This is a genomic window from Hydrogenophaga sp. FG152 (genome assembly GCF_057809615.1).
Window position 1 is genome coordinate 110,759 of the sequence record NZ_JBMDKH010000009.1, and the last position, 98,659, is coordinate 209,417.

Genomic DNA, 98,659 nt, shown 5'->3' on the forward strand with positions numbered 1-98,659 from the left:
TTTCTCAACGCCGTGCTGCGCACGCGCCGGGGCATTCCCATCACGCTGGCCGTGCTCTGGCTGGAGCTGGCCCAGGGCCTGGGCCTGAAAGCGCGTGGCGTCAACTTTCCCGGCCACTTCATGGTCAAGGTCAACCTGCCCAACGGCCAGGTGGTGATCGACCCCTTCACCGGCCAGTCGCTCAGCCGCGAAGACCTGTCGGAACGGCTGGAGCCCTACAAGCGCCGCAACGGCCTGGTGGACGACTTCGACGTGCCGGTGGGCCTGTATCTGCAGGCCGCCACGCCGCGCGAGATTCTGGCGCGCCTGCTGCGCAACCTCAAGGAAATCCACCGCACGCAGGAAGACTGGCTGCGCCTGATCGCCGTGCTGGACCGCCTGCTCATCCTGTTGCCCGACGCCTGGATCGAGTACCGCGACCGGGGCCTGGCCTGGGCCGAGATGGGCGACGTGCGCCTGGCCGTGGGCGACCTGGAAACCTACGTGGAACACGCCGACGACACGCTGGACCGCGACGCCATCGCCCAGCGACTGCAGGAACTGCGCCGCGCGCTCAACTGAGCGGCCGCCCGCCCGCGGCGGCGGGGATGTGTCGCCATGTAATTCCGTTTGACGCGAGTGGGCCGCGCAGGGACCATGCGCGCCAACCCCGCCGATCCGGCGACAAGAAAAACGACGGTATGAAACAACTGATGCTGGTGGGCGCCACCGGTCTTGTGGGCAGCCATGTGCTGCGACAGGCCCTGGCCGATCCCGCCGTGGAGCGCTTGGTCGCGCCGACCCGCAAGCCGCTGGCCCCACACCCCAAACTGCTCAACCCCGTGGTGGACTTCGAGCGCCTGCCCGAAGACGCCGAGTGGTGGCGGGTGAATGCGGTGATCTGCACCCTGGGCACCACCATCCGCGCGGCGGGCTCGCAGGCCGCTTTCTACAAGGTGGACCACGACCACCCGCTGGAGGTGGCCTATCTCGCGCGCCGCCATGGCGCGCGGGCCTTCGCCCTGAACTCCGCGCTGGGGGCCGATGCGCGTTCGCGCGTGTTCTATTCGCGCACCAAGGGCGAGGTCGAGCGCGACCTGCAGGCCGTGGGCTACCCCTCGCTCACGCTGGTGCGCCCTGGCCTGATCGGCGGCCAGCGGCAGGAGAACCGGCCCCTGGAGCGGCTGGCGGTGCTGGTCTCGCGCGGCGTGCAGCCCCTGCTGCCCCGGCGCTACCGGGTGGTGCCGGCCGAGCGCATCGCGCACCACCTGCTGCAGGCCGCGCTGGCGGCGGTGCCTGGTGTGCACGTGCTGCCGTCCGAAGCGCTGATCTGAGCGGCGGCCGCGGCGCGGCTGCTTTTTTCGCATATGGAAACTCGGAATCGATCGTTGTTGATGCGCTGACCCGTTCCTAGACTGCCTCCTCTGAACACATTTGTTGGAGAGCAGACGATGGCGCAACATGGCCTTTCCTCCTCGCTGTTGAGCGATGCCGCCGGGCAGCAGCAGATCGAGACCGACGTCCTGGTGGTCGGGGGCGGGCCGGCGGGCGCCTGGGCCGCCATCGCAGCCGCCGCGCGTGGCGCGAGCGTGACCCTGGTGGAGAAGGGCTTCTGCGGCACCTCGGGCGCCACCGCGCCCTCGGGCACCGGCCTGTGGCACGTGCCGCGCGACGCGGCCGCGCGCGAGAAGGCCAAGGCCAGCCGCTACGCCATGGGTGGCGAACTGGCCGAGCACGCGTGGATGGACCGTGTGCTCGAACAGACCTGGCTCAACACCGAGACGCTCACGGAATGGGGCTACCCCTTCCCGATCGACACCGAAGGCCAGCTGCAGCGCACCTCGCTGCAAGGGCCGGAGTACATGCGCCTGATGCGCAAGAAGGTGAAGGAATCGGGCGCCCGCATCCTGGACCACAGCCCGGCCCTGGAGTTGCTGACCGACGAGAACGGCGACGTGGCCGGTGCCTCCGGGATCACGCGCACCACGGGCGAGACCTGGGTGGCGCGCGCCGGCGCGGTGGTGATCACCACCGGCGGCTGCGCTTTCCTGAGCCGGGCACTGGGCTGCAACGTGCTCACCGGCGACGGCTACCTGCTGGGCGCCGAGGTCGGCGCCGAGCTCTCGGGCATGGAGTTCTCCAACGCCTACGGGCTGGGGCCTTCATTCTCATCCGTCACCAAGTCCCTGTTCTACAACTGGGCCACCTTCTACGACCGCGAGGGCGTGGCCATCGAAGGCGCGGGCTCGTCGCGTGGGCGCAGCGTGATCGCGCGCACGCTGCAGACGCAGCCGGTGTTCGCCTGCCTCGACCGGGCCGACGCCGAGATCCGCGCCTGGATGCGCCACGCGCAGCCCAATTTCTTCGTGTCTTTCGACCGCCAGGGCATCGACCCCTTCAAAGACCACTTCCCGGTGGCCCTGCGGCTGGAGGGCACGGTGCGCGGCACCGGCGGCTTGCAGGTGATCGGCGACGACTGCGCGACCTCGGTGCCCGGCCTGTACGCGGCCGGCGACGCCGCCACGCGCGAGTTGATCTGCGGCGCCTTCACCGGCGGCGGCAGCCACAACGCGGCCTGGGCCATGTCGTCCGGCTTCTGGGCTGGCGCGGGCGCAGCCGATTTCAGCCGCGGCGCGCGCAGCCTGGCCAGGCGCCGCCTGCACCGAGCGGGCACCGCCGGCATTCAGGAAGGCGGCGCCCCGGCCTGGAACCCGGAAGAACTGGTGCGCTCGGTGCAGGCCGAGGTGTTCCCTTACGAACGCAACTGGACGCGCCGCGCCGACCTGCTGGAAGACTCGCTGCAGCGGCTCGACGCCCAGTGGGCGCGCGTGCGCCACGCCAGCGCGCCCAGCCTGCAGCAGGCGGTGCGCGCACGCGAGGCCGTGGCCATGCTGGCCACCTCGCGCTGGATGTACCGCAGCGCCCTGCAGCGCACCGAGACGCGCGGCATGGCCCGCCGCCAGGACCACACCGGCCTCGATCTGGCGCAGCGGCACCGCCTTGTCAGCGGTGGCCTGGACGAGGTCTGGGTGCGCCCGCAAACCGTCCGCCCTTCGGCCAACCTGGATGTTGAAAGACTCGCCGCATGATCGAAATCGTCAGCCCCGAACGCTGCACCGGCTGCAACATCTGCGTGAGCGCCTGCCCCACGCAGGTGTTCGAGGCGGTGCCCGGCGGCATCCCGCGCATCGCGCGCCAGGCGGATTGCCAGACCTGTTTCATGTGCGAGCTGTATTGCCCGACCGATGCCCTGTACGTCGCGCCGGTGGCGGACCACGCCGTCGCCGTGGCCGAGGAGGGCACCGAGGTGCGGCAATGGATCGGCAGCTACCGCCGCGCCGTCGGCTGGGGCAAGGACCGCCAGCCCACCGCCGCGCTCGATGCGAGCTTTGAGCTCCTCCGCCGGGCGCACTGAATCTTTCCTAATCCACGAGAACCCACCATGACTTTCTGGAAACACCTGGCGGCCTTCGCGCTGGCCGCCACCGCCGCTTTCGGCGCCCACGCGCAGGCCCAGCCCGAGACCATCCGCTTCGGCGGTTTCGGCCAGGGCTTCGGCCAACCCCACGGCGTGGCCTTGCTCGCCATCGCGCAGGGCAAGGGCTTCATCGCCGACGAGTTCAAGGGCACGCCCGTGAAGCTCAGCTTCGAGTACTTCACAGGCACCGGCCCCGCGATCAACGAGGCCATCGCCAACAACCGGCTCGACGTGGCGCAGTACGGCTCGCTGCCCAACATCATCGGCAAGGCCGGCGGCCTGCCCACGCGCATCCTCGCGTCCTACGGCTACACCACCGTCTTCGGGCTGGCCCGCAAGGACCTGGAGGTGAACTCGTTCAAGGACCTCAAGGGCCGCAAGGTGGCGGTGGCCAAGGGCACGGTGCTGCACTGGGCACTGCTCAAGGCCCTGCAGGACAACGGCCTCACGCTGCGCGACATCCAGCTGGTCGACCTCAAGACCGCCGACCAGCTCGCCGCCCTGAGCGCCGGCAGCGTGGACGCGGCGGTGGGCTCCAGCAGCCTGCTGACCCTGCGCGACAAGGGCGTGGGCAAGGTGTTCTATTCGTCCAAGGACCAGGGCGCGAAAGCCTCGGGCTTTGGCGGCATCCTGGTGAGCGAGGCCTTCGAGAAGCAGTACCCCGACGCCACGCAGCGCATCGCCAACGGCCTGGTGAAAGCCGCCCACTGGCTGGGCCAGGAAGCCAACCGCGACGAGGCCTACCGCCTCTGGACGCTCTCGGGCATGCCCTACCAGGCCTTCAAGGACGACTACGACGGCGTCTCGCTCAAGGAAGCCTTCAATCCGCGCGTGGACGCCTTCCTGCTCAGCCAGTACGACGACGCGATCGACTTCACCAAGGAGAACAAGCTGATCCGCAACGACATCGACGTGGCGAAGTGGGCCGCACCGCAGTACGTGGAGAACGCGCTGCGCGCCCAGGGCCTGCAGACCTACTGGACGAACCGCGCCGCCCTCGTGGCGCGCCGCTGAGGCCGAGCATGGCGGCCCTCGAACACCTGGCCGGCGGGGTCGGCGCCTCGCCGCTGCCGCGCGCGGCGGCCTGGCCCTGGCGCACCGCGCTGCAGGCCCCGCTGCAGCGCCTGCTGCTGGCGCTGGCCCTGCCGGCCGCGATCGTCGCGCTCTGGCAGTGGGCGTCGGTGCGGGGCTGGGTGCCGCCACAGATCCTGCCGGCGCCCGCGCTGGTCTGGGACACCTTCCTGGAACTGGCGCGCGGCGGCGAGCTGCTCGACGGCTTCCTCATCAGCCTGCAGCGCATCGGCTTGGGCCTGGCCCTCGGCGGGCCGCTGGGGCTGGCGCTGGGCACCTGGCTGGGCGTGTCGGCGCGCGCGCGCAGCCACCTGGAGCCCACGCTGCGCGCGCTGTTCGCCGTGCCCACCCTGGGCTGGATTCCCATCCTCATCCTGATCTTCGGCATCGACGAAGCGCTCAAGGTCATCGTGATCGCCAAGGCCGTGATGGTGCCGGTGGTGCTCAACACCTCGCGCGGCATCCGCAACATCCCGCTGGCCTACCTCGAAGCCGCGCGCGTGCTGCGCCTGCGCCCCTGGACGCGCCTGACCCGCCTCACGCTGCCGGCCTGCCTGCCCACGGTGTTCAGCGGGTTCCGCCTCGGCCTGAGCCATGCCTTCATCGCGCTCATCGTGGTGGAGATGCTCGCGGCCACCGAAGGCATCGGCTACATGATGGTCTGGGGCCGCAAGCTGTTCCAACTCGACATCGTGATCGTCGGCATCGTGGTCGTCGGGGTGGCGGGCTATGCGCTGGACCTGCTGCTGCGCCGGCTCGAACGCGGCCTGAGCCGCTGGGCACCCGGCCATGGCTGAAGCGCGCATTCCCCTGGGCGCCTGGCTGCCGCTGGCCATCGGTGCGGCCTGGCTGCTGCTGATCGACACCGGCGCGATCGCCCACCCGCTGATGGTGCCGCTGCACGAGGTGCTGGCTGCGCCTTTCGTGGACGAACAGGGCCGGCAGATCTGGTCGGCCGCCGCCAGCAGCCTGGTGCGCGTGGCGCTGGGTTTTCTCATCGGTGCCAGCCTGGGCATCGCCGTGGGCGTGGCCGTCGGCCTGTCGCGGCCGGCGCAGCTGGCCGTCGCGCCCACGGTGCACGGCCTGCGCCAGGTCGCGCTGTTCGCCTGGATCCCCTTGCTCACGGCCTGGTTCGGCAACGGCGATCTGGTGAAGATCGTGTTCATCTCGATCTCCACCTTCTTCCCGGTCTTTCTCAACACCGAGCAGGGCGTGCGCGGCATCGCGCCGGCCTACCGCGAGGTGGCCGCGATCGTGCGGCTCGGGCCCTGGCTGCGGCTGCGCCGGCTGGTGCTGCCCGCGATCCTGCCCTCGGTGCTGACTGGCGTGGAGCTCGCGCTGCTGACGGCCTGGATCGGCACCGTGGGCTCCGAGTACGCGATCGGCACCGGCCGCGGCATCGGCGCCTACCTCGCCACCGCGCGCGACGTGTTCCGCATGGACCTGGTGCTGATCGGCGTGCTGGTGATGGCCCTGGTGGGCTACGGCCTGAGCCGCGTCGCGCAGCTTCTTTTCCTGCGCCTCATTCCCTGGAGATCCCGCTGATGAGCACCCCCACCCTGGAGGCGGTCGCCCCCACCGCCCTGAGCCTGCGCAACGTGGGCAAGACCTACCGGATCGAGGGAGAGGACCTGCCCGTGCTGCAGCGCATCGGTCTGGAGATCGCGCGGGGCGAGTTCCTGAGCATCGTCGGCGCCTCGGGTTGCGGCAAGTCCACCCTGCTGCGCCTGATCGCGGGGCTGGATCACCGCTTCGATGGCGACATCCTGATCGATGGCGAACCGGTGGCCGGTCCGGGCGTGGAGCGCAGCCTGGTGTTCCAGGACCACCGCCTGTTTCCCTGGCTCAGCGTCTGGGACAACATCGGTCTGGGGCTCGACAGCCTCGACCTGAGCCGGCACGAGCGCGAGGCGCGCATCCGCGAACAACTCGAACTCGTGGGCCTGACGGGGTTCGCGCAGGCCTGGCCGCACCAGCTCTCGGGCGGCATGGCGCAGCGCGCGGCGATCGCGCGGGCCCTCGTTTCGCGGCCGGACATCCTCCTGATGGACGAGCCCTTCGGCGCACTCGACTCCATCACCCGCGCCCACATGCAGGATGAGTTGCTGCGCATCTGGCGCGAGCGGCGCATCACCGTGGTGATCGTCACGCACGACGTGGACGAGGCCGTGTTCCTGGGGGATCGCGTGGTGGTGATGGAGCCCCGGCCAGGCCGGGTGCAAAGCGTGATCGAGGTCGACCTGCCGCGCCCGCGCGAGCGCACGGGCACGGCCTTCAATCAGATCAAGCAGCGCGTGCTCGGACAGCTGAAACGCTGAACGCGCGGTCGCCTCAGGCGACGACCACCGCCGCGCCTTCGCCGCGCGGCGCGATGCGGCCGATTTCATGGACCGTTTCACCCAGGCCGCGCAGGGTGGCGGCGCAGGCGGCGGCCTGGTCGGCGGCGATCACCACCACCATGCCGATGCCGTTGTTGAAGGTGCGGTTCATCTCGATGTCGTCGATGCCGGCGGTCTTCTGCAGCCAGGCGAACAGCTCGGTCTGCGGCCAGCTGCCCTTCACCAGGTGGGCGGCCGTGCCTTCGGGCAGCACGCGGGGGATGTTCTCCAGCAAGCCGCCGCCGGTGATGTGGGCCAGCGCCTTGATGGGGTGCGCGGCCAGCGCGGCCAGCACGTTCTTCACGTAGAGCCGGGTCGGCTTCATGATGGCTTCGCGGAACGGCTGGCCGTCCAGCGTGGTGGGCAGGTTGCTGCCCGCGCGCTCCAGGCACTTGCGCACCAGCGAGAAACCGTTGGAATGCACGCCGTGCGAGGCCAGGCCCAGCACCACGTCGCCGGGCTGCACGTTCTGGCCGGTGAGGATCTTCGATTTTTCGACCGCGCCCACGCAGAAGCCGGCCAGGTCGTATTCGCCGGCCGGGTACATGCCCGGCATTTCGGCGGTTTCACCGCCGATCAGCGCGCAGCCGCTGAGCTCGCAGCCCTTGGCGATGCCGCCGACCACGGCCGCAGCCGTGTCCACGTCGAGCTTGCCGCAGGCGAAGTAGTCCAGGAAAAACAGGGGCTCGGCGCCTTGCACCAGCACGTCGTTCACGCTCATGCCGACCAGGTCGATGCCCACGGTGTCGTGCATGTTCCATTCGAACGCCAGCTTGAGCTTGGTGCCCACGCCGTCGGTGCCGGAGACGAGCACCGGCTCCTGGTAACGCTTGGGCACCTCGAACAGGGCGCCGAAACCGCCGATGCCGGCCAGCACGCCTTCGCGCATGGTCTTCTTGGCCAGCGGCTTGATGCGCTCGACCAGGGCGTCGCCCGCGTCGATGTCAACGCCGGCGTCTTTGTACGAAAGAGGGGTGGAGGGGGTGGTCATGGGCGGTCGGCCCCGGCGCAGGGCGGGGCGGGTCGATGGGCTGGACGCGGGTGGGAGGGGACTTTCGGGTACCCTGGGGGGTGGCCCGATAGAATTTGCCCCTGATTTTAAGGGTTTGCTCTTCCGCATCCCTTGCCCACCCCGCCCAACCCCCGCCCCATGCCCCTGACCTCCAACCAGATCCGAGCCCTGCTGTGGGCCTCGATCGCGGTCGTCATCTGGCTGCTGCTTTCGCTGCTGGCCCCCGTGCTGATGCCCTTTCTGCTGGCCGCGGTGCTGGCCTATGCGCTGCACCCGCTGGTGGAGCGCCTGCACGGCAAGGGCGTGCCGCGCTGGCTGGGCGCCGGGTTGGCCATCACCCTGCTCATGCTGGTGCTGCTGGCGGTGCTGCTGTTGATCGTGCCCGTCATCACCAAGCAGGTGCCGCTGCTGCGCGAGCAGGTGCCCGAGCTGCTCAACCGGCTCAACGCCTGGCTCACGCCGCTGGCCGGGCGCTTTGGGGTGAGCCTGTCGGTGGACGTGAGCCTGGTGCGCGGCTGGCTGACCAAGCTGGTGTCCGGTCACGAAGGCGAAATCCTGGAGAGCCTGCTGTCGTCCCTGCGCATCGGCGGCAGCGCGCTGGCCGCCGTGTTCGGCAATCTGTTCCTCATGCCCATCGTGGCCTACTACCTGCTGCTGGACTGGGACAACCTGGTCGAGCGCACCAAGTCGCTGATCCCGCCGCGCTGGCGCGCCAGCGTGCAGAGCTTCCTGGACGAGACCGATGGCGTGCTCGGCCAGTACCTGCGCGGGCAGCTGCTGGTGATGGGCGTGCTGGCCGTGTTCTACACCGTGGCGCTGGCGCTCGTGGGCCTGAACCTGGCCCTGCCCATCGGGGTGTTCACCGGCCTGGCCGTGTTCGTGCCCTACCTGGGCTTCGGCCTGGGCCTCGTGCTGGCCCTGCTGGCCGCGTTGCTCGAATTCCAGACCGTGCTGGGCGTGGCCCTGGTGGCCGCCGTGTACGGCGTGGGCCAGGTGGTAGAGAGCCTGTACCTCACACCGCGCCTGTTGGGCGAGCGCATCGGCCTGCACCCCATCGCCGTCATCTTCGCGCTGCTGGCCTTCGGCCACCTGTTCGGCTTCGTGGGCGTGCTCATTGCGCTGCCCGCCAGCGCGGTGCTGCTGGTGGCGATCCGCCGTCTGCGCCGCAGCTACATGGCCAGCGCCCTGTATTTGGAAAGCCCGCGCAACGCGGTGCCGGAAAGCCCCGAGGCATGAGCACCACCGGACCCACGCCCCCCATGCGCCAGATGGCGCTGGACATCGGTTTCGCGCCGCTGCCCACGTTGTCCAACTTCGTGGGGGCCGGCAACGAGGCGGCCCTCGAGCACCTGCGCCTGTGGACCCACAACCCCTTGCGCTCGCCGGTGCCCACCTTCCTGTGGGGCGAGAGCGGCAGCGGCAAGACGCACCTGCTGCGCGCGGTGCGCGAGGCGCTGCGCGAGCAGGGCGGCCGCGTGGGCTGGCTGGACGCCACCGTGCTGGACCCGACCGAGTTCGACGACCAGTGGGACGCGGTGCTGCTCGACGACTGCCACCTCTACACCGCGGCCCAGCAGGCCGCGGCCTTCAACTGGTTCGTCAACGCGCAGAGCCCGGCGCACGGCGCCTCGCGCTGGGTGCTGGCGGCGGCGACCTGCCCGCCGGCCGACCTGCGCCTGCGCGAGGACCTGCGCACCCGCCTGGGCTGGGGCCATGTGTTCCAGCTGCAGGCGCTGAGCGAAACCGAACGCCGCGCCGTGCTGCGCCGCGCCGCGGACGACCGCGGCGTGTTCCTGAGCGACGAGGTGATGGACTTCATGCTGCGCCGCTTCTCGCGCGACCTCTCCAGCCTGATGATGCTGCTCGACCAGCTCGACGCCTATGCGCTGCGCACGCAGCGCGCCATCACCATTCCCCTGATCAAATCCATGCTGGAAAACGAATGAGACTGGCTCTCTTCGACCTGGATCACACCCTGATCCCGCTCGATTCCGATTACGCCTGGGGCGAGTTCACCGTCTCGCTCGGCTGGCGCGATGCCCAAGGCTTCTCCCAGGCCAACGCCGGCTTCTACGCCGACTACAAGGCCGGCACGCTGGACATCCACCACTACGTGCGCTTCGCCATCGAGGCGGTGCGCGAGCACGGCATGGCGGTGTCGCAGAAGGCGCACGAGCGCTTCATGCGCGAGGTGATCGAGCCCGCCATGCGCGAGCCCGCGCGCGCGCTGCTGCGGCGCCACCAGACCGCCGGCGACACGGTGGTCATCGTCACCGCCACCAACGAATTCGTCACCCGCCCGATCGCCCGGGCTTTCGGGGTGGACGAACTGATTGCGATCGAACTCGAACGCGACGCGCGCGGCGAACCGACCGGGGCCATCCGCGGCACGCCGTCGTTTCGCGAGGGCAAGATCGCCCGTGTGGAACAATGGCTGGCCGCACGGGGACTGGACTGGTCGCGCGTGCAGCACAGCACTTTCTACAGCGACTCCATCAACGACCTGCCGCTGCTGGAAAAAGTCAACGAGCCTGTGGCCACCAACCCGGATGCCCGGCTCCGCGCCATTGCCCTCGAGCGGGGCTGGCGCACACTGAACCTATTCGAATGATCAAGAAATTCATCGATCGGCTGCTGGGCAAGTCCAGCGCCCCTGCCGGCCGCCGTGCCAACCCCTTCGGCAAGCGCGAAGACGTGCCGGCCAGCGTGCACGGCATCGACCGCTCGCTGGTGGACCAGCGCGCGCTGGACGTGGTGCACACCCTCAAGCAGGCCGGTTTCGAGGCCTACCTGGTCGGTGGCGCGGTGCGCGACCTGCTGCTGGGCCTGAGGCCCAAGGACTTCGACGTGGCCACCAGCGCCACGCCCGAGCAGGTCAAGGGCCTGTTCCGCCGCGCCTTCATCATCGGCCGGCGCTTCCGCATCGTGCACGTGATCTACGGCCGGGGGCGTGAGCACGAGGTCATCGAGGTCTCGACCTTCCGCGCCTACATGGACAACGCCGCGGCCGAGCAGGTGGCAGGCAACGAGCGCACCAGCAAGGGCGAACTCGCGGGCATGAAGCACGCGGTGGATGCCAGCGGACGCGTGCTGCGCGACAACGTCTGGGGCCCGATCGAGCAGGACGCGGCCCGGCGCGACTTCAGCATCAACGCGATGTACTACGACCCGGAAACGCAGACCGTGGTCGACTTCCACCACGGCATCCGCGACGCCAAGAAGCGCACGCTGCGCATGATCGGCGACGCCGCCACGCGCTACCGCGAAGACCCGGTGCGCATCATCCGCGCCGTGCGTTTCGCCGCCAAGCTCAGCGGCCTGGGTTTCACGTTCGACGCCAAGACGCTGGCGCCGCTGGCCTCCTCGCACACGCTGCTGGCCGACGTGCCTCAGAGCCGTTTGTTCGACGAAATGCTCAAGCTGCTGCAGACCGGCCACGCGCTGGCCAGCATCGAGCAGCTCAAGGCCGTGGGCCTGGGCACCGGCATCTACCCCTTGCTCGACATCGTCGTGCAGCGCGCCGACGACGACTTCGTGAAGCTGGCCCTGCAGGACACCGACCGCCGCGTGAGCGAAGGCAAGCCGGTGGCGCCCAGCTTCCTGCTGGCCTGCGTGCTCTGGGCCGACGTGCGCAAGGCCTGGAACCAGCACCTCACGCCGCGCCCGAACCAGCGCCCGCCCGCGCCCTTCGCGGCCCTGCAGGCGGCGGTGGACGACGCCTTCGAAGCCCGCATCGGCGACGTGTCGGGCCGGGGCAAGCTCGGCGCGGACATGCGCGAGATCTGGATGATGCAGCCGCGCTTCGACAAGCGCGTGGGCACCTCACCGTTCAGTCTGATCGAGCAGCCGCGCTTCCGTGCTGGCTTCGACTTCCTGCGCCTGCGCGCGCAGGTCGGTGAGGTCGAGGAAGAACTCGCGCACTGGTGGGAAACCTTCAGCACCGCGAGCGACGCCATGCGCGAGGACATGGTGGACGCGCAGCGCCGCGAGAACCTGGCCAAGCCGGGCGCCAGCAAGGCCCGGCGCGTCAAGCGCACGGACGCGGACCACCCGGCGGCGGCCGCTGCCGAACCGAATGAAGTCGATCCGCGTTTCCGCCCCGTCGAAGGCGACGAGGGTGGGGATGCGCCGTCGGACGACGCCCCGCTGGACGAGGGTTCGGCACCGGCCAAGAAGCGCCGCCGTCGCCGCCGCAAGCCCAACGGCGCGGGACCGGTTGAAGGTGGCGGTGGTGGTTCGGACGAGGCGGGCGGCTGAGGCCTGCGGACACCACCGTGATGCCCGCGCCCCGCGCCGAGGTCACGGCCCATGTGGCCCTGGGCGCCAACCTCGGGGACGCCCGGGAGGCCTTGCGCGAGGCGATCGCGGCCCTGGAAGCCACGCCCGGCGTGCGGGTGCGGCTGGTTTCCAGCCTGTACCGCACGGCACCGGTGGATTCCAGCGGGCCGGACTACCTCAACGCCGTGGCCGAAGTCGCCACCACGCTCACCGCGCCCGCCTTGCTCGACGCGCTGCTGGCCATCGAGCAGGCGGCAGGCCGCGAGCGGCCCTACCGCAACGCGCCGCGCACGCTGGACCTGGATCTGCTGCTGTACGGTGAGGCTCGCATCGATTCACCACGGCTCACCGTGCCGCATCCCCGCATGGGCGAGCGGGCCTTCGTGCTGGTGCCCTTGGCGGAGATCGCGCCGCCACTGGTGAGCCCGGAAGCCTTGCGCGCCGTGGCCGGGCAGCGCATCGAAAAACGGGACTAGGGCGCGAGCCGCTCGCGCAGCCAGCCGCCGTCGGCCTGGGCGGTGTAGCGCAGCCGGTCGTGCAGGCGGCTCTTGCGGCCCTGCCAGAACTGCCAGGTGTCGGGCTTGAGCCGGTAACCGCCCCAGTGCGGCGGGCGCGGCGGTTTCAGCATGAACTGCGCGCCGTACTTCGCGGCGTTGGTCACGAGCACCGTGCGGCTTTCGATCACCTCGCTCTGCGGGCTGGCCCAGGCGCCGATGCGGCTGTCCAGCGGGCGGCTGTGGAAGTACGCGTCGCTCTCTTCGTCGCTCACCTTTTCCACCACGCCCTCGATGCGCACCACGCGCTCGAGCTCGACCCAGTGGAACTGCAGCGCGGCGAACGGGTTGCCCGCGAGCTCGCGGCCCTTGCGGCTCTGGTAGTTGGTGTACCAGACGATGCCACGGTCGTCGCAGCCCTTGATGAGCACGATGCGCGTGCTCGGGCGCAGGTCCGGGCCCACGGTGGCCAGCGTCATGGCGTTGGGTTCGGGCACCTCGCCACGGATGGCTTCGTTGAGCCACTGATCGAACTGTTGCAGCGGGTCGGCGTGCGAGGCGGACTCGCTGAGTTCGGCCTTTTCGTAGCTCTTGCGCAGGTCGGCGATGTTCATGCGGGCAGTATAGGAGCGAGGCCCTGGCAAGGCCTTGTGCCGGGTCAATCGGCGAGCGCCAGCAGCTTCTGCAGCGCCCGGTCGTGGATGCCGTGGTGCAGCAGCCCCTCGAAGGTCTGGCGCGCGTAGTCCAGCGTGGTGCCATAGCGCCCGCAGGAGCGGGCAAAGATCTCGCGGTAGCGCTCGTCGCTCAACGTGCCCGTGTAGCTGGGGCTCTGGCGCGAGAGCGTGAAGGCCAGCGCGCGCACCGGGCCCTGGGGCGTGTCGCAGTGCAGCCACCTCGGGTCGTAGACCGGGTTGGGCATCTCGCGCGCCCACAGCACCGGCATGAGGGCTTCCACCTGTTCGTGCGGCACGCGCAGCGCCAGGCCGGCGCAGCTGCCGCCGGGCATCAACGCGAACACCAGGCCCGGGCATTCATAGGTGCCCCGGTTGACGCGGCTCCACATCTGCAGACAGCGGTGGTAGCCGCGCACGCGCGCCGGGCGCTGCTCGGCGGCCTCGAACTCGGGGCGCCAGACCAGCGAGGCGTAGGCGAACACCCAGAGGTCCGGCCGCGGCCCTTGCGCGCGCCATTGCGCCAGCGTGTCGGCCATCATCTGCGCGCCGTTTCTCAGGGCAGGGTCGTGGGGGGCGCGTGCCCTCGGGGTGTCACGGTCGGCCATTTACAATCTTTGTCGAATTCTTTCCCATTATTCTTCACGGAGTGTTTCCCATGTCCTCTCAGGATGACGAACCCGAGTACCGCGTTGTGGCGGTGGTGCTGATCAGCGCGATCCTGTTGGCGGTAGGCCTTGCCTTGGGCATGGGCATTTACAAGTCGCGCCAGGCCGCGCCCAGCGCCGGCCCGGCGGCAGTGGTTCCGGTCGCGGCCGTTGTGGCTGTGACCACGGTCACTCCGGTGGGCGATGACGCCAGCGTGGTGGTCGAAAACGGCGTGGTCAAGTTCTACTTCGCGTCCGGCAAGGCCGACCTGGCCGCCGGCGCGCTCGATGCGCTGGGCGAAGCGATCGCCGCGGCCAAGGCCGGCAAGAAGCTGGTGCTGTCGGGCTTTCACGACCTGACCGGCGACCCGGCTTTCAACGCCGAGCTGGCCAAGCAGCGCGCCATCGCCGTGCGCAGTGCCCTGGTGGGTGCGGGCGTGGCCGAAGGCGCGGTGGAGCTGAAGAAGCCCGAGCAGACCGCCGGCACCGGCAACAACGCCGAAGCGCGCCGTGTGGAAGTGCTGATCGTGCGTTGAGCTGGCCCGAGCGCCCACGAAAAAGCCCGGCATGCCGGGCTTTTTTTCGTCCATGCCCGGCAGGCGTTCAACGCAGGCCCTGACCCGCTTCCTTTTCCGCGCGCTGGATCAGCTCGATCTTGTAGCTGATTGTTGTGTTTGTCGTCATTTTTTAATGTCTTATAAATCAATAGCTTATAAGATTTTTGTGCCTGAGAAGTGCCTCAAAAACATCCACAGACGCCACAAAATGGCGGCTGAAACTCGATCAGATCATGCGATGATCCATCTCATTCATGTGATGGAGATTGTGGCATGGCAAAACCCCGACTCAAGCCATCCGGGAAGTGGGAAATTGGGCTGAGGCACCCATCGCTTCCAAACGGACGCAAGTACTTCACCTTCGATACCGAGGCCGAGGCCATTGCCTACGGGCAGCAGTGGAAGCTGATGAAGCACGCGGACATCCCGCCGCCGGCAGAACTGACTGCCCCTACATCCCCCGGCGACGGCGTGCGCTTGTTGCGCATTCTTGGTGAGTGGTCGGACAGCGGCTTCGCGGCGCCTTCGCAAATTCTCACGCTCAAGACGCTGACGCATGAGGTGGGTTCGGTGCGGTTCTCGGACGCCAATTACAAGTGGCTGACCGGCTATCTCCGTTCCCTGAAGGTAGAGAAGAACCTGTCCCCTTCGTCCATCAAGCACCGCATTCAGGCGCTGAGCCGGGCCATTGACGAGTACCTGCGGCACAACGTGAACGTCAAGATCAGCAACCCCGTGAAGCTGCTGCCCAAGGGCTACTCGACTTATACCGACGTCGATGCCCAGATGGTCAAAGCCAAGGGAGGCAAGGTGAAGGTGAACCTGGCGCGCGACAGGCGCCTGCTGCCAGGGGAGCACGAGAAGATCGTGGCGGTGCTGTCGGGCTATGAGCGGCCGGATCGCGCGCGCGGCCTCGAACTCAAGGGCGGCGATGCGTTGCTGACCTTGTACCTGCTGATCCTGAACACGGGACTACGGCTCAGGGAGGCGTACACCCTGACCAGGGGCCAGATTGACATGGAGAACAAGGTGATCCATGCCAAGGAGACCAAGCAGTGGCGTGGGAAGATTTCTTATCGGGATGTCCCGATGCGCCCCGAAGTGCATCAGGCGCTTTCCTCGTACTTTGCATCGCGGCCGCCGTTTGAACCCGACGCGCACATCCTTCCGTTCCTCCACGAAGAAGGGATCGAGGAAGGGAAAATGGGCTTGGTGCGTACCAGTCAACGGCTGTCATTCCGTTTCAGGATCGCTTTCGAGTACATGGACATCGTTGGCCTCCATGAACATGACCTGAGACACGAAGCTACGTGCCGATGGCTGGAGCTGAAAGACAAAGACGGGCGCGATCTGTTCCGACTGGAGGAGCTGAACAAGATCATGGGATGGAAGCCGGGCTCGGTGATGGCCCAGCGCTACGCCAGCTTCAGGGGCGTGGACCTTGCGCAAAGGCTTTGGCCGGCACCGGAAGCGGTGGAGGCGTCTGTCGCCGCGGCTTGATCGGTATGTCCAGGCGCGGCACCGACTTTCGGGCGTTGAGGTCCTGGCGCCGCTCTTCCGCCTCTTTCCGGGCGCGGTCGGCAATGTAGGCCAGCAGGTCGGCCTTCACGTAGATCCAGCCGCGGCCGAATTTCATCCCCGGTAACTCGCCGGTTCGGGTCAGTTCCTCGATACGTTGCTCGGTGCAGTGCAGGAGTTCGGCGCACTGTTCGGCGTTGATCGTTTCGTCGGTCATGTGGCACCGCCTTGCTGATGGTGCTCGCGGCGCTCGGGCGGATCGAACACCATGGAGCTGCCCACCCACGAGCCATTCTTGACTTTGTGGTGTGCCGCGTTCTCGCTACAACCTAACCCAAGATGTGGCCAGATGGGCTCAAACGTTTTCACCAAGCAGTTCATTCCAGTACCCTGCCAGCACCGGCCGATTTGGTCGACGCCAATGGAGTCTTACCTTTGGCATCTCCTCGCCGGAATCCTCGGTCCCTGGCCATGAACGCTGCCAGCATGTGCGGAATCAGCGCCAGCGCATCCGTCGCCTCGCCATAGGTCTGAGCGTGCAGAGCGGCGTAGCGATCCAGTTCGGACTTGAGGTCGGACGGACAAGAGAAGGTCAGCTTGACGCTTTCGGTCTTGGGCAGAGGCCCCAGTCGAAGCTTGTGGTTCGTGCTCATCGCGGCGTCCCCCGGACGAAAAACAGCGGCTGGTAGGGCCTCAGCACCAGGTCGCGGTTGACGATGACGCGCATGGGCAAGCCGGGCCGCGCGGTCAGCGTGGGTTGGATGTTCAGGTTGCGGCGGGTCACCTCCTGACCGATCTGGTTCACGCTGTCTTGCAGGCTGTCCCGTCCGGCGATCACGATGCGGTTGCCGTCCTGCCGGTTCTCGGGCGCGGCCAGCTCGGCACCGATGCCCAGCAGCGAGGTCAGTGCGGCCCCTGCGAAGACGCGATCCCAGTGCCAGTCCACGCCATCTTCGAGCCCGGCCCGGCCGGCAGGGTCGGAACCCACCAGGTTGTCCAGTGTCAGTGACGACGTGTCGGGCAGGATCACCCGGTTCCACACCACCTGCACCCGGCTCTGGCCATAGCTCACCTGGCTGTTGTAGCGCCCGAGGATGCGAGAGCCCTGCGGGATCAGCAGGTGTTTGCCGGTGGCGGTGTCGTAGACCGGCTCGGTGACCGTGGCGATCACGTCGCCGGGCAGGTCGGACTGGATGCCGGTGACCAAGGCACCGGCGATCACCGTGCCCGCCATCACCTGGTACGGCGAGGCGGGCAGTTGCAGCGAGCCGGAATTGCGTGTTTCCGTGGAAGCGGTTTTCTGGAAAGCCTCCTTCTGGTCTTGCCGGTTCTGTGACGCCGTGGCGTCGGCACCGCTGGCCTGCGCCGGCGTGGACGCCGGGCCAGCCGCCATGGGGTCGAAACCCGTCAGGTCGCTGGGCACCGAGCTCGGGGTGCCAGGGGCCGCAGAGGTCGGCGCAGCAGTTGTCGCGCGCTGCGAACCATTGCGAAAGAACACCGATGCGGCGGCAGCTTGCTCGGACTCCTTGCGCCGGGCATCGCGCTCTGACGCGGCAGGGTCGTGTCCCGGCGGCGAATAGCTCGGCACCACCGGCTGTTGCGATTTGACGATGGCTGGGCCCAGGTCGCCGGGCAGGGGTGGCCCCAACTCCGGTACCGGTGCGGGTTGTTGCAGCTTGGAGTAGTCCGCCGGCAGCTGCCCCAGGCCTTCGGACCGCGAGACGCGATCAACGTTGAACAGCTCGGCGGGTTCGCTGGACTCCCGGCGGGTTTTGGGCTGCAGCGACCAGACCGTCGCTCCCAGCACGCCCAAGGCCAGCAGACCCGCCAGCAGCGCAAGGCTGCGGCGATTGAGCCGGGTCACCGGGCGTGGCTGGGCGCGCAGCGCCATCGAATCGGGAGACACCTTGGCCGCTGCAGGGCGGCCGGGCGCGCCCGACGGTGCAGGGTCGTGCATGGGCATGTTCAGTTCCTCCGAGTGGTCGGCGTCCATCCGTCCGTGCGCTCGATGCGGACCACGTCGCCCTTGTCGGCGCCCAGCCGCAGTTCTGCCGCACCAAACAGGCGGTCGACGATGTAGTAGGGCGAGCGGAAGCGGTAGTTCACCAACTGCCCGTCGCCCTGCGCGCCGATCACGAACAGCGGCGGCAACTCGCCTTGCGCGATGCCAGCCGGGAACTGGATGTAGACCTTCTCGCCATCGTCAAAGGCCCGCAGAGGCTTCCAGGGCGGCGTGCTGCCGCTGATAGCGTAGCGAAAGCGCAGGCGCTCCAGCGACAGCCCAGCGTCCACGGGCGCTGCCGTCTTTGCCGCCTGGGCCTGGCGCTGCAAGGCCAGCATGCGGTCTTTGGGGTAATCCCAGGACACCGAGGCCATCCATGCTTTCTCGGTCGAGGTCAGTTCGATCAGATAGGTGCGCCGGTTGGTGGTGATCACCAGGTTGGTCTTCAGGCCGGTGCGCACCGGCTTGACCAGCACGTTCACGCGCAGCGCATCGCCGGCTCCGCTGGACGTGTCGCCGACGATCCAGCGCACCGTATCACCGGCTGCCACCGTGACCAGCTCTTCGCCCGCCTGCAGCGAAATCACCGTCACGCGACCTGGCGCGGCATAGACCTGGTACAGCGCGCCGTCCGTGTAGGGCCATACCTGGATCGCATTGACGTAGCCCTCACGCGTCGGTGCGACCCGGGCCTCTTCGTTGGCCCTTGACACCCGCAGCCGTTCGTCCACGGGCTCGGGCACGGGCGGCTTGTCCTGCGCTGCAGGCAGCAGCTTCATCTGCGAGGGCATGGGCAGCACCTGCGGTACCGCGACCACCTCCACCGGCTGGGGCGGCTCGGGCAGGGGCTGCGCCATCACCGGCTCGTCAAGTGGAATCACTGGTGGTGGCGTGCCTGGCGACGCGCAACCCGTCAGAGTGGCGGCAACGGCGATCGCACTGAAGAGCAAGCGATGGGTCTGGTTCGGAGTGTTCATGGTTTGCTTCCTTCATTCGCATCCAGTTCTCGGGTCCAGGACAGGCCGTTGACGTAGATGCCCAGGGGATTCTTGCGCAGGCGCTGCTCGGTGCGCGGCGTCTGCAGCACGATCGAGACCACGGCTGTCCACCGCTCGGTGCCGGCTGGTGCGCCGTTGACGAAGCGCTGCTCGGTCCAGCGCACGTTGAACGAGGCATCGCTGGCCCGGACCACGCTGGTGATCTGTACCGTCGCAGACTCCTTGCCCACCCGCACGAACGGATCGTTGGTGCGGGCGTATTCGTTGAGCACGGCGGCCCCGCGGTCGGTCGTGTAGTCGTAGGCGTCCAGCCAGTTCTGCCGCACCACGATCGGGTCGATGGACAGCGAACGCACCAGCGTCACGAAGCGGGCCAGGTGGTGCGCGATCTGCGCATCGCCGGGGCGGTAGGGTGAGGCAGCCTCGCCCACGGTGCGCACCTGACCTGCCTGATCCACCTCCACCACGTAGGGCGTCACGATGGACTGTGCCGAGCGCCAGACCAGACCACCGGCCATCAATAAGGCCAGCGACAGACAGCCAAAGGCCATCAGGCGCCAGTTGCGGGCCTGCACGCGGGCCGATCCGATGCGCTCGTCCCAGGCCTGTGCGGCCGATTGGTAGGGGGTGGCAGGCTGCGGCGTGTCGGCATAGCGCACCTGCGGTCGTTTGAATCGCATGCTGGGTTCTCCTCAGGAATCCGAATCACGAAGGCTGGGCCCGCTGCCCGAGCCGCCCCCATCGCCACCGCGCAGGGTGTGCGAGGCCGTCGTGGCGGCGTGCCCCATCTGCTGGCGCCGGCGCATGCGCTGCGCCCAGGCGGGCTCGGTGGCGGGCGCTGAGGTGGATGTGCTCGAAGTGGCCGATTCGGCGCTCGATGCCGCAGCAGGCGCAGCGGCCTCCGCCACGAAACCCGACACCTTGTCTTTCACGGTCTTCGCACCTTCGGCCAGTTTTTGTCCCACCGCGCTGGCGCCTGTGCGGGCCGCGTAGGCCACGCCGGCCCCGGCGGCGCGCAGCGGACCGCCAGAGGAAGCGGCAGCGCCGGCCTCGTAGGCGGATTTCGCGCCGGCCGCGAGGCCACTGGCCGAACGGGCCGCCGAAGCGCCACTGCTGATCGTGGCGCGTGCCGCGCCCGGCGCCATGCGTGCGCCGGCGGCCACAGCCGCACCGGCACCTGCCATGGCAGCGCCTCCGGCCACCGCCAGACCCGTGGCCCCCAGCGCCGTGCCGGCCACCGCGCCCGCACCCAGCTGCGGTGCCCCCGACACCAGGCCAGTCGCGATGCCGGGCCCGAAGATGCCCAGTCCCAGCAATGACAGTGAGGCCAGCATCACCACCAGCGCGTGGTCGATGGAGGGCTCGGCTGGTGCCGTCTGGAACTGGGCGAACAACCCTGTGCCGATGCCCACGATCACCGCGAGCACCAGCACCTTGATGCCCGAAGACACCACGTTGCCCAGCACCTTCTCGGCCAGGAAGGTGGTCTTGTTCCACAAGGCAAAGGGCACCAGCACGAAGCCGGCCAGCGTCGTCAGCTTGAATTCCAGCAGCGTCACGAAGAGCTGCACGGCCAGCACGAAGAAGCTCACGATTACCGTGAGCCAGGCCAGGAACAGCACCACGATGGGTGCGATGTTGATGAACACCTCCGGAAAGCCGGACAGGTCGCTGATCTGCTGCAGGATGGGGGCCGCCGCATCGATGCCGGCCTTGGCCAGGTGGCCCGGCTGCAGGAAGGAGGCCAGGCTCATGCCCGAGCCACTGGCCTGCAGGCCCAGGCCAGCGAACGAGCGGAACACGATGCCCGACAGGCTGTTGAAGTTGCCGATGATGTAGGCGAAGGCACCCACATAAAGCACCTTGCGGATCAGCTTCGCCATCACGTCCTCGCCCTGGCCGGTGGCATGGCCCATGGCCCAGAACAGGCCGACCAAGGTCATGTCGATGGCCACCAGCGTGGCGGTGAGGAAGGCGACCTCGCCGTTCAGCAACCCGAAACCCGAGTCGATGTAGGTGGAGAACGTGTTCAGGAAGCGGTCGATGACGGCGACGTCGTCCATGGCAGGGCCTCCGGTGGTTCAGTGGCCGTAGAAGCTCACGCCCTGTGGCGTGTAGCCCGTGCCGCTGCCGATGAATCGGCGCGTCACCTCGCGGCCGCGCTCGATGGCCGCAGCCTGCCGGGCCAGCTCCAGCGAGGCTGCGCGGTCCTGCGTCAGCATCAGCTGCTGCGACTGGATGGACTGCTTGGCCTGCAGGGCCAGCAACTGGTTGGTGGCCTGCATGGCCTGCAGCGCTCCGGTGGCCGACTGGCTCTGGCTGACCAGGTCGGCCAGCACGCCTTCGTCCAGGCTCAGGTTCTGCGACACCTGGGCCTGCATCTGCATGGCGGTCTGCAGGCCATTGAGCGTGTTCTTCCAACGCTGGCGCGCGTCCTGGAACATCTGGTTGCCACTCACCGTGGCGGCGTACTGCTCGGGATAGAGGCGGGCGAACTCGGCGTCGAGGTTCGATACCTGGTAGGCCAGGCCCTGGGCCTGGGCGATCAATTGCCGCGTCGTGTCCAGCGTCGAGCGCAGGCGGTTGACGACGTTGAATGGCAGGCTCGCCAGGTTGCGCGCCTGGTTGATCAGCATCTGCGCCTCGTTCTGCAACTGGCGGATCTGGTTATTGATCTGCTCCAGTGTGCGCGCAGCGGTCATGGTGTTCTGCACCAGGTTGACCGGGTCCAGCACGATGTCGCCCACGCCGAAGAGTGCGTGTGCGGGCTGCGTGACGCCCAGGGTCAGCGCGGCGGCGGTGGCCAGCGCTGTCAGGCGGGACTTGAGGGCTCGGGCGGGGAACTGAAAGCTCATGGCGTTTCTCCTGAAGGTCGGGCATGCCCGGGTTGGTGGTGGGTGTGTTGGTGAAAGAGATCGGCCGCCCAGTCCAGGCCACGGCGGCGCAGCCAGGCCGGGGCGAAGCCCTCGGGCGGGTGCGAAGCCAGCACCTCGTCGATAAGGCGCTGGTCCTGCGGTGTCGAGGCTCCGGCGAAGGCCAGGGCCACGGCGCGCAGGTCCAGATCGAACAGGCGGTTGCCCAGCCGGGATTGGTAGTAGTAGTCGCGCTTGGGCACGGCGGTGGCCACGATCTCGATCTGGCGGCGGTTCAGGCCGAAGGCCTCGTAGATCGAGCGCACCTGGGGTTCGGTGGCCTGCGGGTTGGGCAGGAAGATGCGGCTCGCGCAGCTCTCCACGATGGCCGGAGCGATGCTCGATCCCTGGACGTCGGCCAGGCTCTGCGTGGCGAACAGCACCGACACGTTCTTCTTGCGCAGCGTCTTGAGCCACTGGCGGATGCGCGCCGCGAACACCGGGTCGTCCAGGAACAGCCAGGACTCGTCCAGCATCAGCAGGGTGGGGGCACCATCGAAGCGTGCCTCCAAGCGTGCGAACAGGTAGCCCAGCACGGCCATCACCGCCGCACGGCTGCCCATCAGCTCTTCCATCTCGAAGCACTGCACGTCGGCAGTGCCCAGGCGGTCGTGATCAGCGTCCAGCAGCTTGCCGTGGGCGCCGCCCAGCACGTAGGGGGCGAGCGCCTGGCGCAGCGCGTTGGACTGCAGCAGCACCGACAGACCGGTGAGCGTGCGCTGCTCGCGCGGCGCGCCGGCCAGGCTGCCCAGCGCCGACCAGATTGCAGCCTTCTCGTCCGGCCCCACGGCCACGCCCTCGTGCACCAGCCGGCCTTCGACCCACTCGGCGGCCCAGCTGCGGTAGCCCTCCTGGTCGATGCCGGCCAGTGGCTGAAAAGCGATGTCGCCGTCGCTGCCCAGGTCGTAGTGCTCGCCACCGAGGCCGAGCACCGTGGCGCGCATGGACCGGCCCATGTCGAACGCGAAGATGCGCGAACCGGGGTAGCGCCGGAACTGCAGGGCCAGCAAGGCCAGCAGCACCGACTTGCCCATGCCGGTTGGTCCCACCACCAGGGTGTGGCCCACGTCACCGACGTGGGTCACCAGCCGAAACGGCGTGGAGCCCTCGGTGCGGGTCACGACCAGGGGCGGACCGTCCAGGTGCCGGTTGCGCTCCGGTCCCGCCCACACCGCCGACACCGGCATCAGGTGCGCCAGGTTCAGTGTCGAGACGATGGGCTGGCGCACGTTGGCGTAGGCGTTGCCTGGGATTGACGACAGCCAGGCCTCCACCGCGTTCAGCGTCTCCGGGATGGTGACGAAGCCGCGCCCCTGGATCACGCGTTCGGCCCTGCGCAACTTCTCGTCGGCAGCGCTCGCGTCGGCATCGAGCACTGTGACCGTGGCGGTCACGTAGCCAAAGGCCACCTGGTCGCCGCCCAGCTCCTGAAGGGCCGCATCGGCATCGGCCGCTTTGTTGCCGGCGTCGGTGTCCACCAGCGGCGACTCCTGCTGGAATATCGTCTCGCGCAGCAGGGCCAGCACGTTCTTGCGCTTGGCGAACCACTGCCGGCGCAGCCGGCCCAGCTCCTTCTCGGCCTCTGCCTTGTCCATGCACAGGAAGCGCGTGGACCAGCGGTAACCGAAGCCGAGCCGGTTCAGATCGTCCAGCACGCCGGGCCAGGTGGACGTGGGGAACCCGCGCACCGTGGCCACCCGCAGATGCGCGTCACCCAGCATGGGCGCCAGACCGCCCAGCAGGGAGGCATCGGCCAGCAGCGCATCGAGGTGGAAGGGCACCTCGGGAACGGCCACCGGGTAGGTGCGTGGCGACACCGTGGTATGCAGGTAGCTCAACGTGTCGGCGTCCTGCAGCCAGGCGATCTCCGGCATCACGCCGTCGAGCAGGTCGAATACGCGGTCGGTCTCGGCGATGAAGGCGGCCAGCCGTTCGCGCCAGTCCACACCGTTGCTGGAGCGGTTTTCGTAGAGCAGGTTGGCGGCCCGTGCGCGCGATTCCTCGGGCGGCAGGTACTGCAGCGTGAAGTGGTAGCGGCTCTCGAAGTGGCTGGCCGATTCTTCGAAGGCTGCGCGCCGCTCTTCGTCCACCAGCCACGACAGCGCGTCCGGAAAGGACGAGCGCGGGTAGTCGGCGGCTAGTCGGCGCTCGGCGTCCACGTACAGCGCCCAGCCCGACCCCAGACGGCGCAGCGCGTTGTTCAGGCGCGCGGTGGTGGCAACCAGCTCGCCCTGCGTGGCACTGTCCAGGTCCGGCCCTCGAAAGCGTGCGGTGCGCTGGAACGAGCCGTCCTTGTTCAGCACCACGCCGGGCGCTACCAGTCCGGCCCAAGGCAGCCAGTCGGCCAGCAGGGCGGGGCGTTGCCGGTACTCGGAGAGGTTGAGCATGGCGTCGTCCTCACACGTCCAGCAGAGGCTTGTGCTTCAGGTGCCGGGCAAACACCGCCATGAACTGCGGATCGGCCCGCGCACCCCAGACAGCAAGCGAATGGCCCACGATCCACAGCACAGCGCCCGGAATCCACAGCTGCAAGCCCAGACCCACTGCGGCGGCCAGCGTCCCGTTGGCGATGGCTACCGTGCGCGGCGCGCCGCCCATCAGGATGGCCTCGGTCAGCGAGCGGTGCAGCGGAATCTCGAAGCCGCTGGCCAGTGAGGTGGCGTGCTCGGCACCGCCGCTCATACCAGCGCCCCGCCCGAGAAGCTGAAGAAGCTCAGGAAGAAGGACGAGGCCGCGAAGGCGATCGACAGACCGAAGACGATCTGGATCAGCTTCCGAAAGCCGCCAGAGGTGTCACCGAAGGCCAGGGCCAGGCCGGTGGCGATGATGATGATCACGGCCACGATGCGGGCCACCGGACCCTGGATCGAGTCCAGGATGGATTGCAAAGGCCCCTCCCAGGGCATGCTGGAACCGGCTGCCTTGGCCGTGCCGGCCAGGCTCAGCATGATGGATGCGGTGAGCAGACCCTGGCGGGCGGGCTGCATCAGCCGGTTCAAGCGGCGCAGCCGGGCTGTTCGCGAGGACACCAGCAGACGGGTGAACGGTTGGGCAAAGGAGCGCAGGGCAAGCGAAGGGGTCATGAAAGATCTCCGGGTGGGGTTGAGGAAGGGGAGTGCTCCGCTGAAGGCGGGGAGGGCGTTGGCAGTTCAGGCAATGGCTCGTTCACCGACACCAGGTGGTAGCCGGTGCTGTCGTGTCCGGTGACGTGGGCAATCGTCTCGATGCGGCGCTTGCGCCCGCGACCGGCGATGTACACCACCACGTTGATCGCCTCGGCGATCAGGGCGCGCGGCGGGTTCACCGCGACCTCCAGGATCAGTTGCTCCACCCGCAGCAACGCTCCGAGTGCGGAGCCGGCATGAATGGTGGCGATGCCGCCAGGGTGGCCGGTGCCCCAGACCTTGACCAGGTCCAGCGCTTCGCCGCCCCGCACCTCGCCCACCACCACGCGGTCGGGCCGCAGCCGCATCGTGGCGCGCACCAGCTCGGTCATCGAGACGGCACCCGCGCGCGTGCGCAGCGGCACGTGGTCGCGCGCGGAGCACTGCAGTTCGATCGTGTCTTCGAGCACCAGCACCCGGTCGCCGGTGGCGGCGATCTCGGCCAGCAGCGCATTGGCCAGTGTGGTCTTGCCGGTGCTGGTGCCTCCCGCGATCAGGATGTTCTGCCGCTCGTGCACGGCCCGACGCAGGAAATCGGCCTGCTCTGGGCTCATCATCCCGTCGGCCACGTAGCGGTCCAGCGGGATCACGCCCACGGCGCGCTTGCGCAGCGCGAAGGCCGGCCCCGGTGCCGCCGGCGGCAGCACACCCTCGAAGCGTTCACCCGTCTCGGGCAACTCGGCGGTGAGCAGCGGCTGGCCCCGGTGCACCTCGGCACCCACGTGGGCCGCCACCAGGCGAATGATGCGTTCACCATCGGCCGCCGACAGCGTCATGCCCGTCGGTGCTCGCCCGGTCGAGAGCCGGTCGATCCAGAGCGTGCCATCGGGGTTGAGCAGCACCTCCACCACATCCCGGTCTTCCAGCGCGGCCGCGATCACCGGCCCCATCGCCGTGCGCAGCATGCGGACACGGCGGTCGAGCGTGGTCTTTTCGGGGCTGGGTGGGAGGGCCGTCATGGGGTTGGGCCCTCGTTCGGTTGGGTCGAGTCCACGCTGTCAGTTGGCGCGGCTGCGGCCTCATCCAGTTGCCGGTTCAGGCCTTGCTCCTGTGGATGCAGTTCCTCAATCACGTCGCGCACCAGGCTGCGACCGCGCAGCAGGTGGCGGCTCAGTTGTTCGACGAACTGTTCGAAGCGCGCCTTGCCTTGTGCGCGGGCCGCATCCTGATGGCTTTCAGGCACCGGTGTGCTGACGGTCAGGTAGTAGCGGATGAACAGCGCCAGCGTCTCAATCTCGATGTTCTGGTCGCGCTCCAGCCGCTCGAACTGGCGCGAGAGACGGTCCAGCCGCTTGGCGATGGCGGCCTCCCGTTGGTCGCCCGAGTCCGGCGACAGCCACGAGGACAGCGCTGCTGCAACGATGGACGACTTGGAAACGCCCTTCTTGGCGGCCACCTCTTCGAGGCGGCGCGCGTGCTCGGGCGGGATGAACAGGTTCAGGCGGTACTGGCTCATAGTGCGATGCCGTCGTCGGGGTCGAGTGCGGCCAGGCGCGCCGCGCGCTGCGGGGCCGGGTCGATCTGGCGGGGGAGGGGCAGGGGGGCGTCGTCGTCATCGAGCAGTGCCAGGTCATTGGTCAGTGCGTCGAGCGTGGGGCTGTGCGTCGCAATCTCCGTCAGTTCTGGCTGCAGGCGGGGACCGCCTTCGTCGGCATCTATGCCAGGCATGAAGGCTGTGTTGGATGCAGTAGGTGCCAACGGCGCGGCCAGTTCGCCCCAGTCGTCAGCCCGCACCGGTGGCGCATCGGGGTAGGGGCCCGCAATTAGGACGGGCGGCGGCAACACGCGGCGCTTGAAGTTCGCGTCGGCGTAGTAGCGCAGCTTGCGGGCCTTGACCGGTGGCGTGCTGGAGACCATCACCACCGCTTCGTCGGGTGGCAGCTGCATCACCTCGCCAGGCGTCAGCAGCGGGCGCGCCGTCTCCTGGCGCGAGACCATCAGGTGACCCAGCCAGGGCGCCAGCCGATGGCCGGCGTAGTTGCGCTGGGCGCGCAGCTCGGTGGCCGTGCCCAGTGTCTCGGAAATGCGCTTGGCCGTGCGTTCGTCGTTGGTGGCAAAGGTCACCCGCACGTGGCAGTTGTCCAGGATCGAGTGGTTCTGGCCGTAGGCCTTGTCGATCTGGTTCAGGCTCTGCGCGATCAGGAAGCTGCGGATGCCGTAGCCCGCCATGAAGGCCAGCGCGGTCTCGAAGAAGTCAAGACGACCCAGCGCCGGGAACTCGTCGAGCATCAGCAGCAGCTTGTGCCGTCGCGCGATGCCGTCGGAGCCATCCAGCGACTCGGTCAGCCGCCGTCCCACCTGATTCAGGATCAACCGGATCAACGGCTTGGTACGGCTGATGTCGGAGGGCGGCACCACCAGGTACAGCGACACCGGGTGCGCGGTCGAGATCAGGTCGGCAATGCGCCAGTCGCAGCGGGAGGTCACCTTGGCCACCGTCGGGTCGCGGTATAGACCCAGGAAGCTCATCGCGGTGGAGAGCACACCCGAGCGCTCGTTCTCACTCTTGTTGAGCACCTCGCGCGCGGCGGATGCGACGACGGGGTGCGGGCCACCGCCTTGCGCGTTCGCCAGGTGAGGCGTCGTCATCATCCGGTGCAGCGTCACCTCGAAAGGGCAGGCCGGATCGGACAGGAAGTTGGCCACGCCGCGCAGCGTCTTGTCTTCGCCCGCGTAGAGCACGTGCAGGATGGCCCCCACCAGCAGCGCGTGCGAAGTCTTCTCCCAATGATTGCGGCGCTCCAGTGCGCCCTCCGGGTCCACCAGGATGTCAGCGATGTTCTGCACGTCGCGCACTTCGTGTTCACCACGTCGAACCTCCAGCAGGGGGTTGTATGCGGCCGATCGCGCATCGGTGGGGTTGAACAGCAGGCAGTGCGAGAAGCGCGAGCGCCAGCCGGCCGTCAACTGCCAGTTCTCGCCCTTGATGTCGTGGATGACGGCCGAGCCGGGCCACGACAACAGCGTGGGCACCACCAGGCCGACGCCCTTGCCCGAACGTGTGGGCGCAAACGCCAGCACGTGTTCCGGCCCGTCATGGCGCAGGTAGTGCTCACCATGCTGGCCGAGGAACACTCCGCCGGGGCGGTTCAGGCCCGCCTGGCGCACGTCATCTGCCGTGGCCCAGCGGGCGGTTCCGTAGGTGGTGACCAGTCGCGACTGCCGCGAGCGCCAGACCGACATACCCACCGCCACGCCCACCGAGGCCAGGCCGCTGCCGCCTGCTATCGCGCCGCCCACGTCGAAGACATCGGGTGCGTAGGCGTCGAAGAAGAACCACCATTCGAAAAGGCGCCAGGGATGGTAGACCGGCGAGCCGAAGGCCTCGAACCACGGAGTGCCCAGACGCGCCTGATGGCCGAGTGCCGTAGCGGTCCACTGGGTTGCACCCCACACGCCGACCACGACGACGCCCAGAACCGCCGCGATCTGACCGTAGAGAACCCCCTGGTGGCTTTTGCCCTGAGCCTGCACCTTGACCTCCGATTCTGTGGCCCGCCATGCGGAGCCATGCGCGCGGCACGAAGGTGTGCCGCACGCATGAGCATCAAGGCTGGCTATCGGTGGGTCAAAGTCCGAAATCGACAGGCTCGCAACTCGGCCTGCAAGAATGCAAGTGGCAGCGTGCTGCCGCGTGTCATGGCTCCCTGAAACGATGCGCTTAGCACCGCTTCCATGCGCGAGATGAGTGCCACCGAGTGTGGCCACGAACGCAAGTTCAGAACTTGGGCGATTCCTTGGGTGGGTTGTACGGCACCTTGCCGTCCCCGAAAAATCGTCGCTTCGAGGCCTCGGCCACGCGGTCACAAAGTTCGTCGCCCAGTTTCGTGCGCTCGGTCTTGCACTGCTCTCTCAGCAGCTTCAACCGTTCTGGATCGGCCATAAACGATTCCAGCGAATCAGTGGGCTGCTGCTTGCCGCAGGCCGACAGAAGGAGGGTGGCCGAGGTAACTGCCAAGGCTGCTTTCCATTTGTGAAGCTTTTTCATGTCGTACTCCCTGGTGAAGTGTCCTGAGCATCATTGGCCGGCCGATCCGGCGCGTTTATGAGTGCTCTTTCTACGAAACGTCGCAAGGTCTCAGACGGGTCACCGATACGGTGGATCAGGTAGGTGGTCAGCAACGGTGTGCGGCCTGCCAATGGCCTGGTGACGATTTCTGGGTGGCTGCTGGTTGATACGTGTGCCTCTGTCGAAAAGCCCAACCCGTATCCCGCTGCCACTAGCGTCACCATGAGGTCGTGACTGGCGACTCGCTCAGCCACGATGGGCTCCATGTCAGTCGCGCGAAGTACCCGGTCCAGCTGGCGACAGCAGCCCTCGCAGACCTCAGGGTCGCACAGCACCAGTGGGTAGCGCAGGACCTCGTTCAGCGGCGGTTTCTCGTAGGCCAACAAGGGGTGACGCAAAGGCATCACCACCACTATCGTGTCGCTCCATGCCGGCACAGCAGACAGAGCCTCGCCGACATCCGTCCATTGGGAAAACCCCAAGTCATACAAGTCGGATTCGAGGCCCTTGATCTGCTGCGCCAGCGGAACCTCGTATAGGCGGATTTCCGTATCTGGCTCCTCTTCACGGCAACCCGATAGCAATGCAGTGAGACGGGCCTGCGAGATGTCTTCGGACAGCGCGATGCGCAACTGCCTCTGGTAACCGGCCGACACGGCCCGTACGCTGTCACGAGCCTGGGTCAGCGCAGCGAACACGCGTGGCACGTGATCCATGAAGACCTGACCAGAACGGGTCAGGCGCGTGCTGCGGGTGTTGCGGTCGAAGAGGCGGACCCCCAGCTCTTCTTCCAGTTCCTTGATCGCCCGCGAAAGTGGCGACTGTTCAATGTGAAGCTTCTCAGCGGCTCTGGCGAAGTGCAGTTCCTGAGCGACCGCCAAGAAGCACCGAAGGTGCCTCAGTTCCATTGTTTTCCCTGAATGTTTTCATTTTCTGCTTCAAGCTACTTCTGTTCTTAAATCGCTACCACCAGCTCGGGCACAGCGGTGAACAGGTCGGCCTCCAGGCCGTAGTCGGCCACGCTGAAGATCGGCGCCTCGGGGTCCTTGTTGATCGCCACGATCACCTTCGAATCCTTCATGCCCGCCAGGTGCTGGATCGCACCCGAGATGCCCGCGGCGATGTACAGCTGCGGCGCCACGATCTTGCCCGTCTGACCCACCTGCAGGTCGTTCGGGGCGTAGCCCGCGTCCACCGCCGCGCGGCTGGCACCGATGGCCGCGCCCAGCTTGTCGGCCAGCGGGGTCATCACTTCGTTGAACTTCTCGCTGCTGCCCAGCGCACGGCCACCGCTGACGATGATCTTGGCCGCCGTCAGTTCCGGGCGGTCGCTCTTGGCGATTTCGCTGCCCAGGTAGCTGCTCTTGCCGTTGCCCGCTGCGGCCGCAACCGGTTCCACGGCGGCCGATCCACCCTGGCCTGCCGGGTCGAAGCCGGTGGTGCGCACGGTGATGACTTTGGTGGCGTCGCCGCTCTGCACGGTGGCGATGGCGTTGCCGGCGTAGATGGGGCGCTCGAAGGTATCTTGGCTGATGACCTTGGTGATGTCGCTGATCTGCGCGACGTCGAGCTTGGCGGCCACGCGCGGAGCCACGTTCTTGCCGCCGGCCGTGGCAGGGAACAGGATGTGGCTGTAGGCATTGGCGATGGCCAGCACCTGGGCGGCGACGTTTTCGGCCAGGCCGTGGGCGAAGCCTTCGCCATCGGCGTGGATGACTTTGGCGACACCGGCGATCTGGGCGGCGGCGGCTGCAGCGGCAGCGGCGTTGTGGCCGGCCACCAGCACGTGCACGTCACCGCCGCAGGCAGCGGCGGCGGACACGGTGTTGAGGGTCGCGCCCTTGATGGCGGCGTTGTCGTGTTCGGCAATGACGAGTGCGGTCATGTTGTTTCTTCCTCAGATCACTTTGGCTTCGTTCTTGAGCTTGTCCACCAGGGCGGTCACATCGGGCACCTTCACGCCGGCGCCGCGCTTGGCCGGTTCGGCGACCTTCAGAGTCTTCAGGCGCGGCGCCACATCGACACCGAGGTCGGCCGGCTTGACAGTCTCCAGCGGCTTCTTCTTGGCCTTCATGATGTTGGGCAGCGTCACATAACGCGGCTCGTTCAGGCGCAGGTCGGTGGTGACCACGGCCGGCAGCGAGACTTCCAGCGTCTCCAGGCCACCATCGATTTCGCGGGTGACCTTGGCCTTGTCACCAGCGACTTCCACTTTGGATGCGAAGGTGGCCTGCGGCAGGTCGGCCAGGGCCGCCAGCATCTGGCCGGTCTGGTTGGCGTCGTCGTCGATCGCCTGCTTGCCCAGGATGATCAGACCCGGTTGTTCCTTGTCCACCAGGGCCTTGAGCAGCTTGGCCACGGCCAGGGGCTGCAGCTCGACATCGGTCTCGACCAGGATGGCGCGGTCGGCACCGATGGCCATGGCCGTGCGCAGGGTTTCCTGGCACTGGGCCACGCCGCAGGAAACGGCGATGACCTCGGTGGCCGCACCTTTCTCCTTCAGGCGCACGGCTTCTTCCACTGCGATCTCGTCAAACGGGTTCATGCTCATCTTGACGTTGGCGATGTCCACGCCGGTGCCGTCGCTCTTGACGCGCACCTTGACGTTGTAGTCCACCACGCGTTTGACGGGGACGATGATTTTCATGGTGTGGATCCCTTCAGACGCGTTCGACGATCAAGGCAATGCCCTGCCCCACGCCGATGCACATGGTGCACAGCGCGTAGCGACCGCCGGTGGCGTGCAGGCGGTTGACCGCCGTGGTGGCCAGGCGCGCGCCGCTGGCGCCCAGCGGGTGACCCAGCGCGATGGCGCCGCCCCAGGCGTTCACGCGCTCATCGTCGTCTTTCAACCCCAAGGTGCGCAGCACCGCCAGGCCTTGCGCGGCGAAGGCTTCGTTGAGTTCGATCACGTCCAGCTGTTCGAGCGTCAGACCGGTGAGCGCCAGCACCTTCTGCGTCGCGGGCGCCGGGCCGATGCCCATGATGCGCGGTGCCACCCCCGCCGTGGCCATGCCCACGATGCGGGCCCTGGGGGTCAATCCGTTCTTCGCGGCGGTGGCTTCGTCGGCCAGCAGCAGCGCGCAGGCGCCGTCGTTCACGCCGCTGGCGTTGCCCGCCGTCACGGTGCCGTCGGGCCGCACCACACCTTTCAGTTTGGCCAGCGTTTCCAGGCTGGTTTCGCGCGGGTGTTCGTCGGTGTCCACGATCAGGGCGTCGCCCTTCTTCTGCGGGATGCTCACAGCACAGATCTCGCGCGCCAGGTGCCCGGCCTTGATCGCGGCCACGGCCTTCATCTGGCTGGCTAGGGCCATGCGGTCCTGGGCTTCGCGCTCGATCTTGAAATCGGTCGCCACGTTCTCGGCCGTCTCGGGCATGGAGTCCACACCGTACTGGGCTTTCATGAGCTTGTTGACGAAGCGCCAGCCGATGGTGGTGTCGTAGACGGCGTTGTTGCGACTGAAGGCGCTCTCGGCTTTGGGCATCACGAAGGGCGCGCGGCTCATGCTTTCCACCCCGCCCGCGATCATCAGGCCGGCTTCACCGGCCTTGATGGCGCGTGCAGCTGTGCCGATGGCGTCCAGCCCCGAACCACACAGGCGGTTGACGGTACCGCCGGGTACTTCCAGCGGCAGACCTGCGAGCAGGCTGCTCATACGGGCGACGTTGCGGTTGTCTTCGCCGGCCTGGTTGGCACAGCCGTAGATCACATCCACAACAGACGCCCAGTCCACGTTCGGGTTGCGGACCATCAGTGCTCGCAAGGGGATGGCGCCCAGGTCGTCGGCTCGCACAGAAGACAGTGCACCACCGTAGCGACCGAAAGGGGTGCGGATGGCGTCGCAGATGAAGGCTTGGGAAGTGGTCATGACAGAAATCAAGTGAAGAGAAAAGACAAGAAAAAAAAGTGCGCGGTTCAGCCGAGCAGACGGTCCAGCATGGCCGGCGTGGCGCGCGCCGCGCCAAAACCGTTCGCTGCGATGAGCCGATCCAGTTCCTGATCCAGACGGGCGCGGGGCTCGGTCCGGGCCCAGTGCACGGGGCCGCCCACCCAGGATGGGAAGCCGTAGCCGTTGACCAGCACCACATCGATGTCGCCCGCGCGGTGCGCCACCCCTTCGCTGAACAGCAGCGCGGCTTCGTTCACCATGGCCAGCAGGGCTCGGCGCTGGATGGTCTCGGCCGACAGTGGCGAGCGCTCAATGCCGCGCGCTGCAGAGGCCTGCGCGATGACGCCACGCACCACCTCGTCGGTGGCGGGGCTGGCCTTGCCGTCGGTGTAGGTGTAGTAGCCCGCCTGGGTCTTGCGCCCCATGCGGCCCATCTCGCACAAACGGTCGAGGATGTGCACATAGCGTTCCCGCGGGTCGCGGGTGGCGGCGCCGGCCTGCCGCATGCGCCAGGCGATGTCCAGGCCCGAGAGATCGGCCACGGCGAACGGTCCCATGGCGAAACCGAAGTCGGTCAGGGCCCGGTCGACGTCCTCGGGCCAGGCCCCGTCTTCCAGCATGAACTCGCACTGCTTGCGGTAGGCGTTGTAGATGCGGTTGCCGATGAAACCGAAGGCGTTGCCACAGAGAATGGGAATCTTCTTCAGCTGTTTGCCCAGGGCCATGGCCGTGGCCATCGCATCCGCGGCACTGTCCTTGCCTTGAACCACTTCCAGCAGCTTCATGACATTGGCCGGACTGAAGAAGTGCAGACCCAGAACATCCTGCGGTCGGGACGTCACCGACGCGATCGCATCGGTGTCCAGGTAAGAGGTGTTGGTGGCCAGGACAGCGCCCACCCGGGCGTGCTGGTCGATCAGGCGAAACACCGATTGTTTGACCGCCAGGTCCTCGAACACGGCCTCGATCACCACGTCTGCTGCCTGCAACGAAGGCCAGTCCAGCGTCGCCGTCAGCAGGCCCAGCAGGCGTTCGGCCGTGGCCGCATCGACCTTGCCAGCCTTCACCCGTGACGCAAAGTGCTCGGCGATGCGGGACGAACCTCGCTCCAACGCATCCGCCGACTGCTCCAGCAAGCTGACCTGCAGCCCGGCTTCCAGGGCGGCAATGGCGATACCCGTTCCCATGGTGCCGGCGCCGATCACGGCGACATGGTCGAAAGCACGCGGTGTTGCTGAAAGGTTGGTCGGCAGCTTGGCCGACTCCCGCTGCACCCGGAACTGGTAGCGCAAGGCGGCCGCTTCGCTGCTTTGCATCAGCGACAGGAACAGCTCGCGCTCACGCAGCATGCCCTCGTCAAACGGCAGCGCGCTGGCCCTGACAGCGTCCATCAGGGCCAGGTAGGCCGGCTGTGCGCGCTGGCGTTTGTTGAACCGCGCAGACGCTTTTTCAGCCGCCTGATCGACGGTGGCGGCATCGACGGTCTGGTCGCGTGCGCGCGGCAACGGCAGGGCTTGCTCTGCGAGTTCTAGGGCCAGGGTCGAGGCTGCGGCCCACAGGTCTTGCCGCACCACCAGGTCCAGCAGTCCCGAATCCGACAGCTGTTCTGCGGTCTGGGCCTGCCCCGAGCTCATCATCGCGAGCGCACGATCAGCGCCCATCAACCGAGGCAGTTTCTGGGTGGCGCCCGAGCCGGGGATCAGGCCCAGCTGAATTTCAGGCGTGCCCAGGCGGGCGGAGGCCAATGCCACCCGCGCATGGCATCCCAGCGCCAGCTCCAGGCCACCGCCCAGGGCCACGCCGGAGAGGGCCGCAACCACCGGCTTCTGGCAGGCTTCGATGGCCGCGATGACGTCGCGCAACATGGGCGCTTCAAACTGCAGGGCCGTGCCGAACTCGGCCACGTCGGCGCCGGCCGAAAAGGCCTTGTCCGTGCCGATGAGCACGATCGCCGCCACTTGCGGATCGGCTTCGGCTGCGCGGATCGATTCAACGATGTGCTTGCGCAGCGTGATGCCCAGGCTGTTGACGGGAGGGGCGTTGAGTTCAACACGTGCTACACGTTGAGCTGTCAGTGGTGGTTGGGTCATGGGGTAGGTCAGGGATTCAGATGATCTGGCGATTCTTCAGCGTGTCCAGTTCGTCGTCGGACAAGGCGGCCAGCGACTGGAGGACTTCGTGCGTGTGTTGGCCCAGCAGGGGTGGCGCTCTGCGGTAGCTCACCGGCGTGGCCGAGAGCTTCAGGGCGCTGCCGGGAACACTGACCTGGTCGGCCGTGGGATGGGGCAGCTCTTGGCGCATGCCCCGTGCGAGCACTTGTGGGTCCTTGAACACATCGGCCATGTCGTTGATGGGACCGCAAGGCACACCCACAGCCTCCAGCAGCCGGATCCATTCGTCGCGCTCGCGCTGGAGCATCAGCGCCTCCAGCAAGGGCACCAGTTGATCCCGGTGCCGCACGCGAGCGGGATTGCTGGCAAAGCGCGGATCGTCGGCCAGTTCGGGCTGACCTGCGACCTGTGTCAATTTGCGGAACTGCCCGTCGTTGCCACAAGCCACGATGACCCAGCCATCCGCCACCTTGAACACCTGGTAAGGCACGATGTTGGGGTGCGCATTGCCCCAGCGCACCGGCGGCGATCCCGTGGCCAGGTAGTTCGTCGCCATATTCGCCATCATGGCCACCTGCGTGTCCAGCAAGCAGATGTCCAGGTGCTGGCCTTCTCCGGTGCGCTCCTTGTGGTTCAGCGCGGCCAGGATCGCAATGGTGGCGTGCGCGCCAGTGAACAGGTCGGCGATCGCGACCCCGGCCTTCTGGGGCGAAGCGCCGGGCAGGCCGTCACGCTCACCGGTGACGCTCATGAATCCACCCATGCCCTGCACAATGAAGTCGTAGCCCGCACGTGGCGCGTACGGACCGGTCTGCCCGAAGCCCGTGATCGAACAATAGATGAGGCCCGGGTGTTCGCTGCGCAGGCTCTCGTGGTCAAGCCCGTAGCGCTGCATGTCACCCACCTTGAAGTTCTCGACCAGCACATCGCATTCGGCCAACAGGCGCCGGATCAGGCCTTGGCCTTCCGCTGTGGAGATGTCGAGCGTGACCGATCGCTTGTTGCGGTTGACCGCTAGGTAGTAAGCGGCTTCGGTCGTGTCTTGCCCCGAAGCATCGCGCGCATACGGCGGGCCCCATTGCCGCGTGTCGTCGCCCTGGCCGGGGCGTTCGATCTTGATCACATCCGCGCCCAGATCGGCCAGCGTCTGCGTGCACCAGGGGCCGGCCAGTATCCGCGTCAGGTCCAGGACCCGCACATGACTGAGAGCGCCCATGTGTTCAGTCCAGTTGAACGTTGGCTGTCTGAACGACCTTCGACCATTTGGCGGCCTCGGTCTGGATGAAGGCGGCAAACTGCGCCGCACTGTCTGGTGCGGCTTCCGCACCCTGCTCCTTGAGCGTTTGCTTGACATCGGGCTGCGCCAGGATCTGCCTGATTTCTTCATTGAGGCGGCTGACCAGGCTGGCCGGCGTCGACGCCGGAGCCCACATCCCAAACCACGAGCTGGCGTCGTATCCCGCAACGCCGGACTCTGCAATCGTGGGCACATCCGGCAGCGCTGCGGAACGCTTGGCCGTTGTCACCGCAACCGCACGCAGTGCACCAGACTTGATGTGAGGCATGGCCGATGGCAGGTTGTCGAACATGCAAGTGGTTTGGTTACCCAGCAAATCCGTGATCGCCGGTGCACTGCCGCGATAAGGCACGTGCGCCATGGAAACCTGGGCCATCTGCTCGAACATGGCTCCGCACAAATGAATCGAGGTTCCGTTGCCGGCTGACGCGTAGGTCAGCTTGCCGGGTGCGGCCTTGGCGGCCGCTATCAGGTCCTTGACCGTCTTGATCGGCTGGGACGGGTTCACGACCAACACGTTCGGGACCATGGCGACCAGACCGATCGGTGCGAAATCCTTGAAAGGATCGTAGGCCAGCTTCTTGTAGAGGTACTGGTTGATGGAATGCGTTCCGATCGTTCCCATCAGCAGCGTGTGACCATCACCGACTGCCTTGGCCACCATCGCGGAACCGATGGCGCCGCCCGCACCGGGCTTGTTGTCCACCACCACGGTCCCACCCAAACGGGTGGCCAGATGACGTCCCACCAGACGACCAAGAATGTCGGTGGTACCGCCTGCGGGGAAAGGCACCAGGATCGTGATCGGTTTGCTCGGATAGCCGGACTGTGCCCACGCAGGCAGCACGATGGTCAGTGCGCTCATGGACAAGAGTTGGCGACGGTTCATGAATGGGGATGGGTTTTTTGACATGGCGCTGTTCCGAGGGTTGGGACGTGGATGATGGGTGGAGGCTGTTCAGTCTTGGCGCATGAGGTGTTTGCCGATGATCAGTTGCTGGATCTGCGTCGTGCCCTCGTACAGGCGCAACAGGCGCACATCGCGGTAAAAGCGCTCGACCTTGTATTCGTTGATGTAGCCCGCGCCACCATGAACCTGCACGCCGCGGTCCGCCACACGGCCGACCATCTCGGTCGTGAAAAGCTTGGTGCACGAGGCCTGCATGCTCACCTCGGGGTCGGTCACACCAAACGGCTTGGCGTCGTACCGCTGCGCCACGGCCTTCACCATGGACCACCCGGCCAGCAGCTCGGCCTGGCTATCGGCCAGCATGGCCTGCACCAGCTGAAAGTCTCCGATGCGTTGTCCAAACTGCTTGCGTTCCTGGGCATAGGCAATCGACTCTTGCAGGATGCGTTGCGCCATGCCGCAGGCCAGCGCGGAAACGTGGAGACGGCCGCGGTCCAGCACCTTCATGGCCGTCTTGAAACCTTTGCCCGGCACACCGCCAATGATGTTGGCCGCCGGCACACGCACGTTGTCCAGGTTCACGTCGCAGGTCTTGGTGCCGCGCTGACCCATCTTCTTGTCCGGCTTGCCCAGGGTGATGCCGGGCAAGTGCGAGGGAACAATGAAGGCCGAGATACCGCCCGCGCCAGGGCCGTCGGTGCGCGCCATCAGCGTGAAGGCGCCAGCACGTGGCGCGTTGGTGATGTAGCGTTTGCTGCCACTGAGCAGGTAGTCGTCACCGTCCCGGACGCCGCGGGTCTGCAGCGCCGCGGCATCCGACCCGGCGTTGGGCTCGGTGAGGGCAAAGGAGATGATCAGTTCGCCACTGGCGATGCGGGGCAGGTACTCAGCTTTCTGTTCGACGGTGCCGTCCATCAGGATGCCCTGGGACCCAATGCCGATGTTGGTGCCCACGACGGAACGGAAAGCTAGCGCGGTCTGCCCCAGCTCGTAAGCCACTTCGCATTCCTGTGCCATTGACAGGCCGATGCCGCCAAACTCCTCGGGAATCGACAGGCCAAACAGCCCCAGTTCCTTCATGTCATCGACGATGTCCGAGGGGACGTCGTCCAGTTCTTCCACGCTGTTTTCGGCGGGGACCAGACGCTCGCGGATGAAGCGTTGCACGCTGTCCTTGAGCAGAGAAAAGGTTTCTGAGTCGAGAGCCATGTCGTTCGAAGTTCCAGGGTTGTGCCCTTGAGACGGGGCTTTGTAGGGGTCAGGGGGATTGTGTGGTTCGCGGATTGGTTTGACAATCAGGCCAATCTTTAACACTCTGTCAAATCATGTTTGACAATCAATCCATGGACCTGACCGGACTGGTGCTGCTGGTGGACATCCTGGATGCCGGCAACCTGAGCAGTGCTGCGCGCAAACTGAAAGTCAGCCGCGCCAACGTCAGCTACCACCTGCAGCAGCTGGAGAAGTCGGTGGGCGTGCAACTGGTGCGCAGAACGACCCGGCGCATCGAACCCACCGAAATCGGCCAGACGCTCTACCGGCATGGCTGCGCCATCCGGGACGAACTCGCCGCAGCCAGGGAGGCCATCACCATGCTGGGGCGTGGTCTCCATGGGGCCGTCCGGGTCAGCGTGCCCACCGGCTTCGGGCAACTGGTCATGACCGACTGGCTGCTGGAGTTCAAGCGCCAGTATCCCGAGATCAGCCTGGAGCTGCTGTTTGAAAACCGTGTGGACGACTTGCTGCGCGACGAGGTGGACGTCGCCATCCGCGTCATGTCAGAGCCGCCGGAGGCCTTGGTGGCCCGAGAGCTGGCGCAGGTGCGCTACGTGGCCTGTGCTTCGACCGGGTTTGCCCGGACGACAGGTCTGCCTGAAGATCTGGAAGCCCTGCGGCGCCTGCCGCTCATCACATCGTCGGTGGTGGGGCGTGAACTGCGCCTGGCGGCCTACAGGGATGAAGTGCGCCAGGAGGTCACGCTGAACCCGACGCTGGCGTCCGAGAACTTTCAGTTCCTGCGCGAGGCGATTCTGTCGGGACTGGGTATCGGTCTGGTCCCCAGCTATGTCGTTCAGGAAGACGTGAGAACGGGACGCGTGGTCACCGCGCTGGATCCATGGCGCCTCAGTATTTTTGGCACCCGGCTATTCCTGTTGCGGATGCCGGGGCGGTATCAAACACTGGCGGTGCGCACCTTCATCGACTTCATCATCAACAAGGCTGCCCGCTGGTCGTGATGCTGGGCCCAAGCGCCTCAAGTGCTGGCGCAAGACCGCCTGAACTCGGCAGGGGTCACGTTGAGAACACGTCTAAAAACGCGGGTCATGTGGCTCTGATCTGAAAACCCGCAGTTGGCGGCCACCACCTTGAGCGGAACGTCCGGACGCGCCAGTTGTCGCTGGGCGTGCTTGACCCGTTGATCCAGTACATAGGCGTGTGGAGCACACTGAAACTCGGCTCGAAACTTACGCATGAAAGCGAAGACGCTCAACTGGGCCAGTCCTGCCAGATCCTGCAGTGAAATATTCTGATCAAGGTGTTCTTCTATGTACTGCACCACCAGCCGACACTGCGCCGGAGACAGTCGGCCATAAGAGCGGTATTCCCGAAAAACGACCTTGGCGTATTGGCGCAACATGTGAATGCACAGTTGAGCCTTCAAGGCGTCCACATAGAGTTGGCCGCCCAGCATGCCGCAGTTGAGTTCGTTCTCAAACAAGGTGATCAAGGCAGGCAAAACAGGATCTTCGGCCCGGATCATGTCCTGCATCTCCACATCCCTGATGTCTTTGTCGAAGACTTCGCCAGCGACACGCGCAACGGCGCTTTGGGAAAGGTATAGATGGGACACATCGATCGCCTTGTCCCATCGCCACCGAGACTGTTCTGCGCGGGTCAAGATGGAAACAACACCCGGCTCGACCCTTGCCGACTGCCAAGGACCACCGCTTCGTCGGCTCATTTCTGCCACACCACCCCGATAGACGACGATCATGAAATCGCGCATCGTGGGTATTTCGACATCGAGACTGTCGTAGCGATAGCCCTTCAGAACGGTTTCTTCCCACCCCAGAGGCGTGCTATCCAGAGTGAGTCGGCCGGGGATCCAACGCGGCACTTCGTCGGGCGTGATCAAGGCGTTCATGAAACAAGCTCCGAAAACTAACCAATCAATTTACAGCTTCCCAGCGATGGCGTTTATAGGGTTTGCCCAGACGGGTGCGTTCAGCGCCGAGCGATGCGTTGGCAGGGAAGAAACACGTACCTGCTGCTCGCGATGCGAGTAACGGGAAAGGTGCTTTGCCACGCATGCGCCAATGGTGTTCTGACAACCTTTGGCCATCGGTCCTACCGGACCGATGGCCAGTTGTCGGCCACCGAATCAGAATACCTTGAGCATCCTGACGTTCAGACGACTGGATTCCTTGAATCCGTTGTCGACCTTCAAATCGCGACCGACAGACACCAACACTTGTAGGGAGGGACTGACAAAAGTCGATGCTGTCAGGGCCATTTTCGTGGTGGCCATCTCGTTGTTCAAGGACACGCCGTTTACCGTCTGAACGCCGCCAAAGGTGTGTGACAGGCCCACTGCAAACAAGGTACCCGGGCTTTGATGCCAGTTCAGCGAACCCTGCAGTTGGTAGAGCGGTTTTTGTTGAAGCGTGTCCGCACCCGAGGCCCCAAAATCCTTGTTCTTCCCGAACAGGGTTGCGTCGATAGCCCCTTCTGCATCAATCTGCTTGCTCAGTTGATACGTACCACCGAACTGGAAAATAGCTTTCCATCGGTTCTCACCAATGTTGAGTGTCTGACCCTTGTCGTAATCACCGGTTGGCAGGACCAGGTAGGGAGCAAACGAGAAAGAGTTCCGCGACGCCGTGCCCGCCTTGGCAAACCAGATCGGGCTGGCCAAGATCAAGTCACCGGTACTCGACGCATTGCCAAGCCCTGCGACCACGCCACCTGTGCGCAAACGCGCCCAAGGCAGCAACACCTGAGGTGCAACGATCAGGCCCGAGACATCAACTGGACGAACATACCGAAGAATGGCCACGTCCGAGCCAAGTTTTGCGTTAGGGGTTTGTTGCCCGTTGGTGTAGAGAGCGTTCCTGTTGGCGTGCTGCGCGTAGAGAAGAAACAGGTTGGTGCCTGGTGGCGGGGCGGTCCAATCCCCTGGATCGGTGTCGATGGCATGGACCGAGCTCACCACGGATGCAGTAAGAACCATCGCAAACACAGAACGCAGCCCGGCCAAGCTGCGGAAGCACTGAATATTCATCTTGTCTCCTGGAAAATATTTTTGAATCACATACTCAAGGACACGTTGGACCAAGAGCGTTCGGCACAGTCATGGGCAAAAATATGAACTCATCGGGTGTCGATGTTTCTCCTTTTTCGTTCACGTACTCAACGAACCAAGCGGCTGGGTTCAGCAGCCGCGGTCATCGAGAACGTCAGTTGAGTTGGGATATGAATTTGGTGGTCAGGTAGCCATCGAACGTTTCGCTACCGCCTTCGCTGCCGTAGCCGCTCTCCTTGAGGCCCCCAAACGGTGTCTCGGCCAGCGCCAATCCGATGTGGTTGATCGACACCATGCCGGCCTCCAGCCCACGAGAGATGGCATGCGCGTTTTTGGCTGACCTTGTGAAGGCATAGGAAGCCAAGCCAAAGGGCAGTCGGTTGGCGCGCTGCAACGCATCCTCCAAGTTCCCGAAGCGCACAATTCCAGCCATCGGACCGAACGGCTCTTCATTCAAGAAGCGGGCGTCTTCAGGCAAGTCCGTGATGACGGTGGGCGCATAAAAATTTCCCTCGCCTGGCAATGCATGACCACCTGTCCGGATGTTGGCACCACGCTGACGCGCATCGTCAACAAATCTATCCATGGCTGCGATGCGGCGACGCTGGGCCAACGGCCCCATTCGGGTCCCGGCCTCAAGCCCGTCGCCCACCTTGATGGCCTGGGTCTTGGCAACGAATCGGTCCACAAAGTGGTCGTAGGCCCCTTCCTGCACAAAGAAGCGCGTTGGAGATACACAAACCTGACCGGCGTTCCGAAACTTGTAGCCCACCAGCTGGTCGACAGCAGTGTCGATATCTGCGTCATCGCACACGATGACCGGCGCGTGCCCACCCAGTTCCATCGTGCAGCGCTTCATCAGCGAGCCAGCCAAAGCGGCCAGTTGCTGACCAACAGGGGTAGAGCCCGTGAACGAAATCTTGCGCACGATGGGAGACCGGATCAAGTGATCCGAGATCATTCCCGAGTCACCCCAGACCACGTTCAGCACTCCGGGCGGCAAACCTGCATCGTGAAACAGATGGGCGATGGCCACCACAGCGCTCGGGGTGTCGCTGGAACCCTTGACGATCACCGAGCAGCCGGCGCCTATCGCTGCAGCCACCTTGCGGATGGCCTGGTTAAAGGGGAAGTTCCAGGGCGAAAATGCCACGCACACGCCAATCGGCTCGCGCAAGACCGTTTGCTGCACCTGGTTGGAACGTGCCGGAATGACCCGACCGTAGATGCGACGGCACTCTTCGGCATGCCAGTCGGCGTGTTCTGAGCAGACGGTCACCTCCCCCACCGCCTCGGCCAAAGGCTTGCCTTGATCCAGCGTGATATTTCGCCCGATCGTCTGGGCTCGCTCGCGGGCCAGTTCGCCCACCTTGCGCAATATCTGGCTGCGCAGCATGGGTGAACTGTTTCGCCAGGATTCAAACGCCCGCTGGGCACTCGACAAGGCGCGGTCCAGATCGGTTTTCGTCGCGTGAGGCAGTTTCCCGATCGGCAGGTTGGTGGCGGGGTTCAGCACATCCGTTTCGCGGCGACCTTCGCCTTGAACAAACTCGCCATCGATGTATTGGGTAATTTCTGGGTACATGGTTCAGGAGTCGTGGGTCGGGTCAGGGAACAAGGATCGTGCGGCCAACCACGCGGCCATGCAGAAGGTCTTCCATCGCTGCGTTGGCTTCACTCAGTGGCCGGCTCACAATGGGAATGGCGCGCACGTTTTTGCCCTTGAAGAGTTGGACCAACTCCTTCAACTCCGAGAGCGTGCCCACATAGCTGCCCTGCAAAGTCAGCGGGCGCATGGCAATCACAGGCAAAGACAGACTGATCTCACCGCCCATCAAGCCGCACATCACGATGTGCCCATCGCGTGCAGAAGCATTGATGGCCAAGGTGGCCGTCGACGCCGCCCCGACCAGATCCAATACCGACCGGGCACCGCCGCCGGTGGCTTTGACGATCTGCTTGACCGCATCTTCGGCCTTGCCATCGATGGCCATCAAGGCCCCGGCCGCCACTGCCGCCGCTCGTTTGACCGGATCGATATCGACCACGATGGCACCCTTGCCATCCAGTACCTTCAGGACTTCGAGTGCCATCAGCCCCAGCCCGCCCGCACCGATGATGACCACCGGGTCCTGCTGCAGGCGTTCACCCAGTTTCTTCAATGCGCTGTAGGTCGTCACGCCCGCACAGGCCAGAGGTGCTGCGCTGATCGGATCCAGCCCATTGAGATCCACCAGATAGCGCGGGTGTGGAACCAGCACGTATTCAGCGAAGCCCCCAGGGCGCACCACACCCAGCGACTGGGATTTCAAACACAGATGCTCTTCGCCCCGAAGGCAGGTGGGGCACTCGCCGCATCCGATCCATGGATGCACGAGCACTGTTGTACCCGTTGGCACAGGGCCCGCGTCGGGACCCGCTGACACCACCTCCCCACAAATTTCGTGACTCAGCGTGAGAGGGGGCTTGATGCCCCGATCCGCAAGCTGGAGTCGGCGGCCGCCCCCCAGGTCGTAGTAGCCCTCCCACAGGTGAAGATCGGTATGGCAAAGTCCGGCCGCCTTGACCCGCAGCAGAACTTCGGTCCCACGCGGTTGGGGATCGGGTCGTTCAAGCAGTTCAAGTGGCTGGCCGTGGTGAGTCACGCAATAGCAGCGCATCGGATGTTCCTGGTGATGGGTAAGACGCAGGGTCAATGCCTTCTTGAAGGCATTGACCCAAGCACGGATCAGTTGGCGGTGTAACCACCATCGACCACGAGTTCCGCGCCATGCACGAAGGACGATTCATCGGATGCAAGGAACAGAACCGCCTGCGACACTTCGATTGGCTGCGCTGGCCGCTTGAGCAACGTTGGCCCCAGCAGGAGCGGGCGCACGGCGGGATCATCCAGAAGTGCTTTTGTCATCTGCGTCTCGATGACGCCCGGATGGACCGAGTTCACACGGATGTTGAAGGGTGCGAGATCCACCGCGCAGGACTTGGTGAACAGGCGCACCGCTCCCTTCGATGCCTCATAGGCACTCGCGCCCGGGGCACCAACCAGTCCGTAAATGGACGAGACATTGACGATCGTTCCGCCACCCTGCTTCTGCATCACGGGGATGGCCGCACGGGTTCCGATGAAGACGCTGCGCACATTGACATCGAAGATGCGGTCCCATTCCTGGTTGCTCGTGTCCTGCACCGGCTTCAGAATCAGGATGCCGGCGTTGTTGACCAGCACATCCAGGCGCCCTGCGCGTTCGACGATCTGGTTGACCGCGGCGTTCCAGTCGGCTTCCTGGGTAACGTCCAGTTTCAGGAAGTCGGCCTTGCCACCGTTCTTGCGGATGCCGTCCACGGTGCTTTGCCCCTGCGTCTGGTTCACATCCGCAACGAACACCCAGGCGCCTTGCGATGCGAGCAGTTCGCTGTGCGACTGCCCCATGCCCATGGCGCCACCGGTCACGAGAATCACTTTGTCTTGTACGCGTTTCATGTTGTCTCTTTCGTTTGTTTGTGCCTACGGGAATTACTGGAACAGGAAGCCCTGATAGCCCTCGCTCTTGACAGTGGAGAGTTGTTGGCGGTAGGCGCCAAGACCGGCCATGTAGAAATAGACCGTGTTGCTCTTGCCTGGAATGTTGGCGCCGAAGATCCACGACTCGGCTTTTGGAAACAGGGTCATGCCGGCTATTTCCTGACAGGTCTTGGTCCAGCTGGCCTCGGCTGATTTGGTGGGTTCCACCGTGCTCATGTCCTTGGCATTGACCTCGCTGATCAGTTCACTGATCCACTCGACCTGGGTCTCAATCGACGGCGGCAGGTTGGTGAAGGGGCCGTTGGGTCCGAGCACCATGAACATGTTGGGGTAGTTCACATTCGTCATGCCCAGGTAGCTGGTCGGACCGGATTTCCAGTGGTCCTTGATGCTCAGTCCGTTGCGCCCGCGGATGTCGATCTTGGTGTAGTTGCCGTCCACCGCATCGAAACCCGTGGCGAAGATCAGCATGTCGAGTTCATGCTCCACACCATCCGCTGTGCGCACGCCTTTGGGGGTGATCTCGGCGATCGGGTTGGCCTTGACGTCGAGCAGTTTGACGTTCGGCCGGTTGTAGGTCGCGTAGTAGCCGCTGTCGCACAGCGGGCGCTTGGCGTACAGGTCCTGCGGCATCAGCTTGCGAGCAACTTCCGGATCCTTGACGATTTCGGCGATCTTGCTGCGGATGAAGTCCTGCGCCGCCAGGTTAGCCTGCTCGTCGGTGGCGATGTCGCAGAAGGTCTCGAACATGAAGCGAAAACCGCCACCGTTCTCCCAAGCCTTCTGGAACACGGCTTTGCGCTCCTCCTCGGACACGCTCATTGCAGAGACGGTGCTCTCTTTGAAGCCGAAAGCGACAACGGAACCCTTTACCTGTTCCCAGATTTCGTCGTAGTTCTTCTTCACATCCGCCACGTAGTCCGCCGTCACTGGGCCATTGCCGACCGGGACGCTGTATTGGGGTGAGCGTTGGAAGACAGTCAGGTGCTCGACCTTTGGCGCGATCGCGGTGATGACCTGGGTGCCGGTGGAGCCGGTACCGATCACGCCCACGCGCTTGCCTTCGAATTGAACGCCCTCGGGCCAGTTGCCGGTGTGGTACCACTCGCCCTGGAAGCTGTCCCGGCCTTTGATGTTGGGGATGTTGGTCGCCGACAGCAAACCGAGCGCCGTCACAATGAACTTGGCGGTGTAGGTTTCGCCCGTATCGGTGGTGACTTCCCAGGTCTTGGTGGACTCATTGAAGTGAGCAGCCGAAATGCCGGTGTTGAGCTGGATGTCGGGCCGAAGCTTGTAGCGATCCGCCACATGTTCCAGATAGGAAAGAATCTGTGGCTGGGTCAGATAGCGGGTGGTGATGTGCATCTCCTGCAGCAGCGCTTTGTCCCACGAGTAGCAGTACACAAAGCTCTCGGTGTCGGAGAGCGCACCCGGGTAGCGGTTCCAGTACCAGGTGCCGCCCACGCCGCCCGCCTTGTCAAAGACGCGGACCTTCAAGCCTTGTTCATCGCGCAGCTTCTTCAGCATGTACATGCCGCCGAAGCCCGCGCCAATGATGATTGCGTCGAAATGGGTTGTGTTTTTCATGACTTGTCTCTTTGATGGCGCCAAAGCTCCGCCCTGCGAGGGCACTTTGGCTCCCGTTGAATGAACTGAAAGAAAGGAGAACCTGAGCCGATACGGCTCAGGCAAGGAAATGAGCGAGCGTCAGCTGCCCTTGAACCACTTCGCGATGCGACGCAGTTCCTCATCCGCCTCCACGGCACGGCCGGCCAGGAAGGGGAAAACGTGCTGCATGCCGTCCACCACAGAGAGCGTCACCTGGACCCCTGCGTCCTTGGCGATGCTGGCCAGGCCGGTGGCGTTATCAAGCAGCGTCTCGTTGGAACCGGCGTTGACATACAGGCGCGGAAAGCCCTTGTAGTTCGCCTTGAGCGGATTGGCCAAAGGATCCGTTCGCGACCCCTGCTCGCCTAGGAACATGCCAGACATGGCCTCCAGAATGCCCTTTCCAACCAGGGCATCAGTGGCCGCATTGGTCTCCAGCGTCTTGCCCACATGCTCCATGTCCAGCCAGGGCGAAAACGCGATGACCGAACCCGGCAATGGCACACCGTCATCACGTAATTTCAGCACCGTCGCGATGGCCAGATTGCCGCCCGCGGAGTCACCACTGGTGGTGATGTCCTGCGCCTTGTACCCTCTCGAAAGCAGGTCCCGGTAGACAGCCGTTGCATCTTCGATTTGGGCGGGGAACGGATGCTCGGGAGCGCGACGGTAGTCGATGACCACAGCCGTGACGCCCAGGTGTTTGGCCAGATGCCCGGCGAGCTTGCGATGGCTGGCTGCCGATCCGACCGCGAAGCCCCCGCCATGGGTATAGAGAATCACTTTGGAAGTATCGGCGCCTACGGGCAGCGCCCAGATGGCCTCAATACCGGCCACCACCTCTGACTTGTAGGTGACCCCCTCGGGCTCCATGGTGGGCTGGTGCCACTCGTCAAACAGACTTCGCAGGTCGGCGATGGTCAGTGCAGGGTTGGCCACCATGCGCTCTGACCAGGACTGGTAGAGCTTGCGCAAGAAATCGGCCGGGGGTGAAATACTCATGATGTCTCCTTGTGGGCGGTTGGATGAAGCTCTTCCCATTTTCGAAACGTAGGTGCATGGCGTATTGAATGAATTGAATAAAGTTGTTGTCCAAAATTGCTATCGACCAGAGGAGCCCCAGGAGGCGTTTCCTGGTAACGGCAAACAGAAGGTCCAGGACGCCGAGATAGCGCGGCTGCGCAAGGAAGTGGCCAAGCTCAAGATGGAGCGCGACATCCTGAAAGAGCCGCGGCCTACTTCGCGAAGGAGTCGATGTGAAGTTCGGCTTCGTGGCGAAACACCGAGGGGCCTGGCCGGTCAATCTGATGTGCGAGGCGCTCGGTGTCTCGCGTGGCGGGTTCTACGCCTGGCTCACACGACCCAGGAGCCGGCGCAGCCTCGGTGAAGTTCCCCCGGGGAAACCGGACAGTTCTGAACTACAGGCTGACCGCTGGGGTTAACTGACCTGCTGTTGATGAATGCAACCGAGGAGATTTGACCGCGCATTGGCTGCAAGCAACCTATCCAATAGGCAACCCTATTTGTTTTCTGCTGTCCAACACCACGCATCCTCCACGCACAACGGCCGAAATGTTCTTTCCCACCCGCTGCTCAATGGTTGGGTTCCAGGGCACCAGGCTGAACCCTATGCCGTCATCCAGCATAGCGTAGCGCCCGCTGGCGAGCATGAAGCTGCGGCGATAGATGCCCACCACACGCTGACCGTCGGCAATTGGACGATATTCCAGGCTGGTTTCTGCTGTGACGTCCTGCGCAGTCCTTTTTAGCTCGCGTCCGCGCAGCGTCGCCAAAAGACTGCGAGCCAAAACCACATGCTGCCCGCGCCGCTCAGCCAGCCCCTGTTCGGCCAGAAAATCAACCCGTTGCTGCAGCGCGTCCTTGACCTCCCCGCCAAAGCCCACATCTCCCAGCCCCTTGCCACCGCTGATCAACTGCTGATCCAGCCAGGTCGCGCCGATCACGCGGGTCTGCCTTTCGATGGGCAGGTGTGCCTTCAGTTCCACAGCAACGCCACCGCCCAGGCGCTGGACATCGTATTGGCGGCCTTGTTCGGTCAGGTCGCTGGGTATGCGCCAAACGCCTTCGGCCTCGCGCTCCGCGATGCCGGCACGGCGCAGAGCTTCGAGCCGGCGCGCATGCGCGGCCACCACCTCGCGCGGGTCGCGATTGGGCGTGGCCTGACCTTGGGCGAGCGCCAGGTGATGATCGGTGCGATAGATGCCGTTCACCGACAGCGCGGCGATGTTCCGGTCAGCCGCGCGCACGTCGGGAGAACCTTTCACCTCCACCACGGCGCCTGTGGGGTATTGCTCCAGTTCCGACCGCGGTGGCAGAGCGACGTAGTGCGCCTTGCCGTCGGTCCCGTCGATGACCAGATAGCCCTTGTCGTGCAGCTCGTCTGCCAGCCCTTTAGCTACGACGCGGCCTACGATGGTGTGGCCATCCGCGCCAGACTGGAACACGGCCAACTCTCGCTGCTTGCCGCTCATGACGCGTTGCATCGTGCGGATGATGTCGCCGCGCTCGCCCATGGCTCGCAGAGTCGGTTCGGCATCGGCGTGGATGGCCCACGTGCCGAGCTGTTGCTCGGTCGCCAGGCCAAGGCGTTGCAAGCGCTGCAGACGACCGATCAGCATCTGCCGCTGGCGTTGCAGCCGGGGTGCGGCCAGCGCATCCGGCGGCACCAGACCGTCCTTGACCTCACGCTGCAAGGTGCGGTCCAACCCTGTCCACCGCTCCTGGTCGACTTCGCGCTGCATGGCGTGTTGGATCTCCAGCTCGGTGAGCGGCCCCAGCCATCCGGTTGCCAGTTCGGCGGCCCGGTGGCGCATTCCCACGGCGATGTAATCGCGGGAAATGATGAGGTCTTTGCCGGTGTCGTCCTTGCCGCGCAGGACGACGTGCGTGTGCGGGTTGTCGGTGTTCCAGTGATCCACCGCAACCCAGTCCAGCCGCGTGCCAAGGTCGGCCTCCATCCGCGCCATCAGGTGCCGGGTATAGGTGCGCAGGTCATCGAGCTGTTCGGCGTCTTCCGGTGAGACGATGAAGCGGAATTGGTGGCGATCTTCGCGTCCGCGCTCCTCGAAAGCGGCGGTGTCCGCCACGCCAGTGGTCGGACCATAGGCGTGGCCCGGCCCGCCTTGGCGATCGACCCCTTCGCGTTCGATGTAGCGCAGGTGCGTAGCGGCTGAGCGCGGCCCGGCCTTGGCCATATGGACCAGGCGCGCCTTGATCGTCACGCGGCGGGCGTTGGGCGTGAGCGAGGCTCCGGCGAAACGGGCCGCGACGTGGCCGCGCCCCAGCCGGGAGCCGGGTCGCAGTCCGACTTTGTCGACCGTCTTGCCGAGCTTGGCACCCGCCTTGTTGGTCTGGCGCAGCACCTTGTTGATGAAAGCGTCGCCACGCTGTTTCGGCGTGCCGGGACGGATCCGAAAGTGGTCTTCATTGCTGCGGCTCATCGGGCGATTCCATCCAAGACCGGCGCAGCCAAGCGAGCGAAGCACGCACCTTCGCCAATGCCGATGCAGCGTTGCGCACTCTCGCAGCACGCCGCTGCCCCTTGGCGCGTGCCGCGCCACCCCCACGTGCAGACAGGGTTTTCAAGCGGCTGAGTGCCGCGACCTTTTATCTTGCCCTGCATCTTTCCCCGTGTGCCTGCGCCGTCCACAGGGCCGACGGGCACGGTGAGGCGATGCATCGGCGGCGACGGCGACTGTCGTCTTGCGGCCGTCATGGCTGCTCCAGCAGCCACAGCGGCTGCGCAATGCCGATCACATCGACGGCGCGCACCGGCCCGAAGTAGCGGCTGTCGAACGACGCCGGATTTGTCACGCTGAGCAGGAAGACCTCGCCAGCCTGCAGGCGGCGGCATAGCGGCCAGCCTTGCAGCGGGCGGCCCATGCGGTCAACGCTCAATGCGGTGGCCGCGGTGTGCCCGTCAATGCGCACAACCTGGCCGGTGATGCACGCGCGTTGTGGCGCCACGGCGCCCACGCGCTTGAGCAACGGCACGCGCGGCGGCAAGTATCCGCGCTGCGCAGCCAGTGCTGCGGCTTCGGCAGGCAAGTGGACGAGCACGATGCTTCCGACTTGCAGCTCAGTTGGTTGCTGAGTGGGGTCCTGCTCCAGCGGCTTGATGCTGTACCAGCCAACCGGCACGCTGTCTGACGGGTTGTAGACCAAGCGTGGCGAAGGCTTGGCGAACGAAGCACAGGCAAGTGCTGCCAATGCGATGGCCGCCGCGCTGCCGAGCGCAAGGATGGAAGCACGAGAGCTGCTCATTGCAAGTCCCCCGTGGTCAATGCTGCAGCGTGACGTTCGGCGCTGTATGCAGGCAGTTGCAGCGGAGCGACTGACGGCCCAGTAGTCCAGGCCGCAAGGCGGTTTCCCAGCGTGCCCCAGTACGCGGCGGTGACGGTGGAGGCGTCGATGTCTTGAGCCTCGATGGCATCGATCTGCTGAAGCACGGCGCGCACCTTCAGTTCGCCTTCTACGTGCAGCAACACGCGTGCTCCCGGTCGCACGCCGGGCAAGCGCTGTAAGGCGTCCAGCGGGGTGCCGGCCTGCAGCACCATCAACTGCCACAGCGTCGTGCCGTGGTCGTTCGCCTGCCAGCGCACGCGGCAGAAGATAGCAGACGGATTGAAGATCGCGCAGCGACGCCAGTGGTCAAGTTGCAAGGTGCGCTCGGGCTGCCCAAAGCGCAGGTAGAGGTTGAACCGCTGGTGGACGTAGGCCAGCGAGACGCGGGTCGGTGGTGGGGTATCGGCTGGTTTGTGCTGCAGCGCAAGGGGCTGCGGCAGCGACGAACGTGCTGCGCCGTGCGCAGCCGTGCCATCGGGCGTGATGTGCATGTTCATGGGGATGTCTCCGAACGGGATTGCGGGAATTCGCGATCCAGCAAGGCGCGCAGCAACTCGGCCACGGTGGTGCCCTGGGTGAACGCCGAGACCTTGATGCGTGCGCGCATGGCGGGCGTCACATCCAGCGTCAGGCGGGCGGTGAACAGATCGCCTTTCTGCAGCGCCTCGCCATCACCCTGGCGCACCCAGGCATCGGCCTGCGGGTTGGCGGGTGGGCGTGCGCCGATGGCGATGCGTTTGCCACGCGACGGGTGTTCTGCCGTCATGACGGCCACCGCAGCAGTTCATCGACCAGGGCGGTCACCTCGCGTGCGGCCGCGCTGTCGGGTGCAGTTTCGCAGGCCAGCCGGCCGGCGGCCACGCTGTCGGCGAACACGATGCGCTGGTGCACCTCCGAGCGCAGCGCGGGCAGCGGCTGCTCGGCCAGCGCCTGGCGGGCTTCGCGGCCGATGACGGTGGTGCTGACGCGTCGGTTGATGACAAAGGCTGCACGCAGCGCCGGGCGGAAGACTTGGGCTTCGCGGATCAGCGCCACCATCTCGGCGCTGGCCCACAGGTCGTAGGGGCTGGGCTGCACCGGGATGACCACACGGTCGGAAGCCAGCAGCGCGGAGCGCGCCAGCGCCGCAATGCGTGGCGGGCCGTCGATGACGACGTGATCGACCCGCCGGGCGAGTTCAGGCGCTTCCTGGTGCAGGGTTTCGCGGGCCAGGCCGACGGCGCTGAAAAGCCGGGGCAGGCCCTGCTGGCTGCGGCGCTGGGTCCAGTCCAGTGCCGAGCCCTGCGGGTCGGCATCAAGCAGAACCACCTGCTGGCCCCGCAGCGCGAGCTCGCCCGCGATGTGGGTGGCCAGCGTGGTCTTGCCCACGCCGCCTTTCTGGTTGAGCAGGGCCAGGATCATCGCGTCGCCCCGTCTGCTCGTAGCGTGGTGGCAGCGGCGTGCCGGTCGTCACTTGTCCACTGAAACGGCGCGCTCCCACCACCAGTTAGATGAATCTGGTTAGGGCAGTTACGGCCGGTGCAAAGCCGCGCCGCCGTTGGGCTGACGGCCGATCGGCACGCCTGATGGCACGATGGACACACGCCTGATGGCACGACGCTTGGCACGCCCGATGGCACGAGCCCGTCCACAGGCCATGAACCGCTTATCCCCGTGCCGTGGGCGGCACCGGCCGGAACGTCAACACCTCGGCACCCGTGCCCGGCATGCGCACGATGCCCAGGCGGTAGCCGGGCATGGACTGCCGCGCCACCAGGGCGCGTAGATCGCAGGCGAAGTCGTGCGGCTTCGCCGTGCTGCCCGATTTGCGGTGCAGGTGTTTGAAGTCGAACTGCCAGCCGCCGGTCTGGTGGCCGCCATGCTTGCGTACCAGGCGGTAGAGCCAGCGCTCGATGCCACCGGTGAGGTTGAAGTAGGCCGGGTCGATGGTCAGCACCAGGGCAGCGTCCAACACGCCCGCGTAGAACCAGTCCGGAAGGATCAGCTCGATGCCCAGCGGGGTGCCGCGAGCGTCGGCCAGTTCCTTCCACTCGTTGATCCACGAAAACCGGTGCAGGCGTCGGCCGGTGGTCTCGCGAATGGACGTGGCCACGGTGGTGGACTGCAGGCGATCGAGCGCTGCCTTGAGGCGCTGGTAGTCGCGCAGCGAGACCCCGCGCCCGATGAAGCGCAGGATTTCGTAGGGCCGGGCACGCATCAGCCGCGAGGTGGTGATGCCGGCGTCGCGCGCTTCCACGATCTGGCTGGCGGCCCAGATGAGGATGTCGGCGTCCCAGATGGTGGCGATGCCGTGTTCCTGCGTGCCTTCCACTCGGATGGCGACGTTGCCGCTGCGAAAGTCGATGGGCTTGGTGCGCCGGGACTTGGCCAGCGAGAAGAAGGGGTAGGCCATCAGGTCCTGGCTGTCGCGCGGCGCCATGTCGCCAGGCAGCGCGCAGAACATGTCGAGCTGTTCCGTCGGGCATTGGAGGCGTGGCGCTGGCAAGGTCATCAGCCGTTGGCAAGGGAGAGGGCGCGCAGCGCCCCTCAGCGCGCACGGCTGTCGGCCGAGTGGTGCTCGGCGTACTCGGGGTCGGAGGTGGCCTCGAAGCTGCGCTGGTCGGCCCAGGTGTCGAGGTCGGTGACGGCGTACATGACGCGCCGGCCGAACTTGCGGAAGCGCGGTCCGCCGCCGATGACGCGCTGTTTCTCCAGCGTGCGCGGCGACAGGCGCAGGTAGTCGGCGGCCTCGTCGTTGGTGAGATAGCGTGGCGGTTGTGGCTTGGGTGCAGCTTGTGCGGTGGCCTGTGGCGGGTGGGCGGGTGCGGCGGCAGGCCGCAAGGGAAAGGGTCGCATGAGAGGCGCCTCCATCGGTTTGGAAGGCCCGCCTGCGGAGTTGCAGGCGGGTGGAGGCAGTCTCAGGAAGCGCGGGCGTTTTGCTCAGGGACGATCTGGGGTGGGACTGTTTCGTCCCAGGGGCGGAGGGGCGAGCTGATCGAGACCCGCCAGTTCGCGGTAGCCGCCATCCACCAGAGCACGGCCACGCTGCACCAGGCGCCGCACACGGGCACGCAGCGCGCTGTCGGCGTGCCAGTCGGATGCGACCTCGGTCGAGCCGAAAAGCCCTTCGGCAATCTCGCGCAGCGAGGCGCCTGCCTGGCTGGCATCCAGGGCCTGCAGGGTCAGCAGCGCCTGCAGGGCACTTTGGCTGGGCCGTGGACAGGTTGCGGCTGAGGGCTCGCAGCGACTGGCGGCGGCCAGTTGGTCCAGATCGTTTGCCAAGTCACGATAACGCATGCAAGGCTCCTGGCAGGCGCGCATGGCGAATGCGTGCGGCATGCCGTCGTGCAACTCGGGCGCCAGCTTCAGGCGTACACAACAGCCGGGCCAGCGCGCGGCGAGCAAGAGGCCTCGGCCATCGTGCTGCAACTGCTTGCGACCCGGTAGGCGCCAGAGCTCAAAGGGGGAAGCTTCGGGGATGGGGTCATCGTCGTGTATCACGCGAATGGTGCACGCCCGGGCGTTGAGCCAGTCGGGCAGCGTTTCGCGCGCATCCAGCGCTGGGTCTTCCAGTGTGCGCAAACCCCAGTGCTGCGCCGCGTCGGCGGCCTGCGTGTGCCAGGCCTGCCGGTAGCCGGGATGGCGCCGCAGGTACTCCCAGGCCAGCGCAGGGCCGTCCAGTTGCAGCACGTAGAGGTACGCCGCGCTGGCGTGCCAGGGCGGACGCCGGGCGGCCAACTGGCCGTCCTCGATATTGACCATATGCGAACTCCCTGTTCTTCTGCAGGAACGTCGCATCGGCCGGCAAAGGCTACGGGTTCATCGGTCGGCGATCCGGTCGTGAGGGGCTGTGCGGTGGTTCATCGTCCGATGGTGGCTGGACTCGCCAATAACGAGCCCAAAGCGACGGCCACGTGGTGGAAGACCATCGCGGCAAGAATGACCATGGCGTGGTGCAGCGTGTTTGTCATGTCCATTTCGGTCTGGATCGTGACCCGGAATGGCATCGTCAGCAGTCGGACCCATAGGGTCTGACGCGCACGTCGATCCTTTGCTCAATCCGTGACCGAGCCGTTGGCCTGTGCCAGCCGCAGGTATTCCGACATCGGTCGCACGGCATGGAAGTGCAGGTCGCGCCGCACCGGCATCTGCTGAGGACCGACGATGGTCGCGAGGTCCGACAGCTTGATGGTGCCCAGCTCGGGCATTCCGATGCCCACGTCGCACAGCCCCCAGGCAGTGTCGCCATCGGCCGGGTCGAGGGCGGCGAGCAGCCAGGTCGCGTGCGCGTCCGGCGTGAAAAGACGTACCACGGGCCACAGGTCGACCTGCGCGTCAGCGGCGCGAGCATGTCCGTTCTCCAGCAACTGCGCGCGCTGCTCGTCGGTCACAAGGGGTTCAGTCGGCATGGTCAGGGTGCGTGGCGCTGTGCGGAAACACGTGTTGCATCAGAAGCACCGAATCCCAAAGCCGCTTTCGTGTCTCCCCGCAAAGGCGCAGAGGCGCTTTTGCAGAAAAGCACCCTTGCACGAAGGCTGAAAGTCGGCATGACGTGAATGCTCGAATGAGCAAAGGTGGCTGTGAGGCTCTACGTAGATACACGAGTGTTACGCAAAAGCACAAAAGCACCCATACGGAGATTTACCAAAGCGGCAGCTCAAATCGCCAATGAGTTAAAGATAACGTGGTTTTAATTGTCTCTCGACAGGACGCTTCTGTCCATGCAGAAGCGTCCTGTCCAGGCTGGCCGTCCGGCCGGCGCCACCACCTTCGATGCCGAACTGGCGCAAGCCTTCGGCGCGGCGGTGCGTGCGCTGCGCTCGGGGCAGGGCATGGCCCAGGAGGCGCTGGCGCACCGCGCGGGTATCGAGCGCTCGCACATGGGCAAAATCGAGCGCGGCGAGCACATTCCCTCGCTGCCGCTCATCTTCAAGATCGCGGCAGCGCTGGAGTGCGGTGCGACCGACCTGATGGCCGCGACCGAAGCCCAACTGGGTTCGGCCGAGGCCTGAGACTGCAGCAGGCTCGGCCTGCAGCAGCGATCCCGCCAGGGCGGCGGGATCGGACCGGCCGTCAGGCCGTGGGCTTGCTGCGCGACCAGATCAGGTTGTGTGTGCCGTCTTCTTCCTCGATCAGGCGGGCGTAGATGGTGGCCGGGAACGAAGGATCGTCCAGCGTCACCGACAGGTAGGGGCGTTCGGACTGGCTGACCTTCTTCCAGGCGGCGCCGATGTCGTAGCCGGTTCCGGCCTGGATGCGGTAGTCGGGGGCGTTCTCGCTGCCCTTGTCGTTGCGCACGAACTTGACCTTGACGTTGAGCGTGAGGGTGCGAACGGTGCCGATAAAGCCGTCGTTCTGAGCGGTGAAGGTGCCGATGTTGGCCATGATGATTTCCTTTCGGGTTGCCAAGGTCGCGCCCATCGCGTCCTTGTTGTGATCCGTCAGGCGGGGGACGGGCGGGCCGCACCCCGCAGCGCAGCGAAGGGGCCGCAACAGCGTGGAGGACCGGCAGGCACGGGAAATTTGCCTCGCGAGGAATCCGCGCAGCGGAGGGGAAATTTCTTGGGCCGTACGGTTGCGGCCATCAAGCCCGAGGCGAAGCCGCGACCCCGCCAGGATTCACAACGAGACAAGGACGCCTGGGACGCACCTTTCCCGAAAGCCTCATGGCCGAGCACGTTCATCACGCCTCCGGCAAGACTTCAGCGGCCACTACCCATGCGCTATTGGTCAGAGTCGCAACGGCGCGAGAAGCCACTGCAGCATCCACCCGGCGCCTCGCATCGCACGTCGCCTGTCAGGTTCGACCAGTACGGTGCCAATACCCATGCGGTATGTAGCGATCACCTCGGCCAACTGCCCGCCAGCGTGAGGGAGAACGGCATGCCAGGCAACCCAGCGCAGCGAGCAAGGGCGTAGCACCCGGCTCGCACGGCAGAGGAAGACAGGGCCGGACGTCGGAGCACGAACGCATTCGGCCCCCTGGCAAGCGCAGCGCGCAGGCGTGAAGGATCGAAGCCGAAGGGCCGTGACGGCCATGACGGCACGGGGCGCAGCCCGAGAGCCTGGCGGCGCTGGGCGCCGACACGCCCGGCCCCGGGATTCACCGTCACCAAGGTCACATGAAGAAGCTGCCCTGATCCGAGTAGCCCTTGGTGTCGATCTTCAGTTGAGCCAGCCAGGGCTGGACCGCTCGTTTGCAGGAAAAGTCCTCACCGCCGTCCTGAACCCACGCGCCCAGGCGGCGCTCCACCCAGGCGTGAGCATGGGCGTCGCCATCGCGCAGACCATTGAATCGGTCGGGCTCGATTCCCTCGTGCCGCGGGTGAAGCACCACGTTGATCGTCAGTTCGTCACCGCTGATGGCATTCACGCCGGCCACGGCCGCATGGCCGTCCTCAAGCTCGAAGCGGTAGACGTGCCGCTTGCAGAGCTGGCTGTGCGGGTTGCCGCCGGGCCACCAGTTGTCGCTGGGCTCCAGCCCGAACAGTCGTTGTTCCAGGCCCGCATTGATGGCGGAGACCACCAGGTTGCGCCAGCCCATCCAGCGCACACCGCGCTTCTTGGTCAGCGGGAAGTTGCGGAAGGGCGAGTACGAGTGTTCGAACTCTGGGACCAGGCGCAGGTCCGGCGTGGCGTTGTGGCCCAGCTCTTGGAGCCGCTGCACCATGCGCGCATTGCTGGGCTTGGGCACCTCGATGGTCGTGCGACCGGCCAATGCGGCGCGCAGCGCCGCATGCGTCTTGAAGCCGAGCGCCGACGCGAGGGCTTCACTGAGATGAGAGGACGAGACACCGCTGACGCGGTACTGCGCACTGTGCTTGAGATTGCGCACGGCCGCAGCGGAGACGAAGAATGTCGAATCAGACATGCCAAATTCCTTTGTGCATGGTCGATGACTGCCGATTACGCACCGACCGGAGGAATGGACACGGTCTGCGATCAGAGAAGGGAAGCGAGAAACGTCGTTTAACCCGGCAGCAGGTTCAGCGTGACGCGGCTGTCTCGGCATTTTATGCGCTGACACCAACAGCGTTGGCATGAAGCGCCCGCGCAAGCCCTTGCGCGCCGCCACGCCGCCGCCTGATCAAAGGCGGCGGCGTGGCGGTTTTTGTGTGACCGCGTTTGGCACGAACGGTCGCGAGCCTGCGCGCACAAGGAAAAGCCCCGCGCGCAAAACGCTGGAGCCATGAGAGGGCCCGTGGGTGTTTCCTCTGTCAGTTTGCCGAGCCTTGCGCGGTCGCACCATTCACCGTTGTCGGCATCTGACGACCGAACACGGCAGGCATCCAGCCACTGCCCTTGGTCAGCCGCTCGGCCTCCTTCGCAATTTCCGCCTTCTTGAGCTTGGACAGACGCTGCACCTCATTCGGCGCGAACTGTGCCATCGCATCCAGGATCGCGGCCTTGGGCACGTGCAGGAAATAGCTGTCGGCCGTGGGCTTCCACCATGCGGCCATGTCCAGTCCCAGCGCCTGTGCCAGTTCGGCGCCGGGCTGGCTGGCGGTCGCGCGGGGCGTCACCACGTCCACCGCCGGGGCGGTGCACAGCGCAAGCAGCTGGACCAGTTCTTCCTGGCGCATGGACAGCAGCACCATGAACAGTTCGCCGGGTTCCTGTGGCAGCTTGTCGGCCCAGGTGTGTCGCAGTTCACGCAACGCGAGCGCCGCAGGCGACTCGGGCCAGTCGGGTGCCAGGTCTTCCAGCCGATCACGCAAGCTCAGGCGAACGCCCAAGGGCAGGGCATTGCGATAGCCGCCCTGCAGGGCCTGTTGCACCATGGCATGAACCAGCGCAGCCAGCGCCACCTGCGGATGGCGCGCCAGTTCGATTTGCAGGGCGGCGGTGCGGTGCGCGCTCAGGCGCTGCGCCAGCCGGTCGGACAGGTGTTCGGCGCCGTGTGGCGCATCACCCGTGGTCGATTCATCCGACTCGCCACTGCCGCCGCCGTCGTTGCCTGAGCCGGTGGCGGCGCGTTGCCGTGCCGCGTCCAGCGCGCGCAGCGCCTTGGCTTCGGCCTCGCGCAGCAGGCCACGGTGAATGAGAACCCGTCCCTCCCGGTCCAGCGTCACGATGGCACCGGCCATCGCGCGGACCTCAAGCGCATGCCCGCTCAGTTGGGACTGCACGGCTTCCAGTTCGGCCACCAGGGCCTCGCGCCGCTGGTGCAGGGTTTCGGCCTTGTCTTCGTCGTCCGCGTCGTAGGCTTCTTCGAGCGCGGCATCGGTGCGGGCGATGCGACCTTGCAGCACCTCCATGCGCCGGGACTCGCGCGCCGTGGGTTCGCGGCGCTGACGCGGTGCGTTCTGGAATGCCTGCCGCTCGGCCGGGCTCAGGTGCGGCACCGATTCCACCCAGGCCCAGCCCTCGGCGCGCACAGGCTCGGCCAGTGACTCCAGCTTGTCGCGCACCAGCCGTTCCAGCAGCGCGACATCGGTCAGGGTGGTGCCGGTGGCCTCGTCGTCGGCGAACAGGTCGCGGCGGATGCCACCCCCGGCGGCGGTGTAGTCGTCCAGCCCGACGAAGCGCACCAGCGCATGGTCGGCGCCGATTTCCCGCTCGGTGAGACGCTGGCGCAGCGCAGCCGGGCTGCGCTGCCATTCGGGCGCCTCATAGAACGCGGCTTATGTGGAGTGCGAGGTTATGCCGAGCACGGTCGGCAACAGCCTGCATAGATTCCCAGAATCACTCGGCATAACTGTGCCCCTCGTGGGCTCTTTTACGTTGCGTTCCGAACTTCGGCGAGCATGTTTATGAGGGTATCGGACGGTGACCGGAACTTTCCGGGCTTGATCGATGGCGGCACGTGCGCGGCCAGTACTGCCAGTTTCTCTATTGGATCAGCGCGCAGATAGGTCTCGGTGGTCGTGATGCTCGCGTGCCCGAGCCACAGCGCGACCTTGCGGATGTCGCCGGTGGCCGCGAGCGTATGCATGGCGCAGCTATGCCGTAGGACGTGGGGAGTGATGCGCTTGTGCAGCAACGACGGCTGCTTCTGAGCGGCGACCGCAACGTGCTGGGCAAGCCGATGAGCAAAGCCGTCTCGAGTCATTGGTGCATCTTTGCGGTTGAGGAAAATCTCTGGTGTCCGCGCCTGGGGTCGAACAGAAAGCTAGGCTCGCAGTGAAGCCTGGGTCTCGCGCCACAGTGGCAGGACACGCTCGCGGCGACCTTTACCAACAATCCGGACCATCGAGAGAGAGCGGTTGGGAAAGTCATCCAGGCGCAGCGCCAACAGCTCGGCAACCCGCAGTCCCGCAGCGTAGGTGAGATGCATCATGGCCCGATCGCGCATACCGCCGGCGGTGTCGTTGCTCGGGGCGTCCAGCAGGGCCTGAATCTCCTCGCGCGTCAGATAGTCGATCAGCGCTGTATCTGTCCGCTTCTGAGGCAGCGCACGAATGCGCATGACCTGGTCAAGGCAAGCCGGAGCCTGATATTCAAGGTAGCGGAAGAAAGCTCGAATTGCGGCAAGTCGGGCATTGCGCGTGCGAGCACAATTGCCGCGCCCCACCTCTATGTCGTCGAGGAATTTGAGCACGAGGTCCGGACTGAAGTCTTCGACGCAAAGATCACTGGGTCTGCGGACGAGCCTGGTGGCTGCAAACCGGACCAACAATGAGAAGCAATGTGCATAGGTCGCAACAGTATGGGGACTGGCGTTGCGGTCGCGCGGCAGATGCTCCCGTAGGAACCCGGTGAGGTATGGGGCGAGAGCTGTCATGCCACCTCTCCCCGAAACAGTTGTTCTCCAGCATCGGCGATGTCCCGCATCAGGAGCGGCGTCGCTTCGAGGTACCAGTAGGTCTTGTTGACATCCACATGACCGAGGTAGGTGCTGAGCGCCAGCATGTGGTTCGCGACGGCTTGTCGATCATGGGAGCAGGACTCCAGCGAACGCACGGCGAAGGTGTGCCGCAGATCATGCAACCGCGGGCCTGGCGCCGGACTGGGCGAACGCAATCCCAGTTGCCGCAGGAGTTGAGTGAATACTTGTTGTGCGCAGCGCTGATGCGGAGCACGGCCAGTGGTCACCACGAACAGGTCATCGCCATGGGCACTGAGCTTCGCGCGGACCGCGAGGTAACGGTCCAGCGCCTGTCGGGTCGTCGGATGAAGCGGCAAGAGCCGACTCTTGCCGAACTTGGCATTGCGGATGACGAGCCCGTCCTCGCTGAGGTCATCGCGTTTGAGTGCCAGGGCTTCGGATATGCGCAGGCCGGCCGCAGCCAGCAGACCGAAGAGATGATGGTACGTATGCGGCCGGATCGAACCTTCGGGTCCGAGGTTGAGCGCGGCGTCCATGATGGCGCGGACGTGGTGAGACTCCAGCAGATGCGGCGCTGGGCGTGGCCCCTGCCTTCGCCCGAAGGCACCAGCCGGAGGAACTTCATTGCGAGCATCCTCGGCATGGAGAAAGATGCAGAAGAGTCTGATGGCGTTGAAGAAGGTGCGTGCACGATTTGGCGTGGAAGCCAACCGACACCAATCAAAGATGCGGTGAGACTGAAGGTGCTGATCCCCGTGCTCCTCCGCGTAACAGGCAAACTTCCGTAGGATCCGGTCCGATACATCAAACTTGAGTCCGAAGCCGCGTTGCATTGCGACATAGCGCATGACGTCAGCGCTCAGCATGATGCGTCTCCCGGCCAGGGCTGCGCGACACGGGCCAGCATGGTCACATCGACCTTGGCATAGATGGCGGTCGTCTCGGGCGATTGATGACGCAGGATTGCCCCAACGGCTTCCAGGCTGGAGCCTGCCCTCACCATCGAGGTCGCCAGCGAATGGCGGAACACATGCGATCCGGATGGACCGTCTTCAACGCCGGCACGGGTGCGTGCCCTTGCGACGAGACAAGCGATCGCCGAGGGCTTCAAGGGTCTGAACGGCGCCTGCAGGCGTAGGAAGACGCAGTCCTCCCGCACGGTCGGGCGAACTTGCTCGATGTAGGCCAACAGCGCGTCACCGGCGTCTTGTGGCAATGGCTGTTGCGTCGCCCTTCGACCCTTGCCATCGACACGCAAGCGCGCAGTCGGCCAGTCAATGTCTGCCAACCCGAGCTGGCAGATGTCACCGGCGCGCAGGCCAAGCCGCGCCAACAGCAGAATGATCGCTCGATCCCGCAAGCCTGCTGGTGTACAGGTGTCGCAGGAAGCAATGATCTGCTCGATGGTCGCTGGGCTGAGAAACCGTGGCAAGCCGGCATACCGAGGGCGCCGCGCGTAGGGGACGGCATGCACGAGTTCGGGACGACAGGCGTCCCCGGCGACGAGATGCCTGAGATAGGACCGGAGCACTATCGCGGTCAGCTGCACCGACCTGTGGGATCGGTTGGCAGGCTGGTTCAGAACGATATTGCGGATCGTGATGGCGTCATACGTGCGGGGATCCTTGTCGAGTGACGACAGCCAACGCGCGACCTCGGCCAGATAGCGCACGGTCGTCTGCCTGGTGACTCCGCATCGATGTGTAAGCCACGCCTGGAAATCGGCAAGACGTGGATCTTCCTCAAGGGCACTGCGTGGGGGCACGAGGCCGCAGTCACGCAGATACTGAAGGAAGCTCGCTCCTCCACGCCGCCTGCGAATCACACCTGAGTCGGTCAGGGTCCCGTGTTTGCGGCAGAGAAAGCACCGGCAATCGTGGCGCGCGAAGCGTTCGACATGCCGGTCATCCATATCCTGTGCCGCAATCCGCGACAGGTGGAGCCAATGAACGAAGTGTTCAGCAGCGGAGGCGAGCATGCTCCGGGTTCCGCTGCTGTATCCCAAGGCGATGAGCTGGAGCTCATAGGCAGGGCGTCGGGCCGCCACTGGAGCGAGGTCTTCGGGAACTGGAATGCCGCCGTGATCTTCGAGGAAGCCAACGAACCGGCGGACATTGGTGATGTACCCCGGTCGATGAGCCTCTTGCTGGCTGTAGACCTGGCCACCATAGCCCAGGCACTGACATCGATGGCATGCAAAGCGCTCAACGACAGCGGCGTCCACTTGTTCGAGTGGAACGCGACGCAGCCGCAGCCAGTGGAGAAAATGGCGAGCTGCACTGGCGCGGGATGCAAAGGATGGGACGCCACGTTGGGCCTTGAGATAGTCGGCCAGGAGAGTCGCACCCCGATCCGATGTGCGACGCGAACCTTCCTTGCCGAATGCGATGCTTGAGTTGGAAGTCATGATGATTCCTTCGTCTGGTTGAGGAGAAATGCATCATGGTTATGCCGAGTGATTCGGGGAATCTATGCAGGCTGTTGCCAGCCGTGCTCGGCATAACCTCGCACTCCACATAAGCCGCGTTATGCCGAAATCGGCATAACGCAGCTTCCTGCGCGGCGTGGTCATCGGTCACGGCCAGCGCCATCAACTGGTCCAGGCTGAGGGCGTCGGCGCGGTAGTCGGCCATCAGGCGTGGGGAGACGTTGGCCAGCTTGAGGCGGCGCTGCACCACCAGAGGCGTGACGCCGAAGTCGGCCGCGATGTCTTCCACCGGGCGCCCTTCGGCCACCAGGGCGGCGAAGGCTTCGAACTGGTCGGCCGGGTGCATGGCCTCGCGCTGCACGTTCTCGGTCAGGCTGGCGGTGCGCGCGCTGCCGTCGGCCACCAGCAGGCAGGGCACGTCCCAATCCTTGGCGATGCGGCGCTTCTTGGCCAGCAGCTTGAGGGCCGCGAAGCGGCGACCTCCGGCCACCACCTCGTAGTGTCCGCCGTCCGCAGCCAGGGTGACAGTGAGGTTCTGCAGCAGGCCCACGCGCTCGATGCTGGCGGCCAGCGCTTCGATGGACGGGCTCGCGGTCTTGCGCACGTTGCGGCGCGACGGGCGCAGCCGCGACAGCGGCACGAGCAGCATCTGCTGCGAGGGCTGGGCGGGCACCTGCGGTGCGGGGATGGCGTGCAGGGCCTGGGCTTCGGCATCGGTGAGTGCGTTCATGGTGAAACTCCTGTCGGATGAGAGGTGAAAGGGGTGAGTGATGAGGAGAGGACGGCGGCAGGGCCATTCCCTGCGCGCCGCCTGGGTTCTGGATCAGCCCTTGAGCTGGCGCATGCCATCGGCCAGCAGCCACAGGGCGCGGTTCAGGCGCAGGTTCTGGTCGATGCCCTGCACGGGGCGGGTGCTCTGGCGGCGCCCGTTGGCGCTGCGGCCCGTCAGTCCGCCCTTGATCAGGTTTTCCTGGGTGCGGTTGAACACGCTCCACAGGTCGCGCCGGTCGTCGTCGTGGCGGCGCGGCATCAGGATTTGCGATTCCGTGACGGGCGGCGCCTTCTCGGTGTCGTCGTACTTGAGGGCCAGCGCGGCGCGGCCGAACACCTCGGATTCGCCCGCGTCCAGCGTCAAGGACTGCATGGCCTCGCGTGATTCCTGCGCCTGTCCGAAGCCTTGCAACACCGTGTAGGCGCCCTTGATCACCTGCGCGGCCACGTCGCCCTTGTGTGGCACCCGCACGTCGGCCACGGTGTCGCCGCACACCAGCCCGTTCTGGCAGACAAAGCGGAGCATGCCGGCCAGCATCTGGTAGCTGCTGGTGCCGTCGTGCGAATTGAGCAGGATGATTTCGTTGGCCTCGCGGCCGTTGATCTGGCTGGCGTGGCGAAGCCGGATGAGGTGCTTGGTGAATTCGCGCCGGTCGTCATGGCGCACGCGGGTCTGGCACACCATGAAGGGCTGGAAGCCTTCGCCGCGCAACTCCTGCAACACGGTGGCGGTGGGGATGTAGCTGTAGCGCTCGGAGCGGCTGCCGTGCGGCGCCTCCGCAAAGATGGATGGCGCCACCGCGCGGATCTGGTCATCCGACAGCGGGGTTTCGGAACGCAGCACCGGCGAACGCGGTGCGAAGCGGGAGGCAAGTTGCATGGTCATTTCTCCAAATGAAGCTGGCTGTTGAAAACCCCCACCGGATTCCTAGATTCGGAGCCCTCTTCGGGTCTTCCGGTGGGGTCGGCGCAAAGACCTGGGCCGGTCCCGTCGCCACCGTCTTTCCTGAGTTCATCGCCCGCGACCCAAGGAGCGCGCCGCCCGGTGCCGTCAAGGAAGCAAGCGCCAGGGCTGGTGCGGCCCGTAGGCGCAGCCGAGGACACGGCCTGGCGCGCCTTGACGGCACCGGGTGGCGCGCTACGGTCGCGGAAGTGGTGATGGACGAGGGAAGAGGGCGCAAGTGGCACCTGGCCACAGATGGCGCCGACCCCACGCAAGCGCAGCGCGCAGGCCCGGGTGTCAGGCCGGGCCGAAGGCGTCAGCCGACCGGAAGGAAGGGAACGATGGAAGCCCGTCAGGGACGAGACCGCGGGACTGCAGGGGCCGGGGGCTCGGTGCGCAGCACGACAGCGCGGCCGGCCAGACTTACAAGGCCGGCGACGCCCGGTGGCACGGAGCGCTCTACGATGACGACATGACCGAGAAAGACCAGAACCACCTCGATCCCCTGGAGCAGATGCTGCTGCGCTCGGATGCCTTGCACGAACGGCTGAACGAGCTGCTTGACGAGGCCGCGTTCGACGGGTCTGCGCGTGGCGAGGCCGCGCTGGGCATGTGTGGGTGGCCATGGAACACGGGACCGCCTTGCGTGCCTTGATGGCGCTGGGAATGCCCACCTCGGCGGTCAGCCTGATGAGACTGCAGTTCGAGGCCCTGACCCGCTCGATGTGGCTCATCTATGCGGCCAGCGATGCCGCCATCGAGAGGCTGTCCGCCCCGCTCACGCTCGAAGCCGAACAGGCCGCCAAGAACCTGCCCAGTGCAAAGGAGATGATCGATCAGATCGGCAACCGCGTCGGGCATACCGTCCCTGCCGCAGCCCACCAGATGCTGACCCAGTTCAAGGACGTGTCCTGGACCGCCATGAACTCCTTCGTGCACGGCGGTATCCACCCGCTGCGACGCAGCGCCGATGGTTTCCCCGTGCACCTGGCCCTGCAGGTGCTGCGCAACTCCAATGGCCTGAGCACCATGACCGGCATGACCATGGCCGTGCTCACCGGCGATGAAGCCATCGCCACGCCGATGAGCAAGATCCAACCAGCGTTCGCGGACTGCCTGCCGGATCTGCGGAAACCCTGAAAACCAGGGCGTCAACGACGCCCTGGCGGCGGATCAGGCGACGATGCGCCCGGCCAGCCGCGCGTCCCGCGCGTAGGCGTTCAGGCGCTTTTCGGCACGAAAGTGCAGGTCGCGTTCAACCGGTAACCCGAGCCGACCACGTACCGTCGTCAGTTCCTGAAGACTGACCCAGCCCAGTTCGGGCGCACCCAGGCCAAGATCGCACAGACCAAAGACATGGTCGTGGTCGTCCGGGTCGATCTCGGTCAATAGCCAGGTTGCGCCGGCGTCGGGTGTGAACAGCTTGACCACGGGCGCAGGGTCGAAGTCAGGGTTCTGCAACGATTCGCGGCCATTGGCCAGCAGCAGCACGCGCTGCTCGTCGGTGATGAGTGTGTTCATGGTGAACTCCAGAAGGAATGCCGGGCGAGATTGCCCGCAGCCTCCGGGTCACGGCGCAGCGCAGCGGTCAAGGTTCGAAGACGGCCGCCGAGGCCGCCAGCGCAGCGCAGATGCGCGCCGACCTTGACGGCGAGAACGGCGTGGCACGCTGGGTGCAACAGCAAGCCAGCCCACCCTCACTCTTCAGATACCCCGCTGTGGCGGGGCGCATTCAGGAAGCTTGGGACTCCCGGCGACGGAACGACTCAGGCGGAGCACACCAGCCGGGAGCGCTGTCAACCGGGTCTCTGTCTGATTTCGTCGTGAGCGCTTCTACTTTCGCGGCGATGCGCGATTCCATCGAGACTCGGGGCGCCACGACCAGAATGACGCAGCCCTCGCAGACCACCTCGTGGTCGTCGGATGCCTGAACGCGGAATTTCGCGCTTCGCTGCCCCAGGCGTTCAACCCATCCCCGCAGCTTCAGGGTCGATCCGGGCGGGATCGGCCCCTTGTGCTCCAGCTCTATCGTCCGGCCTACCACGACCTCCGAGGTGGCATCCACGTGCCGCTGCATCTCGCGAATGCAGATGGACTCCACCACGGCGACCAGGTACCCGGTCGCCAGGCATTCGATCAGCCTCTGCGCATAGTCGCTCCCATGCGGGAGCCTTGAAAAAAGCGCCCGTGCCGTCTGCTCCGGCGGCACGCTGTAGGTTTCTTCAAAGGAGATTTCGCTGATGCCTTGGTGGTTCATGGAACTGGAAAATGGGTTGACGACGTGCGTTTGCTCTCCGAAACCCCGCTTCAAAGCGGGGTGACAGGAACAGCGTTCGATCCTCGTTCGGATGCATCGCGTCTTCAACCCAGTTAGGCGTTCTCCAGCGTAGCTGGCTCGATGCGGATGTCCGTGCGAGGCGGACGGAGGAAGCCCCACCGTCTCTGGCTTTGAAGTCATGAAGTGCTCGTGCCACTGTGTGGTGGCACGCTGTTGGGCAGGAAACGAAGATCCGGGAGCCGGTGTGGCTCCCGGTTGTGTGGGCTCAGATCAGCCCGCGTTCTGCAAAGGACAGGATCGTCGGCCCGGCCACGATCAGGTGATCGATGACGCGCACGTCCACCAGCGACAGCGCGCTCTTGAGGGTTTGGGTCATATGCTCATCGGCCCGCGAGGGCTCGGCCACGCCCGACGGGTGGTTGTGGACCAGAACGATGGCCGCTGTGTTGTGTGCCATGGCTTCCTTGACCACCTCGCGCGGATAGACCGATGTCTGGGTCACGGTGCCGCGGAACATCTCGACGTACTCGATGACCCGGTGTTGGGCGTCCAGGTGGATCACCGCGAACACCTCGTGCTCCAGGGTGCCCAGCTTGATGCGCAGGAAGTCGCGCACAGCCTGCGGCGACGACAGCATCTCGGTGCCGCGCAACTGGCCCTCCAGAACCCGCAGCGCGGCCTGCAGCACCTCAGCCGGCTCGGCCGGACGGTAGCTGCCCGCGACATCGCGGACGAGCAGGGAGGAATCGATGTAAGACGTGAACGACAGGGAAGACAGCTGCGACATGATCGGCTCCGGTTCGGAATCGGGCGGGATTGCCCGGAACCGGCCACTCACGCCGCAGCGCAAGCAGTCAGGGGTCGAAGGCGCAGCCAGAGACGGCCGCCAGGACGCCAGCGTGCAAGGCACGCGCAGCCCTTGACGGCGAGAACGTGCGTGGTAGGTTGAAAGGGCAAAGCAAGACCGCCCCCCCCGCACACCACAACAGCCCCGGCAAGCGGAGCGCGCAGCGGCCACGCCGCGGAGACGTCAGGGATCAAAGCCGGATGGCCGGGATGCGGCACGAAGCCCGGGGCACAGCTCGCAGAGCCCGACGGCGGGACGCCGGGACGTTGTATCAAGGTCGCACGACCCGGACATCCGTCGACGACCAGACTGTCACCGCCACTGGCACTGGCTTCGTTTGTCAACTTCACTCTGACTTGTGAGATAATGAATTTAGTCCGATAATGTTTTTGTTTTTATACATATAAATCAACAGGTTAATTAAGTGATGGGCGAAATGAAGGAAGAGCAGTCAGATTTAGCCCAGATGGTTCGCTTGGCTCTGGCCGAGCAGACAGAAGACGTGCGCCTGTTCGCGGCGCGACTGGTCCGCAAGTACCGTGGGACGGCGCCCGACCTGGCCGAGCAACTCGAACTGTTCCTGAAGTCGAAGCCGGTACGCAGCGTCTCTCCCATGCGCAAGCTGTCGCCTCCGCCGTCGGCGACCCAAGCCCTGCCGGTCGATGACGAATCCCGCCTCTCGCTCCTGAAGGTGTTCAAAGACGAGCCGACGAAAGACGCGCCGCTGCTGTCCAGCGATGTCGAGGATGTCTTGGGGCAACTCATCGCCGAGCGCCGACAGAGTGAACGGCTGCGGGCCATGGGGCTGACGCCGACCCGCTCCGCCATCTTTGTGGGACCGCCCGGGGTTGGCAAGACGCTTACGGCACGCTGGCTCGCCGCGCAGTTGAAGGTGCCGCTGTACGTGCTCGACCTGACCGCCGTGATGAGTAGCCTGCTTGGCAAGAGCGGCGCCAACCTGCGGGCGGCCATCGACTTCGCCAAGCGCGATCCCTGCGTGCTGCTGCTGGACGAGATCGATGCCATCGCCAAGCGGCGCAGTGATGACAGCGACGTGGGCGAACTCAAGCGCCTGGTCACGGTGATCCTGCAGGAAGTCGACGAATGGCCCGCCAGCAGCGTATTGCTGGCGGCTACCAACCACCCAGAACTGATCGATCCAGCGCTGTGGCGCCGCTTCGACCTGGTGGTCCAGTTCAAGACGCCCGATGGGCAGGCCGTCAAGGAAGCTATCAAGCGTTTTCTGGGGCCGGACTACGCCCTTTTTGCCCGTTGGATCGACATCCTGGTGTTTGCATTCGCCGGGCACTCGTTCAGCGACATCGAGCGCGATGTGCAGCGTTTCCGGCGCGCCGTGGCCCTGGGTACGACCACCGACGCCGATCTGGTTGAGGACTTCATGAAGGCTCGCGCTTTGGCTCTCGACAGGCAGGGGCGCATCGACCTGGCAGTGATGCTGGCCAAGCAGACCCGCCTGTCCCAACACGCCGTCTCCGACATCACGGGCGTGAGCCGGGACACGATCCGCAAATACACCAACGATACGCCTGCGGCACGAAAGACCGCGCTCAGGAGAAAGGCTGACGCATGAGCCAAACCAATTTTTTGATCGGTCGTGGCGAACTGTTGACCCATGACATTGTCGGTCCGAGGCGCATGCCCGGCAAGGCTGAGGTCTACACCTTCGCGCAGGCGCGGGAACAGTTGGTGCCCCAATTCCGCAGCGCTGCGAAGGCGCTCGACGAACTGTCTGCCGACGCCTGTCCGGGAGACTTCGCCGTGGCCCGGTTGATGATGAATCCCAGCTTCATTGCTCGCTCCTATTTCCCAACCGGCCTGTTGCGTAGCACGGGGCTGGAGTCCATCGGCAGCCGCACCGTCAAGGTCAAGCCGAAGGCTTGGACTCGCAAGGGGCAGCCACAAGAGACCACAACCACCGAACTGTTCGTCGCTGGCAAGCGCCAAGCCTTCCGTAAGCTCTCGCAGTGGACGGAAACCATCGACGCGCAGTCCGACGAGGGCGAAGACCTGACCCACATCGAACAGTTCGCCGCCTTCGCGCCAGCGGAGCGCATCGTGAGCCTAGGTGGCCCGAAGGATCGCTTTTTCGAGGTGGGCCTGCATCTGTTGCCTGACGAAGATCCTGGCCTGATTCAGCAGGCTTTCGTGAAGTTCGCCCAGCGGGAGGGCGTGAAGGTCCATAGTGAAGTCGATTTCGTCGCAGGCAACCTGTGGTTCGTGCCGGTCGAGGGAAAGCCGCGCGAAGTCGAGAGGCTGGCCAGCTTTGCCTTCGTCCGGGTGATCCGGCCGGTGCCCAAGCTGCGCGGCATCCGCCCCTTACAACGCAGCGGTGGGCCCTCGGTAGGGTGCAGCCTCCCCACCGAGCAGGCCCTGTCGTCTGAGCCTCGCGTCGCCATCCTGGACGGTGGCTTGCCGAAGCACCACCCAATCGGTCCCTGGCTTCGCTCGTACCGCAAGCTCGACGAGGACGCCGACGATGACCCGCATGGCCCGGAGCACGGCCTGGGCGTGACCTCGGCCGTGCTGTTCGGACCGATCCAGCCCAACGGAGCGGCCGGCAGGCCTTTCGCCCCGGTGGACCATTTGCGTGTGCTCGACCAGAAATCGGGTGGCGAAGACCCGCTGGAGCTGTATCGCACGCTCGGTCTCATCGAACAGGTTCTGCTGTCCCGCTCCTACGAGTTCATCAACCTGAGCCTGGGGCCGGACCTCGAAGTGGAGGATCAGGAGGTCCATGCTTGGACCTCCGTCATCGACGAACTGCTCAGCGATGGCGACACGCTCATGACCGTGGCCGTGGGCAACAACGGAGAACGCGACCGCGAGCTCGGCTACAGCCGGGTGCAGGTTCCGTCTGACTGCGTGAATGCGCTCGCGGTCGGCGCGGCCGATGACACCGGCGCGGACTGGGCTCGCGCGCCCTACAGCGCGATCGGGCCGGGCCGCAGCCCCGGCGTCGTCAAGCCGGATCTGATGGCCTTCGGCGGCAACCCGGCGGCCAAATACTTCCACGTCTTGGCCCCGAACGCGAAACCGGTGCTGACGCCACAGCTCGGCACCAGCTTCGCGGCGCCGTACCTGCTGCGCAGTGCGGTCGGTATCCGTGCGATCCTGGGCGGCAACCTGACGCCTCTCGCCATCAAAGCCTTGCTGGTCCATGCGGCTGATTCCGGCGAACATGACCCGATCGAAGTGGGCTGGGGCAAGATTCCCGAGGACACGCTCGACATCATCACGTGCCCGGATGGCGTGGCCCGGGTTGTCTATCAGGGGGAGCTCAAACCCAGCAAATACCTGCGCGCCAGCCTTCCGCTGCCCAAGGAGGGCCTGACGGGCAACGTCCGCCTAAAAGCCACGTTCTGCTATGCGTCGCCCACCGATCCGCAGGATGCCGCAGCCTACACCAAGGCTGGTCTCGAAGTCGTCTTCCGACCCAACGACGAAAAGATCAAGGACGGCAAGAGCAACGCGGAAACCAAGGGCTTTTTCGACCTGAAGAAGTTCGCCACCGAACAGGAACGCCGTTCGGATCAGGGCAAGTGGGAAACCGTTCTGCACGGGGCCAAGACCTTCCGTGGTTCCAGCCTCAAGAACCCTGTGTTCGACATCCATTACAACGCCCGCGACGGTGGTGGCCGAGCCACAGGTCCTGAGAAGATTCGATACGCGCTGATCTTGTCGGTCGAGGCACCGAAGCACGCTGATCTGTACAACGACATCCTGCGCGCATACGCCAAGACGCTGGTGCCGATCCAGCCGCAAGTGTCGTTGCCGATCCGCATTCGGTGATATCGAAGGTGGAATCCAAAGCAAGCTTGAAGCAGCGAGGACTAAGGAGCAAGGAGAAGACCGATGCCGGAGCCTTTGAAGAGCAAAGACAAGAATGGGGCGCCGTTCACGCGACCGCGGGAGATTGAGGCCTGCTTGGTAAGACTGGAGTCGCTCGATGCTGCTACACGCCTGCAGGCTTTCGCCATCACGTCGAGAAAAAGCGACGGCTATGTTCCGTCGGAAGCGATGACGTATTTCCTGCGGCGCGCCTGGGCTGCTGGTGCCCAGAGCGAGTTCAAGCAGATCTTCGAACTGCTTATGAAACGCGTCGGGCAGTCCCTGTGTTCGACGATCTCCGACGCCCGTATGGCCGGGGCGCAGGGCATACGCGAAGAGGTCATGGGCCGATTCGCCGAGCGAATCGCCAAGGACTGCAACGGCCGCTTCGCCATGCTGGACTTCTTTGAGGTGCGGTTCGACCTGGCATTTTCCCGGTTCCGCAAGACTGTGCTGAGGCAGATCGGGCCGGCTGCGGTGGTCACCGTGCCGCTCTCCACCGACGGTGATGAAGGTCAGGACATTTCTCCTGAGGTCGAAGCAGCCGCAGCCGACTTCCTCGGAGGTGATCCCAAAAAAATTGACGACCCGGCTTTCCGGTTGGAGCTAGACGCTGCGATTGATGCATTACCAGATGATCAGAGACGGGTCGTGGGCTTGTTGCGACAAGGTTTCCAGACCCACTCGGAGGACCCCAACATGATGACTATCTCCAAGATGCTGAAGTGCGATGAGAGGACCGTAAGAAATCGCAAAGTCCGAGCGTACAAGACCTTGAGGGCCGCTCTTCAGGGGGACGTATGAGCACCTCAAAGCCCTTCCCCGCGGACGAGGAATCCGTGCTGATGGCGTTCTCCATGGAGCCCGACCATGGCCGGGAAACGCTCGAGCGCTACATCAGCGAGTACCCGCAGCATGCGACTGCGCTGATCGACTGTTCGATCGATCTGCGTCATCAGCCGCCAGCGGAAGATGTTTCGGCAGCCGTGGTGCCGGATAGTCTGGTGGACAAGGCCTGGCAACGGTTTGAGCGGGCTGTCCAGCAGCCCGCCGCGGAGGTGGTGAATCCGTTCGCCAAGCTCAATTCGAGCGGCTTCAAGTCGCTCGCGCGTAGCCTGGATGTCAGCAATCTCTTTCTGATGCGCGTGCGCGATCGAGCCATCAGCGCTGTAACCATTCCCGCCCGATTCGTCGAGAAGCTTGCTTCGGAGTTGGGCGCCACAGCGCAAGCTGTGGGCGCGTACCTGCAGGGCCCACCGGGGATGGTCTCCGGACATGCTTTTCGGTCCAGCGTGAAGCCGAGTGTGGGAGAACAGATCACATTCGACCAAGCGGTCGCGACTTCACAGCTCACGCCAGAACAGCAGGCGACGCTGAAGGCGTTGTCGGACTAAAGCGATGGACGCCACCGAGGCCGCTCGCCGGGAAGCAGAACGCCTGCACCGTGCGAACGTCGCGGCCGGTGGCGATCCGACCCAAGCTCTGGAGTTTGCGCGTCGGGAAGCCACGAGTCGCAGCTTGGATGTGTATGCGCTGCAGGTAGGGGATACGCAACTAAAGGGAGGCAGAGCCACACTCGACAGCCAGGCTGGAAGCATCCTCTACGAGGATTGCGGATCGGACTTCGAACGCGCCTTCCTCATCGCACACGAACTCGGCCATGTCGTGCTGGAAGGTGGCGTGCTGGACGTGGTGACGGTGGACGTCGAGCCCGATCGATCGATGGAGGACGCTCCGGTCGGTGTCGATCGCGTTCTTGACTACGGGGCGCGCGAGCGGCGTGAGGTCAAGATGGACCTCTTCGCGCGAGAGTATCTGCTTCCGCGCCCTGTGCTGCGCGAGTTGCATGTCCACGAGGGGCTGAGCTCCCTCATGATCGCGACGCGCTTTGGCGCGCCGCTCGCCGTCGTGCAGCAACAGTTGCTGGATGCGCTGCTGCTGCCACCGGCCGAAGAGCCGCACCCCGTAGGCACCGGCGCCGTGGCAGCTCCGCTCACCCCAGACCCCACGCAGGCTCAGGCGGCAGCACATCGTGGCTTGGCGTTTCAGCTGCAGGCAGGGCCGGGTACGGGCAAGACGCGGACGCTTGTTCGTCGCATCGAAGGGTTGCTTGCGGACGGCGTCGATCCCACTACGATCCTGGTACTCACCTTCTCCAACAAGGCGGCCAATGAACTGTGCGAGAGGATTGCCGCGAGCAATCCTGTCGCGGCGGCAGCGATGTGGATCGGCACATTCCACGCGTTTGGCCTAGACATCGTTCGCCGCTTCCACGACCGACTGGCGCTGCCGCCGGACCCGCGACTGATCGACCGGACGGAGGCAATTGAACTCCTGGAGGACGAGTTTCCGCGGCTCGACCTGAAGCACTATCGCAACCTCTGGGATCCGTCCCTGGACTTGAGCGACATGCTGAGCGCGATCTCGCGCGCCAAGGATGAGGTTGTCGATGCTGCGGGTTATCGCGCCCTCGCGCAGTCCATGGCGGTCCGAGCGGGAACCGACCAGGACGCCAAGGTCCGCGCCCAGAAGTGCCTGGAGGTTGCCACGCTCTTCGAAGCGTACGAACGGCTGCTGACCGGGCGCCAGCTGCTGGACTTCGGCGACCTGGTTGCGCTGCCGGTCCGTCTTGTCGAGGGTAGCGCCGAGGTAAGGGACGCCCTGCGTGCTCGCCATGAGCATGTGCTGGTAGATGAGTACCAAGATGTCAACCGCGCCTCGGTCCGGCTCCTGAAGGCCATCGTCGGCGACGGCCGCAACCTGTGGGTTGTCGGCGATGCACGCCAGTCCATCTACCGCTTCCGCGGCGCCTCTGCGACGAACATCGCGCGCTTTTCGATCGACTTCCCTGGCGCGCAGGCCGCACGGCTGGGCGTCAACTATCGCTCTGACGAGCGCATTGTCGATGTGTTCACCGAGTTCGCGCGTGGTATGCAAGCATCCGCCGGTGCTTTGCCGCTGAAGCTAAAGGCCGACCGCGGCACCAAGGGAGAACGGGTAGAGCTTCGCGTTGCCGAGTCGGCTGACGACGAAGTCTCCGCGCTTGCCGCGTCGATTACAGCCCTGCGTGAGCAGGGCATTGCCTACGGTGGCCAGGCGGTTCTGTGCGCGTCCAACGCGCGCCTGAACGCCATTGCCGAAGGTCTTGAAGCCAGAGGCATTCCCGCGCTGCACCTTGGCAGCCTGTTCGAGAGGCCGGAAATCAAGGATCTCCTGGCCTTGCTGTCGCTTGCGTCCGACCCACGGGCGGCCGCGATGGTGCGCGTGGCAACCATGGCCCGGCATCAAATGCCGCTGCAGGATGTCATGCGGGTCATCGAGCACCTGCGAGCGGCGAATCCAGCCTCGATGGCATGGTTGGCCATGCATGCCGAGGTGGACGGCCTGGCAGAGGGCACTCGGGAAGCACTCTCGCGCTTGTCCACGCTTTTCGCGGGCGTGAGCGCATCGACGAACCCCTGGACTCTGCTAGCCGGATGGACGATCGACAGTCTCGGACTCGCGAAGACGCTGTATCAGGCTGGTGATGCGCAGAGCCGCATGCAAGGTCTGGCCATCTGGCAGTTCCTGAACTTCTGTCGCCGGCAGCCCAGAGGGCAGGGCGTGCCAGTGCTTCGGCTGCTTGATCGCATCCGACGCCTGGTGCTGCTCTCGGAGGATCGTGGACTGAGCCAGCTGCCCCGCAGCGCCGAGAACATCGACGCTGTGCGCTTGATGACCATCCACGGAAGCAAGGGGCTGGAGTTCGATGTCGTTCATCTGCCTGGCATGGTGACGTCCGGCCTGCCGCGCAACAACGTGCCGCCGCGTTGTCTTCCACCGGATGGTCTGATCCACGGTTCGGAGGGGTTGACCGGTATCGAGGCGGTGAAGGCCGGCCACGACGAGGAAGAAGAGTGCTTGTTCTTCGTCGCACTCTCGCGAGCGCGCGACAGGCTGCAGCTGTATGCCTACGCCAGGCAGGCTGATGGGCGTGCGCGTAGCCCCTCCAGGTTCGTCGCTCCGATCGACCGATTCCTTGTTCGTCCGGTCCCGGTGCCGTTGCGAGCCGGCCCGACATCGACGAGCGTGCCGCTATCCATCACATGGCAAGGGCGTCCTCAATGGACCGACATCCAGGTCAACCTCTTCGAGCGTTGCCCGCGCCGCTTCCTGTACACGCACGTGCTGAGGCTCGGCGGTCGGCGAGCCGAAACAGCGTTCATGAAGACGCACAACGTCGTGAGTGAGGTGTTCGAGTGGCTGAAGCGGGAGCACGAAACGACAAGTCCCACGGTGGACGATCTGGCGGCGCGCTTCGAGGAGGCGTGGCGCTCCAAGGGCGAGACAGAGCATGGGTACGCGGAAGACTACCGGCGTATCAGCAGACGGCTCGTAGAATTTCTCATCGAGAGCCGCAGCCGCGGGGTGCCCGCGCCGGCACCTCCGATCTCGTTGGGGTGGGCCGAGGGCGAGATCCTTGTAAGCCCGGATGGCGTAGCTCACGGAGCCGGCGGACGCGTCACGGTGCGGCGCGTCAAGACGGGCAAGCAGCGCTCGAACGCCTTCGATGACATCGAGTACACGGTTCTTCATCTCGCCGCCGTTCAGGCCTACGGCCCGCACGCGCAAGTCGAGGTGACCTACCTGACCAGCGAAACCATCCAGCCGGTGGAAATCTCGTCGCGCAAGCTGGAGTCCAGGCGCGAGAAGCTGCAGTCCTTCCTTCAAGCGATGCAGGCCGGGCAGTTCCCCGCGAAGCCCGAGGCGCGCAGCTGCCCACGCTGTCCGAGTTTCTTCCTCTGCGGCGACTTGCCTGGAGGGACGTGGGTGCAAGAAAAACTTTGACCGGCCTTTCCGGTCTGGCTTTGGACTGCGATTGACTGAGTAAGGGGCCCCAGAAAGCCTGCAATCCCGCAGGTGATGGCTCCCCAAGAAAGGCAATCAAATGCAAACCCAAACCCACAGCGGCGATGACCGCTCCGATGTCGAAGATGTCGCCGCCGCAATCCGCGAAGGCCGCAGCCTGCGCCCGGCGGCGCTCTACCGGATCGTCGTCCTGGACGACCAACTCCACGAGCGTCACGTCGATCTCGCCGATCCGGTGCCGACCGCGCGCCAGATCCTCCAGGCCGCCGGCTTGCGCCCGGGCGAAGGCTACAGCGTCTACGCGATCCTGACCTCCGGCGAGTTCGAAGACCTGCGCCTGGACGAAACCTACGATCTGCGCGGCCGCGGCGCGGAGCGCTTCGTCATCTTCCAGACCGACCGCGCGTTCAAGTTCACGATCGACGACAGGCAGCTCGAATGGGGCAAGCCCAGTATCAGCGGACGCGTGCTCAAGGCGCTGGCCGGCGTCCCGCCGGAGACCTACGACGTCTACCTCGAAGTGCGCGGCGGGGGCCAGGACATCCTGATCCGCGACGGCGACCTGATTGATCTGGGCAAGCCGGGCATCGAGCGCTTCATCACGCTGATCCGCGACACCACGGAGGGGCTGCTCGCGCTGCCTGAAGCGGACGAGCGCTATCTGAGCACCCACGGCGTGGTCTTCGAGATGGTGAGCGACGGCGCGCACACGGGCGTCGTCTTCAAACAGCTGCAGCTGCCCGCCGGAAAGTTCAACCACGCGGCGGCCGACGTGCTCGTTCTCCTGCCGCCCGGCTATCCCGATGTCGCGCCGGACATGTTCTATTGCGATCCCTGGCTGACGCTGCAAAGCGTGGGGCGCTACCCGACCTGCGCCGACCAGGCCCATGCGTTCCAGGGCCGCAACTGGCAGCGCTGGTCGCGCCACAACACGGCGTGGCGGCCGGGCATCGACGGCCTGCACACCATGCTCAAGCGCATCGAGCGCGCCCTGGCGGAGGCGAAGTGATGTCGCCGGCTGCTCTGGACATCGTCCTGCTGGAGCCGCACGAGGCGGCCCTGCGCTCGCTGCTGCAAAGGAGTGACGGGGCCGAGGCGTCCGCCTATGTGCAGTTCGGCAGGGCCGACATCTCGGCAGACCCGTGGTCCGGCCTGCCGCGCACCAGGTTGATTTCGCACGAGGTTATCCCAGTCGCGGCCGATGAGATGGTCTCGGCATCCCCGGTCCACGTCACGTGGTCCACTCGCGGCTTCATGCGTGTTCTCGGCGCCGCGAAGGAACGCGGCTTGGTCGCGGGCCTGGTGCACACGCATCCGAACGCGGCAGCGTTCTTCTCCGACCAGGATGACCGAAACGAGGCGGAGCTCGCCCGGACGACGTTCAACAAGGGCGTTTCCGGCCTGGCCAGCATGGTGTTCGGCCGCGATGACGCTATGACGGGCAGGCTCTGGATCGCACCCGGCGAGACGGTCACGGCGTCCTCGATCTCGCTGGTAGGTAGCCAGATCAAGATCGCGCGCACGGTGGCTGCAGCTGATGAAGTTCAATTCCTGGCGCGGCAGGCCGCGCTCTTCGGCCGAGGGTTCAATCCAGTCGTGCGCGGGCTGCGGGTCGGCGTGGTAGGAGGCGGCGGCACGGGCAGTGCAGTCGCGATGCTGTTGGCGCGACTGGGCGTCGGCTTTCTGGGGCTGATGGACAAAGACATCATCGATGTTACCAACCTCAACCGCGTGCATGGCTCGCGCGCCGCAGATGTGGCCGCCGGCCTGGCCAAGGTGGACATCCTCGCGCGTGAGATTCGCGCGGCGGATCTCGGCACCCAGGTCGTCACCAAGAAGGAGTGGGTCGGCCATCCCGATATGCGCGATCTGCTGCGTTCCTGCGATGTGCTGTTCGGTTGTACCGACGACCATCAGGGGCGTCTGATGCTCAACCGCCTGGCGCACTACTACGGCATCCCGCTGATCGATGTGGGCCTGCGCATGCGCGCGGCACGCAGCGGCGCGGACTACGACATGACGGGGCGCGTGTCGACGATTCGCCCCGGCAACCCTTGTCTCATGTGTCTGGGGGTGGCCGATCCGCGCCGCGCTGCGGCCGAAGGGCTCCGGCGCAGCGATCCGGCCGAGTTCGAGCGGCGTAAGGCGGAAGCCTATGTGGATGGCGGCGGCGACCCCGCACCCGCCGTGGTCACGTTCACCACGGCCATCGCCTGCGCAGCCGTCGATGAGCTCATTCAGGGCCTGACCAGTTTTCGCGGCCCCCAGGGCATGACGCACAACAGGATTCGCCGCTTCGACCGCATGGAGGATCGCGCCATGACCTGCCGGCCTGTCGCCTCTTGCCCGGTTTGTGCCAGCCAGGCGAGCTGGGGGCGCGGCGATGTCAATCCATTTCTTGGCGTGATCGGCTAGCCATGAAGCGGCTTATCGCTCGCGCGCTGCGCAGGTTCGGGTGGCTGCACTACGACCTGCTCGTTTCACCGGTCACGCAGCATCCGGGCAAGAGTCCGGTGCCGCCTGGCGAGCTGTGGCTGGTCATTGACAGCGGCGTCAAGAAATGGGCTTGCATGAGCTGCCCGGGAGGTTGTGGGGTGCAGATCTCGCTTTCGCTCAACCCGGATCGACGGCCCCGGTGGTCGGTCGAAACCGACTTCTGGGGCAGGCCGACGCTCTTCCCCTCGGTTCATCAGCACCGAGCATGCTCCTGCCACTTCTGGGTGAAGAATGGCTTGATCGAGTGGTGCAGGTAGGAAGCGCCGAGTGCTGTTCAGTCGCAGCGGCGCTTGTTGTCGGGGCCTGTCGGGCTTAGGTGCATCGGTATAGGCGGGCGAGTACATATTTCAGGCCGCCGACGAGCTCGCCAGAGGGATGGCAAGTTCCCGGTGGCCGCCAGGCCCTGATACAAAACCTTTGACATTTGCAGGCGATGCCCAAGGTCTTGTATCGATGGATCGGGTACCAGTCGTCGCGACCCGTCACGAGATCTTTGGTCGTGTCCATGGCCGAAATGATCGCGGTCAGGGCTGCGGGCCGGGCGCACATGCCCCCCCACTGCGGCCTCCGTCGATGACATCCTGCTAAAAACCGAAGGTGAATCCCGAGTGCAGGCCGCGCTGCGCCGAATGCCAATCAGCGTGCGGCACCTCGTCACATTTCTGCTCGGCAAGGAGTCAGACCAGTTCGCGACGCCGAAGTCTGGCGGCGTCCGCATCTAGCAGCAGGAAGGGCGAGAAGCCGAGAGACGCCGCGCCGTACCCGGCATTTCTAGTCCCAGGTCCGATGCTGGCTCCTGCAAAATCGTACACGCGGCGCGGCTTACATCCACGGCGTTGCAGCCGCCAGGACCGCGTCGATGACCTCGGCGACACCTGCCGCCGCTCGCCCCTCAAGCACGACGCCCATTTCCATCGAATGTTCAAGGGAGGCCGCTGTCACGTTGGACGAGCCGAGGTAGGCTGTGCTCCGGTCGCAAAGCACCGCCTTTGCGTGGAAGGTTTCCCGCCCGCCGTCCATGCGCGGAATCGAATAGTTGAAGACCCGCACGCCCTCCACCTTGAGCCACTGCGAGATGGCGTCGAATCCGAACGGGTAGTCCTTCCGCGTGTTGTCTTCCAGGCTGCGAAGAATCAGGATGCGCTCGACCCCCGGGGAAACGTTCGACAGCAGCTCCGTCAGCCAGGTTGCGCCGGTGCTGTCAAAGAACGGCGTCATGACGACCATGCGCCGTTTCGCCGCCCGCACCATGCCGTGGAAGGCGTGCTCAGTGGCCTCCAGTTCTGTTGTTCGCCAACCCAGCGCCGATAGCTTCTGCTCCAGCATGCTCGGCCGAGGCGGCTTGGTGAGCACAACCTGCGCCACGGTTGCATCGCGGTGTACGGACGACCGATAGTGCTCAACGGCATGAAGGGCGAAGGCCAGGCGCGGGAAGCGTTCGTGCGCACCGTTACGCGGTTTGTATCCCGCCGGCGTCAACTCAATGAGCCCCAGGCTCGTTGACCGCTCGAGTAGGCCCTGCGTCGCGCCTTCTTCGGTTACACCCAATTGCGCCGCATCGATGAGCGAGCGGGCTGACTGCGCCGAACCGGCGGGCAGGCCTGCCCACGCCTCCAGCACCGCTGCGGCGAGTCCGGCTTTCTCAGCCAGGCCGGCCAAGACGGCTTGCTCGAACGCGGTCAGCTTCTGGGTTGGCATTGCAGACCTACGGTTTGACCATGTCTAGGTAGCCGCGAATCGGCGTGCCCCGCTTGTCGAGACGAGGCCTGCCCCCGATGGACCGCAGAACCGACCGTGAGAGCAGCTTGTTGCCGGCAATGCACGACGTCTCCGGCATCATCACGCAGTCAGGGCAGGCGCCGCCGCGCTCCGTGCACAGTGAGCCGGTCCCGCATTGCGTCGCCTTGGCGCCGAGCATTGCGGTCAGCATCGCCGGGCCGGCATTACGCCAGAGCGCAGACAGGTTGCCCAGGTCCATCGTTGTGCCGTTGCGGTAGACCACGAAGGCCAGGTCAGCCGGAAAGATGTACTCGCCCAATGAACCCAGGTCCAGGCCGGAGTACTCCGACACGTGTTTCATCAGCAAGTGCGAGTAGCTGTGGAGCAGGGTGTACAGGTAGAAGTAGACCGGCGGCGTCGTGGTCTCAGGCAAGTTGTCCAGGAACGGACTCATCGGCTGTGCCGCGCCCAGCAGGCCTGCGCCAATCTTCTCTCCCGCGTTCAAGGTGAACATGTCCGGGCAGTTCAGGTCGCGGAGCCATTCGAGAACGAGTTCTTCCTTGACGCGTACATACAAGGCCTCGTTACCCTGTTGCACGACGTAGACCGGATAACGCGTGCTGTCGTTCTGCTTCACCGGTGGGAACAGGTTTAGGCGAACGGGCATGTCCATGCCCCGCTTGTCCCGCAGGATGGGCGTCGACTCCATGCGCGAGTAGCCGAAGCTGAAGCGACACAGGTCGAATTCCCGGATAAGGCCCATGTCCTCGAGCCCCAGTTTGTCGAGCAACGCGCGCGTCGCGGTCTGCACCTGGTCCGTCTTGTCCTTGTCTTCTGGTGCCAGGTCCTCATCCAGCCGAGTAAAGGACACATACGGCTTCTTCCCGTTGGTCCGCGTCTCCACATCCAGGCGCGTGTTCTTGAGGGCCGCGTGCTCGACGGCCAGGCGGAAAGGGTCGAACTTGGATGCGAACGTCGATTGCCTGTTCTGAAGGTTCGAGACAACCGACACCGGAAGGTCCAGCTTCGGCAGCAGAATCTGTCGTCGGCGAAGGTCATCCAGAATGCGCTGGCGACTCGTGTATGCCATTTCGATGGCGCCTTTCAGCGTAGTCCGCATCGGCTCCGCAAATCCCTCGAGCGTGCGAATCTGCTCCACGGCAGCAAGGTAGTCCGCCAGGTCCTTGGCGCATTCCGGCTTGCCATCGCAGGCCTTCTGCACGTCCTCATCCGTGATGGGTTGCGCGGCAAAACCATACTGCCTCGCCACGAAGTCCTTGAGCTCTGCTTCCCGTCCAGGACGTAGTCGGGTCAGCAACTGCTGGCTGCCGTCCTTGAAGTCGATGAACAGGTCGGACTTGACGTAATACGCGCTCGACGCGCGGTAGGGCGTCGCCTGCATCCGTACCTCGGTCAGGCGGTCCGGCCCCATTGCCGGTCCGAGAATGCGCAAGGTGTCTCGGTCGTTCTGCAGCCACTTCGGTGACAGCGGCTTGTCGCAGGCGGCGCACTCGAAGAACCAATCGCCGATGCCGGCAGAGCGCCGATTCAGCTTGAACAGGAAGCTCCCGCAGACGCAGTTGTCGCGGCGCTTGATGACTTTGGCATCCCGGTCGCTCCAGTGCCACTGGCCCGGAAAGGCTGCCTCCCAGTGACCGGACCAGTGCACGAAGACGACATCGAGCTGCTCCCAGTCGCACTGGCCCTTCTTCTTGGGGTTGGGGCAGCGGTCGGATGTCAAGTTCTCGAGGTTCTTGTCGAGCTCTGAGAGAGTCTCGTAGTCCTGGAACATTCCACAGGTTCGGCACACAAACGTCAGCGGCGCCGGCGTGTACTCCATGTGCGAGGGCCGGCACAGATAGAAGCGATCCTGGCCCGGCAGTTGGAACTCCGACCTGGTTGGGTCAAGCAGGGCCTGGTCGACGCACTGCGCCGGCAGGATGCGCGGCTTCGTTGGGTCGCCGTCGCGTGCAGACGAGGCGGTGTTGAACCAGGCCCGACCCAGCTCGTTCATCCGCTCGAACACCAAGTCCATCGTGGACTCCGTGAGCTGAATGGACTCGCCGGCCGAAGAGCGGGCAATGCAGGCCCCCATACCACCTTCGAAGGTAAAGAAGCTCTCTGGGGCGTAGGCCGTTGCGAGCTGGTTGCGCGACCGGTTCATTGTTTTGGCTTTTGCCATCTTGTTTTTCCCTCAGCTCCGCGCTTCTGTTGCGCTATCGGTCGAATCGATGTCTGCGCCGGAGCCTCGCCGAATGAAGGTCATCGCCCGCGCCGTCATTCCGTCTGCCACGCGCTTGTACGACGCATCGGCACCCGACTCGTGAATGAGGCCGGGCTGGTCCACGTCGCGCAGCGAAGTCATCGGCCGCAGCAGGCTGTTGCGCGCAGCGAAGAACTGGACCAGACGAGTACTGTTCACCAGTCGGTCCACACCCAGGTCCTGCTGGTAGTGGATGAGCTGGCCCTTGAGCAGCGAGCGGTAGTAGTTCTTCCCTTCAGGCGATGGCGAGAATGACAGCCCGAGCGCCTTCTCCATGAACGCCTCAGTGGCCTTCATGTTGGCCGGAACGGCCAGGAAGTCGCGCACGTCGGGCGCCATGGCAAAGGTGGTGCTGTTGCGCTTCTTGTCGTCGTCCGCCGTGCACAGGCGCTCGATGGCGTTCATACCGCACACATACTCTTGGAAGAAGCTCGGCATTACCCGCACCAGCGCCTTCTCGGCCCAGCGGTCAACCGCTGCCGGCAGAATCATTCGCTCCAGGAACCGGTGGAAAATGTCGTGAATCTCTAGCACAAAACGGTCGCGATACCGCTGCGGAACGGGCACCAGCAGCGAGAAGCCCACGTGTGTGCGGCCCACGCGTGACGACGCCTGGATGTACTCTGCGATGTCCGACGGGATGCCCGCGAAGAACATCGCGTTGAACTCTTCCACGTCGACGCCGTGCGAAATGGCGGAGGTGGCAATAACCGACCGAAGGGTGTCGTTCAGCTCCGGGAACGGCTTGTTGATACCAACACGGGTCTCGGCCCGCCGGACGATGTCCTGGATGTCGGCGGCCGACACCGCTCCCGAGATGAGTTCCGAGCTCAGGGCTTGGTCAGCGTAACCCTCGGCCTGGTGAAGCTTCTCGAACTGAACCTTTTCGGTATCGATAACTTGGTCGCCACCTTTCTTGTTCGTGACGTAGGTCAGGGCGATGCGGTGCAAGTCCACCAGTGTCAGCAATGTGGCGGCATCCGCGCCCGCCAGGAGCCGGACAAACTGAGCCCGCAGCGGGCCGGGAGACACCCATCGAATCAGCTCGTCGCGGGCGGCCTTCTCCTTGGTCGGGTCCTCGCTGCGCAGGCGCTCGTACAGGCCGGTGAGCATCACGTGGTAGTGGCCGAGCACCGAGGCCATGGCCACGGTATGGCGGTGCCCATTGGTCAGGACCGAGGAGTAGACGCGCGCCCAGTGGCTGCGCAGCTCCACGTCGCCTGCATCAAGGGCCGCGCGCTCGGTGTCGTCAGATGTAGCGTCTGGCTGGAGGGGCGTCGCGTAGAACGAGTCGTAGAGCGTGGGACCCGGATAAGGGAACTGGACCGTGTTATCGCGCTGGTAGAGGTTGCGCATCTGGCGCTGCGGCTCGCTGACCGTGGCCGACGCGGCAATGACCTTGATTTTTCGACGGACCGTGGACTCGGGCTCGTATGAGAGATGACCCTTCAGCAGCGGCGAGAGTTGGTCGAGCGCTGCCTCCAGCGCTGATTCGAACAGACCCGAGAACGTCCCCAGGGACTCGTCCAGCAGGTGGGCCTCGTCCTGAATCAGCAGGGCCGGAAACGGGTCGAAGAACTTCTTTTCGCCTGCGACGAAAGAGGGGAACAGGGCGCGCGTGCTGGTGCCAGGGTGACCATCCCAGTCCTTGGGTTTCATCGGCACGTACAGGCGCTCGCTGCCGGTCTCGACAAGCGGCGCAAAGCCGAACATCCCGAAGAACTTGCGAATGGTGCCCTGCGACTGGCCAATAGCAGCGAGCTTGTCGACCGTGCCCAGGAGGACGGACGGAGCCAAGTCGTAGATGTCCTCGTCGACGATGTAGAAGGGTAGCGGCGTGGGCTTGGCGAACCGGGCATTCCAGGAGCACTTGTCCTTCGGGGCCGTGCAGTAGTGCCCCATCGCGTTTGCACCGGTACCCGATTGACGGCGCAGCGCTAAGAGGCTCCCGTCCCTGTTGCCACAGAACGGGCACGAGGACAGCTTCAGCCAGCGCTCACGGGCGCTCTTGTAGGGCTGGACGTCCTTGTGCTCGGCCTCCGCACTCGGGGCGAGTTCATCATCGCTGGGGACTTCTGTGTAGCCGTCCTCGGAATGCCAGTTTGGAGTGTTGCTGCCGCCCACCCAGAATCCGAGCGAGAACGGCTCGCCGGGATGCCCGCGCGTGTGTCGGACTTCCTCGGCCGCGCCCATCGTCGCGAAGGTGCGGCGCGCTTGTTGCAAGGTGAGCAGGCGCAACGGGTAGCGCATAAGGGCCGAGACACCTCGGTGCTTGGCCCGCAGGCGGTCGAGAAAGAGAACGAAGGCCAACAGGCCCAAGAACGCCTCGGACTTGCCGCCGCCGGTGGAGAAGTACAGCAGCGTCACGGCATTGGCGTGCTTTGCAACCTCGGGCGTGTAGTAGCTGTGGAACTCTGGAATGCGCGTCGCGAAAGCCGGAATGGACGCCAGGATGAAGGCGAGCTGGAACAGGCGCCACTCGTCATAGCCCTTCGACTTCGCCACCTTGGCCATCGCGGTGTTCATCGAGACCCAGGCTTCGAACGGAATGCCGAGCGGCGACTTCTGCACGCCAGGCCCGCTCCAGCTTGCGCGGGACTTCTCGAGGATATCCAAGCCGCAGCGGATAGCGCCCAGCTCTCGGCGCCAGGCGGCGACGTCCAGGTGCAGTTTTTCCTTCTCGGCCGCCAGTTGCTCGGCGGCATTCGGCCCGTCCAGGCCCCGGTCCACCGGATGCTTCTCGACCTTGGTCAGCCATTGTTCGTAGGCCGTGATGAGTGGCCTCAGGTTGGCTAGGCAGTCGGGTTGCGACAGCTTCTCGATGTTTCGCTCAACGGCGCCATCGGTTGGAATGATGCGAGGCAGCACGTAGCGCGGGGCCCACGTCGTGGTCAGGCGGTGCAGCGCGCCGTCGACCGTCAGAGTGATACCGCCATTGAACCCCAGCGCCGGGTACTTGAGGTACTGGTTGTACCGGTAGGACGGCTTGACGCGGTCCAGGCGTAGGAACTGGTGGTCGGCCGCCGGCACCGCAGTGGTCACCGAGACATGGAAGAGTGAGGGTTCCAGCTCCTTGAAGTTCGCCTTCGTGAGCGGAGCGGTCCAGTTTTCCAGCGCCACGTGGACGGTCATGCGAGTCGTATCGACCGGGTCCGGCACCGCCTGGACAACCCAACGCAGTTCAATCTGGGGCACGATGACCGCCAGGCCCGAGGCGCGCACCCGTTCCAGGAAGCCCTTCCAGCCACGCACGTCAGACGGCCGCACTCGTGTGCGCCGGTATCCCCACAACTTGCCACCTGCTTCGGGGTCGGAGCTGGCGGCCCAGTCGCCGAGCTGCTTGGCGATGGCTTCATTCAGGGCATCGGTCGCCTTCTTCGCATCGGCCTCGGCTGTTCCCGGGGTGAACTCGAAGGAGGGCAGGGCGAGCTCGAGCCGGAACCACTTCGGCGGGGGAGGAATGTCGTCAGCCAGGCCGTCAGGAGTGGTCAGGCCGGTGGCGACCTCTTGAACTGGCCGAGCCTCGCCTTCCTCGCCGCCTTCGTCATTCTCACCTTCGGTGCCCTCGGTTTCGCCATCTTCCTCTGCTGGTGCACGGTCCAGTCGGTTGTCGAACGGCAGGCCCATCGACTCGTAGACGGCCTTGCGAGCGTCGTAGCTCTTCGCGGCCCACTCCGGGTGCGTCTTGCCGCCTGGCAGTGCGGCAACGAGCCTGCCTAGTGCGTCCTTGACCTTGCTCCGAATATCGGCGCGGGCCTCCCGCGTCAGGGGGAACGTTGCCTCCAGTCGTCCGCCGGGCTTCACTTCGTCCTCGGTCGGCAAAATGCGGACGTATACGGCGCCAGTTAGCGACACACCCAGCGTGGTGCTCACAGCAGCCGAGCGAATCTGGAAGTCCATGCCGTGCGCGCTGATGCGGATGGGATCCGCCTCCTCGTCGCCGCCGCGCTCCTCTGGCGGCATCGGCACGATGAACTCCGACATCAACGCGGCGCTCGGTTTGGCCCCGTAAATGACCTTGTAAAAGTCGCCTCGGCCGGCGAGTCGCGCAGACAGTCCGTTGAGCAGGCTGTCGACAACCGCCTCTTTGTAGGCCGGATGGATGTTGCGAGGATTCTTACTGAGAATGGACACGTGTCTCTCCCTTTGTGATCGTTGTCTCGCGCGCAAGTGGCGGCACAACCTGTTCGACTCGATAGACGCAGCGCAACGCCTCCTGCTGCAGTTGCCGTATGACGTCTTCGGACACCTTCCGGTAAGTCGCGGCGCTCTCGGGCTGGAACAGAATCTCGGCGTACCGGGCGACCAGCTCCCGTCCCAGGTACTGGTTCAGACGCCGCGCATTGCGCACGAAACCCCAGTGCTGCTCTGCAGCCTCCTCGCTGATACCCAAGGCCTTGCAGAACACCTTGAAGTACTTGGAGTCCTTGGAGGCGTGGGGCCGTGTGTCGTCCTTCGCTTGTAGGGCCAGCCAGTAGTACACACGACCCGGCCGGCAGTCCGCGGCCTTCGGGTCCAGTTCAACCATCTTGGCGTGAATCTCGCGAGCCAGTGCTGACCGCTTGGTGGACTTGAACATCAGCGCACAGCGCCGCTGAACATCGTCGTGGTACAGCTTGAGCAACATGCGCACCGGGTCCACCACGGAGCTCACGCCCTCGCCGTTCAGCTGCAGTGACGACTCCAGCTTGGCGCGCAGCTCGTCGCTCATGTCGAAGATGAAGTCATCAGGCTGGATAGCGCTTGCGGCCGCGCGGCGAAACGGAGGGTCTTCATCGGGTACGTGGCGATAGACCCAGCCAGAAGCATATGCCCGGCCACCACCTTCAAGCTCGAACTTGTAGTACGCCTGCTCGCCGCTCTGACCGTTGTGACCGTTGTCGTCGAACTTAAACGTGAGGGGCATCTCACGCAGCTTGTTGATGACCAGTGGGTTCGGCACCTCCGCTAGACGCCGCTCCAGCTCCTGGGCCAGCAGACCGATGCGACCGCGGTAGGCCTTGAACGCATCCACCTCCTTCATGCTGATGAGCGTTGTGAGCGTGGACTCGGCCTGACGATAGGCCACCAGCGCCACGGTGCCGTGCGGCACTTCCGGATGGGTCAACAGGATGCGGAGCACGTCGGGGTTGATGCCGATGAAGGTGAAGTGCTTGCCTTTGCGGTCGCCCGTGAGCGTCTTACCCACGGCAGAGAGCGTGTGCCAATCGATACGACCTTCAGCGGCGGCCCAATCCGCGCCCAGCTTGCGCTGCAAGAAGCGATGCGCCATTCGCACGTACCGGTTGCTCGGCAGCACCAGGGAGATGCCTTGCCGGCCAGCAACGGCGTGCTTGCGGACTTCCGAGAGCATGCGGGCCGCCATTGGCGTAGCGTCATTCCAGTCGTCGAGGAGCTTCTCCGCACGCTCGATGGCGCGTTCTACGGCGTTGCGTACCGAGTTCAACGTGCCGGAGTCGAGCGCCGAGGCCAGCCGGAGCTTCACGGGCGTCCAGGCGTTCTGCTGGCTGCAGTAGTCGCCTCCGCCGGTCTCCGCCGAAGCCGCTGTCAGGTCGGTGTATCCCGCCGGCATGTTTGACAGCCGCAGAACGTACATGCAGGCTTCAAGAAGTGCTTGATAGGCCGGACTCTCATCTTTGCCTGCCGACGCGGTCAGACGTTGGAATGCCAGCGCAAGCTGAGATGCGTCGCGGTCAACGATGCTCACGCTGAAGTTGGAGTTGCTACGCTGAGCGGGTTGCCAGTCGATAGCGACCGGGTGAGCCGAGAGCAGTACTTCTTCAGATTCGGCGGCCCACACCCGCGTCTTAAGCGTGCTCACGGTATTACGAAGCTGCGCCCGCAAGATGAAGAAGGTCTTGGGGTCGTCGGTCACGACCACGGCACCTGTATCGGAAAGACTACTTTCTTGTGCAATCGATAGAAAATCGGGAATCCGATCAACGGCAGCGTAGTTCGTACGTCGAGCCGCCTCCGTGGCGTCTAGCAGCAAGATTTCTGGGCGTCCGGGGCCCTTCAAAGCTTGGGCAGCCAATGCTGCGCGCCACGACTCCTTCTTCGCGGTATGGTGCATTACCATGAGAGCGCCGGGTGCCTTCTCGGGGATGTCCCATTCCTGGCTGACCCTCTCGCGGAGATCACGCCGGAGCGCCAGACGTCCGACTTTGGCGAGAGTGCGTTCCAGAGGGTTGGAAGCTGTCGTGGCCCAGGCCCGCTTGGTTGGGTCGAAGACGAACGTCGGAACGAGCTCCGCGAGGGATGGATTCGGGGCGCCGGGCGTGTGCTGGGTCAAGTCGTTCAGCGCCCACAAAGCGCCGAGGAACGCCGGTGACGTCGTGTACGACTCCGCCTCGAGTGTGCCGTTCGGTTGTTCCACCCATAAGCTGCGATAGAAAGTGCTCAATGCCTTGCGGTCGGCGAGCACGCTATGGAGTGGCGCACGGCAGGCATGCGTGCCCGGATAGAGCAAGGTGCGCATGCCGCGCAGGTCCTTGGCAAAAACGCGCTCGACGCTTGCTAGCAAGTGCAATAGAGGCAGCGCCGTTACCTTTGCCGGCCAGACCAGGCATAGTGTCACCCCGCCCTGATCGGCTACCTCAAGCACGGTGCTTACGAGCTCCTTGGTCCAAGGCTGCGCTGCCACGGTCTCCCCGGCAGTCCGTGATTGGTAGGTCAGGCGGGCATTGCCGGCGCGGACCTGCGCCCAAGGCCGTTGTGGACGGACAGGGGCTGGCGACTGCGGAGGGGGAAGCGGCACCACACGGGGTTTGACCGGTGAGTGCCTCCCTCCCACGGGCTTGGTGGCGTACTTGCGTGCCCGTTCGGCTTGTTTCTCGCGAGCCTTTGCTTGGTCTGCCTGGCGGTCGGCCAGTGATTTGAATTGAGGCATTACAAAGTCCGAACAGTTCTTGCCGTGTAGTCATCCCTCGGAAACGAGTCCGAAAGCCAGGTGCACTGCTTCCTCCATGGACCTGCCATCGGCGAGGGCCTCTCGAAGTGCCCGCGGGTCGGGGAGCGCAAGTTGATTGAGCTCAAACGCTGAGACGTTGATGGCACCCGAGATGCACCGGAAGTAGCGGTCGACCGCATGCGCGCTCAGCAGCTTGGCGAGCTTAGTGGGCGGCAACGCTGGCTTGTCGCTGACCGCTTCGATGATGACGACGTGGTTCTCACCGATGAAGCCGCCGTACGTGTCGAAGACGCCCGGTGACACTGCAGCCGCCACAAGGCGCCGCGGCTGGTCGTTCGACGTCACTCGCTGCATGACCACGCATGGCGACGTGACTACGGACATATGCCCCTTGTCGCCCAGGTCGACGAATCGATGCTCGCCGTCGTAGGCTGAGGTGTCCTCCAGCCGAACGATGCGGCCCGGGACGATGTCCCGCGACCACATGAGCGGCATCGCTGTGTGCGCCTTGGCCTTCCGGGCGTCCTGAAGCGAATCGAACTTGGGCCGTTTGTCGCGGTTCCAGACGTACGCCCCGATGCGCACCCGGTAGCCGTAGTCGGACAGGCGGAACCGGGATAGGGCGGCCGCCTTAAGCAGGGTCACGTCGTCGACGGAACGCGGGATGGGCCACACGGCGCCGGAGTTGGAGAGGGTGCATTCACCGACGCTCGTGTATTGTCCCGCCCCCGAGACGACGGAGACGTTGGCGCGCACCTGCGTGTGGTCTTCTTCGGCGCGGCGCCGTAGAACTGTCAAGGCGGTCTCTTGCTCGACGTCAATGAATACACCCTGGCGGTCGCTGACCATGCCAATGTGCTCGACGTCGGTGTTGCGCATAAGGAATTTGCGCAGTCGACCGAAGTACTGCCCTGAAAGGAAACTGGTCGGAGTGACCAGTGCGGTATGTCCGCCGATCCGAAGCAAGCGGACGCAGAGGGCGATGAAGAGGCAGTACAGGTTCGGCTGGGCCTCGATTACATCTGAGTACGTGTCGCGCAAGGGCTCCAACTCCTCGGCGGTCATCTTTCGGTAGGGCGGATTGCAGACGACGACATCCGCCGTACCGAGACAGGCGGCTAGGGTAGTCAGGGAGTTGGCCGTGTGGACGTTGAAGGATGGGACGTAGTTCGTTTTCTGGATTTCCGCGTGCAGCGCCATGCATAGGAAATGCTTGGACAACTCACACAGTGTCTTGTCCAGATCGCAGCCGCTGAGGTGCCTCTCGATGTGCTTGAGCACCTTCAGCGCCGTGAATCCCTGCGCAACCAGCGCGGTTCGCATTCGCAAGGCAATCGGTGCCAAAAAGGCCGCGCCTCCGCAGGCAGGGTCCATGAAGGACTGACTCCCAAAGTCGACGCCCTGCGCGGCAAGGTCTTCGAGTAGGCCCTCGGTCAGCGACGCCGGCGTAAAGAACATTGCCAGGCTCTTGCGGTAGCCCTCGTCGGCCAGTACGGCGTAGGCGGAACTCAGCCAGTACGTCGCCTCAAGGTAGCTCAGCTGACCCAGCAGTGCCACGAAAGCCGCAATCTGGGGCTCCGCAGCGAGCACCTTCGAATAAGGTAGGGAGGGCTGTGGGAGTGCCGGGAAAGCGGTCTTGCACCAAAGGCGAAGCACTGTCCCGACAAGCGTTGACGCGTCGCATTCGCAACGCTCAGTGACTTGGCCAAGGGCGCGGATGCGCCGGGTAATGGATAGCTTCGACGGGGGCGTCATTAGAACCGGCCCCATCCTCCGTCTGCTCTTGTTGGCCTATCCCTTTGTGACTGTATGACCATGCTTTTTCTCCCTGGGCACGTCGTTGCATATAGGTTCTTTGGCGAGGCAGGCGAGCGAGTAAGTGCGACAGTAGTCGAGTACCAGCTTCTCCAACATATTGGTCTGCGACCGCTGTTCGCGCGCTGCTGCTTCTTCGAGGCAGCGCTTCACCAGTGGCGACACCCGGAAGCTGATTGACACCGACTTCGTGGCTCGCTCCATCGAGGCCTCCTTAGGTCCGTATAGTAAGTCGCAATACGAATTACCGAAACAGGTGGTAACCCCGCGGGGGGGGGGGCGACCAGGCGGGATGGAGGCCACCAAGCCGATGGAGCGGAAGTTGGTCGCCATGGCTGCATGCCGTCACCGGATAAACAAAAGCCCGCTTGTGCGGGCTTTTGTTGCTCATCTGCTACGCGCTGCGCAGCGGATCGGTGTTTTTGGCGTCCGATTGGCGTCCATATTCGTAAGTTGTTGATTTTGTTTGTATTAATTCGATCTTGTAGCCATCGGGGTCGGTCACGAAAGCGATCACCGTGGTGCCGCCCTTGACCGGGCCGGCCTCGCGCGTCACGTTGCCGCCGGCCGCCTTGATCTTCTCGCAGGCCGCGTAGGCGTCGGGCACGCCCAGGGCGATGTGGCCGTAGGCCGTGCCGAGTTCGTAGCTCTCGGTGCCCCAGTTGTAGGTGAGTTCGATCTCGGCCTGGGCCGGGTTGCCTTCGTAGCCCACGAAGGCCAGCGAGTACTTGTACTCGGGGTTTTCGGAGGTGCGCAGCAATTGCATGCCCAGCACCTGGGTGTAGAAGTGAATCGAGCGCTGGAGGTTGCCCACGCGCAGCATGGTGTGTAGAAGTCGCATGGGTCCTATTTTGACGGCACTTCAAAGACCAGGCAGGTCGTTGTGGCATGTGCGTACAGCTTGCCGTCGGGCCCCACGATGCGGCCCTCGGCGGTGGCCAGCTGACGGCCCGCGTGCACCACGGTGCCGATGGCGCGCAGGGGGCCGCTCTTGTAGGAGGCCGCGCGCACGATGTTCACGCTGAGTTCCGCCGTGGTGTAGGCCCGGCCCACCGGCATGACGGTGTGCACCGCGCAGCCCACGGCGGAGTCCAGCAGCGTGGCGTACCAGCCGCCGTGCACCGTGCCCAGCGGGTTGTAGTGCTTGAGCTGGGGCTGGCCCTGGAAGACGGCCCGGCCTTCACCGATTTCCACCAGCGAGAAATCCAGCGTGTCGGCGATGTGCGGGTAGGGCAGCTTGCCGTCGAGCATGGCCTGCATCTGTTGCATGCCGGTCAGGCCCGCGAGATCGGCGGGGTTGGCCAGACCCACGCCCGCACCGGCGTTCATGCGGGCCACGACGGCTTCGTATTGCTGGATCCACTGGGCCTGGGTCTCTTCGACGGTCATGGTTCGATTCCTTTCTATTTGCAGGTGCAAATATTGTAGATACAATCATCTCATGAATGCCGACACCCAGGTGACATCGCCGACCCCGGTGGGTTGCACCAACTTCAAGCTGCGTCAGCTCACGCGCCGCGTGACCCAGCACTACGACCAGCACCTGGCCGGCTCGGGGCTGAAGATCACGCAGTACTCGCTGCTGACGCACGTGGACCGCCTCGGGCCGCTGGCGCCCGGCGAGCTGGCCCGGCGCATGGACATGGGCGCCTCCACCCTCACGCGCAACCTGCAACCCATGATCGCGGCGGGCTGGCTGGCGATGGGCGAAGGGGTCGATGCGCGCAGCCGGCTCGTGCACATCACCGACGCCGGGCTGGAACTGCGTCGCCAGGCGCAGCGGCGCTGGAAGGCCGCGCAACTCTCGCTCAACGACAAGCTGGGCGTGGCCACCGTGGCGGCGCTGCACGGGCTGCTGGACCAGGGGCTGGCCGCGTTTCACGAGGAAGACACCCATGAAGACTGAAACCTTGACCGCCGCCGCGCCCGCGCGTGCGCCCTATGTGTGGTGGCTGGTGCTGCTGGCCGCAGCCGGGGCTTTCGCGCTGACCATGGGCACGCGCCAGACCATGGGCTTTTTCCTCTCGCCGCTGAACACCGCCACCGGGCTGGGGGTGGGCAGCATCAGCCTGGCGTTCGCCTTCGGCCAGCTCTGGTGGGGGCTCACACAGCCTTTCGCAGGCGCCGTGGCCGACCGCGTCGGTGCCGGGCGCGTGCTGCTCATCGGGGTGCTGCTGGTGGCCTTGGGCACCTACCTCACGCCGCTGATGACCAGCACCTGGGGCCTGATCCTGGCCATCGGCGTGCTCGCGGCCGGTGGCGCCGGCATGGCCGGGCCTTCGGTGCTGATGGCGGCCACCGCGCGCCTGATCCCGGCCGAACGCCGGGGCATGGCCACCGGCATCGTGAACGCGGGTGGCTCGTTCGGTCAGTTCCTCATGGCGCCCCTGGCCGCCGCGCTCACGCTGGGCCTGGGCTGGGTCGGTGCCCTGCAGGCGCTGGGCCTGATCGTGCTGCTGGCGCTGCCCGCAGCCTGGGTGTTGCGCGGTCCGGGCCCGGCGGCAAAGGCTGGGGCGGCGCCCGCGCCGGTGGCCTTGCCCACCGGCCAGGCGATCCGCAAGGCGCTGAACACGCCGAGCTACCTGCTGCTCTCGGCAGGCTTCTTCGTGTGTGGTTTCCACGTGGCCTTCCTCGCCACGCACCTGCCCGGCGTGGTGGCCGCGTGCGGCCTGCCGGCCCCGGTAGGGGCCTGGGCGCTGGGGGTGATCGGCCTGTTCAACATCATCGGCAGTCTGGCCATGGGCTGGGCCGTGGGCCGCTGGCGCATGAAGTCGCTGCTCTCGCTGGTGTACGCCTCGCGCGCCGTGGCGGTGCTGGTGTTCCTGCTGGCGCCCAAGACCGAGGCCGTGATGCTGACCTTCGCCGCTGTGATGGGCCTGACCTTCCTCTCCACGGTGCCGCCCACCGTGGGCCTGGTGGCCAAGTTCTTCGGCACCGGCAACATGGCCATGCTGTTCGGCATCGTGATGCTGGCGCACCAGGTGGGGGGCTTTCTGGGCGCCTGGCTGGGCGGCCAGGTGTTCGAGGCCACTGGCAGCTACGACTGGGTCTGGTACATCGACATCGTGCTGGCCGTGGGCGCGGCGCTGATCCACCTGCCGATCCGCGAAGCCGTGGTGGCGCGGCCCCGGCCCGCGTGAGGCCAGGCAACGCTCAGACCGGCACGGTGTAGTTCAGCGCCATGCGCCCGCCGTCGACGGTGACGATCTCGCCGGTGACGTAGCTCGCCGCGTCGCTGGCCAGCCAGGCCACCACGTCGGCAATCTCGTCGGGTTCGCCGAGCCGCTTGAGCGGTGTGCGGCTCAGGATCTTGTGGCGCGCCTCTTCGCTGGTGAGCACGGCCTGGGCCGCCAGCTCGGTGGCGATGGTGCCGGGCGCCACCGCGTTGACGCGGATGCCGTGGTCGGCCAGCGCCAGCGCCATCACGCGGGTGAGCTGGTTGATGCCGCCCTTGCTCACGTTGTAGCTGGCGATGTTGGGGATGGCGAGCACGCCATTGACCGAGCTCATGTTCACGATGCTGCCGCCATCGGCCTGTTGTGCCATGGCGCGCGCCACCGCCTGGCCCATGAGGAAGGCGCCCTTGAGGTTGACGCGCAGCACCTCGTCGAAGTCTTCTTCGCTCACGTCCAGGAAGTGGGCTGCCTTGAAGATGCCGGCGTTGTTGACCAGCACGTCGATGCGGCCGTGGCTGTCCAGCGCCAGTGCGACGATGGCGTCCACGTCGGCCTTGTCGCCCACGTCGCAATGCATGTAGGTGCCTTCGAGTTCGCGCGCGAGGGCGCGGCCGCGCGCGTCGGCCACGTCGGCGATCACCAGCTTGGCGCCTTCGCGCGCGAAGCGGCGCGCACAGGCTTCGCCGATGCCTTGGGCCCCGCCGGTGACGAGGACGACGCGGCCCTGGTGGCCGAAATGCACGGAAGAGGAAGAGGCTGGGGTGTTCATGTCGCCATGGTAGCGACGGGACTCAGCGCGGTCCGCGCTCTTGCAGCGATGGCAGCTGTTCGGCGTGTCCCGCCTGGTGCGCGAGATCGATGGCGCGCAGGCCATCGTGGTCGGTGCGCCCGGGGTCGGCGCCTGCGCCGAGCAGCAGGCGCACCAGCGGGGCATCGCCACGCTGTGCGGCCAGCATGAGCGCGGTGCGGCCCCGCGCATCGGCGGCGTTCACGTCCGCCCCCTGGGCCAGCGCGTCGCGCACATCGGCGACCGCGCCGCGCGCGGCGGCGGCCAGCAGGGCCGCGGCGGGCGAGAGCGGTGCGACGGCCTGGGGTGCGGGTGTGGGTGCGCCTCGCCGCGCCGACAGGGCGGCGTGGGCCTGCTCTTGTGCCAGAGCACGGGCGCGGGGGGTGGCCGCCATGTCGGTCGATGCGGTGGGAGGGGCTTCGGCCTCCGCTGCCCTGTTGGCCACACCGGGGGCGACGGGTGGTGTTTCTGCCGGCGCTGGAGCTGGCGGCGCGGGGGGCGGCAAGGGGGCTGCGGGTGCTGCACCGCGCGGCTTCGGGCGCTCGGGCGAGGGACGCGGTGCGGCCGGCGCGGCGGGCCGGGGTTCGGGCGGCGCCGCGGCTGCGGGGGAGGCTTGCTGCGCGGCGGCTGGGGCCTCTGCCGGTGTGGCTGCGCGGGAGGGCGCCTGGGCCTCGCCGAGGGCGATCTCCCGTTCCTCGGGTGTGCCGCGCTCGAACTGCAGCACCACCAGCGTGGCCAGGCCCAGCACGGCCAGGCCGCCGAAGGCGCGCCAGCGCCAGGTCGAATCGTTGGCGGCCGGCGGCTTTGTGTTCCCAGGGGTTTCGCGGGCTTGGGCCGCGGCGGTGCGCGCCTGTGCCAGCACCTTTTCGCGCAGGGTCGGGTCGGGGCGCGCGGGGTCGTGTGCGTTGGCCTCCCGGTAGCGCTGCAGCAGTTCGTCTTGCGGCTTCATGCAAAGGCCTCCAGGGCTTGGCGCAGGCGCTCGCGCGCGTACCGCAGCCGGCTCTTGGCGGTTTCGGCGTTCACGCCCGTGGCCTGCGCGATCTCGGCCAGGCTCAGGCCCCCTTCGGCCTGCAGCAGGAAGGCCTCGCGCTGCGGCAGGGGCAGGGCGGCGAGGGCGTCCAGCAGGGCCTGGGCCTGCTCGCGCGACTGCAGCTGCCGCACCGGGCCGAAGCCCGAATCGGCCGCCAGCGTGTCGGCGAGGGCGGCGCCGTCGTCGGTTTCCGCATCGAGGCTGGCGTGGGCCTTGTGGGTGCGCCAGTGATCGACCAGGCGGTGGTGGGCCAGGGTGAACAGCCAGGTGCGAAACCGCGCGCGGGGTTCGTAGCACGGGGCCTGGCGGATCAGCGAGAACCACACGTCCTGCACCAGGTCATCGGCCAGCGCGCGGTCGTGCACGCTGCGCTGCACGAAGCGCCACACTGGCAGGCCGTGGCGGTCGTACAGGGTTTCGAAGGCGCGCGCGTCGCCTGCGGCAAAGGCCTGCATCAGCGTTTCATCGGCGGGCGAAACCTCCTCGGTCATGCCCGCGATTATGGGAGCCGGGGGACCATCAACTCGGGTCGGGCGCGTAGCCGGGGGGCACGGCACCGGGGAAGGGATTGGGCCTGGGCGGCACGGCCTGCGTGGGGATGATGCCCATGGCGATCAGGTTCTCGCGGCTGTCGTAGCGGATGCGGATGACTTCATCGGGCCGGTCGCTGCGCCGCTCGAAGGTGGTGTGGGTGATGGGCGCGTCTTCGCGTGCGCCGTGCCCCGTGCCCAGGCGCGGCGCCGGCGCAGCGGGGGCCATGCGGCGCGCGGCCAGCGACTCTGCACGCTCGCGTGGCGCCTCGCTTTCGGCTTGCGCCTCGGTGCCGGCGTCGGCGTCGGCGGCCGATGAGCGGTTCTGCACGCCGCTCTGCTCGCGCAGCGAAGGCCAGGGCAGCACGGCCGGCGGCGGCGGCGGCAGGGGTTTTTCGCGGAACACGGCCACGCCGATCACGCCCACGTGAGCCGGGCGGCCGGTGCGTTCGGCGTACGAGGCGCTCGATGCCGTGAAGTGGAAGGCCGCGACCTCGGCATCGCTCTTGCGCCAGCCGGTGATGGCGTGCTGCTGCCAGGGAGAGAGCACGTAGCCGGTCTGCTGCCAGGCGGCGGTCTCGCCCGAGATCACGTTCACACCGTCGACCGAGACCACGCCGAGCACCCGGCCCGGCGTGGCGTTGCGCACCGACACGGCGTAGCGCGCGCCGGGCCGCCCGGCGACCCAGTGCTCGCCCTGATGGCGGTAGACCGTGAGCGTTTCGCCGCTGTCGCGGTCGATCACCTGGATGTCGGTGAGCCGGCCCACGGCCTGAGCCGGTGAGGAGGCCAGGGCCACGAGCGCGGCGGCCAGGCACAGGGCGAGGCGGAAAGAGGGGAGGGGTTTCATGCGGGCTCCGCGAACAGTGGATGGAGCCGGTTGAAACGAACGAACCGCCTCGATGGGGTTGAGGCGGCGCCGGTTTTTGTGTAACGGAGTGCGTCAGCAGCTGTTGCAGGTCGCCAGCGCGCTGCTCACGCGGGCGCGGGTCTGCTCGATGAGGTAGTCCAGGAACACCTCGGTGCGGCGCGGCATGAACTTGCGG

90 protein-coding genes and 4 pseudogenes (1 of these 94 only partly in view) are annotated in these 98,659 nt (G+C 65.5%); 31 read left to right on the plus strand and 63 right to left on the minus strand.

The window, feature by feature from the left end; translation table 11 throughout:
• The 8 genes from ACODTB_RS12845 to ACODTB_RS12880 form a co-directional block, all read left to right on the plus strand.
• Window positions 1-561, plus strand: the 3' portion of a protein-coding gene (locus tag ACODTB_RS12845) for a SirB1 family protein (RefSeq protein WP_291120952.1). 297 nt of this gene lie to the left of the window's left edge; the window shows 561 of its 858 coding nt (coding positions 298-858); its start codon lies off the left edge, out of view; it ends in the stop codon at window positions 559-561.
• Window positions 562-680: 119 nt separating this feature from the next.
• Window positions 681-1,313: a Rossmann-fold NAD(P)-binding domain-containing protein gene (locus ACODTB_RS12850; RefSeq protein WP_488929376.1), complete on the plus strand. Its 633-nt coding sequence runs from the start codon at window positions 681-683 to the stop codon at window positions 1,311-1,313.
• A gap of 117 nt (window positions 1,314-1,430) precedes the next feature.
• Window positions 1,431-3,068, plus strand: coding sequence for an FAD-dependent oxidoreductase (locus ACODTB_RS12855; protein ID WP_291120956.1), 1,638 nt, complete (start codon window positions 1,431-1,433; stop codon window positions 3,066-3,068).
• On the plus strand, window positions 3,065-3,394 hold the full coding sequence (locus ACODTB_RS12860; RefSeq protein ID WP_291120958.1) for a 4Fe-4S binding protein: 330 nt from the start codon (window positions 3,065-3,067) through the stop codon (window positions 3,392-3,394). Before ACODTB_RS12855 ends, ACODTB_RS12860 begins: the two co-directional genes overlap by 4 nt.
• 27 nt (window positions 3,395-3,421) lie before the next feature.
• Complete coding sequence (locus tag ACODTB_RS12865) at window positions 3,422-4,471, plus strand: ABC transporter substrate-binding protein (RefSeq protein WP_488929377.1); 1,050 nt, start codon at window positions 3,422-3,424, stop codon at window positions 4,469-4,471.
• Between the two features lie 8 nt (window positions 4,472-4,479).
• Window positions 4,480-5,325, plus strand: coding sequence for an ABC transporter permease (locus ACODTB_RS12870; RefSeq protein WP_291120962.1), 846 nt, complete (start codon window positions 4,480-4,482; stop codon window positions 5,323-5,325).
• Window positions 5,318-6,073: an ABC transporter permease gene (locus ACODTB_RS12875; RefSeq protein ID WP_488929378.1), complete on the plus strand. Its 756-nt coding sequence runs from the start codon at window positions 5,318-5,320 to the stop codon at window positions 6,071-6,073. Before ACODTB_RS12870 ends, ACODTB_RS12875 begins: the two co-directional genes overlap by 8 nt.
• Window positions 6,073-6,846, plus strand: coding sequence for an ABC transporter ATP-binding protein (locus ACODTB_RS12880; protein WP_291120966.1), 774 nt, complete (start codon window positions 6,073-6,075; stop codon window positions 6,844-6,846). The genes ACODTB_RS12875 and ACODTB_RS12880 overlap by 1 nt, the downstream gene beginning before the upstream one ends.
• 13 nt (window positions 6,847-6,859) lie before the next feature.
• Here ACODTB_RS12880 and purM read toward each other — a convergent pair whose 3' ends face one another.
• A complete protein-coding gene (purM, locus tag ACODTB_RS12885) occupies window positions 6,860-7,897 on the minus strand; it encodes a phosphoribosylformylglycinamidine cyclo-ligase (RefSeq protein WP_488929379.1) in 1,038 nt (345 codons plus the stop codon).
• A gap of 159 nt (window positions 7,898-8,056) precedes the next feature.
• On the opposite strand from purM, the gene ACODTB_RS12890 reads away from it, so the two are divergent.
• Genes ACODTB_RS12890 through folK form a run of 5 tightly spaced genes read left to right on the plus strand, consistent with a single transcriptional unit; the run spans window position 8,057 to window position 12,672 of the window.
• Window positions 8,057-9,154 carry an AI-2E family transporter gene (locus ACODTB_RS12890; RefSeq protein ID WP_291121175.1) on the plus strand — a complete coding sequence of 366 codons (1,098 nt, stop codon included), beginning with the start codon at window positions 8,057-8,059 and terminating at the stop codon, window positions 9,152-9,154.
• A 23-nt stretch (window positions 9,155-9,177) separates the two neighbouring features.
• Complete coding sequence (gene hda, locus ACODTB_RS12895; protein ID WP_291121180.1) at window positions 9,178-9,864, plus strand: DnaA regulatory inactivator Hda; 687 nt, start codon at window positions 9,178-9,180, stop codon at window positions 9,862-9,864.
• Window positions 9,861-10,529, plus strand: a complete 669-nt coding sequence (locus ACODTB_RS12900; RefSeq protein ID WP_291121173.1) for a histidinol-phosphatase — start codon at window positions 9,861-9,863, stop codon at window positions 10,527-10,529. The genes hda and ACODTB_RS12900 overlap by 4 nt, the downstream gene beginning before the upstream one ends.
• Window positions 10,526-12,175 (plus strand): polynucleotide adenylyltransferase PcnB, encoded by a 1,650-nt coding sequence (gene pcnB / locus ACODTB_RS12905; RefSeq protein ID WP_291121171.1) that lies wholly within the window; start codon window positions 10,526-10,528, stop codon window positions 12,173-12,175. The genes ACODTB_RS12900 and pcnB overlap by 4 nt, the downstream gene beginning before the upstream one ends.
• A gap of 20 nt (window positions 12,176-12,195) precedes the next feature.
• Window positions 12,196-12,672, plus strand: a complete 477-nt coding sequence (gene folK, locus ACODTB_RS12910; protein WP_291121179.1) for a 2-amino-4-hydroxy-6-hydroxymethyldihydropteridine diphosphokinase — start codon at window positions 12,196-12,198, stop codon at window positions 12,670-12,672.
• On the opposite strand, the gene pdxH is transcribed toward folK, so the two are convergent.
• Window positions 12,669-13,304: a pyridoxamine 5'-phosphate oxidase gene (gene pdxH, locus ACODTB_RS12915; RefSeq protein WP_291121169.1), complete on the minus strand. Its 636-nt coding sequence runs from the start codon at window positions 13,302-13,304 to the stop codon at window positions 12,669-12,671. The two genes, folK and pdxH, sit on opposite strands and share 4 nt — an antisense overlap.
• Before the next feature lie 44 nt (window positions 13,305-13,348).
• Window positions 13,349-13,969, minus strand: coding sequence for a gamma-glutamylcyclotransferase (locus ACODTB_RS12920; RefSeq protein ID WP_488929380.1), 621 nt, complete (start codon window positions 13,967-13,969; stop codon window positions 13,349-13,351).
• Between the two features lie 50 nt (window positions 13,970-14,019).
• On the opposite strand from ACODTB_RS12920, the gene ACODTB_RS12925 reads away from it, so the two are divergent.
• Genes ACODTB_RS12925 through ACODTB_RS12935 form a run of 3 tightly spaced genes read left to right on the plus strand, consistent with a single transcriptional unit; the run spans window position 14,020 to window position 16,065 of the window.
• Entirely contained in the window at window positions 14,020-14,544 is a 525-nt protein-coding gene (locus ACODTB_RS12925) for an OmpA family protein (protein ID WP_382156154.1), read from the plus strand.
• 31 nt (window positions 14,545-14,575) lie between these two features.
• Complete coding sequence (locus ACODTB_RS12930; protein WP_488929381.1) at window positions 14,576-14,887, plus strand: hypothetical protein; 312 nt, start codon at window positions 14,576-14,578, stop codon at window positions 14,885-14,887.
• The gene (locus ACODTB_RS12935; RefSeq protein WP_086920809.1) at window positions 14,839-16,065 is read left to right on the plus strand and encodes a tyrosine-type recombinase/integrase; all 1,227 of its coding nucleotides are present in this window, start codon (window positions 14,839-14,841) and stop codon (window positions 16,063-16,065) included. Before ACODTB_RS12930 ends, ACODTB_RS12935 begins: the two co-directional genes overlap by 49 nt.
• On the opposite strand, the gene ACODTB_RS12940 is transcribed toward ACODTB_RS12935, so the two are convergent.
• From ACODTB_RS12940 to ACODTB_RS13045, 22 genes are all read right to left on the minus strand, one after another.
• Window positions 15,992-16,300, minus strand: a complete 309-nt coding sequence (locus ACODTB_RS12940; protein ID WP_082321908.1) for a helix-turn-helix domain-containing protein — start codon at window positions 16,298-16,300, stop codon at window positions 15,992-15,994. The genes ACODTB_RS12935 and ACODTB_RS12940 overlap by 74 nt on opposite strands.
• 160 nt (window positions 16,301-16,460) lie before the next feature.
• A complete protein-coding gene (locus ACODTB_RS12945; protein WP_086920808.1) occupies window positions 16,461-16,736 on the minus strand; it encodes a DUF2274 domain-containing protein in 276 nt (91 codons plus the stop codon).
• Entirely contained in the window at window positions 16,733-18,046 is a 1,314-nt protein-coding gene (locus ACODTB_RS12950) for a TrbI/VirB10 family protein (RefSeq protein ID WP_238136743.1), read from the minus strand. Before ACODTB_RS12950 ends, ACODTB_RS12945 begins: the two co-directional genes overlap by 4 nt.
• 2 nt (window positions 18,047-18,048) lie before the next feature.
• Entirely contained in the window at window positions 18,049-19,062 is a 1,014-nt protein-coding gene (trbG, locus tag ACODTB_RS12955; RefSeq protein WP_086920806.1) for a P-type conjugative transfer protein TrbG, read from the minus strand.
• Window positions 19,059-19,763: a conjugal transfer protein TrbF gene (gene trbF, locus ACODTB_RS12960; RefSeq protein WP_086920805.1), complete on the minus strand. Its 705-nt coding sequence runs from the start codon at window positions 19,761-19,763 to the stop codon at window positions 19,059-19,061. Before trbF ends, trbG begins: the two co-directional genes overlap by 4 nt.
• 12 nt (window positions 19,764-19,775) lie before the next feature.
• Complete coding sequence (gene trbL, locus ACODTB_RS12965) at window positions 19,776-21,146, minus strand: P-type conjugative transfer protein TrbL (protein WP_086920804.1); 1,371 nt, start codon at window positions 21,144-21,146, stop codon at window positions 19,776-19,778.
• An 18-nt stretch (window positions 21,147-21,164) separates the two neighbouring features.
• Window positions 21,165-21,938 carry a P-type conjugative transfer protein TrbJ gene (trbJ, locus tag ACODTB_RS12970; RefSeq protein WP_086920803.1) on the minus strand — a complete coding sequence of 258 codons (774 nt, stop codon included), beginning with the start codon at window positions 21,936-21,938 and terminating at the stop codon, window positions 21,165-21,167.
• Window positions 21,935-24,382 (minus strand): conjugal transfer protein TrbE, encoded by a 2,448-nt coding sequence (gene trbE, locus ACODTB_RS12975; RefSeq protein WP_086920802.1) that lies wholly within the window; start codon window positions 24,380-24,382, stop codon window positions 21,935-21,937. The genes trbJ and trbE overlap by 4 nt, the downstream gene beginning before the upstream one ends.
• Window positions 24,383-24,392: 10 nt before the next feature.
• On the minus strand, window positions 24,393-24,677 hold the full coding sequence (locus ACODTB_RS12980; RefSeq protein WP_086920801.1) for a VirB3 family type IV secretion system protein: 285 nt from the start codon (window positions 24,675-24,677) through the stop codon (window positions 24,393-24,395).
• Window positions 24,674-24,982: a TrbC/VirB2 family type IV secretion system protein gene (locus ACODTB_RS12985; protein WP_238136746.1), complete on the minus strand. Its 309-nt coding sequence runs from the start codon at window positions 24,980-24,982 to the stop codon at window positions 24,674-24,676. Before ACODTB_RS12985 ends, ACODTB_RS12980 begins: the two co-directional genes overlap by 4 nt.
• Before the next feature lie 92 nt (window positions 24,983-25,074).
• A complete protein-coding gene (gene trbB / locus ACODTB_RS12990) occupies window positions 25,075-26,118 on the minus strand; it encodes a P-type conjugative transfer ATPase TrbB (RefSeq protein ID WP_086920800.1) in 1,044 nt (347 codons plus the stop codon).
• On the minus strand, window positions 26,115-26,615 hold the full coding sequence (locus ACODTB_RS12995) for a CopG family transcriptional regulator (protein WP_057597552.1): 501 nt from the start codon (window positions 26,613-26,615) through the stop codon (window positions 26,115-26,117). The genes trbB and ACODTB_RS12995 overlap by 4 nt, the downstream gene beginning before the upstream one ends.
• Window positions 26,612-28,633 (minus strand): conjugal transfer protein TraG, encoded by a 2,022-nt coding sequence (locus tag ACODTB_RS13000; RefSeq protein WP_488929382.1) that lies wholly within the window; start codon window positions 28,631-28,633, stop codon window positions 26,612-26,614. Before ACODTB_RS13000 ends, ACODTB_RS12995 begins: the two co-directional genes overlap by 4 nt.
• A gap of 244 nt (window positions 28,634-28,877) precedes the next feature.
• A complete protein-coding gene (locus tag ACODTB_RS13005; protein WP_057598389.1) occupies window positions 28,878-29,147 on the minus strand; it encodes an EexN family lipoprotein in 270 nt (89 codons plus the stop codon).
• Window positions 29,144-30,076, minus strand: coding sequence for a LysR family transcriptional regulator (locus ACODTB_RS13010; RefSeq protein WP_057597550.1), 933 nt, complete (start codon window positions 30,074-30,076; stop codon window positions 29,144-29,146). The genes ACODTB_RS13005 and ACODTB_RS13010 overlap by 4 nt, the downstream gene beginning before the upstream one ends.
• Window positions 30,077-30,123: 47 nt before the next feature.
• Window positions 30,124-31,053, minus strand: coding sequence for an electron transfer flavoprotein subunit alpha/FixB family protein (locus ACODTB_RS13015; RefSeq protein WP_057597549.1), 930 nt, complete (start codon window positions 31,051-31,053; stop codon window positions 30,124-30,126).
• A gap of 12 nt (window positions 31,054-31,065) precedes the next feature.
• On the minus strand, window positions 31,066-31,815 hold the full coding sequence (locus ACODTB_RS13020) for an electron transfer flavoprotein subunit beta/FixA family protein (RefSeq protein WP_057597548.1): 750 nt from the start codon (window positions 31,813-31,815) through the stop codon (window positions 31,066-31,068).
• Window positions 31,816-31,828: 13 nt separating this feature from the next.
• A complete protein-coding gene (gene pcaF, locus ACODTB_RS13025; RefSeq protein ID WP_488929383.1) occupies window positions 31,829-33,037 on the minus strand; it encodes a 3-oxoadipyl-CoA thiolase in 1,209 nt (402 codons plus the stop codon).
• Window positions 33,038-33,084: 47 nt separating this feature from the next.
• A complete protein-coding gene (locus ACODTB_RS13030; RefSeq protein ID WP_301159122.1) occupies window positions 33,085-35,148 on the minus strand; it encodes a 3-hydroxyacyl-CoA dehydrogenase NAD-binding domain-containing protein in 2,064 nt (687 codons plus the stop codon).
• Between the two features lie 16 nt (window positions 35,149-35,164).
• Entirely contained in the window at window positions 35,165-36,385 is a 1,221-nt protein-coding gene (locus ACODTB_RS13035; RefSeq protein ID WP_301159121.1) for a CaiB/BaiF CoA transferase family protein, read from the minus strand.
• A 4-nt stretch (window positions 36,386-36,389) separates the two neighbouring features.
• Entirely contained in the window at window positions 36,390-37,355 is a 966-nt protein-coding gene (locus ACODTB_RS13040) for a Bug family tripartite tricarboxylate transporter substrate binding protein (RefSeq protein WP_488929384.1), read from the minus strand.
• A 69-nt stretch (window positions 37,356-37,424) separates the two neighbouring features.
• Complete coding sequence (locus tag ACODTB_RS13045) at window positions 37,425-38,585, minus strand: acyl-CoA dehydrogenase family protein (protein WP_301159119.1); 1,161 nt, start codon at window positions 38,583-38,585, stop codon at window positions 37,425-37,427.
• Between the two features lie 134 nt (window positions 38,586-38,719).
• On the opposite strand from ACODTB_RS13045, the gene ACODTB_RS13050 reads away from it, so the two are divergent.
• Window positions 38,720-39,613: a LysR family transcriptional regulator gene (locus ACODTB_RS13050; protein WP_301159126.1), complete on the plus strand. Its 894-nt coding sequence runs from the start codon at window positions 38,720-38,722 to the stop codon at window positions 39,611-39,613.
• Between the two features lie 17 nt (window positions 39,614-39,630).
• On the opposite strand, the gene ACODTB_RS13055 is transcribed toward ACODTB_RS13050, so the two are convergent.
• The 7 genes from ACODTB_RS13055 to ACODTB_RS13085 form a co-directional block, all read right to left on the minus strand.
• On the minus strand, window positions 39,631-40,521 hold the full coding sequence (locus tag ACODTB_RS13055; RefSeq protein ID WP_436180416.1) for a helix-turn-helix domain-containing protein: 891 nt from the start codon (window positions 40,519-40,521) through the stop codon (window positions 39,631-39,633).
• A 237-nt stretch (window positions 40,522-40,758) separates the two neighbouring features.
• Window positions 40,759-41,658: a transporter gene (locus tag ACODTB_RS13060; protein ID WP_436180415.1), complete on the minus strand. Its 900-nt coding sequence runs from the start codon at window positions 41,656-41,658 to the stop codon at window positions 40,759-40,761.
• Between the two features lie 175 nt (window positions 41,659-41,833).
• Entirely contained in the window at window positions 41,834-43,264 is a 1,431-nt protein-coding gene (locus ACODTB_RS13065; RefSeq protein WP_488929385.1) for an NAD-dependent succinate-semialdehyde dehydrogenase, read from the minus strand.
• 22 nt (window positions 43,265-43,286) lie between these two features.
• Window positions 43,287-44,375, minus strand: a complete 1,089-nt coding sequence (locus ACODTB_RS13070; RefSeq protein WP_488929386.1) for an alcohol dehydrogenase — start codon at window positions 44,373-44,375, stop codon at window positions 43,287-43,289.
• A gap of 32 nt (window positions 44,376-44,407) precedes the next feature.
• Complete coding sequence (locus ACODTB_RS13075; protein ID WP_488929387.1) at window positions 44,408-45,160, minus strand: glucose 1-dehydrogenase; 753 nt, start codon at window positions 45,158-45,160, stop codon at window positions 44,408-44,410.
• A gap of 33 nt (window positions 45,161-45,193) precedes the next feature.
• A complete protein-coding gene (locus ACODTB_RS13080; protein ID WP_488929388.1) occupies window positions 45,194-46,789 on the minus strand; it encodes a flavin-containing monooxygenase in 1,596 nt (531 codons plus the stop codon).
• Between the two features lie 120 nt (window positions 46,790-46,909).
• Window positions 46,910-47,812: an alpha/beta hydrolase gene (locus ACODTB_RS13085; protein WP_488929389.1), complete on the minus strand. Its 903-nt coding sequence runs from the start codon at window positions 47,810-47,812 to the stop codon at window positions 46,910-46,912.
• A 124-nt stretch (window positions 47,813-47,936) separates the two neighbouring features.
• Between ACODTB_RS13085 and ACODTB_RS13090 the strand changes: the two are divergent.
• Window positions 47,937-48,192 (plus strand): annotated as a pseudogene (locus ACODTB_RS13090) (IS3 family transposase); the annotation flags it as partial.
• A 120-nt stretch (window positions 48,193-48,312) separates the two neighbouring features.
• Here the strand turns inward: ACODTB_RS13090 and ACODTB_RS13095 are convergent.
• The 9 genes from ACODTB_RS13095 to ACODTB_RS13135 all read right to left on the minus strand — a co-directional run bounded on the left by ACODTB_RS13095 (window position 48,313) and on the right by ACODTB_RS13135 (window position 55,563).
• Window positions 48,313-50,271, minus strand: a complete 1,959-nt coding sequence (locus ACODTB_RS13095) for a relaxase/mobilization nuclease and DUF3363 domain-containing protein (protein ID WP_086920786.1) — start codon at window positions 50,269-50,271, stop codon at window positions 48,313-48,315.
• 271 nt (window positions 50,272-50,542) lie between these two features.
• Complete coding sequence (locus ACODTB_RS13100; RefSeq protein WP_086920784.1) at window positions 50,543-51,094, minus strand: S26 family signal peptidase; 552 nt, start codon at window positions 51,092-51,094, stop codon at window positions 50,543-50,545.
• Window positions 51,091-51,672 carry a DUF2840 domain-containing protein gene (locus ACODTB_RS13105; protein WP_238136742.1) on the minus strand — a complete coding sequence of 194 codons (582 nt, stop codon included), beginning with the start codon at window positions 51,670-51,672 and terminating at the stop codon, window positions 51,091-51,093. The genes ACODTB_RS13100 and ACODTB_RS13105 overlap by 4 nt, the downstream gene beginning before the upstream one ends.
• The gene (locus tag ACODTB_RS13110) at window positions 51,669-51,941 is read right to left on the minus strand and encodes a chromosome partitioning protein ParB (protein ID WP_086920852.1); all 273 of its coding nucleotides are present in this window, start codon (window positions 51,939-51,941) and stop codon (window positions 51,669-51,671) included. The genes ACODTB_RS13105 and ACODTB_RS13110 overlap by 4 nt, the downstream gene beginning before the upstream one ends.
• The gene (parA, locus tag ACODTB_RS13115; RefSeq protein WP_086920783.1) at window positions 51,938-52,576 is read right to left on the minus strand and encodes a ParA family partition ATPase; all 639 of its coding nucleotides are present in this window, start codon (window positions 52,574-52,576) and stop codon (window positions 51,938-51,940) included. The genes ACODTB_RS13110 and parA overlap by 4 nt, the downstream gene beginning before the upstream one ends.
• Window positions 52,577-52,820: 244 nt before the next feature.
• Window positions 52,821-53,666, minus strand: a complete 846-nt coding sequence (locus ACODTB_RS13120) for a replication initiator protein A (protein ID WP_086920782.1) — start codon at window positions 53,664-53,666, stop codon at window positions 52,821-52,823.
• 35 nt (window positions 53,667-53,701) lie between these two features.
• On the minus strand, window positions 53,702-54,010 hold the full coding sequence (locus ACODTB_RS13125; RefSeq protein ID WP_086920781.1) for a helix-turn-helix domain-containing protein: 309 nt from the start codon (window positions 54,008-54,010) through the stop codon (window positions 53,702-53,704).
• An 84-nt stretch (window positions 54,011-54,094) separates the two neighbouring features.
• The gene (locus ACODTB_RS13130) at window positions 54,095-54,916 is read right to left on the minus strand and encodes a DUF2285 domain-containing protein (RefSeq protein ID WP_086920780.1); all 822 of its coding nucleotides are present in this window, start codon (window positions 54,914-54,916) and stop codon (window positions 54,095-54,097) included.
• 293 nt (window positions 54,917-55,209) lie between these two features.
• On the minus strand, window positions 55,210-55,563 hold the full coding sequence (locus ACODTB_RS13135) for a DUF2958 domain-containing protein (protein ID WP_086920779.1): 354 nt from the start codon (window positions 55,561-55,563) through the stop codon (window positions 55,210-55,212).
• A gap of 312 nt (window positions 55,564-55,875) precedes the next feature.
• Between ACODTB_RS13135 and ACODTB_RS13140 the strand changes: the two genes are divergently transcribed.
• Complete coding sequence (locus ACODTB_RS13140) at window positions 55,876-56,166, plus strand: helix-turn-helix domain-containing protein (protein WP_060986960.1); 291 nt, start codon at window positions 55,876-55,878, stop codon at window positions 56,164-56,166.
• 61 nt (window positions 56,167-56,227) lie between these two features.
• On the opposite strand, the gene ACODTB_RS13145 is transcribed toward ACODTB_RS13140, so the two are convergent.
• From ACODTB_RS13145 to ACODTB_RS13180, 8 genes and pseudogenes are all read right to left on the minus strand, one after another.
• A complete protein-coding gene (locus ACODTB_RS13145) occupies window positions 56,228-56,539 on the minus strand; it encodes a DUF736 domain-containing protein (protein WP_086920778.1) in 312 nt (103 codons plus the stop codon).
• Between the two features lie 733 nt (window positions 56,540-57,272).
• Window positions 57,273-58,025 (minus strand): hypothetical protein, encoded by a 753-nt coding sequence (locus tag ACODTB_RS13150; protein ID WP_086920777.1) that lies wholly within the window; start codon window positions 58,023-58,025, stop codon window positions 57,273-57,275.
• A gap of 346 nt (window positions 58,026-58,371) precedes the next feature.
• A pseudogene (locus tag ACODTB_RS13155) lies at window positions 58,372-59,778 on the minus strand (chromosome partitioning protein ParB); the annotation flags it as partial.
• A 95-nt stretch (window positions 59,779-59,873) separates the two neighbouring features.
• Window positions 59,874-60,878, minus strand: a pseudogene (locus ACODTB_RS13160) (tyrosine-type recombinase/integrase).
• Window positions 60,875-61,789, minus strand: coding sequence for a tyrosine-type recombinase/integrase (locus ACODTB_RS13165; protein ID WP_086920775.1), 915 nt, complete (start codon window positions 61,787-61,789; stop codon window positions 60,875-60,877). Before ACODTB_RS13165 ends, ACODTB_RS13160 begins: the two are co-directional and overlap by 4 nt.
• Complete coding sequence (locus ACODTB_RS13170) at window positions 61,783-62,901, minus strand: tyrosine-type recombinase/integrase (protein ID WP_158100891.1); 1,119 nt, start codon at window positions 62,899-62,901, stop codon at window positions 61,783-61,785. The genes ACODTB_RS13165 and ACODTB_RS13170 overlap by 7 nt, the downstream gene beginning before the upstream one ends.
• Before the next feature lie 568 nt (window positions 62,902-63,469).
• Window positions 63,470-64,081 (minus strand): annotated as a pseudogene (locus ACODTB_RS13175) (ParB/RepB/Spo0J family partition protein); the annotation flags it as partial.
• A gap of 93 nt (window positions 64,082-64,174) precedes the next feature.
• Window positions 64,175-65,002, minus strand: coding sequence for a DUF932 domain-containing protein (locus ACODTB_RS13180; RefSeq protein ID WP_086920849.1), 828 nt, complete (start codon window positions 65,000-65,002; stop codon window positions 64,175-64,177).
• A gap of 535 nt (window positions 65,003-65,537) precedes the next feature.
• On the opposite strand from ACODTB_RS13180, the gene ACODTB_RS13185 reads away from it, so the two are divergent.
• The gene (locus tag ACODTB_RS13185; protein WP_238136741.1) at window positions 65,538-65,720 is read left to right on the plus strand and encodes a hypothetical protein; all 183 of its coding nucleotides are present in this window, start codon (window positions 65,538-65,540) and stop codon (window positions 65,718-65,720) included.
• On the plus strand, window positions 65,690-66,205 hold the full coding sequence (locus ACODTB_RS13190) for a DUF6988 family protein (RefSeq protein WP_238136740.1): 516 nt from the start codon (window positions 65,690-65,692) through the stop codon (window positions 66,203-66,205). The genes ACODTB_RS13185 and ACODTB_RS13190 overlap by 31 nt, the downstream gene beginning before the upstream one ends.
• Before the next feature lie 33 nt (window positions 66,206-66,238).
• Here ACODTB_RS13190 and ACODTB_RS13195 read toward each other — a convergent pair whose 3' ends face one another.
• The 3 genes from ACODTB_RS13195 to radC all read right to left on the minus strand — a co-directional run bounded on the left by ACODTB_RS13195 (window position 66,239) and on the right by radC (window position 68,130).
• Window positions 66,239-66,586, minus strand: a complete 348-nt coding sequence (locus ACODTB_RS13195; RefSeq protein WP_086920773.1) for a DUF2958 domain-containing protein — start codon at window positions 66,584-66,586, stop codon at window positions 66,239-66,241.
• Between the two features lie 211 nt (window positions 66,587-66,797).
• Window positions 66,798-67,322, minus strand: coding sequence for a thioesterase family protein (locus ACODTB_RS13200; protein ID WP_086920772.1), 525 nt, complete (start codon window positions 67,320-67,322; stop codon window positions 66,798-66,800).
• A 286-nt stretch (window positions 67,323-67,608) separates the two neighbouring features.
• Window positions 67,609-68,130, minus strand: coding sequence for a RadC family protein (gene radC, locus ACODTB_RS13205; protein ID WP_086920771.1), 522 nt, complete (start codon window positions 68,128-68,130; stop codon window positions 67,609-67,611).
• A gap of 487 nt (window positions 68,131-68,617) precedes the next feature.
• On the opposite strand from radC, the gene ACODTB_RS13210 reads away from it, so the two are divergent.
• The 8 genes from ACODTB_RS13210 (at window position 68,618) to ACODTB_RS13245 (ending at window position 79,640) form a co-directional block, all read left to right on the plus strand.
• A complete protein-coding gene (locus ACODTB_RS13210) occupies window positions 68,618-69,781 on the plus strand; it encodes an AAA family ATPase (RefSeq protein WP_192871558.1) in 1,164 nt (387 codons plus the stop codon).
• Window positions 69,778-72,000, plus strand: coding sequence for a S8 family peptidase (locus ACODTB_RS13215; RefSeq protein WP_488929390.1), 2,223 nt, complete (start codon window positions 69,778-69,780; stop codon window positions 71,998-72,000). Before ACODTB_RS13210 ends, ACODTB_RS13215 begins: the two co-directional genes overlap by 4 nt.
• 63 nt (window positions 72,001-72,063) lie before the next feature.
• Window positions 72,064-72,843 carry an RNA polymerase sigma factor gene (locus tag ACODTB_RS13220; protein ID WP_086920769.1) on the plus strand — a complete coding sequence of 260 codons (780 nt, stop codon included), beginning with the start codon at window positions 72,064-72,066 and terminating at the stop codon, window positions 72,841-72,843.
• Window positions 72,840-73,433 carry a hypothetical protein gene (locus ACODTB_RS13225; RefSeq protein ID WP_086920768.1) on the plus strand — a complete coding sequence of 198 codons (594 nt, stop codon included), beginning with the start codon at window positions 72,840-72,842 and terminating at the stop codon, window positions 73,431-73,433. The genes ACODTB_RS13220 and ACODTB_RS13225 overlap by 4 nt, the downstream gene beginning before the upstream one ends.
• A 4-nt stretch (window positions 73,434-73,437) precedes the next feature.
• Window positions 73,438-76,866 (plus strand): ATP-dependent helicase, encoded by a 3,429-nt coding sequence (locus ACODTB_RS13230; RefSeq protein ID WP_086920767.1) that lies wholly within the window; start codon window positions 73,438-73,440, stop codon window positions 76,864-76,866.
• Between the two features lie 100 nt (window positions 76,867-76,966).
• Entirely contained in the window at window positions 76,967-77,896 is a 930-nt protein-coding gene (locus ACODTB_RS13235; protein ID WP_086920766.1) for a multiubiquitin domain-containing protein, read from the plus strand.
• A complete protein-coding gene (locus ACODTB_RS13240) occupies window positions 77,896-79,302 on the plus strand; it encodes a ThiF family adenylyltransferase (RefSeq protein ID WP_086920765.1) in 1,407 nt (468 codons plus the stop codon). Before ACODTB_RS13235 ends, ACODTB_RS13240 begins: the two co-directional genes overlap by 1 nt.
• 2 nt (window positions 79,303-79,304) lie before the next feature.
• On the plus strand, window positions 79,305-79,640 hold the full coding sequence (locus tag ACODTB_RS13245) for a ubiquitination-like system serine protease family protein (RefSeq protein WP_086920764.1): 336 nt from the start codon (window positions 79,305-79,307) through the stop codon (window positions 79,638-79,640).
• Between the two features lie 565 nt (window positions 79,641-80,205).
• On the opposite strand, the gene ACODTB_RS13250 is transcribed toward ACODTB_RS13245, so the two are convergent.
• The 7 genes from ACODTB_RS13250 to ACODTB_RS13280 all read right to left on the minus strand — a co-directional run bounded on the left by ACODTB_RS13250 (window position 80,206) and on the right by ACODTB_RS13280 (window position 93,479).
• Complete coding sequence (locus ACODTB_RS13250) at window positions 80,206-81,081, minus strand: phospholipase D-like domain-containing protein (RefSeq protein ID WP_086920763.1); 876 nt, start codon at window positions 81,079-81,081, stop codon at window positions 80,206-80,208.
• A 7-nt stretch (window positions 81,082-81,088) separates the two neighbouring features.
• Window positions 81,089-83,284 carry a DUF8724 domain-containing protein gene (locus ACODTB_RS13255; protein WP_086920762.1) on the minus strand — a complete coding sequence of 732 codons (2,196 nt, stop codon included), beginning with the start codon at window positions 83,282-83,284 and terminating at the stop codon, window positions 81,089-81,091.
• A gap of 12 nt (window positions 83,285-83,296) precedes the next feature.
• Window positions 83,297-87,499, minus strand: coding sequence for a C-terminal helicase domain-containing protein (locus ACODTB_RS13260; protein WP_086920761.1), 4,203 nt, complete (start codon window positions 87,497-87,499; stop codon window positions 83,297-83,299).
• Window positions 87,483-89,969, minus strand: a complete 2,487-nt coding sequence (locus tag ACODTB_RS13265) for a hypothetical protein (protein ID WP_192871557.1) — start codon at window positions 89,967-89,969, stop codon at window positions 87,483-87,485. Before ACODTB_RS13265 ends, ACODTB_RS13260 begins: the two co-directional genes overlap by 17 nt.
• Window positions 89,970-90,284: 315 nt before the next feature.
• Window positions 90,285-91,832 (minus strand): HsdM family class I SAM-dependent methyltransferase, encoded by a 1,548-nt coding sequence (locus tag ACODTB_RS13270; RefSeq protein WP_238136737.1) that lies wholly within the window; start codon window positions 91,830-91,832, stop codon window positions 90,285-90,287.
• Window positions 91,833-92,484: 652 nt separating this feature from the next.
• Window positions 92,485-92,931: a lactoylglutathione lyase gene (gloA, locus tag ACODTB_RS13275; RefSeq protein ID WP_488929391.1), complete on the minus strand. Its 447-nt coding sequence runs from the start codon at window positions 92,929-92,931 to the stop codon at window positions 92,485-92,487.
• Window positions 92,932-92,936: 5 nt separating this feature from the next.
• Entirely contained in the window at window positions 92,937-93,479 is a 543-nt protein-coding gene (locus ACODTB_RS13280) for a PaaI family thioesterase (RefSeq protein ID WP_291121768.1), read from the minus strand.
• A gap of 52 nt (window positions 93,480-93,531) precedes the next feature.
• Here ACODTB_RS13280 and ACODTB_RS13285 point away from each other — a divergent pair, with 52 nt between their 5' ends.
• Window positions 93,532-93,996 carry a MarR family winged helix-turn-helix transcriptional regulator gene (locus tag ACODTB_RS13285; RefSeq protein ID WP_291121769.1) on the plus strand — a complete coding sequence of 155 codons (465 nt, stop codon included), beginning with the start codon at window positions 93,532-93,534 and terminating at the stop codon, window positions 93,994-93,996.
• Window positions 93,986-95,230, plus strand: a complete 1,245-nt coding sequence (locus tag ACODTB_RS13290) for an MFS transporter (RefSeq protein ID WP_291121770.1) — start codon at window positions 93,986-93,988, stop codon at window positions 95,228-95,230. Before ACODTB_RS13285 ends, ACODTB_RS13290 begins: the two co-directional genes overlap by 11 nt.
• 13 nt (window positions 95,231-95,243) lie before the next feature.
• On the opposite strand, the gene ACODTB_RS13295 is transcribed toward ACODTB_RS13290, so the two are convergent.
• The 4 genes from ACODTB_RS13295 to ACODTB_RS13310 are packed head-to-tail and all read right to left on the minus strand — an operon-like array spanning window position 95,244 to window position 98,463.
• The gene (locus ACODTB_RS13295; RefSeq protein WP_291121771.1) at window positions 95,244-96,035 is read right to left on the minus strand and encodes an SDR family NAD(P)-dependent oxidoreductase; all 792 of its coding nucleotides are present in this window, start codon (window positions 96,033-96,035) and stop codon (window positions 95,244-95,246) included.
• A gap of 22 nt (window positions 96,036-96,057) precedes the next feature.
• On the minus strand, window positions 96,058-97,002 hold the full coding sequence (locus ACODTB_RS13300; RefSeq protein ID WP_291121772.1) for an ankyrin repeat domain-containing protein: 945 nt from the start codon (window positions 97,000-97,002) through the stop codon (window positions 96,058-96,060).
• The gene (locus ACODTB_RS13305) at window positions 96,999-97,574 is read right to left on the minus strand and encodes an RNA polymerase sigma factor (RefSeq protein WP_291121773.1); all 576 of its coding nucleotides are present in this window, start codon (window positions 97,572-97,574) and stop codon (window positions 96,999-97,001) included. Before ACODTB_RS13305 ends, ACODTB_RS13300 begins: the two co-directional genes overlap by 4 nt.
• A 28-nt stretch (window positions 97,575-97,602) precedes the next feature.
• Window positions 97,603-98,463, minus strand: coding sequence for a hypothetical protein (locus ACODTB_RS13310; protein ID WP_291121774.1), 861 nt, complete (start codon window positions 98,461-98,463; stop codon window positions 97,603-97,605).
• Between the last annotated feature and the right edge of the window lie 196 nt (window positions 98,464-98,659).

Bases quoted from the DNA above. Each gene is read 5' to 3' on its own strand.
- ACODTB_RS12850 (WP_488929376.1), top strand. From the start codon at position 681: ATGAAACAACTGATGCTGGTGGGCGCCACCGGTCTTGTGGGCAGCCAT.
- ACODTB_RS12855 (WP_291120956.1), top strand. From the start codon at position 1,431: ATGGCGCAACATGGCCTTTCCTCCTCGCTGTTGAGCGATGCCGCCGGG.
- ACODTB_RS12860 (WP_291120958.1), top strand. From the start codon at position 3,065: ATGATCGAAATCGTCAGCCCCGAACGCTGCACCGGCTGCAACATCTGC.
- ACODTB_RS12865 (WP_488929377.1), top strand. From the start codon at position 3,422: ATGACTTTCTGGAAACACCTGGCGGCCTTCGCGCTGGCCGCCACCGCC.
- ACODTB_RS12870 (WP_291120962.1), top strand. From the start codon at position 4,480: ATGGCGGCCCTCGAACACCTGGCCGGCGGGGTCGGCGCCTCGCCGCTG.
- ACODTB_RS12875 (WP_488929378.1), top strand. From the start codon at position 5,318: ATGGCTGAAGCGCGCATTCCCCTGGGCGCCTGGCTGCCGCTGGCCATC.
- ACODTB_RS12880 (WP_291120966.1), top strand. From the start codon at position 6,073: ATGAGCACCCCCACCCTGGAGGCGGTCGCCCCCACCGCCCTGAGCCTG.
- purM (WP_488929379.1), bottom strand. From the start codon at position 7,897: ATGACCACCCCCTCCACCCCTCTTTCGTACAAAGACGCCGGCGTTGAC.
- ACODTB_RS12890 (WP_291121175.1), top strand. From the start codon at position 8,057: ATGCCCCTGACCTCCAACCAGATCCGAGCCCTGCTGTGGGCCTCGATC.
- hda (WP_291121180.1), top strand. From the start codon at position 9,178: ATGCGCCAGATGGCGCTGGACATCGGTTTCGCGCCGCTGCCCACGTTG.
- ACODTB_RS12900 (WP_291121173.1), top strand. From the start codon at position 9,861: ATGAGACTGGCTCTCTTCGACCTGGATCACACCCTGATCCCGCTCGAT.
- pcnB (WP_291121171.1), top strand. From the start codon at position 10,526: ATGATCAAGAAATTCATCGATCGGCTGCTGGGCAAGTCCAGCGCCCCT.
- folK (WP_291121179.1), top strand. From the start codon at position 12,196: ATGCCCGCGCCCCGCGCCGAGGTCACGGCCCATGTGGCCCTGGGCGCC.
- pdxH (WP_291121169.1), bottom strand. From the start codon at position 13,304: ATGAACATCGCCGACCTGCGCAAGAGCTACGAAAAGGCCGAACTCAGC.
- ACODTB_RS12920 (WP_488929380.1), bottom strand. From the start codon at position 13,969: ATGGCCGACCGTGACACCCCGAGGGCACGCGCCCCCCACGACCCTGCC.
- ACODTB_RS12925 (WP_382156154.1), top strand. From the start codon at position 14,020: ATGTCCTCTCAGGATGACGAACCCGAGTACCGCGTTGTGGCGGTGGTG.
- ACODTB_RS12930 (WP_488929381.1), top strand. From the start codon at position 14,576: ATGCCGGGCTTTTTTTCGTCCATGCCCGGCAGGCGTTCAACGCAGGCC.
- ACODTB_RS12935 (WP_086920809.1), top strand. From the start codon at position 14,839: ATGGCAAAACCCCGACTCAAGCCATCCGGGAAGTGGGAAATTGGGCTG.
- ACODTB_RS12940 (WP_082321908.1), bottom strand. From the start codon at position 16,300: ATGACCGACGAAACGATCAACGCCGAACAGTGCGCCGAACTCCTGCAC.
- ACODTB_RS12945 (WP_086920808.1), bottom strand. From the start codon at position 16,736: ATGAGCACGAACCACAAGCTTCGACTGGGGCCTCTGCCCAAGACCGAA.
- ACODTB_RS12950 (WP_238136743.1), bottom strand. From the start codon at position 18,046: ATGCCCATGCACGACCCTGCACCGTCGGGCGCGCCCGGCCGCCCTGCA.
- trbG (WP_086920806.1), bottom strand. From the start codon at position 19,062: ATGAACACTCCGAACCAGACCCATCGCTTGCTCTTCAGTGCGATCGCC.
- trbF (WP_086920805.1), bottom strand. From the start codon at position 19,763: ATGCGATTCAAACGACCGCAGGTGCGCTATGCCGACACGCCGCAGCCT.
- trbL (WP_086920804.1), bottom strand. From the start codon at position 21,146: ATGGACGACGTCGCCGTCATCGACCGCTTCCTGAACACGTTCTCCACC.
- trbJ (WP_086920803.1), bottom strand. From the start codon at position 21,938: ATGAGCTTTCAGTTCCCCGCCCGAGCCCTCAAGTCCCGCCTGACAGCG.
- trbE (WP_086920802.1), bottom strand. From the start codon at position 24,382: ATGCTCAACCTCTCCGAGTACCGGCAACGCCCCGCCCTGCTGGCCGAC.
- ACODTB_RS12980 (WP_086920801.1), bottom strand. From the start codon at position 24,677: ATGAGCGGCGGTGCCGAGCACGCCACCTCACTGGCCAGCGGCTTCGAG.
- ACODTB_RS12985 (WP_238136746.1), bottom strand. From the start codon at position 24,982: ATGCAGCCCGCCCGCCAGGGTCTGCTCACCGCATCCATCATGCTGAGC.
- trbB (WP_086920800.1), bottom strand. From the start codon at position 26,118: ATGACGGCCCTCCCACCCAGCCCCGAAAAGACCACGCTCGACCGCCGT.
- ACODTB_RS12995 (WP_057597552.1), bottom strand. From the start codon at position 26,615: ATGAGCCAGTACCGCCTGAACCTGTTCATCCCGCCCGAGCACGCGCGC.
- ACODTB_RS13005 (WP_057598389.1), bottom strand. From the start codon at position 29,147: ATGAAAAAGCTTCACAAATGGAAAGCAGCCTTGGCAGTTACCTCGGCC.
- ACODTB_RS13010 (WP_057597550.1), bottom strand. From the start codon at position 30,076: ATGGAACTGAGGCACCTTCGGTGCTTCTTGGCGGTCGCTCAGGAACTG.
- ACODTB_RS13015 (WP_057597549.1), bottom strand. From the start codon at position 31,053: ATGACCGCACTCGTCATTGCCGAACACGACAACGCCGCCATCAAGGGC.
- ACODTB_RS13020 (WP_057597548.1), bottom strand. From the start codon at position 31,815: ATGAAAATCATCGTCCCCGTCAAACGCGTGGTGGACTACAACGTCAAG.
- pcaF (WP_488929383.1), bottom strand. From the start codon at position 33,037: ATGACCACTTCCCAAGCCTTCATCTGCGACGCCATCCGCACCCCTTTC.
- ACODTB_RS13030 (WP_301159122.1), bottom strand. From the start codon at position 35,148: ATGACCCAACCACCACTGACAGCTCAACGTGTAGCACGTGTTGAACTC.
- ACODTB_RS13035 (WP_301159121.1), bottom strand. From the start codon at position 36,385: ATGGGCGCTCTCAGTCATGTGCGGGTCCTGGACCTGACGCGGATACTG.
- ACODTB_RS13040 (WP_488929384.1), bottom strand. From the start codon at position 37,355: ATGAACCGTCGCCAACTCTTGTCCATGAGCGCACTGACCATCGTGCTG.
- ACODTB_RS13045 (WP_301159119.1), bottom strand. From the start codon at position 38,585: ATGGCTCTCGACTCAGAAACCTTTTCTCTGCTCAAGGACAGCGTGCAA.
- ACODTB_RS13050 (WP_301159126.1), top strand. From the start codon at position 38,720: ATGGACCTGACCGGACTGGTGCTGCTGGTGGACATCCTGGATGCCGGC.
- ACODTB_RS13055 (WP_436180416.1), bottom strand. From the start codon at position 40,521: ATGAACGCCTTGATCACGCCCGACGAAGTGCCGCGTTGGATCCCCGGC.
- ACODTB_RS13060 (WP_436180415.1), bottom strand. From the start codon at position 41,658: ATGAATATTCAGTGCTTCCGCAGCTTGGCCGGGCTGCGTTCTGTGTTT.
- ACODTB_RS13065 (WP_488929385.1), bottom strand. From the start codon at position 43,264: ATGTACCCAGAAATTACCCAATACATCGATGGCGAGTTTGTTCAAGGC.
- ACODTB_RS13075 (WP_488929387.1), bottom strand. From the start codon at position 45,160: ATGAAACGCGTACAAGACAAAGTGATTCTCGTGACCGGTGGCGCCATG.
- ACODTB_RS13080 (WP_488929388.1), bottom strand. From the start codon at position 46,789: ATGAAAAACACAACCCATTTCGACGCAATCATCATTGGCGCGGGCTTC.
- ACODTB_RS13085 (WP_488929389.1), bottom strand. From the start codon at position 47,812: ATGAGTATTTCACCCCCGGCCGATTTCTTGCGCAAGCTCTACCAGTCC.
- ACODTB_RS13095 (WP_086920786.1), bottom strand. From the start codon at position 50,271: ATGAGCCGCAGCAATGAAGACCACTTTCGGATCCGTCCCGGCACGCCG.
- ACODTB_RS13100 (WP_086920784.1), bottom strand. From the start codon at position 51,094: ATGAGCAGCTCTCGTGCTTCCATCCTTGCGCTCGGCAGCGCGGCGGCC.
- ACODTB_RS13105 (WP_238136742.1), bottom strand. From the start codon at position 51,672: ATGAACATGCACATCACGCCCGATGGCACGGCTGCGCACGGCGCAGCA.
- ACODTB_RS13110 (WP_086920852.1), bottom strand. From the start codon at position 51,941: ATGACGGCAGAACACCCGTCGCGTGGCAAACGCATCGCCATCGGCGCA.
- parA (WP_086920783.1), bottom strand. From the start codon at position 52,576: ATGATCCTGGCCCTGCTCAACCAGAAAGGCGGCGTGGGCAAGACCACG.
- ACODTB_RS13120 (WP_086920782.1), bottom strand. From the start codon at position 53,666: ATGACCTTGCCAGCGCCACGCCTCCAATGCCCGACGGAACAGCTCGAC.
- ACODTB_RS13125 (WP_086920781.1), bottom strand. From the start codon at position 54,010: ATGCGACCCTTTCCCTTGCGGCCTGCCGCCGCACCCGCCCACCCGCCA.
- ACODTB_RS13130 (WP_086920780.1), bottom strand. From the start codon at position 54,916: ATGGTCAATATCGAGGACGGCCAGTTGGCCGCCCGGCGTCCGCCCTGG.
- ACODTB_RS13135 (WP_086920779.1), bottom strand. From the start codon at position 55,563: ATGCCGACTGAACCCCTTGTGACCGACGAGCAGCGCGCGCAGTTGCTG.
- ACODTB_RS13140 (WP_060986960.1), top strand. From the start codon at position 55,876: ATGCAGAAGCGTCCTGTCCAGGCTGGCCGTCCGGCCGGCGCCACCACC.
- ACODTB_RS13145 (WP_086920778.1), bottom strand. From the start codon at position 56,539: ATGGCCAACATCGGCACCTTCACCGCTCAGAACGACGGCTTTATCGGC.
- ACODTB_RS13150 (WP_086920777.1), bottom strand. From the start codon at position 58,025: ATGTCTGATTCGACATTCTTCGTCTCCGCTGCGGCCGTGCGCAATCTC.
- ACODTB_RS13165 (WP_086920775.1), bottom strand. From the start codon at position 61,789: ATGCTGAGCGCTGACGTCATGCGCTATGTCGCAATGCAACGCGGCTTC.
- ACODTB_RS13170 (WP_158100891.1), bottom strand. From the start codon at position 62,901: ATGCTCGCCTCCGCTGCTGAACACTTCGTTCATTGGCTCCACCTGTCG.
- ACODTB_RS13180 (WP_086920849.1), bottom strand. From the start codon at position 65,002: ATGCAACTTGCCTCCCGCTTCGCACCGCGTTCGCCGGTGCTGCGTTCC.
- ACODTB_RS13185 (WP_238136741.1), top strand. From the start codon at position 65,538: ATGACCGAGAAAGACCAGAACCACCTCGATCCCCTGGAGCAGATGCTG.
- ACODTB_RS13190 (WP_238136740.1), top strand. From the start codon at position 65,690: ATGGAACACGGGACCGCCTTGCGTGCCTTGATGGCGCTGGGAATGCCC.
- ACODTB_RS13195 (WP_086920773.1), bottom strand. From the start codon at position 66,586: ATGAACACACTCATCACCGACGAGCAGCGCGTGCTGCTGCTGGCCAAT.
- ACODTB_RS13200 (WP_086920772.1), bottom strand. From the start codon at position 67,322: ATGAACCACCAAGGCATCAGCGAAATCTCCTTTGAAGAAACCTACAGC.
- radC (WP_086920771.1), bottom strand. From the start codon at position 68,130: ATGTCGCAGCTGTCTTCCCTGTCGTTCACGTCTTACATCGATTCCTCC.
- ACODTB_RS13210 (WP_192871558.1), top strand. From the start codon at position 68,618: ATGGGCGAAATGAAGGAAGAGCAGTCAGATTTAGCCCAGATGGTTCGC.
- ACODTB_RS13215 (WP_488929390.1), top strand. From the start codon at position 69,778: ATGAGCCAAACCAATTTTTTGATCGGTCGTGGCGAACTGTTGACCCAT.
- ACODTB_RS13220 (WP_086920769.1), top strand. From the start codon at position 72,064: ATGCCGGAGCCTTTGAAGAGCAAAGACAAGAATGGGGCGCCGTTCACG.
- ACODTB_RS13225 (WP_086920768.1), top strand. From the start codon at position 72,840: ATGAGCACCTCAAAGCCCTTCCCCGCGGACGAGGAATCCGTGCTGATG.
- ACODTB_RS13230 (WP_086920767.1), top strand. From the start codon at position 73,438: ATGGACGCCACCGAGGCCGCTCGCCGGGAAGCAGAACGCCTGCACCGT.
- ACODTB_RS13235 (WP_086920766.1), top strand. From the start codon at position 76,967: ATGCAAACCCAAACCCACAGCGGCGATGACCGCTCCGATGTCGAAGAT.
- ACODTB_RS13240 (WP_086920765.1), top strand. From the start codon at position 77,896: ATGTCGCCGGCTGCTCTGGACATCGTCCTGCTGGAGCCGCACGAGGCG.
- ACODTB_RS13245 (WP_086920764.1), top strand. From the start codon at position 79,305: ATGAAGCGGCTTATCGCTCGCGCGCTGCGCAGGTTCGGGTGGCTGCAC.
- ACODTB_RS13250 (WP_086920763.1), bottom strand. From the start codon at position 81,081: ATGCCAACCCAGAAGCTGACCGCGTTCGAGCAAGCCGTCTTGGCCGGC.
- ACODTB_RS13255 (WP_086920762.1), bottom strand. From the start codon at position 83,284: ATGGCAAAAGCCAAAACAATGAACCGGTCGCGCAACCAGCTCGCAACG.
- gloA (WP_488929391.1), bottom strand. From the start codon at position 92,931: ATGCGACTTCTACACACCATGCTGCGCGTGGGCAACCTCCAGCGCTCG.
- ACODTB_RS13280 (WP_291121768.1), bottom strand. From the start codon at position 93,479: ATGACCGTCGAAGAGACCCAGGCCCAGTGGATCCAGCAATACGAAGCC.
- ACODTB_RS13285 (WP_291121769.1), top strand. From the start codon at position 93,532: ATGAATGCCGACACCCAGGTGACATCGCCGACCCCGGTGGGTTGCACC.
- ACODTB_RS13290 (WP_291121770.1), top strand. From the start codon at position 93,986: ATGAAGACTGAAACCTTGACCGCCGCCGCGCCCGCGCGTGCGCCCTAT.
- ACODTB_RS13295 (WP_291121771.1), bottom strand. From the start codon at position 96,035: ATGAACACCCCAGCCTCTTCCTCTTCCGTGCATTTCGGCCACCAGGGC.
- ACODTB_RS13300 (WP_291121772.1), bottom strand. From the start codon at position 97,002: ATGAAGCCGCAAGACGAACTGCTGCAGCGCTACCGGGAGGCCAACGCA.
- ACODTB_RS13305 (WP_291121773.1), bottom strand. From the start codon at position 97,574: ATGACCGAGGAGGTTTCGCCCGCCGATGAAACGCTGATGCAGGCCTTT.
- ACODTB_RS13310 (WP_291121774.1), bottom strand. From the start codon at position 98,463: ATGAAACCCCTCCCCTCTTTCCGCCTCGCCCTGTGCCTGGCCGCCGCG.